This window comes from Paenibacillus sp. YAF4_2 (genome assembly GCF_052113225.1).
GTDB lineage: Bacteria > Bacillota > Bacilli > Paenibacillales > Paenibacillaceae > Pristimantibacillus.
In genome coordinates, this window is sequence record NZ_JBFRCT010000003.1 from 576,713 (window position 1) to 688,600 (window position 111,888).

Annotated in this window: 101 protein-coding genes, 1 rRNA gene, 1 pseudogene and 1 riboswitch (1 of these 104 running past the window's edge); of the genes and pseudogenes, 86 read left to right on the forward strand and 17 right to left on the reverse strand. The window is 46.8% G+C overall.

What is annotated here, in order from left to right:
- The 30 genes from AB4Y93_RS10025 to yajC form a co-directional block, all read left to right on the forward strand.
- Window positions 1-455, forward strand: the 3' portion of a protein-coding gene (locus AB4Y93_RS10025; protein WP_441891417.1) for a Maf family protein. It extends 187 nt beyond the left edge of the window; the window shows 455 of its 642 coding nt (coding positions 188-642); its start codon lies beyond the left edge, outside the window; the stop codon is at window positions 453-455.
- Between the two features lie 86 nt (window positions 456-541).
- Window positions 542-1,228 carry a RadC family protein gene (gene radC, locus AB4Y93_RS10030; protein WP_167280178.1) on the forward strand — a complete coding sequence of 229 codons (687 nt, stop codon included), beginning with the start codon at window positions 542-544 and terminating at the stop codon, window positions 1,226-1,228.
- A 41-nt stretch (window positions 1,229-1,269) separates the two neighbouring features.
- Window positions 1,270-2,298 carry a rod shape-determining protein gene (locus tag AB4Y93_RS10035; protein WP_441891419.1) on the forward strand — a complete coding sequence of 343 codons (1,029 nt, stop codon included), beginning with the start codon at window positions 1,270-1,272 and terminating at the stop codon, window positions 2,296-2,298.
- Window positions 2,299-2,382: 84 nt separating this feature from the next.
- Window positions 2,383-3,219: a rod shape-determining protein MreC gene (gene mreC / locus AB4Y93_RS10040; RefSeq protein ID WP_441891421.1), complete on the forward strand. Its 837-nt coding sequence runs from the start codon at window positions 2,383-2,385 to the stop codon at window positions 3,217-3,219.
- Between the two features lie 2 nt (window positions 3,220-3,221).
- Window positions 3,222-3,755, forward strand: a complete 534-nt coding sequence (gene mreD / locus AB4Y93_RS10045; RefSeq protein ID WP_167280175.1) for a rod shape-determining protein MreD — start codon at window positions 3,222-3,224, stop codon at window positions 3,753-3,755.
- 66 nt (window positions 3,756-3,821) lie between these two features.
- Window positions 3,822-4,478, forward strand: coding sequence for a septum site-determining protein MinC (minC, locus tag AB4Y93_RS10050; protein ID WP_441891423.1), 657 nt, complete (start codon window positions 3,822-3,824; stop codon window positions 4,476-4,478).
- 13 nt (window positions 4,479-4,491) lie between these two features.
- Window positions 4,492-5,283 carry a septum site-determining protein MinD gene (minD, locus tag AB4Y93_RS10055; protein ID WP_167280174.1) on the forward strand — a complete coding sequence of 264 codons (792 nt, stop codon included), beginning with the start codon at window positions 4,492-4,494 and terminating at the stop codon, window positions 5,281-5,283.
- Between the two features lie 7 nt (window positions 5,284-5,290).
- Entirely contained in the window at window positions 5,291-6,439 is a 1,149-nt protein-coding gene (locus tag AB4Y93_RS10060; RefSeq protein WP_441891426.1) for an FtsW/RodA/SpoVE family cell cycle protein, read from the forward strand.
- Between the two features lie 582 nt (window positions 6,440-7,021).
- Complete coding sequence (locus tag AB4Y93_RS10065) at window positions 7,022-7,978, forward strand: peptidoglycan DD-metalloendopeptidase family protein (RefSeq protein ID WP_441891428.1); 957 nt, start codon at window positions 7,022-7,024, stop codon at window positions 7,976-7,978.
- The gene (locus AB4Y93_RS10070) at window positions 7,971-8,852 is read left to right on the forward strand and encodes a M50 family metallopeptidase (protein ID WP_441891430.1); all 882 of its coding nucleotides are present in this window, start codon (window positions 7,971-7,973) and stop codon (window positions 8,850-8,852) included. Before AB4Y93_RS10065 ends, AB4Y93_RS10070 begins: the two co-directional genes overlap by 8 nt.
- 92 nt (window positions 8,853-8,944) lie before the next feature.
- On the forward strand, window positions 8,945-10,195 hold the full coding sequence (locus AB4Y93_RS10075; protein WP_441891432.1) for an Rne/Rng family ribonuclease: 1,251 nt from the start codon (window positions 8,945-8,947) through the stop codon (window positions 10,193-10,195).
- 166 nt (window positions 10,196-10,361) lie between these two features.
- Window positions 10,362-10,673 (forward strand): 50S ribosomal protein L21, encoded by a 312-nt coding sequence (gene rplU / locus AB4Y93_RS10080; RefSeq protein ID WP_167280170.1) that lies wholly within the window; start codon window positions 10,362-10,364, stop codon window positions 10,671-10,673.
- Between the two features lie 12 nt (window positions 10,674-10,685).
- Window positions 10,686-11,021, forward strand: coding sequence for a ribosomal-processing cysteine protease Prp (locus AB4Y93_RS10085; protein WP_441891434.1), 336 nt, complete (start codon window positions 10,686-10,688; stop codon window positions 11,019-11,021).
- A gap of 17 nt (window positions 11,022-11,038) precedes the next feature.
- A complete protein-coding gene (gene rpmA, locus AB4Y93_RS10090; protein WP_167280168.1) occupies window positions 11,039-11,350 on the forward strand; it encodes a 50S ribosomal protein L27 in 312 nt (103 codons plus the stop codon).
- A gap of 125 nt (window positions 11,351-11,475) precedes the next feature.
- Window positions 11,476-12,213: a Spo0B domain-containing protein gene (locus tag AB4Y93_RS10095; protein ID WP_441891436.1), complete on the forward strand. Its 738-nt coding sequence runs from the start codon at window positions 11,476-11,478 to the stop codon at window positions 12,211-12,213.
- Window positions 12,214-12,226: 13 nt separating this feature from the next.
- Entirely contained in the window at window positions 12,227-13,549 is a 1,323-nt protein-coding gene (gene obgE / locus AB4Y93_RS10100) for a GTPase ObgE (RefSeq protein ID WP_441891438.1), read from the forward strand.
- Between the two features lie 144 nt (window positions 13,550-13,693).
- Entirely contained in the window at window positions 13,694-14,131 is a 438-nt protein-coding gene (locus AB4Y93_RS10105; protein WP_441891440.1) for an ACT domain-containing protein, read from the forward strand.
- An 18-nt stretch (window positions 14,132-14,149) separates the two neighbouring features.
- Window positions 14,150-15,436: a homoserine dehydrogenase gene (locus AB4Y93_RS10110; RefSeq protein ID WP_441891442.1), complete on the forward strand. Its 1,287-nt coding sequence runs from the start codon at window positions 14,150-14,152 to the stop codon at window positions 15,434-15,436.
- A gap of 52 nt (window positions 15,437-15,488) precedes the next feature.
- Window positions 15,489-16,463 carry a homoserine kinase gene (gene thrB / locus AB4Y93_RS10115; protein WP_441891444.1) on the forward strand — a complete coding sequence of 325 codons (975 nt, stop codon included), beginning with the start codon at window positions 15,489-15,491 and terminating at the stop codon, window positions 16,461-16,463.
- Entirely contained in the window at window positions 16,460-17,332 is an 873-nt protein-coding gene (gene pheA, locus AB4Y93_RS10120) for a prephenate dehydratase (protein ID WP_441891446.1), read from the forward strand. Before thrB ends, pheA begins: the two co-directional genes overlap by 4 nt.
- A gap of 164 nt (window positions 17,333-17,496) precedes the next feature.
- The gene (locus AB4Y93_RS10125; RefSeq protein WP_441891448.1) at window positions 17,497-19,911 is read left to right on the forward strand and encodes a LysM peptidoglycan-binding domain-containing protein; all 2,415 of its coding nucleotides are present in this window, start codon (window positions 17,497-17,499) and stop codon (window positions 19,909-19,911) included.
- Window positions 19,912-20,047: 136 nt separating this feature from the next.
- Window positions 20,048-20,701 carry a BofC C-terminal domain-containing protein gene (locus tag AB4Y93_RS10130; RefSeq protein ID WP_441891450.1) on the forward strand — a complete coding sequence of 218 codons (654 nt, stop codon included), beginning with the start codon at window positions 20,048-20,050 and terminating at the stop codon, window positions 20,699-20,701.
- A gap of 159 nt (window positions 20,702-20,860) precedes the next feature.
- A complete protein-coding gene (ruvC, locus tag AB4Y93_RS10135) occupies window positions 20,861-21,361 on the forward strand; it encodes a crossover junction endodeoxyribonuclease RuvC (RefSeq protein WP_167280159.1) in 501 nt (166 codons plus the stop codon).
- Entirely contained in the window at window positions 21,358-21,996 is a 639-nt protein-coding gene (gene ruvA, locus AB4Y93_RS10140; RefSeq protein WP_441891452.1) for a Holliday junction branch migration protein RuvA, read from the forward strand. Before ruvC ends, ruvA begins: the two co-directional genes overlap by 4 nt.
- 20 nt (window positions 21,997-22,016) lie before the next feature.
- Window positions 22,017-23,018, forward strand: a complete 1,002-nt coding sequence (ruvB, locus tag AB4Y93_RS10145; RefSeq protein ID WP_167280157.1) for a Holliday junction branch migration DNA helicase RuvB — start codon at window positions 22,017-22,019, stop codon at window positions 23,016-23,018.
- 5 nt (window positions 23,019-23,023) lie between these two features.
- The gene (locus AB4Y93_RS10150) at window positions 23,024-23,464 is read left to right on the forward strand and encodes a thiol-disulfide oxidoreductase DCC family protein (protein WP_441891454.1); all 441 of its coding nucleotides are present in this window, start codon (window positions 23,024-23,026) and stop codon (window positions 23,462-23,464) included.
- The gene (locus tag AB4Y93_RS10155) at window positions 23,464-25,566 is read left to right on the forward strand and encodes a SpoIID/LytB domain-containing protein (protein WP_441891456.1); all 2,103 of its coding nucleotides are present in this window, start codon (window positions 23,464-23,466) and stop codon (window positions 25,564-25,566) included. The genes AB4Y93_RS10150 and AB4Y93_RS10155 overlap by 1 nt, the downstream gene beginning before the upstream one ends.
- 7 nt (window positions 25,567-25,573) lie before the next feature.
- Window positions 25,574-26,620, forward strand: a complete 1,047-nt coding sequence (gene queA, locus AB4Y93_RS10160; protein WP_441891458.1) for a tRNA preQ1(34) S-adenosylmethionine ribosyltransferase-isomerase QueA — start codon at window positions 25,574-25,576, stop codon at window positions 26,618-26,620.
- A 49-nt stretch (window positions 26,621-26,669) separates the two neighbouring features.
- Window positions 26,670-27,806, forward strand: coding sequence for a tRNA guanosine(34) transglycosylase Tgt (tgt, locus tag AB4Y93_RS10165; protein ID WP_441891460.1), 1,137 nt, complete (start codon window positions 26,670-26,672; stop codon window positions 27,804-27,806).
- 32 nt (window positions 27,807-27,838) lie between these two features.
- Window positions 27,839-28,153, forward strand: coding sequence for a preprotein translocase subunit YajC (gene yajC / locus AB4Y93_RS10170; protein WP_441891462.1), 315 nt, complete (start codon window positions 27,839-27,841; stop codon window positions 28,151-28,153).
- 79 nt (window positions 28,154-28,232) lie between these two features.
- Here yajC and AB4Y93_RS10175 read toward each other — a convergent pair whose 3' ends face one another.
- Entirely contained in the window at window positions 28,233-28,625 is a 393-nt protein-coding gene (locus AB4Y93_RS10175; RefSeq protein ID WP_167280151.1) for a TIGR04086 family membrane protein, read from the reverse strand.
- A gap of 75 nt (window positions 28,626-28,700) precedes the next feature.
- Here AB4Y93_RS10175 and AB4Y93_RS10180 point away from each other — a divergent pair, with 75 nt between their 5' ends.
- Together AB4Y93_RS10180 and AB4Y93_RS10185 are read left to right on the forward strand one after the other, a co-directional pair.
- A complete protein-coding gene (locus AB4Y93_RS10180; protein ID WP_441891464.1) occupies window positions 28,701-30,020 on the forward strand; it encodes an ArsB/NhaD family transporter in 1,320 nt (439 codons plus the stop codon).
- A gap of 122 nt (window positions 30,021-30,142) precedes the next feature.
- Window positions 30,143-30,892 (forward strand): YetF domain-containing protein, encoded by a 750-nt coding sequence (locus AB4Y93_RS10185; protein ID WP_441891466.1) that lies wholly within the window; start codon window positions 30,143-30,145, stop codon window positions 30,890-30,892.
- A 60-nt stretch (window positions 30,893-30,952) separates the two neighbouring features.
- Here the strand turns inward: AB4Y93_RS10185 and spoVB are convergent, their stop codons facing one another.
- Window positions 30,953-32,551, reverse strand: a complete 1,599-nt coding sequence (gene spoVB / locus AB4Y93_RS10190) for a stage V sporulation protein B (protein WP_441891468.1) — start codon at window positions 32,549-32,551, stop codon at window positions 30,953-30,955.
- A gap of 192 nt (window positions 32,552-32,743) precedes the next feature.
- Here spoVB and AB4Y93_RS10195 point away from each other — a divergent pair, with 192 nt between their 5' ends.
- The 17 genes from AB4Y93_RS10195 (at window position 32,744) to AB4Y93_RS10275 (ending at window position 53,458) form a co-directional block, all read left to right on the forward strand.
- Window positions 32,744-32,983: a post-transcriptional regulator gene (locus tag AB4Y93_RS10195; protein ID WP_167280148.1), complete on the forward strand. Its 240-nt coding sequence runs from the start codon at window positions 32,744-32,746 to the stop codon at window positions 32,981-32,983.
- A gap of 95 nt (window positions 32,984-33,078) precedes the next feature.
- Window positions 33,079-34,311, forward strand: a complete 1,233-nt coding sequence (secD, locus tag AB4Y93_RS10200; RefSeq protein ID WP_441891470.1) for a protein translocase subunit SecD — start codon at window positions 33,079-33,081, stop codon at window positions 34,309-34,311.
- Entirely contained in the window at window positions 34,301-35,221 is a 921-nt protein-coding gene (gene secF / locus AB4Y93_RS10205; protein ID WP_441891472.1) for a protein translocase subunit SecF, read from the forward strand. The genes secD and secF overlap by 11 nt, the downstream gene beginning before the upstream one ends.
- Window positions 35,222-35,320: 99 nt before the next feature.
- Window positions 35,321-36,208, forward strand: coding sequence for a cation diffusion facilitator family transporter (locus tag AB4Y93_RS10210; RefSeq protein WP_441891474.1), 888 nt, complete (start codon window positions 35,321-35,323; stop codon window positions 36,206-36,208).
- Between the two features lie 24 nt (window positions 36,209-36,232).
- The gene (recJ, locus tag AB4Y93_RS10215) at window positions 36,233-38,251 is read left to right on the forward strand and encodes a single-stranded-DNA-specific exonuclease RecJ (protein ID WP_441891476.1); all 2,019 of its coding nucleotides are present in this window, start codon (window positions 36,233-36,235) and stop codon (window positions 38,249-38,251) included.
- Window positions 38,252-38,310: 59 nt separating this feature from the next.
- On the forward strand, window positions 38,311-38,823 hold the full coding sequence (locus tag AB4Y93_RS10220; RefSeq protein ID WP_167280552.1) for an adenine phosphoribosyltransferase: 513 nt from the start codon (window positions 38,311-38,313) through the stop codon (window positions 38,821-38,823).
- Between the two features lie 300 nt (window positions 38,824-39,123).
- A complete protein-coding gene (locus AB4Y93_RS10225) occupies window positions 39,124-40,077 on the forward strand; it encodes an ABC transporter permease (protein ID WP_167280551.1) in 954 nt (317 codons plus the stop codon).
- A 34-nt stretch (window positions 40,078-40,111) separates the two neighbouring features.
- Window positions 40,112-41,011 (forward strand): carbohydrate ABC transporter permease, encoded by a 900-nt coding sequence (locus AB4Y93_RS10230; RefSeq protein ID WP_441891478.1) that lies wholly within the window; start codon window positions 40,112-40,114, stop codon window positions 41,009-41,011.
- A 113-nt stretch (window positions 41,012-41,124) separates the two neighbouring features.
- Window positions 41,125-42,813, forward strand: coding sequence for an extracellular solute-binding protein (locus AB4Y93_RS10235; RefSeq protein ID WP_441891480.1), 1,689 nt, complete (start codon window positions 41,125-41,127; stop codon window positions 42,811-42,813).
- Window positions 42,814-42,942: 129 nt separating this feature from the next.
- Window positions 42,943-43,740, forward strand: a complete 798-nt coding sequence (locus AB4Y93_RS10240) for a response regulator transcription factor (protein ID WP_441891482.1) — start codon at window positions 42,943-42,945, stop codon at window positions 43,738-43,740.
- A 2-nt stretch (window positions 43,741-43,742) separates the two neighbouring features.
- A complete protein-coding gene (locus AB4Y93_RS10245) occupies window positions 43,743-45,509 on the forward strand; it encodes a cache domain-containing sensor histidine kinase (protein WP_441891484.1) in 1,767 nt (588 codons plus the stop codon).
- A 119-nt stretch (window positions 45,510-45,628) separates the two neighbouring features.
- Entirely contained in the window at window positions 45,629-47,812 is a 2,184-nt protein-coding gene (locus tag AB4Y93_RS10250) for a RelA/SpoT family protein (protein WP_441891486.1), read from the forward strand.
- Window positions 47,813-47,828: 16 nt separating this feature from the next.
- The gene (gene dtd, locus AB4Y93_RS10255) at window positions 47,829-48,272 is read left to right on the forward strand and encodes a D-aminoacyl-tRNA deacylase (protein WP_441891488.1); all 444 of its coding nucleotides are present in this window, start codon (window positions 47,829-47,831) and stop codon (window positions 48,270-48,272) included.
- Between the two features lie 98 nt (window positions 48,273-48,370).
- A complete protein-coding gene (locus tag AB4Y93_RS10260) occupies window positions 48,371-48,538 on the forward strand; it encodes a hypothetical protein (protein WP_175532852.1) in 168 nt (55 codons plus the stop codon).
- A gap of 1,064 nt (window positions 48,539-49,602) precedes the next feature.
- On the forward strand, window positions 49,603-50,853 hold the full coding sequence (gene hisS, locus AB4Y93_RS10265; protein ID WP_441891491.1) for a histidine--tRNA ligase: 1,251 nt from the start codon (window positions 49,603-49,605) through the stop codon (window positions 50,851-50,853).
- Window positions 50,854-50,878: 25 nt separating this feature from the next.
- Window positions 50,879-52,681 carry an aspartate--tRNA ligase gene (gene aspS / locus AB4Y93_RS10270; RefSeq protein ID WP_441891493.1) on the forward strand — a complete coding sequence of 601 codons (1,803 nt, stop codon included), beginning with the start codon at window positions 50,879-50,881 and terminating at the stop codon, window positions 52,679-52,681.
- 21 nt (window positions 52,682-52,702) lie between these two features.
- On the forward strand, window positions 52,703-53,458 hold the full coding sequence (locus tag AB4Y93_RS10275; RefSeq protein ID WP_441891495.1) for a tRNA threonylcarbamoyladenosine dehydratase: 756 nt from the start codon (window positions 52,703-52,705) through the stop codon (window positions 53,456-53,458).
- A gap of 276 nt (window positions 53,459-53,734) precedes the next feature.
- Here AB4Y93_RS10275 and AB4Y93_RS10280 read toward each other — a convergent pair whose 3' ends face one another.
- The 3 genes from AB4Y93_RS10280 to AB4Y93_RS10290 all read right to left on the reverse strand — a co-directional run bounded on the left by AB4Y93_RS10280 (window position 53,735) and on the right by AB4Y93_RS10290 (window position 59,289).
- Window positions 53,735-57,016, reverse strand: a complete 3,282-nt coding sequence (locus AB4Y93_RS10280) for an EAL domain-containing protein (RefSeq protein ID WP_441891497.1) — start codon at window positions 57,014-57,016, stop codon at window positions 53,735-53,737.
- Window positions 57,017-57,198: 182 nt separating this feature from the next.
- On the reverse strand, window positions 57,199-58,692 hold the full coding sequence (locus AB4Y93_RS10285; RefSeq protein ID WP_441891499.1) for a methyl-accepting chemotaxis protein: 1,494 nt from the start codon (window positions 58,690-58,692) through the stop codon (window positions 57,199-57,201).
- Between the two features lie 30 nt (window positions 58,693-58,722).
- Window positions 58,723-59,289: a GNAT family N-acetyltransferase gene (locus AB4Y93_RS10290; RefSeq protein ID WP_441891501.1), complete on the reverse strand. Its 567-nt coding sequence runs from the start codon at window positions 59,287-59,289 to the stop codon at window positions 58,723-58,725.
- 276 nt (window positions 59,290-59,565) lie between these two features.
- Between AB4Y93_RS10290 and AB4Y93_RS10295 the strand changes: the two genes are divergently transcribed.
- Entirely contained in the window at window positions 59,566-60,876 is a 1,311-nt protein-coding gene (locus tag AB4Y93_RS10295; RefSeq protein WP_441891503.1) for a replication-associated recombination protein A, read from the forward strand.
- 44 nt (window positions 60,877-60,920) lie between these two features.
- Here AB4Y93_RS10295 and AB4Y93_RS10300 read toward each other — a convergent pair whose 3' ends face one another.
- The 4 genes from AB4Y93_RS10300 to AB4Y93_RS10315 all read right to left on the reverse strand — a co-directional run bounded on the left by AB4Y93_RS10300 (window position 60,921) and on the right by AB4Y93_RS10315 (window position 65,426).
- Window positions 60,921-62,189, reverse strand: coding sequence for a GHKL domain-containing protein (locus AB4Y93_RS10300; RefSeq protein WP_441891505.1), 1,269 nt, complete (start codon window positions 62,187-62,189; stop codon window positions 60,921-60,923).
- Between the two features lie 376 nt (window positions 62,190-62,565).
- Window positions 62,566-63,378, reverse strand: coding sequence for an ABC transporter ATP-binding protein (locus AB4Y93_RS10305; protein ID WP_441891507.1), 813 nt, complete (start codon window positions 63,376-63,378; stop codon window positions 62,566-62,568).
- Between the two features lie 21 nt (window positions 63,379-63,399).
- Window positions 63,400-64,443: a FecCD family ABC transporter permease gene (locus tag AB4Y93_RS10310; protein ID WP_441891509.1), complete on the reverse strand. Its 1,044-nt coding sequence runs from the start codon at window positions 64,441-64,443 to the stop codon at window positions 63,400-63,402.
- A complete protein-coding gene (locus AB4Y93_RS10315) occupies window positions 64,440-65,426 on the reverse strand; it encodes a FecCD family ABC transporter permease (RefSeq protein WP_441891511.1) in 987 nt (328 codons plus the stop codon). Before AB4Y93_RS10315 ends, AB4Y93_RS10310 begins: the two co-directional genes overlap by 4 nt.
- 189 nt (window positions 65,427-65,615) lie before the next feature.
- On the opposite strand from AB4Y93_RS10315, the gene AB4Y93_RS10320 reads away from it, so the two are divergent.
- Window positions 65,616-66,629, forward strand: coding sequence for an ABC transporter substrate-binding protein (locus AB4Y93_RS10320; RefSeq protein WP_441891513.1), 1,014 nt, complete (start codon window positions 65,616-65,618; stop codon window positions 66,627-66,629).
- Window positions 66,630-66,711: 82 nt separating this feature from the next.
- On the opposite strand, the gene AB4Y93_RS10325 is transcribed toward AB4Y93_RS10320, so the two are convergent.
- Window positions 66,712-67,800: a copper resistance D family protein gene (locus AB4Y93_RS10325; protein ID WP_441891515.1), complete on the reverse strand. Its 1,089-nt coding sequence runs from the start codon at window positions 67,798-67,800 to the stop codon at window positions 66,712-66,714.
- Complete coding sequence (locus AB4Y93_RS10330; RefSeq protein WP_441891517.1) at window positions 67,797-68,393, reverse strand: copper resistance protein CopC; 597 nt, start codon at window positions 68,391-68,393, stop codon at window positions 67,797-67,799. Before AB4Y93_RS10330 ends, AB4Y93_RS10325 begins: the two co-directional genes overlap by 4 nt.
- Window positions 68,394-68,692: 299 nt before the next feature.
- On the opposite strand from AB4Y93_RS10330, the gene AB4Y93_RS10335 reads away from it, so the two are divergent.
- Entirely contained in the window at window positions 68,693-70,057 is a 1,365-nt protein-coding gene (locus AB4Y93_RS10335) for a hemolysin family protein (protein WP_441891628.1), read from the forward strand.
- A 40-nt stretch (window positions 70,058-70,097) separates the two neighbouring features.
- On the opposite strand, the gene mnmA is transcribed toward AB4Y93_RS10335, so the two are convergent.
- Window positions 70,098-71,231, reverse strand: coding sequence for a tRNA 2-thiouridine(34) synthase MnmA (gene mnmA / locus AB4Y93_RS10340; RefSeq protein WP_441891519.1), 1,134 nt, complete (start codon window positions 71,229-71,231; stop codon window positions 70,098-70,100).
- A gap of 239 nt (window positions 71,232-71,470) precedes the next feature.
- On the opposite strand from mnmA, the gene cymR reads away from it, so the two are divergent.
- From cymR to AB4Y93_RS10405, 13 genes are all read left to right on the forward strand, one after another.
- The gene (cymR, locus tag AB4Y93_RS10345) at window positions 71,471-71,890 is read left to right on the forward strand and encodes a cysteine metabolism transcriptional regulator CymR (protein WP_441891521.1); all 420 of its coding nucleotides are present in this window, start codon (window positions 71,471-71,473) and stop codon (window positions 71,888-71,890) included.
- A gap of 12 nt (window positions 71,891-71,902) precedes the next feature.
- The gene (locus AB4Y93_RS10350) at window positions 71,903-73,057 is read left to right on the forward strand and encodes a cysteine desulfurase family protein (RefSeq protein WP_441891523.1); all 1,155 of its coding nucleotides are present in this window, start codon (window positions 71,903-71,905) and stop codon (window positions 73,055-73,057) included.
- Between the two features lie 17 nt (window positions 73,058-73,074).
- Window positions 73,075-73,620, forward strand: coding sequence for a PRC-barrel domain-containing protein (locus AB4Y93_RS10355; protein WP_441891525.1), 546 nt, complete (start codon window positions 73,075-73,077; stop codon window positions 73,618-73,620).
- A gap of 3 nt (window positions 73,621-73,623) precedes the next feature.
- The gene (locus AB4Y93_RS10360) at window positions 73,624-73,821 is read left to right on the forward strand and encodes a hypothetical protein (RefSeq protein WP_015845916.1); all 198 of its coding nucleotides are present in this window, start codon (window positions 73,624-73,626) and stop codon (window positions 73,819-73,821) included.
- 156 nt (window positions 73,822-73,977) lie between these two features.
- Window positions 73,978-75,045 carry an AI-2E family transporter gene (locus AB4Y93_RS10365; RefSeq protein ID WP_441891527.1) on the forward strand — a complete coding sequence of 356 codons (1,068 nt, stop codon included), beginning with the start codon at window positions 73,978-73,980 and terminating at the stop codon, window positions 75,043-75,045.
- A 556-nt stretch (window positions 75,046-75,601) separates the two neighbouring features.
- Complete coding sequence (gene alaS / locus AB4Y93_RS10370; protein ID WP_441891529.1) at window positions 75,602-78,235, forward strand: alanine--tRNA ligase; 2,634 nt, start codon at window positions 75,602-75,604, stop codon at window positions 78,233-78,235.
- A gap of 59 nt (window positions 78,236-78,294) precedes the next feature.
- On the forward strand, window positions 78,295-78,555 hold the full coding sequence (locus AB4Y93_RS10375; protein ID WP_167280117.1) for an IreB family regulatory phosphoprotein: 261 nt from the start codon (window positions 78,295-78,297) through the stop codon (window positions 78,553-78,555).
- A gap of 22 nt (window positions 78,556-78,577) precedes the next feature.
- Window positions 78,578-78,994 (forward strand): Holliday junction resolvase RuvX, encoded by a 417-nt coding sequence (gene ruvX / locus AB4Y93_RS10380; RefSeq protein ID WP_208420473.1) that lies wholly within the window; start codon window positions 78,578-78,580, stop codon window positions 78,992-78,994.
- 8 nt (window positions 78,995-79,002) lie between these two features.
- A complete protein-coding gene (locus tag AB4Y93_RS10385; RefSeq protein ID WP_167280116.1) occupies window positions 79,003-79,296 on the forward strand; it encodes a DUF1292 domain-containing protein in 294 nt (97 codons plus the stop codon).
- Complete coding sequence (locus AB4Y93_RS10390) at window positions 79,296-79,607, forward strand: DUF1292 domain-containing protein (RefSeq protein ID WP_441891532.1); 312 nt, start codon at window positions 79,296-79,298, stop codon at window positions 79,605-79,607. Before AB4Y93_RS10385 ends, AB4Y93_RS10390 begins: the two co-directional genes overlap by 1 nt.
- Before the next feature lie 152 nt (window positions 79,608-79,759).
- Window positions 79,760-80,869: an endolytic transglycosylase MltG gene (gene mltG, locus AB4Y93_RS10395; protein WP_441891534.1), complete on the forward strand. Its 1,110-nt coding sequence runs from the start codon at window positions 79,760-79,762 to the stop codon at window positions 80,867-80,869.
- A gap of 198 nt (window positions 80,870-81,067) precedes the next feature.
- Window positions 81,068-83,224, forward strand: a complete 2,157-nt coding sequence (locus AB4Y93_RS10400) for a methyl-accepting chemotaxis protein (RefSeq protein WP_441891536.1) — start codon at window positions 81,068-81,070, stop codon at window positions 83,222-83,224.
- Between the two features lie 108 nt (window positions 83,225-83,332).
- The gene (locus AB4Y93_RS10405) at window positions 83,333-85,153 is read left to right on the forward strand and encodes a peptidoglycan D,D-transpeptidase FtsI family protein (RefSeq protein ID WP_441891538.1); all 1,821 of its coding nucleotides are present in this window, start codon (window positions 83,333-83,335) and stop codon (window positions 85,151-85,153) included.
- Here AB4Y93_RS10405 and AB4Y93_RS10410 read toward each other — a convergent pair.
- Complete coding sequence (locus AB4Y93_RS10410) at window positions 85,139-86,284, reverse strand: AI-2E family transporter (RefSeq protein ID WP_441891540.1); 1,146 nt, start codon at window positions 86,282-86,284, stop codon at window positions 85,139-85,141. The two genes, AB4Y93_RS10405 and AB4Y93_RS10410, sit on opposite strands and share 15 nt — an antisense overlap.
- A gap of 145 nt (window positions 86,285-86,429) precedes the next feature.
- Between AB4Y93_RS10410 and AB4Y93_RS10415 the strand changes: the two genes are divergently transcribed.
- The gene (locus tag AB4Y93_RS10415) at window positions 86,430-87,830 is read left to right on the forward strand and encodes a polysaccharide deacetylase family protein (RefSeq protein ID WP_441891542.1); all 1,401 of its coding nucleotides are present in this window, start codon (window positions 86,430-86,432) and stop codon (window positions 87,828-87,830) included.
- 349 nt (window positions 87,831-88,179) lie between these two features.
- Here AB4Y93_RS10415 and ilvD read toward each other — a convergent pair whose 3' ends face one another.
- Complete coding sequence (ilvD, locus tag AB4Y93_RS10420) at window positions 88,180-89,865, reverse strand: dihydroxy-acid dehydratase (RefSeq protein ID WP_441891544.1); 1,686 nt, start codon at window positions 89,863-89,865, stop codon at window positions 88,180-88,182.
- 229 nt (window positions 89,866-90,094) lie between these two features.
- Between ilvD and AB4Y93_RS10425 the strand changes: the two genes are divergently transcribed.
- The 13 genes from AB4Y93_RS10425 (at window position 90,095) to AB4Y93_RS10485 (ending at window position 104,024) form a co-directional block, all read left to right on the forward strand.
- The gene (locus AB4Y93_RS10425; RefSeq protein ID WP_441891546.1) at window positions 90,095-91,741 is read left to right on the forward strand and encodes a response regulator; all 1,647 of its coding nucleotides are present in this window, start codon (window positions 90,095-90,097) and stop codon (window positions 91,739-91,741) included.
- Window positions 91,738-93,492: a cache domain-containing sensor histidine kinase gene (locus AB4Y93_RS10430; protein ID WP_441891548.1), complete on the forward strand. Its 1,755-nt coding sequence runs from the start codon at window positions 91,738-91,740 to the stop codon at window positions 93,490-93,492. The genes AB4Y93_RS10425 and AB4Y93_RS10430 overlap by 4 nt, the downstream gene beginning before the upstream one ends.
- A complete protein-coding gene (locus AB4Y93_RS10435; protein ID WP_441891550.1) occupies window positions 93,489-94,472 on the forward strand; it encodes a substrate-binding domain-containing protein in 984 nt (327 codons plus the stop codon). The genes AB4Y93_RS10430 and AB4Y93_RS10435 overlap by 4 nt, the downstream gene beginning before the upstream one ends.
- 141 nt (window positions 94,473-94,613) lie before the next feature.
- The gene (locus tag AB4Y93_RS10440; protein ID WP_441891552.1) at window positions 94,614-95,630 is read left to right on the forward strand and encodes a substrate-binding domain-containing protein; all 1,017 of its coding nucleotides are present in this window, start codon (window positions 94,614-94,616) and stop codon (window positions 95,628-95,630) included.
- A 235-nt stretch (window positions 95,631-95,865) separates the two neighbouring features.
- Window positions 95,866-97,383, forward strand: coding sequence for a sugar ABC transporter ATP-binding protein (locus AB4Y93_RS10445; protein WP_441891554.1), 1,518 nt, complete (start codon window positions 95,866-95,868; stop codon window positions 97,381-97,383).
- Window positions 97,384-97,413: 30 nt separating this feature from the next.
- Complete coding sequence (gene mglC / locus AB4Y93_RS10450; protein WP_441891556.1) at window positions 97,414-98,430, forward strand: galactose/methyl galactoside ABC transporter permease MglC; 1,017 nt, start codon at window positions 97,414-97,416, stop codon at window positions 98,428-98,430.
- 235 nt (window positions 98,431-98,665) lie between these two features.
- Entirely contained in the window at window positions 98,666-98,971 is a 306-nt protein-coding gene (locus tag AB4Y93_RS10455; protein WP_441891558.1) for an urease subunit gamma, read from the forward strand.
- Window positions 98,972-99,115: 144 nt separating this feature from the next.
- Window positions 99,116-99,484, forward strand: coding sequence for an urease subunit beta (locus AB4Y93_RS10460; RefSeq protein ID WP_441891560.1), 369 nt, complete (start codon window positions 99,116-99,118; stop codon window positions 99,482-99,484).
- Window positions 99,481-101,193: an urease subunit alpha gene (gene ureC, locus AB4Y93_RS10465; RefSeq protein ID WP_441891562.1), complete on the forward strand. Its 1,713-nt coding sequence runs from the start codon at window positions 99,481-99,483 to the stop codon at window positions 101,191-101,193. Before AB4Y93_RS10460 ends, ureC begins: the two co-directional genes overlap by 4 nt.
- Before the next feature lie 18 nt (window positions 101,194-101,211).
- Complete coding sequence (locus tag AB4Y93_RS10470) at window positions 101,212-101,904, forward strand: urease accessory protein UreF (protein ID WP_441891564.1); 693 nt, start codon at window positions 101,212-101,214, stop codon at window positions 101,902-101,904.
- A 21-nt stretch (window positions 101,905-101,925) separates the two neighbouring features.
- The gene (gene ureG, locus AB4Y93_RS10475) at window positions 101,926-102,639 is read left to right on the forward strand and encodes an urease accessory protein UreG (protein WP_441891566.1); all 714 of its coding nucleotides are present in this window, start codon (window positions 101,926-101,928) and stop codon (window positions 102,637-102,639) included.
- 5 nt (window positions 102,640-102,644) lie between these two features.
- Window positions 102,645-103,493 carry an urease accessory protein UreD gene (locus AB4Y93_RS10480; RefSeq protein ID WP_441891568.1) on the forward strand — a complete coding sequence of 283 codons (849 nt, stop codon included), beginning with the start codon at window positions 102,645-102,647 and terminating at the stop codon, window positions 103,491-103,493.
- 69 nt (window positions 103,494-103,562) lie between these two features.
- Window positions 103,563-104,024: a MarR family winged helix-turn-helix transcriptional regulator gene (locus tag AB4Y93_RS10485; protein WP_441891570.1), complete on the forward strand. Its 462-nt coding sequence runs from the start codon at window positions 103,563-103,565 to the stop codon at window positions 104,022-104,024.
- Between the two features lie 60 nt (window positions 104,025-104,084).
- Here AB4Y93_RS10485 and AB4Y93_RS10490 read toward each other — a convergent pair whose 3' ends face one another.
- Entirely contained in the window at window positions 104,085-105,461 is a 1,377-nt protein-coding gene (locus tag AB4Y93_RS10490; RefSeq protein WP_441891572.1) for a hypothetical protein, read from the reverse strand.
- A 237-nt stretch (window positions 105,462-105,698) separates the two neighbouring features.
- On the opposite strand from AB4Y93_RS10490, the gene AB4Y93_RS10495 reads away from it, so the two are divergent.
- The 6 genes and pseudogenes from AB4Y93_RS10495 (at window position 105,699) to AB4Y93_RS10520 (ending at window position 109,627) form a co-directional block, all read left to right on the forward strand.
- Complete coding sequence (locus tag AB4Y93_RS10495; protein ID WP_441891574.1) at window positions 105,699-106,379, forward strand: sulfite oxidase-like oxidoreductase; 681 nt, start codon at window positions 105,699-105,701, stop codon at window positions 106,377-106,379.
- A 75-nt stretch (window positions 106,380-106,454) separates the two neighbouring features.
- Window positions 106,455-106,498: riboswitch (PreQ1 riboswitch) on the forward strand.
- Between the two features lie 93 nt (window positions 106,499-106,591).
- Window positions 106,592-107,257, forward strand: a complete 666-nt coding sequence (queC, locus tag AB4Y93_RS10500) for a 7-cyano-7-deazaguanine synthase QueC (protein WP_167280097.1) — start codon at window positions 106,592-106,594, stop codon at window positions 107,255-107,257.
- A complete protein-coding gene (queD, locus tag AB4Y93_RS10505; protein ID WP_441891577.1) occupies window positions 107,254-107,697 on the forward strand; it encodes a 6-carboxytetrahydropterin synthase QueD in 444 nt (147 codons plus the stop codon). Before queC ends, queD begins: the two co-directional genes overlap by 4 nt.
- Complete coding sequence (gene queE, locus AB4Y93_RS10510; protein ID WP_441891579.1) at window positions 107,690-108,418, forward strand: 7-carboxy-7-deazaguanine synthase QueE; 729 nt, start codon at window positions 107,690-107,692, stop codon at window positions 108,416-108,418. The genes queD and queE overlap by 8 nt, the downstream gene beginning before the upstream one ends.
- A 21-nt stretch (window positions 108,419-108,439) precedes the next feature.
- Window positions 108,440-108,937, forward strand: coding sequence for a preQ(1) synthase (gene queF / locus AB4Y93_RS10515; RefSeq protein ID WP_441891581.1), 498 nt, complete (start codon window positions 108,440-108,442; stop codon window positions 108,935-108,937).
- Between the two features lie 162 nt (window positions 108,938-109,099).
- Window positions 109,100-109,627 (forward strand): annotated as a pseudogene (locus AB4Y93_RS10520) (GNAT family N-acetyltransferase).
- A 251-nt stretch (window positions 109,628-109,878) separates the two neighbouring features.
- On the opposite strand, the gene AB4Y93_RS10525 reads toward AB4Y93_RS10520, so the two are convergent.
- Together AB4Y93_RS10525 and AB4Y93_RS10530 are read right to left on the reverse strand one after the other, a co-directional pair.
- The gene (locus tag AB4Y93_RS10525) at window positions 109,879-110,094 is read right to left on the reverse strand and encodes a carboxypeptidase-like regulatory domain-containing protein (protein ID WP_441891583.1); all 216 of its coding nucleotides are present in this window, start codon (window positions 110,092-110,094) and stop codon (window positions 109,879-109,881) included.
- Between the two features lie 399 nt (window positions 110,095-110,493).
- Entirely contained in the window at window positions 110,494-110,898 is a 405-nt protein-coding gene (locus tag AB4Y93_RS10530) for a hypothetical protein (protein ID WP_441891585.1), read from the reverse strand.
- 755 nt (window positions 110,899-111,653) lie between these two features.
- On the opposite strand from AB4Y93_RS10530, the gene AB4Y93_RS10535 reads away from it, so the two are divergent.
- Window positions 111,654-111,888: ribosomal RNA gene (locus AB4Y93_RS10535) — 16S ribosomal RNA — on the forward strand; the annotation flags it as partial.

Here is a 111,888-nt window from a genome sequence, read left to right on the forward strand (position 1 = left end):
AGTTGAGCTTGCGTAAAGCAAATGCGACTGCGTCTCTGCTTAGAGAACGCCAAGAAGCAGAGGCGTCTCTTGTTGTTGGTGCAGATACAATTGTCGTTGTTGACGGCCAGGTACTGGGCAAGCCGAAGGACCGGGATGATGCATTATCGATGCTCCGCAGCCTGCAGGGACGAAAGCATGAAGTTTATACAGGTGTGGCTTGTGTCGTTGTCGAGACCGGAACTGCGACTGTCGCACATAGGATGACTAAGGTTTATATGAAACCGATGTCGGATGAAGGACTCAAAGGATATATTGCAACAGGTGAGCCCGATGATAAAGCGGGTGCATACGGCATTCAAGGACTTGGAGCAACACTCGTCGATAAGATCGAGGGCTGCTATTTTAATGTTGTTGGCTTACCGTTATCGCTGCTATCTGACATGCTTGCTCATTATGAGATTCATGTTTTCTAATTTACTTTTCATGAAGTGATCTTAATTTGGACATAACACCAAGTAATGCCATATCATTCATTTTGGAAGAGAAGGCAGGGACGGACATGGAGCAAGGCAACTTATTACGAAATGTCCCCCATGAAGAGCGACCAAGAGAACGCATGATACAATATGGGGCTGAAGCGCTTAGTCATACTGAATTGCTTGCGATCCTGCTTCGTACAGGTACGAAACGGGAATCCGCTGTACATTTGGCTGGTAAAATATTGAAAGAATGCGGAAACTTGCGAAATTTGCTCGATATGAGCATGAGTGAGTTGACTGCGATAAAAGGCATTGGACCTGCGAAAGCAGTCCAGCTGCGTGCAGGAATTGAACTAGGCCGTCGCATTGTTCGAAGCGGGAATGGCGAGGTTGTGACGGTACGTAAACCGCAGGATGCTGCGAACTATGTGATGGAAGAGCTCCGATATTTGAAAAAGGAGCATTTCATCTGTTTGTTTCTGAATACTAAGAACCATATTATTGCCCGGGAAACATTATCGATTGGTACACTGAATGCGTCACTTGTTCATCCAAGAGAAGTATTTCGTGCGGCTGTAAAAGCTGGCAGCGCATCGATTATATGTGTACACAATCATCCAAGCGGAGACCCAATGCCAAGTCCGGAGGATATCGCTCTTACGAAGCGATTAGTCGAGGCAGGCGAACTAATGGGGATCGAAGTGCTGGATCATCTTGTCATCGGGGATGGAAGGTTTATCAGTTTGAAGGAACATGGCTACATGTAATATAATAAGTAGGATTGTCGCAATTAGAAGGGAGCATTAACATGTTTGGTGGTTTTTCGAAAGATTTGGGAATTGATTTGGGTACTGCAAACACGCTTGTATTTGTAAAAGGTAAAGGGATTGTCGTAAGAGAGCCGTCTGTTGTGGCTCTGCGGACTGACACAAAAACAATTGAAGCGGTTGGCGAGCAAGCGAAGAAAATGATCGGCAGAACGCCAGGCAACATCCGGGCAGTTCGTCCGATGAAAGACGGCGTTATCGCTGACTTCGAAACAACCGCAACAATGATAAAATATTTTATTCGTTCTGCACAAAAGCAAAAATCGTTGTTTCCAAAGCATCCGAATGTGATGATTTGTGTGCCGTCTGGTATTACAGCGGTAGAAAAACGTGCGGTTGAAGACGCTGCTAAACAAGCAGGCGCTCGTGAGGCTTATACGATTGAAGAACCGTTTGCAGCAGCAATTGGTGCTGATCTGCCGGTATGGGAGCCAACAGGCAGCATGGTTGTTGATATTGGCGGCGGTACAACAGAGGTAGCTGTCATCTCGCTAGGCGGTATCGTAACGAGCCGTTCGATCCGTGTTGCAGGCGATGAAATGGATGAAGCGATTATCCAATATATCAAGCGTTTCTATAATCTGATGATTGGTGAAAGAACATCCGAGCAGCTCAAGATGGAGATTGGTACAGCACTTCCACTGGAACCTATGGAATCGATCGAAATTCGTGGCCGTGACCTCGTAACAGGTCTGCCGAAGACGTTGCCTATTACATCGGAAGAAGTTACTGAAGCGCTGATGGATACGGTGAATTCAATCGTTGACGCGGTGAAAATTACGCTTGAGAAATGTCCACCGGAATTGTCTGCAGACATTATGGACCGTGGTATTGTATTGACTGGCGGCGGCGCATTGCTTCGTAACCTGGACAAGCTGCTGGCCCGCGAGACTGGTATGCCGGTTATTGTGGCAGACAACCCGCTTGATTGTGTAGCAATTGGTACTGGTCGTTCACTTGACCATATTCATTTGTTCAAAAAAGGCGGATCTTCCCGCTCGAAACGTTAATAGAACCAGAGCGGTAACGGAATTGGATATGGAACGGGCAGGTGAATTGAACTGTTTAAGCTGCTAAGAAATAAGCGGTTATTTATGCTTATGATCGGATTAATCCTGTTCATTGCGGTTATCGGTTTCTCACTAAGCGACCGCAAGGAGCTAACCTACCCCGAGAAGTTTCTCGGAGATTCTGTTGGATTCGCGCAGCAATGGTTCTACAAGCCCGCTGGATTAGTAGCGGGCTTCTTTGAGGACATTCGTGAGCTCAAAACGCTGCATGAAGAGAATGAACAGCTCCGTCTGACAGCTGCTGCTTACGCACGGGACAAAATTAATTATAATTTTGTCAAGAAAGAGAATGAGCGGCTGCAAAAAGATCTTCATTTCACGGAACAACAGAAAACGATGTATGATTATAAATACTTAATAGCGCAAGTCACAGCAATCGATAATGATCCTTACAATCATACGATGGTCATTAACTTAGGCTCCAAGAACGGCATTAAACCTAATATGGCGGTTACAACGATTGACGGGTTAGTAGGTCTTGTTAGTAATGTACGTCCTTACACGTCAACGGTAACGCCAATTACAGAACTTGATGAAACTTCGCCGACATCGAATTCCATTGCAGCAACCATTCTCGGCAGAGAGAATGAATCCTTTGGTATTGTGAGCAACTATGACCAAGAAACAGACCGCCTGGTAATGACAAAGATTGCAGAGAACGACAAAATGATCGTAGATGATGTTGTTATTACATCTGGTTTAGGGAATGTCTATCCGCGTGGACTCGTTATTGGTACGGTAGAGACAAGACAGGTCGGAGATTTTGGCTTAACACATACAGCTACGATTAAGATGGCGGCTAAATTCGATCATTTGACAGAAGTATTCGTCGTCCAACCTGCGAATTCGGGAGATGAATAACAATGGGTGACAGAGGCATTAACCGTCTCATCCTTGTCATGCTGCTGCTGTTTATCGTTGAAGGCACCATTATGCCGTGGCTTATTCCAACAGAGCTAACCGGAAGAATTGTTCCTCATTTCTTATTTGTGTTTGTTATGTTTGCTGCTTTATACAGCGGTCGGCACCGGGCTTTGCTTTTTGGAATTGGATTTGGATTTCTGCAGGATGTCGTGTACTTCGGACATTTGATGGGCGTTAATGCTTTTGCTATGGGACTTATTGGATATTATACGGGGGTATTGCTGGAGCGGCGTCGCAGTACGCTATTAACGGCTTTATCGATTATAGGGCTAGGCAGTATTCTGTATGATACAATCGTTTACTTCGTGAACATGGTGTTCCGAATTACGAACGAGTCCTATGCTTTTGCACTGATGGATCATATTCTACCTAGTTTATTCCTTCAGCTAGTGTTTGCACTGGCGGTTTATGTTCCGGCAAGGCGTCTCTATGAGAGTCACTCAAAGCTTAATCCGGAGACAGAAGAAGAATAATTTCTTGGCAGAAAGCAGGAATTTGCTTATCGCGAAAAGAATGGATTACGTTGGGGAGGGGCAGACGTGACCGAGAAGCAGCATATCATGATTAAAGGTGTCAAGGAAGGTCTCGTGTTCCTTCTCGACGATAAGTGCGAATTCGCAGTTTTGCTCGACGAACTGCAGTATAAGTTGGAGAAAACGCATCAGCAGCTGCTTACCGGCCCGTTAGTTCACGTACATGTGAAGCTGGGGGCAAGGCAGCTCGGTGAAGATGATAAAGAACGGATCAAATCGGTTATCCGCTCGCAGGGGAATTTGATGGTGCAGTCGATTGAATCGGCGCTTGAGGCGCAGGACATGGCAAACCAGATTCCGACAGGCCCGCATGTTATCACCGGTATTGTTCGATCCGGTCAAACGATAGAGCATGATGGTGATCTGCTGCTTGCAGGCGATTTGAATCCAGGCGGCACAATTTTATGCAGCGGTGATATTTACGTGATGGGCGCACTGAGAGGTGTCGCCCATGCGGGCGTAAACGGCCGAACGGATGTTATTATTGCCGCCTCGCTTATGCGTCCAACCCAGCTTCGAATTGCCGATGTCATCAGTCGCCCGCCGGAGGAATGGATGTCCGGAGACGCTGCCATGGAATTCGCTTATTTGTATGAGGGAAGCATGCAGATTGACAAGATAACGCAATTATTCCGTTTACGTAATAATCCGATTAAGGTATAAGGGGTGTTCATGCATGGGAGAGGCGATTGTTGTTACATCAGGCAAAGGCGGAGTCGGCAAGACGACTACCTCAGCTAATTTAGGTACAGCACTTGCTTTGCTTGGTAAAAAGGTTTGTATGGTTGATACCGACATCGGATTGCGTAATTTGGATGTTGTAATGGGACTTGAGAATCGAATCATTTATGATTTGATTGATGTAGCGGAAGGACGTTGTCGCCTTAACCAGGCTCTGATTAAGGACAAACGTTTTGAAGAATTGTACATGCTTCCTGCTGCGCAAACGAAGGATAAGCAGGACGTGTCACCGGAGCAAGTCAAGGATATGGTACTCGAACTCAAGAAAGATTTCGATTACGTCATCATTGATTGCCCAGCAGGTATTGAACATGGTTTCCGTAATGCAATTGCAGGCGCAGATCGGGCGATTGTTGTTACGACACCGGAAAATGCAGCGGTGCGCGATGCTGACCGCGTTATTGGACTGCTCGAGAAAGACCAGATTCCATCCAAAATTATTATTAACCGTATTCGTCAAAACATGGTGAAAAACGGCGAAATGCTGGATATTGATGAGATTTGTCAGGTGCTTGCTGTCGACTTGCTTGGAATCGTACCGGATGACGAGAAGGTTATCAAAGCAGCAAACTCCGGCGAACCAACCGTGATGGATCCTTCTTCGCGTGCTGCGATTGCTTATCGAAACATCGCTCGCCGTATTCTTGGTGATATGGTTCCTCTTATGCTGCTTGATGAGAAGGCTGGGGCCTTCAAACGCTTCCGCAAGTTTCTTGGAATAGGATGATTGCCTTGTGCTTAACAAACTAAAAAAAATAGACTGGGGAATTATAGCGATTCTGCTTTGCTTAATGGGCATTAGTACCGTTTTGATCAGAAGCGCTACTCATAATAACCCGATTTATCACAACTATGATCTGAAAACAGTCGTCTATTATATAATTGGTTTTATTATAGCTATAATGGCAACGGTATTCGATTATCGCATTTTGCTTAAAAGCTGGTATATATTATACGGTATTGGTATAGCGCTGCTTATAGCGGTCTTTTTCTTTGGAGCTAACATTAATGGTGCGTCCGGTTGGTTCAAGCTGCCGGGCGGCTTCTTATTTCAGCCTGCTGAGATTATGAAGATTATTATCATTATCGGCATTGCTTATATTATGGGCAGGCGTCAAGGTGATCGCTTAACCTTTACGGAGGATTTGCTTCCGATTGCTGCTTTTGCCTTTTTGCCGTTCCTGCTCGTAATGATTCAGCCTGATCTTGGCAACGCGATTATTTATTTGGTAATTGTGCTTGGGATGCTGTGGATTGGCAACGTCAAGTATGTGCATGTACTTGTTGGCTTAACGACCGTAATCGCAGCTGTAGTCTTGTTTGTATCCTTGTTCACGATGTTCAATTCCGATATCGAGAATTATTTAAAGGATCATCACAAAGAGCACTGGTACAAGCGGATTAATACGTTCCTTGATCCAAGTCAGGCATCAAGCGATGATAAGCATCAATCGGAAAATGCGAAGATTGCGATTGGTTCCGGCGGACTAAGCGGCGACGGATACTTGAAGGGCGATATGATTAACGGGAAATTTATCCCGTATCCTTATTCCGATTCGATCTTTGTCGTTATCGGGGAGGAATTTGGCTTCCAGGGCTCAGCGGTCCTGCTGCTCTTATATTTCCTGCTGATATACAGGATGATCTTGATCGCCTTCCGATGTTACGATAATCGAGCCTCGTTTATTGTCATCGGTATAGCATCCATGTACGTGTTTCAGATCTTCCAAAACATTGGGATGATGATCGGCCTTATGCCAATCACCGGTATTACGCTTCCATTCATCAGCTACGGCGGTACATCCCTCATGCTGAACATGCTTTGTATCGGTATTTTATTTAGTATCAACGCCCACCAAGAGAAATACGAGCTGGCCGAATAGGCCAGCTTTTTTGATTTTCAGGTTGTTAGATGCATACTGCGCATACAAATGTTCTTCCGATCGCCATTGCTCAGGGATTCCTTGAACGATTCCAATAGGATTGGAATCCCCGAGCAAAAGCGACCACTACGTTTCTCCAGAATCATTTGAATGCTTCGCATGCCCTTAACCTGCATCTCAAAAAGAGCTGAAGCTATTCGCCCAGCTCGTAAGGAAACCACAATGACCGAGCAGATATATACCTGCTCGGTCTTTTTTTTCTGCCCCTTTAGGCTAAGCCGAAATGGAGCAGCTCGAATGATTCTGGAGAAGCTAAAAGCTTTCTGAAAGAAAGCTACCTCGAAAGCATAAACTTGCGCTCGCATTTGTCCTCCGAATTTCATCCGCTAAAGCGGATTGGAATGAAGAAATTCGGGGACAACAGCGATCGGAAGAACATTCGAATGCGGAATGACATAGCTTGTGACGTTTTGTATTATGCCGTCCCCCGCATACTTGTCAGCCTGTACACATACTTATGTAGAAAGGAGCTTGGTCAGCGTTAGGGCGTCCGGCTTGCCTTGCGTGAGAGGAGGCTAATCGATGAGTAAAAAAGATAGTGTTCGAGAGCGGCGGCAGGAGAAAATTAAACAGCTGCTGGAGTTGCAGGAGAAGCAGGCTAAGATATGGCAGCAGCAGGAGAATAAGCTTCAGGGGAAAGTCCGCCCAATTAAGGACAGACCAAACCGCCGGTATGAGGAGGAGCTTTTTCCTGCTCCTTACCACATGGAAGCAGGCGGAGATGAGCTGGATCCGGAGAAGCTGTGGAAGACCAATCCAAATCCTTGGCTTGGCTGGGAGTCGGGCGATGGCAAGAATGGACGTTTTATACCCGAATATCCAGCATACGATTCGGATGATGACGGCAATGGCCGCAGGCCATTTCTGCGTAATGAACTGAAATGGAAAGCCATTATCGCCGTTGTTCTATTCGCGGCGATATGGGGTGTATTTCATAATGATTCGCCGTACGCACAGAAGGGACAAACCATTGTAAAAAATGCGCTGACGGATGAGATGGATTTTACTGCAGTCGCAACCTGGTACAAGGAAACGTTCGCTGGTGCTCCATCTTTTATACCGATTTTTAACCAGAAGCAGAAGGAGGCAGAATCCGCGAATGGTGCGGTTGAACTGCCTATTGTCTCTCCGCTCCCGGATGGCGCGATCGTACGTACTTTTGCGGAGATGCTTAACGGGATCGAACTTGCGGGTAAGTCGAAAGAAGAAGTATCCGCGATCGAGACGGGAAGGGTACTGGTTGTATCGGAAGCAGAGAATGGAACAGGCTTTACTGTTCTCATAGAACATGCAAACGACCGCTCCTCGGTCTATGGCAAACTTGGCGCGGCCACGGTTAAGCCAAATGACTGGGTAGAGGCTGGAGATACGATAGGTACCCTTCATGAGTCTGCACTCGAGGAGCCGAGCCTGCTTTATTTTGCAGTGAGGCAAAATGACCAATACGTCGATCCCGTGGGCGTGATTCCGATTGATTAAATGGAAGGGCATTCGCTGGTCCGTTCATCCGCTGTTCGTACTCGTCATGCTTGGATCTGTTATGACGGGCTATTTCGCCGAGCTCTTCACGTTATTTCTAATCGTTCTTGTGCATGAGATTGGACATGTTGTTGTGGCAAGGAGCTTCGACATCCGTGTAAGGGAAGTGAAGCTCCTGCCCTTTGGCGGGGTTGCGGAGATTGAGGATGCCGGTAGTATTCCTGCCGGGCAGGATGCCCTTATTGCCATTGCTGGACCCCTTCAGAACGTCTGGATGGGACTTGCTGCTTGGGGATGCGGCCAGCTTGGCTGGTGGGACCCGGAATGGGCGGCTTATGTATGGAAGGCTAATCTAATGATCGGCTTATTTAACCTTCTCCCTATCTATCCGCTTGACGGCGGCAAGCTGCTGCAAGCTGCTTTCAGTTATGGTTTTAATTATTATTCCATGATGAAATGGACTTCCCGCATCAGTATCGTTCTTAGCACGCTGATGATTGGATTTGCAATCTCAACCGCTTTTTGGCCGAGTAACGGGATCCAGCTCAATCTGCTTGTTGTAGGTTTGTTTTTATGGCTGACGAATTGGACCTATTACCGTAATATTCCTTATCTCTTCGTTCGATTTCTTATGCATCGTGACCGAGTTGCCGTTCGGACGATCTCCCGCGGGTCGTTGGCTCGACCAATAATTGTAAATATTAAGCAACCAATTATTGGTGTCGTGCGTCTATTATGGCGTGAACAGTACCATCTTATTTATTTGATGGAGCTGGAAGGCCGTATCGTCAAGGTTGTTCCTGAAAAAGAGGTAGTGGACCGCTTCCTGATTGAACGCGATCCCAATCGTGCCGTTATCGAGCTTTTTCGATAGAGGTAAAATAGACCACTTTTTCGTTAAGGTATCTTGGTGGTAGAATAGAGTAGATGACGAGAAACAAAACGTAAGGCGGTTGATGTTCGGGAATGAAGCGGATGTTAATGCACGGACACAGAGAACTGCTGCAGACTGCCGTGCTGTTGAACGGGCGGCTTATTGATTTTTATATGGAACAGTCGGAGAGCAGCGGATTGGTCGGCAATGTATATAAGGGACGAGTAGTCAATGTGCTGCCAGGCATGCAGGCCGCTTTTGTTGATATTGGTCTTGGTAAAAATGCATTTCTATACATAGATGATCTGCTGCATCCGCATTTGGAGAAACAACCGGAGCAAAAGCCTTCCATTACGGAGCTTGTCAAACCGGGTCAAGAGCTAGTGGTACAAGTCATGAAAGAACCGATGGGAAGTAAGGGAGCACGTGTTACGACGCACTTTACCTTGCCGGGCCGGTGGCTGGTCTATATGCCGATAGCCGGTTATGTCGGTGTGTCGAAAAAAATACTGACGGAAAGCGAACGCTCGCGAATTCGGATGATTGGCGAACGGCTTCGGCTGGAAGAAGAAGGCATCATCATGCGTACAGCAGCCGAAGGCGAATGTGAAGAATCGCTTGGTGCTGATGTGGAGCAGCTTCGACAGCTATGGATAAGTGTGGAGCAGCGGGCGGCAGCTGCGAAAGCCCCTGCTGAGCTGCATCGCGAAGCGGGTCTGCTTAGACGTGCGGTGAGAGATACACTAACCGATGATATGGACGAGGTATGGCTTGATGATGCTTCCCGTTACAGTGAGGCTGCAGCGTTGATTCAGGAAATGACACCGCATCTTGCAGACCGGTTAAAGGTATTTGATGCACGTAAAGAAAAGTCTTCGTTATTTGATCGATTTAGAGTGACAGAGCAGCTTGAGACAGCCTTCCAAAACCGAATCCGATTGGAGAGTGGCGGCTCTCTCGTATGGGATGAGACGGAAGCACTGACGGTTATTGATGTCAATACAGCTAAGTATACAGGTGCAACGGATCTGGAAGACACTGTGTTCAAGACGAACATGGAAGCGGCTGACGAGATTGCCCGGCTGCTTCGAATACGTGATGTCGGCGGTATTATTGTTATTGATTTTATTGATATGGAGAATGAATCCAATCAGGAGAAAGTAATGGCAAGACTGTCGGATTGGGCGAAGAGGGACCGGACCAAATGCACCGTGTTTGGCTGGACAAGGCTTGGTCTGCTGGAGCTGACCAGACGTAAGGCGCGTGACAATGCTGCAAGGCAGCTAAGCGAGCGCTGCCCAGCATGCGGTGGCACCGGCAAAAGAACTACTGTTAATTCATAGGCAATAGTTGATCGATTAAGTAATCTGTGATAGAATGTTCTGGTATGTCTCATTTATATTCATATTTGGACATGCAGATACCGCTCCAATTGGGTTTAAGCGTGGGATGCATTTTGCTCCTGCCACCTGGATTAGGCGAGTCTTCGACAATAAGGAGGTGCAACACATGTTCGCAATTATCGAAACTGGCGGCAAGCAATACAAAGTTCAAGAGGGCGATGTAATCTACATCGAAAAACTGAACGCAAACGAAGGCGAAAGCGTAACGTTTGATCGTGTCTTGGCAGTATCTAACAGCGAAGGTCTGGTAACTGGTACTCCAGTTCTTTCCGGTGCTACTGTTTCTGGCAAAATCGAGAAACAAGGTAAAGGCCAAAAGATCATCGTTTACAAATACAAAGCCAAAAAGAACTACCGCCGCAAGCAAGGTCATCGTCAACCGTTCACGAAAGTAACAATCGAGAAAATCCAAGCGTAAGAGGACTTTCTTATGATATCTGTTACATTCGTACGGAGAGCCGCTGACAGACGGATTGTATCATTTACGATCTCAGGACACGCTAAATATGCAAACCGCGGCAAGGATATTATCTGCGCCGGAGTGTCGGCCGTATCGGTCGGTACTGTCAATGCTATCGAGGCTTTGGCGAAAGTGGAGCTTCCGGCTTCGATGAAGAATGGCTGGCTATCGTCAGACATTCCGGAGCAGTCGGATAAGGACACAGACGACAAAGTACAGCTGTTGCTCGAATCGATGGTCGTTATGCTCGGCAATATCGCACAATCATACGACAAATATGTCATAATGCACGAACAACTTCTTTAGAGAAGGAGGAAATCACCATGTTGAAATTAGATCTTCAGCTTTTCGCATCGAAAAAAGGCGTAGGTTCTACAAAGAACGGTCGCGACAGCCATTCGAAACGTCTTGGCGCTAAACGCGCTGACGGTCAAGTCGTATCCGCTGGCAGCATCTTGTTCCGCCAACGCGGCACTAAGATTCACCCAGGCAATAACGTGGGCATCGGTAAAGACGACACGCTCTTCGCTTTGGTAGAAGGCGTCGTTAAGTTTGAACGTTGGGGACGCGATCGCAAGAAAGTTAGCGTATACCCAGTTGATCTGGCTCCGGTAGCCGCAGCAGTAGAAGCTTAATAGCAACAAGAGCCCCGGCCTCATGAACAGGCCGGGGTTTTTGTTTGTTTTAGACCTTTCGGGCGCTTCATTCGCATGCTATACTGATTTAGCTAGCAAACAAGCAGAAAGTGGGATCGATTACGATGGATCGCATTAGAATGGCGAGACAGTCGGCAGCGGCTTCCGTTGTGCTGCCTTGTGCGGCTGTGCTCATTTGGCCTTCTTCGGTATGGCTGGTTGTACTTTTTCTTCTATGGACAATGGCAGCTGCTGGGTTCTGGATTAAGACAGAGCGCAATGAGCAGGAAAAGCGGCTGGCACGTACTGTGCATATGTTGCAAACGGCAAGTATTAAGACGCTGAATCATCATCGGCATGATTGGATGAACGATCTCCAGGTTTTGTTCGGTTACATACGAATGAATAAGCTGGATAAAACCGTGGAATACGTGGAGAAAATAAGGGTTAGAATGACGGAGGAGAGCCAGATTGCAAAGCTGGGTGTTCCTTCGCTGATCAGCTATATACAATCTTTCCGTACACTTACGAATGCCATGCAGCTTCAGGTGAAAATGGATGAGGATATCCATCTGAATGAACTGCCAAACGAAGGCCGGGACTTCGCTGAGACATTGATGAGTCTGATCAATGCTTATCGATTCCAGGTAAAGACAGGATATGGTGATCCTGCAACACTTACCCTAAAGCTCTCCAAAGAAGAGGGGACGCTGGTGGTAACTTTTCAGTATGAGGGCGAATTAACCAGTGAGCAACAGCTTACGGATAAAATAAAACAGCAGTTGGAAGGCGCGTCTCTGCATGCGGTCAAGTTTGATAACCCGCAAAGGAATATGGTTTTAAAAACGGAGCGGCGCGCTTAAACGGAGGCAAAACATGTTTGTCGATAAAGCGAAGATATTTGTAAAAGGCGGTAATGGAGGTAACGGTATCGTTTCCTACCGTCGTGAGAAATACGTGCCGGAAGGCGGACCAGCAGGTGGTGACGGTGGTAATGGCGGCGACGTCATTTTCCGTGTAGACGAAGGCTTGCGTACACTGATGGATTTCCGTTATCAGAAGCACTTTAAAGGTCCAGCCGGCGAACGCGGCAAAGTCAAATCCATGCATGGTGCAAGTGCAGACGATATGATTGTTCGTATTCCGCCAGGCACAGTCATTGTGGATGATGATACGGAACAGATCATTGCCGATATGACACGTCATGGACAGGAAGTTGTTGTTGCGCGCGGCGGACGCGGTGGACGCGGTAACACTCGATTTGCAACAATTAATAATCCGGCTCCTGACATTTGTGAGAATGGGGAAGAAGGCCAAGAGCGCTGGGTAACACTTGAGCTCAAGGTTATGGCGGACGTTGGTCTCGTTGGATTCCCAAGCGTAGGCAAGTCAACACTTCTGTCGGTTGTATCCGGCGCGAAGCCGAAGATTGGTGCTTACCACTTCACAACGATTACACCAAATCTTGGTGTTGTTGATGTAGGTGACGGCCGCAGCTTCGTGATGGCCGATCTTCCTGGATTGATCGAAGGAGCTCATGAAGGCGTTGGTCTTGGCCATGAATTCCTTCGACATGTCGAGCGGACGAGAGTTATCGTACATGTCGTGGATATGGCTGGTACGGAAGAGCGCGATCCTTTCGAGGATTGGGTCAAGATTAACGATGAACTCGTGAAATATAACGAGAAGCTTGCTGATCGTCCGCAAATTATTGCGGCGAATAAAATGGATATGCCTGGTGCTGATGATAACTTGGAGCTGTTCAAAGAACAGCTTGATGCGGTTCGCGGTGACCGTGAATATCTGATCCTTCCGATCTCGTCGCTAACTAAGCAGGGAATTCAAGAGCTGCTGTACAAAGCAGCCGATACACTTGACGCAGTTCCTGATGAGCTGACGATTGAAGAAGTGAAGGATGTTGCGGAGCGTAAAGTATTTACGTTCGAGAAACGCGAAGATAACAACTTCACGATTCATAAGGAAGATGAGATCTATGTCGTGCAAGGCGCAAGCATTGAGAACTACTTGAAGCGTATGAATATGAACTCGTATGACGCGATTATGCGGTTCGCACAACTCATGCGGAAGTGGGGCGTTGATGCCGCTCTTCGTCGTGAAGGCGCAAGAGACGGAGATACGGTTCAAATCGCCGACTTTACATTCGAGTTCTTCGAAGGCACCGATTATACAGGAAAATAGAACCCTATCAAATGAAACAAAAAAGACGGCCGCTGGTCGTCTTTTTTCATAGAAAGCATCGCACTTACCTATTGCCGCTTTCACCATATTCCGCTATAATGTCCATTATAGAAGAACAATTGTCTTTGTAGGGAGGACGAAATAGTGACGCAACGTTATTATGTCGTTCGTGAGGATATGCTCCCTGAGGCGATCCTGAAGACGATCCAAGTAAAAGAAATGCTTGGTCGAGGCGAAGCGTCCACGGTGCACGAAGCGGTTGAGAAGGTAGGACTTAGTCGCAGCGCTTTTTATAAGTATAAAGATGGCGTTTACGGGCTGCATGAACTGGAACGCGAGCGGATTGTGACCATCTCGATGGATTTGGAGCATCGATCCGGTGTATTATCGAGTGTATTGAGCCTCGTGGCTAGTCTGGAAGGGAATGTTCTGACGATGAATCAGAGTATTCCGCTGCAAGGCTGCGCTAATGTGGTTATATCTGTTGATATCTCAAAGCTTAATGAAGAACTTACAACACTTATTGAAGTGATACGCAGCCAGGAAGGCGTGCGTAAAGCTGCCGTTATCGGACAAGGTTGATTAGATGGAGGGAATTGTATGAAGCCAGTGAAGGTAGGTTTGCTTGGTCTCGGTACTGTCGGGACTGGTGTAGTGCGTATCGTAGAAGGTCATCAGGAAGATTTGCAAAGCCAGGTGGGCTCTCCGATCGTTATTGAGAAAATTCTTGTTCAAAACAAAGCGAAATCCCGCAGTATTTCGATCGACTCGTCCAAGCTGACGGAAGATCCATGGGAAATTATCAGCAATCCCGACATCGATGTGATCGTTGAGGTAATGGGCGGAATCGGATCGACAAAGGAATATATTATGGAAGCACTCTCCCGCGGCAAGCATGTCGTTACAGCGAACAAGGATTTGATGGCGCTGCATGGCCCGGAGATTCTGGCTAAAGCACAGGAGCATGGCTGTGATGTGTATTATGAAGCAAGCGTTGCAGGCGGCATTCCTATTATCCGTACACTGGTGGAAGGCTTCTCTTCCGACCGCATTACGAAGATTATGGGTATCGTGAACGGTACAACAAATTACATCTTGTCCAAGATGAGTCTGGAAGGCGCGTCTTATGGCGATGTGCTGAAGGAAGCACAGGATCTTGGTTATGCAGAAGCGGATCCAACTTCTGATGTGGAGGGTCTTGATGCTGCACGCAAAATGACTATTCTATCAACGCTTGGTTTCCGTGCGAAAGTAGCTCTTGAAGATGTCTCCGTTCAAGGCATGTCTAAAGTGACTCGAGAAGATATTCTTTATGCGAAGCGTCTCGGCTACACAGTGAAACTGCTTGGCATCGCAGAGCGTCAAGATGATCAATTCAGCATCAGCGTTCAACCAACAATGGTGAAAAACTCACATCCAATCGCATCCGTAAATGGTGTTTACAACGCGGTTTATGTGTATGGCGAAGCTGTTGGTGAGACGATGTTTTACGGTCCCGGTGCAGGTGAACTGCCAACGGCTACATCGATCGTATCCGACCTTGTAGCTGTCGTGAAGAACTTGAAGCTGGGTGTAAACGGCAAGCAAGGATTACTGACATACAAAGAGAAAAAGCTCAAAACCGATGAGCAGATTTCTTCGAAATATTTCCTGCTGCTTCATGTAGATGACCGAGCAGGCGTCCTGGCTCAAATTACGCAAGTGTTCGCAGAGTTTGAGGTAAGCCTGGAGTCTGTGCTGCAGCAGCCTAATGCTTCTAATCCGGAAGCAGAAATTATCGTTATTACACATGATGCGAATAAAGCTGCAATCAATAAAGTGCTGCAGAAATTTGAGTCGCTGGACGTTATTCGCAAGGTGAAGAGCGTTTATCGAGTGGAAGGCTAATCCTTCTTCAATTTGATTGATTGCAAAAGCGAATAAAGGAGCTTTATCCGTCATGAATAATCGTCGAGTAATTGTGAAAGTGCCGGCCAGCACGGCTAACTTAGGTCCTGGCTTTGATACGCTGGGCATGGCGCTTTCGTTGTATTCCTGGATTGAAATGTCGGCCGCAGAGAAGACAATATTCCGTCTGTACGGCGACCAGATGCAAGGCATTCCTACTGATAAATCGAATTTGATCTATAAAGTGGCTCAGCTCGTCTTCGAAGAAGCGGGAGTTGTTGTTCCAGAGCTGGATGTTGCGATGTACAGTGATATTCCATTAACAAGAGGCATGGGCAGCAGCGCATCTGCCATTATTGGCGCTCTTGTAGCAGCTAATGCACTGATTGGCAGTCCGCTTACAGATGATAAGCTGTTCCAGCTTGCTACCAAATTAGAAGGGCATCCCGACAATGTTGGTGCGTCCTTGTTCGGCGGGATTGTCGTCTCGGCATGGGATGGTGAACGTGCCGATTATGTTAGGCTTGAACCACATGTGAAGCTTGAGACCTTGGTCGCGATACCAGCGTTCCAGCTGTCGACAGAGAAAGCGCGTCATGCCTTGCCAACGCAAATCAGCATGGCCGACGCGGTCTTTAATGTCGGCCGTAGTTCATTACTCGTAGCGGCATTAGCGAGCGGCGAGCTGGGTCTTATCCGTCATGCGATGCGTGATCGACTGCATCAGCCTTACCGGGCAGCATTAATTCCGGGTATGACAGCTATATTGGAGAGCGCGGCAGATTATGGTGCGCTTGGAGCGGCTCTCAGCGGAGCGGGTCCTACGCTGATCGCATTCGTAGATGAGACCAGCAAGAGCAAATCGGAGCTGGAGCAATTCCTGCTTGGAACACTGAAGCAGGAAGGCATCGAAGCAGAGACAATGTGGCTGAAGCCAAGCTCGGAGGGTCCGGTCATTGTTGTGGAAGACTTAGCAAGCTCTGCTCCTGATCTTATGGAGCGGATAAAAGGAGAAGTTGTTCGATGAAGACAATTGCAGTACTTCCTGCCGGATCCGTGTCGGATGAAGYAGTCAAGCGGCTGTTTGCCGGAGAAGAAATGAAGTGGGAACACCACCGCTTAATCGCCGATGTGTTTATGTCGACGGTAAACGGTGTCAGCGATTATAGCGTTGTACCTATTGAGAATACAATTGAAGGCTCCGTCAATCTGCATGTGGACTGGCTGGTTCATGAGGTAGATCTGCCGATTCAGGCGGAATGGGTATACCCTTCGATTCAAAATTTGATCGGACGCCGTTCGGAAGCAGCTAGTGAAGAAGGCGGGCTTGATTTCAGTAAGATCAAGAAAGTAATCAGCCATCCCGTAGCTATCGCGCAATGCTTGCAATTCCTTCGTAGTAGGCTGCCGCATGCAGAGATTGAAACCGTAGGAAGCACCTCTGAGGGTGTCAAGATCGTGAAAGACAATCCGGATGCAGGCTGGGCGGCTATCGGCACGATGACTGCTGCTAGCAATAACGGGCTTGATGTATTGAGTCAGGGTATCACAGATCATGATAACAATTACACCAGGTTCCTTCTGGTAGGCAGCGAGCCATTCACGGTGCGCCAATCGGACAAGCAGAAAACAAGCATTTTGATTACGCTGCCTGAAGATTATCCTGGTGCTCTTCATCAAGTACTCTCCGCTTTCGCATGGCGGAAGATCAACTTGTCGAAGATTGAATCACGCCCGACGAAGAAAAAGCTGGGCAATTATTATTTTTATATCGATATCGAGATGGCGCTGGATACGGTGCTCCTGCCTTCGGCTCTTGAAGAGATTGAGGTGCTTGGCTGCCAGGTTCGTATCCTGGGGAGTTATCCAAGCTTTACTTACGAACAGCTCCTGTAAGGAAATATAGGAATAAATGAAATTAGTGGTGCCTATAACGGGTACCGCTATTTTTTTTGCTTGAAGGTGGAGACACCTGCCTACATTCTGCATAGGATGTAATGATTGATAGCAGGCATTCGCCGTGCCGTTATACAAAGTCCGTGACAGGAGGTTTTTTGCTAGTGAAAATTCATGTTGTGAAGAAAGGCGATACATTGTATTTCATTGCACAGAAACATAATGTGTCGATTGAAGACATCTTAAAGCTGAACCCTTCCATTACGAACCCGGATCTGCTGGATGTCGGAATGAAGCTGAAGGTCCCATCGGCTAATGAGGTAGGCGGCGGGACAGGAGGGATGGAGATTATGCATCAGCATGTAGTAAAACAAGGGGATACGCTTTGGAAGCTGTCGAAAGCTTGGGGCGTACCGCTCGCGGACATGATTAAAGCGAATCCGCAGCTTAAAAATCCGAATGTGCTTTTGACCGGCGAAATTGTCAACATTCCTAAGACAGCGACACCTACATCCGAGGCGCCAGCAGCACAAGGAACTGGCAGTGCTCATCCTTTACATCCAATGTCGCTTATGCATGGTGTACAAAACTGGGTAGGCAAAAAGCCAACTGGCCAAATGCCAGCTGCGCAAACGCCAGCAGGAAAAACGCCTACAGCTCCTATTGCGCCCGTTGCACCAGCAGGAAAAACACCTACAGCACCAATCGTAACACCGGTTGCTCCTGCAGCGAAAGAGCCTGCGAAGAAAGCTCTGCCGATTGAAAAATCGCCAGACAAAAAAGCAAAGGCAGAAGACGTGAATGTGAAGCCAAATATGAAGCCTGAAATGGAAGCAAATGTAGCACCAAAAATGAAACCAAACGTAGCACCAATCACGCAATCGAATGCACAGCCAAACCTGCAGCCAAGTGTTGATCTATTCAAGCAATATGGCGTTCCTGCAGTTGAAGCAGCTTCTGGGCATCATCATGGCGGATATGGCAATAATCAGCCAATGGTATCTCCGATGCAAGTTGGCCCAGGCTATGGTTATGGCGGCTGGCCTGGCTCAAATGTAAGCCCGGCAAATGAAGGTCCTTGGTGCCCGCCTGGTACAATGCCAATTGGGGCAGGCCCAGGGTACGGTTATGGCGCAGTCTCTCCGGCTGTATTTGGTTCGGAAAATGCTTCGCCTGTGCTTGGAGCTGAAAATGTTGGTCCAACCGCATTAGGTGGCGAGAATGCAGCACCAACTGGAGTAAGTCCGGCAGCAGTAGGTCCAGGCGGAGGCTATGGCTTTGTATCGCCAGCTAATGTTGGTCCAGAGCACGGTTATGGTTACGGTCCGTCTGCTGTATCTCCGGCTAATGTCGGCCCAGACTATGGCTATGGATATGGCCCATCTGCCGTATCGCCAGCAAACGTAGGCCCAGACTACGGCTATGGATATGGCCCATCTGCCGTATCGCCAGCAAACGTAGGCCCAGATTACGGCTATGGATATGGCCCATCTGCCGTATCGCCAGCAAACGTAGGCCCAGACTACGGCTATGGCTATGGTCCATCAGCTGTATCGCCAGCAAACGTAGGCCCAGACTACGGCTATGGCTATGGTCCATCAGCTGTATCGCCAGCTAATGTTGGTCCAGACTACGGTTATGGCTATGGTCCATCTGCCGTATCGCCAGCTGAAATGGGTCCTGGCTATGGATGGGGTCCAGGAGCCGTATCCCCTGCTGAAATGGGTCCTGGTTATGGATGGGGTCCAGGAGCCGTGTCCCCTGCTGAAATGGGTCCTGGTTATGGATGGGGTCCGGGAGCTGTATCCCCTGCGAGCTTTGGCCCAGACAATGTTTCCCCAGCTGCACTAGGGGAAAACTCCGCTCCTACAAATGTTAGTCCAGAAATGATGGGTCCTGGTGGAGGTTATGGTTATAGCCCAGGCTGGGTATCTCCGGCAGAAGCAGGTCCTGACTTTGGTTATGGCTATGGCGGTCACGTATCACCAGCAAACGTAGGTCCTGAATATGGCTATGGCTATGGTCATCCGGGAATGGTATCTCCAGAGATGATGGGGCCAAACGTATCCCCTGCAGCCTTAGGCTCCAACGCAGCTCCGATGGCACTTGGTTCGAACGTATCACCTATGGCGCTTGGTTCCAACATGTCACCAACAGCGCTTGGTTCAAATGTGTCACCGCTTAGTTCGAACACATCGCCAACAGCTCTTGGCTCTAATGTATCCCCGATGGCACTTGGCTCGAACATGGCGCCAACAGCGCTTGGTTCAAACGTCTCCCCGATGGCCCTTGGCCCGAACGTTTCCCCGGCAGGCTTTGCTCCTGGGGGTTATGGCTACGGCTACGGTAATCCGGTAGCTGGTACACAAGGCTTCTCTCCTTATTCATACTGGCCTGGTCAAACAGCTGGTGCACAGGATGATCCTTGCGGCTGTAATGGTAAGCGCGAAGAGGAAGAGTTTGAAGCTGCTGCGATTGTAAGTAAAAAAACAAAGCAACGCAAAACGGCAAAGATTCGTAATGTCGCCACAAAAACGACCAAAACAAAACGGAACAGTAAACCTTGGATTAACCGTTAATTAGAGCCCTCCAGCTAACGCCTCCTGCCTTCACCCAAAGGCAGGAGGCGTTTTGCTGTTTCATTTTTCCTATCCATACATATTAATGGAAGTTTAGAGTTACACTAGGTCAAAATGAATACAAGGGGCCTTTATTATGATGAAGTTCAGCTTATGGAAGCAATTAAAAAAACGACTGCGAAGGGGCCGGCGTCCGATGTGGACGCTAGGCTCATTCTTGCTCGGAATCGCAGCGGCCATTCAGGCTATTTACGGTCTGCCGGGGACAGCATCGGCGAACGCTGAAGTTAAGATAGAGCCAGGAAAAGGGAACCCTGGTTTGATCCGGATTTTGCAAGAGCATGAAGAGCCGCTTGCAGTTAGGTTGCACCGTCAATACATCTGCGGGGATGAAACCCAGCCTTTTGGTCAAATGACGTCAGCTGAGGTTATTCGGATTTTAATGTCCCATCCGGAATGGACAGCAATGCTGTCACAGGATGGCCAAACAGTGGTGCTGGAGCAGACGATTGAAGATTTCTCTCAATCCTGCAGAGGCAATGTTTATATCGGATTAGACAAGCTTGGCTATTTGTCACTTTTTGAAGGTGCGCCTAAAAAGGAGAAGGTCGTTAAAACTTTCTTCCAGCTTGATGTCAAATATATGGAGAGCAGCCTGCCGCAGGACAAAGTTGATAGCTTGACGAGAGGAATCAAAATCTCAGATATGGACGAATACAATAGCGTCCTGTCGACTTACAGCGATTTTGCAATGCCAGCGAATCAGAAAGTGATGAAGCCGACTTATTGATAGAAGGTAAACCTTCCGCTTATGCAGCGGAAGGTTTTTTTATAGACAGGGGACGTTTTGTCGATGCGGCAATCTCAAACGCGTGTTCTCATTCGGACCAACTTTTGCTATAATGGACGGATAAGAAGCGGTAAAGACTGCCGCAAAGGAGTTGGCGGATTGCGCGTTCTTGGTATAGACCCCGGCATTGCGATCGCGGGATTTGGATTCATTGACAAAGATGGACATAAGCTGAAGCCAGTTCAATATGGCTGTATCCAGACAGCTGCACATACCCCTGCGGAAGAGCGGCTTGTGCAAATTTATGATTCGGCTGTAGCGCTGATTGATAAGTATAAACCGGATACGGTTGCGGTAGAGAAGCTGTTCTTCAATCGCAACGTAACAACGGCATTTGCCGTAGGGCAGGCAAGAGGAGTTATTATCTTGGCAGCGGCCCAGCGTGGGCTGCCAGTGGCAGAGTACACACCGCTGCAGGTGAAGCAGGCTGTTGTTGGCTACGGCAAAGCAGAGAAGCGCCAAGTGCAGGAGATGGTCAAGATGTTTCTGAAATTATCGGCTATTCCGAAGCCGGATGACGTGGCCGATGCGCTTGCTGTAGCGATCTGTCATGCCCATTCTTCGGGCTTGTCGCAAAAAATTAACGAGGTGCTTCGATGATAGATTTTTTACGCGGACTTATAGCTCATGTAGAATCGGAATATGTCGTATTAGATGTTAGGGATATTGGCTATCGCGTGTTTACTCCTAATCCGTATGCTTTTGCGGGGAAGGAAGATACCGTGACGATTTATATTCACCATCATGTACGTGAAGATGCAATCTTGTTGTATGGTTTCGAGTCGCGTGAGGAGCAGACCTTGTTCCGCAAGCTGCTTGAAGTATCGGGCATTGGTCCAAGAGTGGCACTTGGCATCTTGGCAGGAGGACGCCCGGATGCAGTGATTGGTGCCATTCAGCAGGAAAATATCGCTTTTCTGACGAGACTTCCCGGCATTGGCAAGAAGACAGCCCAACGTATGATTCTCGATCTGAAGGATAAGCTGGCTGGCTTTGCAACGGATGCTGGCTTGTTGGCTGCGGCTGGGCTGGCACCTCATCAGCCTGTATCAACCAATAGTGCACTTCAAGGTGTCGGAACAGCATGGGAAGAAGCTCGCGAGGCACTTGCTGGACTTGGTTATACCGCTGCCGAGCTGGATAAAGCATGGAGCGAGCTGGCACCTTCGGTAACGGCTGAGGAAACAGTAGATTCCTTAATGAAACGTGCCCTGCAGCAGCTGTTTAAAGGCTAACATAAAGGAGCTGAGCAAGGGTGGAAGATCGGATTATATCCGCTAACCTGATGATGGATGAGCAGGCTTTAGAGTTAAGCTTGCGCCCGCGTTATTTGGCTGAATATATCGGGCAGTCCAAAGCGAAGGAAAATTTAAAAATATATATTGATGCAGCCAAGATGCGGAAGGAAGCACTTGACCATGTGCTGCTGTACGGGCCTCCAGGCCTTGGCAAAACAACGCTGTCGAACATTATCGCCAACGAGCTTGGCGTTAATCTGCGTACGACTTCCGGTCCTGCTATCGAGCGTCCTGGTGACCTGGCCGCTTTACTTACGAATCTGCAGGAAGGCGATGTATTATTCATCGATGAGATCCACCGTCTGCATCGGACCGTTGAGGAAGTTCTGTACCCTGCGATGGAAGACTTTGCGCTTGATATTATGATTGGCAAAGGGCCAAGTGCCCGTTCCGTGCGTCTTGATCTGCCGCCATTTACACTTATCGGGGCTACAACGAGGGCAGGTCTATTATCTGCGCCTTTGCGTGACCGGTTTGGCGTTATCAGCCGCTTGGAATTTTATACAGTCGATGAGCTTGCTTATATCGTCTCCCGTTCTGCAGAAATCTTCGATATTGCGATTATTGGAGAAGCATCGCAAGAGATTGCGATGCGCTCGAGAGGAACACCTCGTATTGCGAACCGTCTCCTAAAGCGGGTACGTGATTATGCGCAGGTTCGCGGTGACGGTATTATAACGTATGAGATTGCACAGCAGGCACTTGAGTTGCAGCAGGTCGATCCGATGGGACTCGACAATATTGATCATAAGATGCTGCTCACGATGATGACGACATTTGCCGGAAGGCCTGTCGGCCTTGATACGATTGCAGCTTCAATAGGGGAAGAAAGCCAAACCATTGAAGATGTGTATGAGCCTTATTTGATGCAGATCGGTTTCCTGCAGCGGACACCACGTGGCCGGATAGCAACGGATCAAGCCTATAGGCATCTCGGAATGCCTGTGCCAGAGAGGTGAGCCGCATGCAGAGCGAGCGGGAGAAGCTGTATGTCGTATATGACGGAACCTGCAATCTATGTATTGGAACAGTAACCAGGCTGAAGGAGCTTCGCTCGAAAGCGGAATTGATCTTTGTACCGATTCAATCGCTCCAAGAAGCTGGCAATGACGTTCCTGGGATTGAGCGTGCAGCGGAATCAGATTTATATGAGAAGATGCATGTTGCGGATGAAAATGGCCGGCTTTATGCTGGAGCGGATGGTGTCGTCCGAATCCTGCGTACGATAGGCGGCTTTCGCCTGCTTGCAGCGCTTTACCGGCTGCCTGGCATGAGCAAGCTGGGGGATTTGCTTTATCGCTATATTGCGAAGCGCAGATATGACTGGTTCGGACAAACGGAACAAAGCTGTTCTGTTAATGGCTGTAAACTGCCACAAGATGAGAGGGGAAAGGGGAATCATTGATGAGGTTTCAACGATGGTCGTTCAAGCGCTTATCGCTTCTAACGATCGCCGGTTTGTTATTTGTTTCGACTTGGTGGGCCAAGCCTTCGCTTGGCGCAGTCCCACAGCTCGATTCGATACGAGTCGCCATTTTTCTGCAATTGCCGGGGAAATACACAGTAAATACACCAGCAGCTACTTTTGCATCTGCTGGCGGATTAACGATAGGAATGAGCGACCCTGCGGGTATCGTTCCATGGTTTAGTACAGGGGCTAATGAACAGTCTCGTATTGCGAAGGATGATTACAAGGTTAGAGTGATCGAGACGGCAAGCTTCGATACAGCATTGGCGGTTTACAAACGGCTCCAAGCTGCTTCGGGCAACGGCTTTATTACCTCCCTGCAGAAGAAAGGCAAGACAGTATATCAAGTGGCTGAAGGAACATATGGCAATGCAGCAGACGCTTCGGCCGCTTTGACCAAATGGAATGCGGACAGCACATTGAATACGCTGACTGGCAGTGCGAAGGGAGTTATTCAAGGACCGTTCCACTTGGAAAGTGCAACTTCTTACGCTACAGAGGCAGAAGCAGTTCAGGCTTCTGATGCATTCGGTGCAGCAGGGGTCGATGCTTATGTGGCTGTTCGCAAGGCTGCCAGTAGCAGCAATGCCCGGTATTCCGTATTCGTAGGCGCGGCAGCAAGTTCGGCAGAGCTGAGTGTTGTGAAAGCAGCAGCGGGTGCGGCAGGCAGCGGCCTAAAGACAGCGGATGACGCGGCTTATCTACTGGAACGTAATGATCATACTTTAACAGCAAAAGCCGATAGTCCGGTAAAGCTGTATGCTTTTCCAATCAATAATGCTAAGGTTCGAATTATGCCTGCGGCAGACAGCTCGATCAAGCTGACAGAGCGTTCAAATCGGACTTACCGCGGACAATTCGAAGTGAGTGAATTTAACGGCAAGCTGGCTGTCATTAATGAGCTTCCGTTTGAACAATATCTATACTCGGTTGTTGGCGGGGAAATGGTAGCTTCTTGGCCGCTTGAAGCGCTGAAAGCCCAGGCAGTAGCCGCACGTACATATGCGCTCTATCAAGGCGCTGGCTTCCAAATCGCTAATGTTGTAGATAGCGTGTATAGTCAGGAATATGAAGGAACGGTAAGAGAGAAGCCTTCCACTATTCAAGCTGTTGATGAGACAGCTGGTGAAGTGGTGCTGTATAAAGGTAAATTAATTGAAGCGTTGTTCTCATCGAATGCAGGGGGCAAATCAGCCGATGCTGCTGAAATTTGGGGCAATTCGGTTGCTTATCTGAAGAGTGTAACCAGCCCGGATACATCCTCGGAGAAGGGGCTTTACACGTGGTATCGCGTCGTTCTTCCAAACAATCTGACAGGATATATTCGCGAGGATCTGCTCACGGATTCTGGTGAAACCAATGCTGCAGGTGTGAAGCTGATGACGGTAAATACGGATGGCTCCAAGGTAAGGAAGAATCCGATCGTACAGGATTCAGTTCCGCTGATTGGACAAGTAAACAAGGGTACGGTTGTGGCTGTGCTGGACAAGGCGATCGAAAATAATGCCATGTCTTGGGTCAAGGGGCCGTTCACGTCCTCAGAGCTCCTTGCTACGATGACAAAGCAGGCAAGTGTTACAGGTCCGATTACTTCCTTACAGGTAGGTACAACAGGGCAATCAGGCCGTGTTACACAATTGCTTGTCAATGGACAGCCTTACAATGTAAAATATCCAGATGTGCTTCGTTCTGCGCTCGGAGGTTTGCCAAGCACGTTATTTAAGGTAGACGAAACGGCTAAGGTAACGATGCTTGGTGCAGGTGGTTCCACAAGAACGAGGACAACTTCTGCACAGCCGGTCTATATGATTCAGGCAGGCGGCAAAGTCTCGCAGGCTGATGGAAACCTCATCGTAATGAATGGCGACAGCCAAATTCGAGCGACGACCAAAGATCCTTCTTATCGTTTTGTAGGAACGGGGAATGGCCACGGAATTGGATTATCTCAATATGGAGCACTTAGCCTTGCTCAGCAAGGGTATGACTACTCTTATATCTTGCAATACTACTATAAAGATGTAACCATCGCTAAGGAATGATTGATTCATGAATGTAGATTTATTTGATTTCGAATTGCCAGAGCATTTGATCGCTCAGACACCACTTGCGGAACGTACGGCTTCCAGGCTGCTCGCGCTGAATAAGCAAACTGGTGAGATTGGCCATCGTTCATTTACTGACCTTGCTGAATATTTGAAAGCCGGAGATGTGCTTGTCCTTAACAATACTCGTGTCATTCCGGCACGCTTGACAGGTATAAAACGGGATACCGGTGCCAAGATCGAGCTGCTGCTCCTCAAACAGCTTGAAGGGGATCGCTGGGAAGCACTTGCTAAACCGGCCAAGCGTATGAAGGTTGGTGCTGAGCTGTGGTTCGGCGATAATGGCAGCGGTGACCCGCTGCTTCGAGCAGTCGTTGAAGATGAAGGTGAGATGGGCTCACGGACGATCCGTTTTCAGTATGAGGGGATCTTCCAGGAGCTCCTGGATCGCTTGGGCGAAATGCCTCTGCCTCCTTATATTAAGGAGAGGCTGGAGGAGCGGGAACGTTATCAGACCGTCTATGCGAAGCATGAAGGGTCGGCTGCAGCACCTACAGCAGGGCTGCATTTTACGAAGGAGTTTCTACAGCAGCTGGTAGACAAAGGCGTTAAGCTCGCTTATGTGACGCTTCACGTTGGACTAGGCACGTTCCGGCCGATGTCTGTCGAAAAAGTAGAAGAGCATGAAATGCATTCCGAATATTACGAGCTGGATGAACATAATGCCGAAATAATTAATGAAGCCAAATCGTCTGGAGCACGTATAGTAGCAGTAGGGACAACTTCTTCGAGAACTCTTGAGACCGTAGCAGCAAGATTTGAGGGCGGACCTATTGAGGCGTGCAGCGGCTGGACGGATATTTTTATCTTCCCGGGTTATACCTTTAAGCTGGTCGATGCGCTGCTGACGAACTTCCATTTGCCGAAGTCTACGCTTGTTATGCTCGTAAGTGCGCTGGCTGGCCGAGATGCGATTATGAAAGCCTATGCTGAAGCTGTCCGTGAGGAATACCGATTCTTTAGCTTTGGCGATGCTATGTTTATCTATTAACATCAGCAATAGAAGTACAATAATTCCATGTAGACAGGAAGAATGACTAGTGACAGCAGTGAAATATGAATTAATTAAGGTGTGTAAACAGTCTGGCGCACGTCTTGGACGTGTTCACACCCCGCATGGTGTCATCGAGACACCAGCGTTTATGCCAGTAGGTACACAGGCTACTGTTAAGACGATGAGCCCGGAAGAGTTAAAGACGATGGATGCTCATATTATTTTGAGCAACACGTACCATTTGTTCCTTCGTCCAGGTCATGATATTATTGGCCGCGCAGGAGGACTTCACAAGTTCATGAACTGGGATCGCCCGATTCTTACCGACAGCGGCGGCTTCCAGGTATTCAGCTTAAGCGACATGCGGAAGATTACCGAAGAAGGTGTGCAATTCCGTTCGCATTTGAATGGGGACAAGCTGTTCCTTTCACCGGAGAAAGCGATGGAAATTCAGAATGCTCTTGGTTCTGATATTATGATGGCATTTGACGAATGCCCGCCATACCCGGCTGAGTATGAATATGTGAAAAAATCGCTTGAGCGTACGACACGTTGGGCCGAGCGCTGCCTGAATTCACATGCTCGTCCGCATGATCAAGGCTTGTTTGCCATTGTTCAAGGCGGCATGCATAAAGACCTACGTATTCAAAGTGCGAAGGATTTGACTTCCATGGATTTCCCGGGGTATGCTATTGGTGGATTAAGTGTAGGCGAGCCTAAGCATCTGATGTATGATGTGCTCGATTATACGGTTCCTGAACTGCCGGCAGGCAAGCCTAGATATCTGATGGGCGTAGGTTCACCTGACGCACTGATCGAGGGGTCTATTCGCGGAGTGGATATGTTCGACTGCGTATTGCCAACTCGTATCGCGCGTAACGGGACAACCATGACAAGTCAAGGCCGTCTTGTAGTGCGTAATGCAAAGTACGCCGAAGACTTTGGTCCGCTTGATCCGGAATGCTCTTGCTATACCTGCCAGAATTACTCGCGTGCCTATATCCGTCATTTGCTCAAGGCAGATGAAACGTTTGGCATCCGATTGACGACTTATCACAACCTACATTTCCTATTACAGCTCATGCGTGATGTACGTCAGGCAATTATGGAAGACCGGCTTCTTGATTTCCGTGACGACTTTTTCACCAAGTATGGACTGTTTGATAATGACAAGGGCTTTTAAGAATTAGATTTTAGGGAAAGGGGGGAATTACCATGTCGACATTATTAGCAGCTGGGAATGCAGGCAGCACGAATATTTTTCAAATGATCTGGCCTTTCATTCTGATGTTTGCGGTCTTTTATTTCTTGCTTATTCGTCCGCAGCAAAAGAAATCGAAGCAGCGCAACTCGCTCCTTAGCCAACTGAAGAAGGGCGATAAAATTCAGACGATTGGCGGTCTTCAAGGCACAATCGTTGAATTGTCGGATGACACTGTAGTCCTTCGTGTAAACGATACGACGAAGATGACGTTCGATCGCAGCGCAATCAGCTCAGTACTGAACAGCGCGCCTGCACCTACGGAATAATCGCAAAATAGAAAGAAGCTGACTTCTTTAAGGTCAGCTTCTTTTTTCTTGTATGTAGTATGTGCAGGTACATAGAAGTTTATTTCTTCAGGTTGACGCCTACCATRCCGCCGAAAGCACCTGCAAGCATGGCTGCAAGCAGCATGAGAGCACTGCTGAGCGACAGCCCGCTGTTCGCGGCAAGAAAGCCGATGGTCAGCACCGTAATCCCATAAATTAAACCAAGCATGGCGCCGTAATACCAGCCTTTCATCCCTGAGCGTTTGCCGGATACAAATCCGCCCGCTAGTGCGGAGAAGCCATGAATGGCAAGCGCAGATTGAGGCAGGTTATTTTCCTTCATTCCACTGAAATAGAGTAGAAGTGAAAGCAGGAGCGCGCCAAGGGCCAGCCAAATGATCGAATAGATAACACCTGCTATTAGCGGAGAAGCGATACGAGGCGGCCTGACGATTTGTTTAACCGAATTCATCTTATCCCCCCTTGTACAAGACTATTAGTACACCTTATGGTCAAGCAGGGCGGAATAGACCAAGGAGTTGTTCATTTGGATCACATCTATCATCCAGCATCCTGGCAAGTGGTTGCAGCGGTAGTTATTTTTTTAACGACATATGCCATCATTATCACGGAAAAAATTAATCGCACTGTAATAGCTTTATTTGGTGCTGTCGTGATGATCATATTAGGTGTATTGGATATGAAGCTTGCTTTTGCAGAGCATATTGAATGGGAAACCATTTTCTTATTAATTGGGATGATGATTCTTGTTGGCATTACAAATAAAACCGGAGTATTCCAATATGCGGCGATCAAAGCTGCTCAATTGGCCAAAGGCGATCCGATCCGAATTTTTATTATTTTATCCGTACTTACGGGTGTTGGATCAGCTTTCCTTGATAATGTTACCACTGTACTACTGATTGTTCCGATTACATTTTCGATCACTCGGATTTTGAAAATAACGCCAATCCCTTTCCTCTTTGCTGAAATTTTGGCATGCAATATCGGGGGGACAGCGACATTAATTGGCGATCCGCCTAATATAATGATCGGCTCGGCCAACGAGAATTTGACGTTTAATGATTTTCTCCTTAATCTCGCTCCGGTTATCATCGTTATCCTTATTGTTACAATTGCGCTGCTTGTATGGTTTTACCGCAAGAAGCTGATTGTTACAGAGGAGTCAAAGCGGGAACTGATGGAGCTGAAGGCAGAAGATAACATTAAAGACAAGAAGCTGATGATCAAATCATTATCGGTTCTGCTCTTGACCATTCTTGGCTTTATTCTACACTCTGTTATCAATGTTGAAGCGGCAGCTATTGCATTAGGTGGGGCTTCACTCCTCATGCTGATTGGAGTGAAGCGGGAAGATGCAGAGGCAGTATTTGATATGGTGGAGTGGGAGACAATCTTCTTCTTCATTGGATTATTTATGCTTGTTGGGGGACTGATTGAGACTAATATTATTTCAGACCTCGCGAACGTTACGCTGCAGCTAACATCTGGAGATATGACCAAAACCTCAATGCTTATTTTATGGGTATCTGGGATTGCTTCTGCAACCATTGACAATATTCCGTTTGTAGCTACAATGATTCCACTTATTCAAGATGTTGGTGTGCAGATGAATATTACGAATCCGGATGATCTTAACCCGTTATGGTGGTCGCTTTCACTTGGCGCTTGCCTTGGTGGTAACGGCACACTTATTGGGGCTTCTGCGAATGTGGTGGTAGCTGGGCTTGCCATGCGTGAAGGCAAAGGGTTCAGCTATATGGAATATCTGAAAGTTGGAGCGCCATTAACGTTAATCGCTTTAGTCATTTCAACCATATACATTTATTTTATTGTGTTACCATAGGCTCCTAACCCATAATTCGTTACTTCTCCCATCGCATGATGTGTCAAGTCAACGGTCAGAATAGCTGTACGGGCTGTTCAGGCAGGCATGACCATCATCACAACAGCGAGGAGGCGGTTAGGATGGAATACGGGAGCATGCTGCTCCGAACCGTATTAATTTACTTCGTCGTGTTTCTGATCATGCGTTTTATGGGGAAAAGGGAAATTGGCAAGCTATCTGTCTTTGATCTGGTTATCTCGGTTATGATTGCAGAGATTGCGGTAATTGTCATTGAAGATGTTGATCGATCAATGTGGGAAGGCGTGCTGCCGATGATTGTGCTATTGCTAATCCAGGTTGGAATCGCGTTTATTGCATTAAAGAATCGGAAACTGCGATTACTGTTCGACGGCAAACCAAGTGTTATTATTGCGAAAGGCAAGCTTAACCGTGATGTGATGCGCAAGCAACGCTATAACCTGGATGATCTGCTTTTGCAGCTGAGGGAGAACAAAATCCAAACGGTTGCCGATGTAGAATTCGCAATTTTGGAGACTACAGGGAAATTATCTGTTGTACCAAAAGAAGGAATGGGGCAGCAAGGGGAGGATGTAAGGCAGGATGACTTCGCTAATCGGTCTAATGATGTGAAAGTAAGACCTCCCGCACAATCGCCACCAGCACGCTTCCGGTTTGAGATGCTTCCAATCCCGCTTATTATGGATGGCAAAGTACAAGATGATAACCTGACGAAGCTTGACAAAACAAGATTCTGGCTGAAAAATGTATTGCAGGAGCAAGGGGTACATGATTTCAAAGAGGTGTTCCTTTGCACCATTGACCATAATGGCAAGTTGTTTGTTGATTCCGACAAAAAGCCGCGCTTCTAACTGGACACACCCCCTGTCTCCTAACAGGGGGTGGTTCCGGCAACAGAAGCACGGCTTTTTTTACTTAAACTTTGTACTCTTGAACCATTGACCAAAGAGCGGAATACGGGCAATGTCGTAACGGTCGATAATTTTCATCCAGATCATAAGAAGCAGATAAATGACGACGCTTATCATGCACGCCAGAATGAGGTTTATCCATTCAAGCGTTAACGGCTGACTGTTCATCATCCAGCGGGCAACTGCTCCCATGATGACCATAGCCGCTCCTACTTTGACAAAATCCATAAATTGCATATGGAAGCCGATGAAGCGTAAGACGCTGAAACCATGAAGGACGGTTACGAGCACAATATTCACATTAATCGCAATGAGCGCACCATATATACCAAGCTCAGGCTTTGTGGCGAGCATAATAATAAGCACCAGCTTGAAGACAGCTCCGATAAATGTGTTCATCAGTGCTGTTCCAGGCTTGTTTAACGCTTGAAGAGCCGCTTGAAGCGGTGCTTGCAAATAAATGAACAGGCCAACCGGAGCCATTAGCTGCAGCATTGGAGAGATATCTGCATCGTTATAGAGCAGGCGGCAGATCGGCTCAGCGAACAACGACATCACAACCACAAATGGAGCACCAGCAACGAGTGCCATTCGCATCGATTGATGCATTCTTTTGTGAATCGCCGCTTTATCCCCTTTCGCCGCTGCCTCGGATAATGATGGGATAAGAGAAGAAGCCAAGGAGTAAGTTAATGCGGTTGGCAGGAGCAGGAGGGGGATAATCATCCCTTGAAGTGCGCCATATTGGGCTGTAGCTACTCCTGTTGCAATGCCAGCAAAGGCAAGACTCCGGGCTGTTAATATCGATTCAAGTAAATAAGATAAGGAACCAACCATTCGGCTGGCTGTGACCGGGATGGATAAGTCAAGAAGGCGTCGCAAGACAGGCGGATTCTTTTCTTTGGCCTTTTGAGCCGTACTATTCTCATTATGAACAGGTGCGTTAACTTCGGATTGTCTTTCTCTTTTGCGTTCCCGTGAATAAGTCCATTGCAGGACAATAAGAGCGCCAACCTCCCCCACAACGACACCAAGCATAGCACCGGCTGCAGCCCAGGCTAGTCCTTTCGGCAGGAGCATAGAGGCGAACGCAAGCGAGCCAATGATCCGGATGATGGTTTCGATCGTTTGCGATGTAGCTGATGGAATCATATTTTGCTTACCTTGGAAATATCCCCGATATACCGATGAGATGCTTATGATAAGCAGCAGCGGAGTCATCATGAGAAACGTTTGATAGACCCTGGGATCGGTCAGCAGATGAGACGTAATCCATGGTGCAAATACCAGGAGGGCGACGGTCATAACGACAGCTAGTACAACTGTTAAGCCCATAGCTGTACGGAAAATTTGTTTGACCCGAGCAGAGTCCCCGCGTGATTCCGCTTCTGCAATCCATTTGGCTACCGCAAGCGGGATGCCTCCCGTAATAATCGTCAGCATGACTGTTAGGAATGGATAGCTCAGCTGATATAGCCCGACGCCTTCTGCGCCTATAATTCTCGGGAGCACTATACGCGGTACAAAGCCGAGCAGCCGGTTAATAATGCCGGCGGCCAGCAGGATCATAGCTCCTTTTATAAAAGTTTGCTTCGTCATTTGTCGCCCTCATCTCTTCTACTGCTTTCCGTACATCTTTATGCGCGGCATGTCCGAATAATGAGTCATAATGACTCATCCAAATTTATCAATTCGTAAGATTCAGCAGGAAAAGCGAAGGGGAATATCGAATAGGTTAAGAGGATAGTCAGCTTGGAGCAGGATTTGCAGTGGCAAAAGGAGGAGACAGCCGTGAGAGATGAGGATCTGAACGACGTGATCGAGCAGCTATGCAACAGCAAAGCGGAAGAATTTCATCTCATCGGATATGAACATGTAACAGCAAATGAAGTTTGGCAATGCGTAAGCGAGAAATATAATAAGACCGGTCAGCCGGAGCTTCATCAAATCGTAAACGATATTTTGTCATTAAAAGTGACAAAATTTATGAATTTTATGACGCTTAGCGCTTTTCGGGGAAACCATTTCTAATGGAAGGGGTTTCTTTTTTTTGCGCTTAAGTTTTACACGCAAGTACAACCTAAGTATAATAGGAATATTGAGATCATAAGGGGGACTATGTACGTATGAACTGGAAGAGATTAACCGCCTTCCTTGCGGTCGTTGTCATTATGTTTGGCGCAATCGCTTGGACGAGCCCGGACCTGGTCAAAGGCATCCGGCTCGGTCTTGATTTAAAAGGTGGATTCGAGGTATTATACGAAGCTTCACCGCTTGAAGGCGGCGAGCAGGTAACACCAGAGTCACTCAAGGAAACAGCTCATAGCTTGGAGCAGCGGATTGACTCCACAGGTACGACCGAGCCAGAGATTACTCGTGAAGGCAGCAACCGAATCCGCGTAAAGCTTCCTGGAGTAACGGATAGCAAAGAGGTTCGGGAGATGCTCTCGAAGCCGGTCAATCTGACCTTCCGTGGACCAGATGGCACAATCGAGCTGCAAGGTGATGATTTCGTGCAAAACGGCGCGAAGGTGGAATTTGACCAACTGGGCAACCCGATGATCACCATCAAATTGAAAGATGCCAAGAAATTCGAAGATGTAACAACGAAGCTGACTGGCAAAACCTTATCCATTTATTTGGATGATCAATTGCTGTCTGCACCTTCTGTAAACTATCCAATTACCGGCGGTTCCGCGCAAATCTCAGGCAAATATACGCTTGATGAAGCGAACAACCTGCGTGATACAATTAACCTTGGTGCACTTCCTTTGAAGCTGACTGAGATCTATACGCAAAGTGTTGGCGCTACGCTTGGCCAGAAATCGCTTGAAGATACAGTTGGCGCAGGTATTATTGGTACTGTAATTGTACTGCTGTTCCTGATCATCCTGTTCCGAATTCCAGGCGTGGTAGCAGGCATTACTGTTATTTCTTATACATGGCTGCTCGTAGTCGTATTTGAGCTGATGGACGCAACACTTACACTGCCGGGTATCGCAGCGTTTGTACTGGGGATAGGTATGGCGGTTGACGCCAATATCATTATGTACGAGCGGATCAAAGAAGAGATTCGAAGCGGCAAGAGTCTGCTGTCTTCCCTTAAAGCCGGCTCGAAAAACTCGTTCCGTACCATTATGGATGCGAACGTAACGAATATCATCTCATGTGCTGTGCTTTATTATATCGGTAATGGCGCGATCCGGGGCTTCGCCTTGACGATGATCTTCAGTATTCTCGTAAGTATCGTGACCAACATCTTCTTGGCACGTCTGCTGATTCACTTGCTGATTCGCAGTAACCTCTTTACTAAACCTGGCTACTACGGCGTGAAGGAGGCGGAAATCCGTGCTCTATAATACGAAGGTTCGATTTGATTTCATTAAACACCGCAAGAAGTTTTTCATGTTCTCTATGATCTTGACGTTGATCGGGATTCTGTCGGTGAGCATCTTCCATATGAACTTTGGGGTAGACTTTAAAGCCGGCACGAATATGGATATTCTTGTGGGCAAGAAGATTACCCAAGTGGAAGCGAAAGAGATTCTTGCAGGACAAGGCTATACTAATATTAAAACAACTGTTGGGGGCTCTAATGGCGACCGCGTGTCTGCTCGCTTCGACGAAGTTCTCGATCAGGCAAAGGTACAAGCCGTTGAAGACGCATTTAAAGCGAAATACGGCGATAAAGTATCTTCGGAAGTAAACGTTGTATCCCCGGATATGGCGCAGGAGCTTGGTGTCAAAGCGATCTATGCGGTTATTATCGCGAGTGTGGCGATTATGCTGTATGTGATGATCCGCTTCGAATGGCGGATGGCAGTGGCTGCTAACATTGCGATCTTGTATGATGCGTTTGTCGTTGTAACCATCTTCTCAATCTTCCGTCTGCAGGTCGATCTGCCGTTTATCGCAGCCGTTCTGACGACGATTGGTTACTCGATTAACGATAAGATCGTTATCTTCGACCGGATCCGTGAAAATCTTCGTTTCTCAAAAACGAAGAGTCCAGATCAAATTGGCGATCTTGTTAACCAAAGCTTGTGGCAGACGATGGCGCGTAACGTTTACACGGTACTCGCTGTACTCCTCATCGCTGTATGTCTGTTCATCTTCGGCAGTGAGTCGATCAAGCTGTTCGCACTCGCTAAAATGATTGGTCTGGCAAGTGGTGCTTACTCGTCGATCTGTATCGCGAGCCCGCTGTGGATGGTTATGAAGAGCAAGCAGAAGCCATCTACTAAGCAAGCAGCAAAAAAAGCAGTCTAAGACAAGTAGATTCGAAAAGAGATATCCATTATTAATGAAAGTGGAATGGACGTTGCAGCTTATTCCATTGCCAGCGGCCATTCCACGCTGGAGGCATAAATGTCAACTGAACAACGATTTGCGGGGACAAAGCCGGCCGACAAGGCGGGCTTATGGGGAACTGCGGCGCTGGCGTTGTTTAAAGGCATAGTAGGCGGATTAGCGGGCAGCAAGTCGCTGCTCGCTGATGCCTTCCGTACGGCGGCAGAATGTGCCGCCGCTTTTGCTTTGTCATCCACTAAGCACAGCGGGCACAAGAAGACAAATACACTTCGGACGGAAGCACTAACAAATGTTTTTCTAGCTGTATTTTTTCTTATCACAAGTCTAGAAATCGGAATATCGGCGATTCGCTCGATTTCGTTAGGTGTGGATCAGCCGCCTCATTGGAGTGCGCTTGTCGCGGTTCTGGGCTGCTTGATTGTAAGGGAATTATTCTTCTCCCACAAGGAGAGAGGGGCCAGCTTGTACTGTTCGCTGGCTGCACTTATTGGGTCAGGCGGAGCGTTACTTGGTAAGGCTGTTTCTCTTCCGGCACTTTATTACTTGGATCCTGCCGCTGCTATTGTCATTGCCGTTATCGTTATGCTTAATGGATATCGGGCGATTACAGGCTTTGTGCGCAGAGATACAAGTGAGGATGTACGAAACGAAGATGCTGAAGTACTGATGCAGCTTGTTCAGCGAGTGGAAGGTGTAGTTACCGTCGAGTCGCTGCAGGCGAAGGAACAAGGACATTATGTCGTAGCAGACATCGTTATAAGCGTAAATCCAAGAATCACCGTTTTGGAAGGCCACGACATTGCAAAGCGGGTAAAGCAGCTGCTGCTTACTCGATTCGGCCATGTAACAGATGTCACGATTCATGTAGAGCCTTATGATCCTGGTTATCCATATAAGTCGAATCATGATCCGAATCAGGAGCAAATGCCAACGCTTCTGCAATAGAATGGGAAAGGGGTTGAGCTCGGCGTGATACAAGCAAAAACACGCTGGAATTTGGCGCCTTGGGGGAAAGACGATGATCAACAGGCGAAGCTGCTGTCGGATCAGCTGGATATTCCGCCTCTTGTAGCCAAGCTGCTCGTTCAAAGAGGCTACAAAGAAAAGGAAGCGGCAGAGACGTTTCTGCGGGGAGGAGCCGATCAGCTCCATGATCCGTATTTGTTGAAAGGAATGAAGGAAGCTGTTGCCCGCATTAAACAAGCTGCGGACAATAAGGAATTCATTCGAATCTACGGCGACTATGATGCCGACGGGGTGTCCAGCACCTCGTTACTGATTCACGTTTTTCGAGAGTTAGGCTATCATTTCGATTATTATATTCCGCATCGTGCTTTAGAGGGCTACGGTATGAACCGTGGCGCTATAGATTTGGCTGCGGCAGCTGGTGTCCGTCTTATTGTGACAGTAGATACGGGTATTAGTGCTTACGAACAGATCGAGTATGCGAAGGAGCTTGGCATTGATGTCGTCGTAACCGACCATCATGAACCGCCAGAGCAGCTTCCGGATGCTGTCGCGGTAGTGAATCCGAAGCAAGAGGATTGTCCGTATCCATTCAAAGGACTCGCAGGTGTAGGTGTGGCTTTCAAATTAGCGCATGCGCTTATGGAGCGTCCGCCAATGGAATGGACGGATATTGTCTGTCTAGGTACCATTGCGGACATCATGCCGCTTACCGATGAGAATCGGGTGCTTGTCCGGGCAGGTCTACAGCAATTGCAGGATACGAGTAATACAGGGTTTCGGGCATTGTCCGAAGCTTGTGGGATCGAGCTTGATCAAGTCACGTCCACCACGGTTGCATTTGGCATGGCACCACGTATTAATGCGGCGGGCCGTCTAGATCATGCGAAACGGGCTGTAGAGCTGCTTACGACTGGTGATTATGACGAAGCGATTCGTTCGGCGTCTTCCCTTGATGTATTGAACAAGGAGCGGCAGCGGATTGTGGAAGGCATCGTGAAGGAAGCAGAGCAGCAGTGGCAGGGAAAACGGGAAGCAGCACAAGCATCGTCGGTGCCGGAACCCGCCGTTATTGTGTTGGCAGGAGAAGGCTGGAACGTTGGTGTTATTGGGATCGTTGCTTCGAAAATGTTAGAACGGTATTATAAGCCGGTTATTGTTCTTGGCATTGATGCAGAGAGCGGAATGTGCAAAGGTTCAGCAAGATCAATTGAAGGATATGATCTTCATGCAGCCTTAACTGAATGCGATTCGTTGCTGGATCATTATGGCGGCCATCAAGCGGCTGCCGGCATGAGTCTGCACCGGGATCAGCTGCCTGCCTTCGAGCAGAAGCTTGGAGAGCTTGCAATGGAATGGCTGACAGAGCAGGACTGGATTCCTAAAACCGCGATCGATCTTATTTGCTCGGTGGAGGATGCCAGCGTTCATACGATCAGCCAGCTTGCCCAGCTTGAGCCATTTGGTGCTGGGAACCCTTCGCCAAGGCTTCTGTTTCAATCTGCTGAACTTGCGGACTACAGGACCATGGGCAAGGAATCCAGACATCTAAAGCTGTCACTTCGGAAGGGGCGGGCTGCGCTGGATGCTGTTGGCTTCGGTATGGGTGAGCTGTCGGAGCAGCTGCGAAGTGGTCTTCCAGTTAATCTGGTCGGCGAGTTATCTATCAATGAGTGGAATGGCCAGCGCAAGGCACAGCTGCAAATTCATGATATACATTTTGGAGGGGAACTGATGAGGTTCCCTGAGCGTGAGCATTTTGGACAGGTGTACCAAATGCTACGCCGGATGCGCCGCATGCCGATGAATGGTCTTGAGTCCCAACTATCGGAGCAAAGCGGATGGCCCGAGCAAACCGTTAAAGTAATGATTGAAGTATTCCGTGAGCTTGGGTTTATCGAGATTGACGGAACCCATCTTGTTGTGGTCGAGACGCCTGAGAAGCGTGATCTCGCTACATCGGAAAAATACCAGGCAGCAAAGCTTGAAGCTGAACGGCTGCGCATGCCGTATGTTGGATAAGAAGAATTGGCATAATTGATATGGTAAGTAGAGAAAGGATTGAAATAATTATGAGCGACATTAACTTTAAAGATTACATCCGGGTGATCCCAGACTTCCCGCAGCCAGGCATCCGTTTCAAGGATATTACGACACTTCTGAAGGATGGTGCGGTATACCGCGCAGCAATCGAAGACATGCGTAAAGCGATTGAGCATTTGCAAATCGACATTATTGCAGGTCCTGAAGCACGCGGCTTTGTTATAGGGGCTCCACTGGCTACAGCACTTGGCGTAGGTTTTGCACCAATCCGTAAAAGCGGCAAGCTCCCTGGTGAAACGATTCAGGCAAGCTATGACCTGGAATACGGCAATGACAGCCTAGCCATGCATAAAGATGCGATCTCACCAGGTCAGCGTGTACTCATTGCAGATGACCTGCTTGCTACAGGCGGAACAATCGCTACTTCGATGAACCTTGTTCGCCAGCTTGGCGGCGAAGTTGTTGGCGCAGCGTTCCTGATTGAGCTGTCTTACCTTACTGGCCGTGAGAAGTTGGAAGGCGTAGAGGTGTTCTCTCTCGTAACGTATTAACATTTATTGATATTTCGAAAGGCTTTCCTTGATGGTTCTACCATCAGGGAAAGCCTTTTTTTGTTTTCATACAGCTTTCAAGCGATGTTAGTTTGAAACGGATTCATTTTTTTCTATCCGAAATGGAACCGTATTCATCGGAATAAGGTGTTATGAATAATAACATCATTCAATTGAAAAGTATCATTTTTCGTTGGTCTGGCAAATAGTATCGCACTCGGCAAGCTTCTACAATAAAGACAAGAAGCTGGGAAAGCGTATAGCCATTCTTTTAGAAAGGAAGGAACACCAATGGCAGAGATGATCGTAACCGCAGTTGAACCACAGCAGCAAGTGATTAAGCCGAAATCCAAGCTTCGCCGATTCCTGAAGCAATGGGATTTGCAGCTTATGGTCATTCCGGCACTGCTGCTCATATTTGTATTCAGCTACGTACCGATGTACGGTGTCCTTACTGCTTTTCAAGATTACAACATCTTTAAGGGGTTTCTGGACAGTCCTTGGGTCGGATGGAAGCATTTTGAAATGTTCTTTCATGCACCAGAGTTTGAGCGTGTCATGCGCAATACGATCATTATCAGTGTGCTGAAGCTTGTTATTGGCTTTCCTGCACCAGTCGTATTAGCACTCATGCTGAATGAAGTGAAAAATATGTATTTTAAGCGGATTGTACAAACCGTTAGTTATTTGCCCCATTTCTTGTCCTGGGTTATCGTATCGGGCTTTGCAATGTCGATCCTCGCGGTGGAGAACGGCAGCTTGAATATGCTTCTGCAATCGCTTCACCTTATTAAAGAACCAATTAGCTTTCTTTCCATTCCTCATTATTTCTGGACCATTATCGTTACAACCGGCGTGTGGAAGGAGATTGGATTCAGTTCTATCGTTTATCTAGCCGCTATTGCCGGAATTGACCCGAGTATGTACGAAGCGGCATCCATTGACGGAGCAAGCCGGTTCAAGCAAATTTTTGTCATTACAATTCCGAGCATCATGCCGGTCGTCATTATTTTTATGATCCTTGCTATCGGAAACCTGCTAAGCGCAGGCTTCGAAGATCTGCTCTTATTAGGTGTGAATCCGGTTCTTAGGGATGTATCAGATGTGCTTGATACCTACGTATACCGAACGGGTATAACGGGGCAGCGATTCTCTTATGCGACAGCAGTCGGACTGTTTAAAGCAATTATAAGTGTAGGTCTGCTTACATTTGCGAACCTGCTGGCACGAAGAACAGGGAACAGCTTATGGTAGTTTGGACATCATGCAGGAAGGAGGCCGTTAAACGATGAGAATTAAATCCAGCTTAAGCGATAAAAGTCTATCCGTAGCCGTGTATATCTGCCTTGCACTCCTCGCATTTTTTTCCTTTTACCCGTTCTGGAATGCCGCTGTTATCTCGTTTAACAAAGGAATGGACACAGCCCTTGGTGGTGTGACCTTCTGGCCAAGAGCTTTTACCCTCGATAATTATGAAATCGTATTCCAAGACAAGCGCATCATAAATGGCTTCTATATCTCGGTCATGCGGACGGTAGTAGGCACAGTGGCTTCCATTCTGCTTACGGCGATATTTGCTTACGGCATGACGAAGAAGGAGCTGATGGGCCGGAAGTTTTATATGATCGCCTGCATCATTACCCTCTACTTCAGCGGCGGCATTATTCCGACCTTTCTCGTGATCCGCGGGCTGGGCTTAATGGATAATTTCCTAGTCTTTATTATTCCCGGCTTAATCAGCGTGTGGAATATGATCATCTTCCGCACATTCTTTATGGGGCTGCCCCAAGGACTTGAAGAGTCGGCACAGATTGACGGCTGCGGTTATTGGGCGACCTTCTTCCGGATTGTTTTGCCGCTGTCTGGTCCAGTCATTGCTACACTTGCACTCTTCACGGCTGTAGGGCATTGGAATGATTGGTTCTTCCCAAGTCTTTATATTACAAAAGAAAAGCTCATTCCGATTCAGACGATGCTTCAGCAAATATTGAATTCCAACATCATGTCCGAACAGTTCTCGCAGCTGGATTCCGCTTCTCAAAGCCGGCTGTCTTCGATGAAGAGCATCACGAGCAAATCTCTCTCGATGGCAACGATGATGGTCGCGACGATACCCATTATTCTCGTCTACCCGTTTGTGCAGAAGTATTTTGTAAAAGGGGTTTTGGTGGGATCTTTGAAAGAGTAGTCTGATTCACAGCTGGGAGTCAAACCGTATTCAACGCGAAGCGAAGAGGCTAGTCGACAAATTCGCTTCCGCTGAACATAATTAAAGCTAAGGGAGAGAGGGGTTTACGAAGGATGAGTAGATGGAGGAAATCAGCTTATTCAGGACTTGCAATTATGTTGGTCAGCGTTATGGCTCTGGCAGGGTGCTCGAACAATGGGGGCAATGGGAATAAGGCAACCAATGAACCAGCTGCAACAAACAGCGAGACAACTGCGGCAAGCGAAGCGCCAGCAAGCAGTGAACCATCTGTCTTTAAGCTAGGCAGCGAGCCTCTTAACTTCTCTTTCTATGGACATTATGATTGGTATTCGATGCCTGCTTGGGGCGGGGATGAAGCAACCAAATGGATTAAGGATAATATGAAAGTTGATATTACTCCTGTTCAATCCGGCGGCAACGCTGCTCAGAAGCTGAACACGATGATTGCTTCAGGCAAACTTCCGGATGTGATCTGGATGGACCGTGGTGCAGACGTAGAGAAGCTGCGTGAAGCGGGCATGCTTGTACCTTTCGACGATTACCTCGATAAATACCCGAACTTCAAAAAGTGGGTAGGCGAAGAGGCCATTAACATGCTTCGTTCAAAGGACGGCAAAATCTATCAGTTCCCGAACTGGTATACGTCCCAGCCAAACGGCAATGGTGGTTATCTCGTCAACAAAAAGATTTATAAAGAGCTTGGATCCCCTGCAATCGAAACGACCGATGATTTCTATAATTACTTAAAGATGGTTAAAGAGAAGTATCCGAATGTAACGCCATTCAACCCGGATCTGGCGATTGATGGGCAAGGTCTTGACGTACTCTATGGTGCCTTCGGAGAAGATTACTCGCCAGCTTATGTAGGCAACCGTGCTGTTCCTAGCGGTGATAAGCTGACCTCAATCTTCCTTGATCCTGTTTTCCGCGAGTCGATGCAGTTTGAAAGCAAGCTGTTCCGTGAGAAGCTGATGACACCTGATGCACTCACACAAACGAAGGATCAAGTGAAAGAGCAGGCCTATAACGGTACAACTGCTGTATTTGCAGGCGCAAGCCCAACAGAATACGGTGCGGTAGGCGATGCCGAGCTGAAGAAGAAAGATCCGGATTCTGGCTATATGATGATCTGGCCGGTTCATAAGGCAGGTCTGGATAAAAATAAAATTTGGGCAGGCACGTATTCGCAGCTGGGCTGGAACGTCAGCGTTATTACGAAATCGGCGAAAGATCCAGAGAAAATTTTCGCATTCCTCGATTATTTGACTGGACCTGAAGGTACACGCACGTTGTTCTGGGGACCTGAAGGTATTTACTGGAAAGGTACCGATGCTGATGGATCGCCAATCTTCACGGATGCTTACACATCTGATGTTGAAGGCCGTACGAAAATGATGGACGCAACGGTTAACTTCCAATGGAACGGCAATACCGTCTTTATCGATACATCCAAAATGAAATTCGAGCTCACCTTGCCTGAGGAGCAGCAATCTTGGGAAGCGCGTTGGCAAAACTCTATTACATGGAAAACGCAAAAGAACGCGACCGAGTATATTAACCTTGCACCAGCTCCAGATTCTGAAGAAGGCATCATAGCCCAAAGCTTCGAAGAGCTTTACAAAGAAGCAAGAGCAAAAGCTTTGTATGCAAAAAGCGATGAGGAAGTTCTCACTATCCTCGATAAAGCACAAAAGGATGCGGAAGCGATCGGCTATGATAAACTTCTTGCATTCAAGACAACCAAATGGCAGGAAAATGTAAAAAGCATGAAAGGCAATTAACAACCAGGCTAATTCTGGAGTATAATTTGGTCAAGCGGTCGCCGTCCCTTCTATAGGGGCGGCTCTGCCGTTTCTATGAAGGAAGAGGAGCCGGCTGATCCATTCTGCTGAACGGGAGAAGATGCCATCATGTATAAGGTGTTAATTGCAGATGATGAGGTACTTGATCTGGAAGGCATGCGAATGTTTATTCCTTGGACGGAGCTAGGTCTTGAGGTTGTAGCTGCTGTAAACAATGGGTTTGATGCTTATGAGGTACTTAAGGACGGGACAGTAGATATACTGGTGACGGATGTACATATGCCAAGCATGTCAGGACTTGAGCTTGCACGTAAAGTGCAGGAAACGGAAGGCTGCGGTGATCTTCGGGTTATTTTCGTCAGCGGCTATCAGGATTTCCATTACGTCAAGCAGGCCTTATCCCTTCGCGCTTACAGCTACGTACTTAAGCCAATGGATGATTCTGAACTTGTAGAAGCACTAGTGAAAGTAACGAAGGAATTGGATGCGGAGAGCCGAAAGCTGGAAGAAGAGAGAAAGTGGCGGGAAGCTGCAAAGCGTACCTCTCATCGATCGATTCAAACCGCAGTTCCATCTGAGACCAAGAAGCATACCAAGCTAATTCAAGAGATGATTGTTTATATGAAGGAACATTTGGGCTGTTCTCTGACGCTGAAGGAAGTGGCTGACCGCTTCGCTTTTTCTCCGAATTATTTAGGCTCCATGTTCAAAGAGGAGATGGGCTCAGGCTTTAGTGAGTTTGTCATTGCGATGCGGATGGAGAAGGCGGGAGAGTTGCTGAAAGATCCTAAGGTGAAAATTTATGAGGTAGCTGACCAGGTTGGTTATCGGTACATGCCTTATTTTAGTCGTCAGTTCAAAGAGACCTTCGGAATGACACCAATCGAGTTCAGGAGACATCACTAAATATGCACACGCCATTCACCAGTGCGAAAGCTCAACGTAAGTTTATTCCTTTTGGGATCAAGCTGCTTATTTCTTATATGCTCCTTATCATTATACCGATCTTTATCTTGGGCTATTTCGCCAGCGCTATTATGACAGAGTCAATTCGCTCGAATACGACAAATACGATTAAAGGTACGCTAAGACAAATCGAAGATAACGTTGCCTATAAATTAGAAGATACGATTCGACTATCCGACCTGCTTTATTACGATACAACCTTGTCGAAGCAGCTGCTTCATTACGAGGAAGGCTGGGTCAGCTATGAAGCGACTACGAAGCTGCTGCTTCCGAAGTTTCGTCAGACGATTGAATCGACGAACCGGAGCCTTTGGCTCTCGGTTTATTTGCGTAACGAGACTTTGCCGGAGGTTTATTACGATAGCAAGAACATAGACCCGCTAGTGGTGAAGGGTAAATTTTTTGATTTGCTTCATTTGAACCGTATTACTGAAAAACCATGGTACAAATCCTTTCCAGTTGAAAGGTATGGAGAGACCGAGCAATGGGAGCAGGTGGAGGATGACAGCCATTATGACCGGATATCTCTTCTTCGTCGGCTAGTGGATCTGAATGATCCGGCAAACTTGCATGAAATTGGCTTTATGCGAATTAGCGTCTATTTGTCTGATTTGTTCCAAAGTGTTGATCATCGCAAAATTGGTGCAGGAAGTACGCTGTTTATTACAGATGGGAACCGAAATGTTTTGTACGCCTCTGGGGCAACCGAACAAACGAATGAGCAGTTATGGGACAGCGCCAATGGTGAACGTTATCTTGTCATTCGGCAGCCGTTGCCGGGTCTGAATTGGAGCCTGATGGCTATGGTGCCGTCATCGGTTCTGGAGAAGGATACGAAAAAGGTCAAGATGCTCTCCCTTATCATTTGCAGCGTCAGCTGTGTGCTGATCATGCTGGTCGCTTATTTCGTCTCGAGAACCTTTTCCAGGCGTGTATTAAAAGTCATGTCCGTTCTACAATCCTTTGGGCAAGGAGACTTCCAGCGCAGAATCCATTACAGCGGTAACGATGAGTTTACGACAATCGCTTCATCGCTTAATGAACTCGGCCAGAAGACACAAAATTTAATTGAAGAAGTTTACACCACTAATCTGAAAAAGAAAGAAGCGGAGCTTGAAACGCTGCAAGCCCAAATTAATCCGCACTTTTTATATAATACGTTATCCTCTATAAGCAGACTGGCTAAATTCGGACAAGTAGAAAAGCAGCATCAAATGGTGATGAATCTGGCGAAGTTTTACCGTTTATCCTTAAATGAAGGACAGACCATTATCCCGATTGGCAAGGAGATCGAGCAGGTAAAAGCCTACATGGACATTCAGCAAATCAAATATGGAGACCGGGTCCGAATCGATTATAATATTTCCTCGGAAATTGTCGAGTTAAGAACGGTTAAGCTGATTGTACAGCCATTTGTTGAAAATGTATTGGAGCATGCATGGCGTGGTGATCAGATTGCGATTCAAATCATCGGGTACCGGGAAGACGATGTTGTCCATCTGATTGTAGAGGATGATGGCAACGGGATGTCTCAAGAGACGCTTCACAATCTATTTAACGGTGAAGGCTTGCAACGTGTTGGTTATGGCATACGTAATGTTCATGAACGCATTAGGCTTTATTACGGTAAAGATTTTGGCGTTGACATTGAGAGTGAGCCAGGAGAAGGGACGCGCGTTCATATTCGCATTCCAGCTGAGTCGATTTAGCATTCAAATGCGGAATTTGGTGAAGTCTGCAGGTTGACGCGGATGCCTACTTCCAGCATAATATTAAGAAAACTCGGAAAATGCGCGAATCGGAGTCAAGCGTTCGGAAAGGACAATTCATGGGCATAGAGCAGTTGATCGAAAAGGCGTCGGCCTATATAAAAGAACAGGATTTAGTGCGCATCAGGGAAGCCTATGAGTTTGCGGACCAAGCCCACCACGGACAAGTGCGCAAGTCAGGAGAACCGTATATTCTTCATCCTGTTGCCGTTGCGGAAATTATCGTGGATATGCAGATGGACGTGCTGTCGATTATTGCGGCGCTGCTTCATGATGTCGTTGAAGATACGACAGTGGATCTCGAGCTCGTTCGCGCGAAATTTGGCGAAACCTGTGCAATGCTTGTCGACGGGCTGACGAAGCTGGAGAAGATCCGTTTTCGCTCAAAGGAAGAACAGCAGAATGAGAACTATCGGAAAATGTTCCTTGCCATGGCGCAGGATATCCGTGTCATTCTGATCAAGCTTGCGGACCGGCTTCATAATATGCGTACGCTGAAATTCCAATCGGAAGAAGCTCAGCGTCGTATTGCGTACGAAACGCTTGAAATCTTTTGTCCGATTGCGCATCGGCTTGGTATTTCCGCCATCAAGTGGGAGATGGAAGATATCGCTCTGCGATATTTGAATCCGCAGCAATACTATCGCATCGCTAATCTGATGAAGAAGAAGCGGGCGGAGCGTGAGATGTTCATCTCGGACGTTATTGGCCGGATTAAAGAGAAGCTTGAGGAAATGGGAATTGACGGCGACATTTCGGGTCGTCCGAAACATATATACAGCATTTATAAGAAAATGACGTTCAAGAACAAGCAATTTAATGAAATTTATGATTTGATGGCGATTCGGATCATCGTAGAGAATATTAAAGATTGTTATGCGACGCTTGGCATCATTCATACGCTCTGGAAACCTATGCCTGGCCGATTCAAGGACTATATCGCAATGCCGAAGGCGAACATGTACCAGTCTTTGCATACGACAGTCATTGGTCCAAACGGAGAACCAACAGAAGTGCAGATCCGCACCTGGGATATGCATCGGACCTCCGAGTACGGTATCGCAGCTCACTGGGCTTATAAGGAAGGCACCGTTGTGCCAAATACGAATTTCGAGGATAAAATGTCCTGGCTTCGTGAAATTATGGAGCTTCAGAACGAAGCGCGTGACGCCTCGGAATTTATGGAAACGCTCAAGATGGACTTCTTTTCTGACTTGGTCTTTGTGTTTACACCAAGCGGGGAAGTTATTGAGCTGCCAGCCGGCTCTGTGCCGCTCGATTTCGCTTACCGGATTCATACGGAAGTCGGCAACCGGACGATTGGCGCGAAGGTGAATGGACGAATTGTTCCGCTTGATCATAAGCTCAAGACAGGCGATATTATTGAAATTCTCACCTCGAAGCATTCTTATGGCCCAAGCCAGGATTGGGTGAAGATCGCACAATCCTCCCATGCCCGCACCAAGATCCGTCAATGGTTCAAGCGTGAGAAGCGGGAAGAGAATGTAGCCAAAGGCCGGGATCTGCTGGAGCGTGAGCTGAAGCGGTTAGGAGTAGAGCCATCCGCCTGGATGAGCGATGATAAGCTGCAGGAAGTGGCAAGCAAATTCAACTTCAATGATATCGAAGATATGATGTCTGCCATTGGCTTCGGCGGTATTACGGCGGCACAGATTTGTACGCGCCTGACCGAGAAGCTGCGCAAAGAAGCTGAGAAATCGAATCTCATTGAGCTGACTAGTGAGCCGAAGGAGATGAAGTCGCCAGGTCATCGCAAGAATCGACCTACTCACGGGGTTACCGTGAAAGGGATTGATAATTTGCTCGTTCGGTTTGCAAGATGTTGTAATCCGGTGCCAGGCGATACGATTATCGGCTATATTACACGCGGCAGAGGCGTATCCGTCCATCGAATGGACTGCCAGAACATTCCGTTTAATGCGGAAGGTGAAGAGGCAGACCGGGTTATTGAGGTGGAATGGGAAGATTCGATCGAATCGAATTACAGCGTGGATATTGAGATTACCGGCCATGACCGTACAGGTTTGTTGAATGAGGTTCTGCAGGCTGTGTCAGAGAGTAAGACGAATATCTCGGCCGTAACCGGGCGTTCGGTGAAAAATAAAATGGCGATGATTCATATGACGGTATTGATCCGTAATATTGATCATTTATCTTCCGTCGTGGAGAGAATCAAGCGCGTGCAGGATGTTTATTCGGTACAGCGTATTATGAATAGCTAGCGGAGGTTTACAAGCAGTGAAGGTTGTTGTACAGCGAAGCAAGCAGGCAAGTGTAACGATTGACGGAGAAGTAGCTGGCGTGATTGATCACGGCCTCGTGCTTCTCGTCGGCATTACGCATGAAGATACAGAAGAAGATATCCGCTGGATGGCGGATAAGGTAGCGGGTCTCCGTATCTTCGAAGACGAGAATGAGAAAATGAACTTCTCCGTCGTTGATGTAGGCGGCCAGATTCTTTCTATCTCGCAGTTTACTTTATACGGTGACAGCCGGAAGGGCAGACGTCCGAACTTTATGGCAGCAGCACGTCCTGAGCAAGCTGAGCCGTTGTATGACAGGTTTAACGAACTGCTTCGCAGCGCAGGTCTTGTCGTTGAGACTGGCCGTTTCGGAGCTATGATGGATGTGGCTCTTGTGAATTCAGGGCCTGTAACACTTATTCTTGACAGTAAACAATAAACAGCGGGTTATATTGGTGATGGCTGGCAACAATAGATATGAGCAGGTCGCTTGGCTTAAAGCGATCTCGAGTATCAGTTGTTAGAAGGAGCTAAGTCATGCATCAATCCCGCAAAGAACAAGGTATGGAGCGATCCTCAAGAAGGCTCCTCCATACGGACCGCCGTGAAGCGCTCCTGATGTCCAGACTGGAAGAGCAGGTGGAAACGGCAGAGGAATTCCTCGCCTTCCCTTCGAACCGGCGTGAGCCTGGCGGACGTATGTAGGGAGTGAAGAAAAGGCTATCTCGTAAGTCATGCGATGCTCGGAGATACTATGTGCTTTGTAAAAGGTTTGGACCTCCGATCGCTGTTGTTCCAGATTTCTTGATTACAACTGGCTAAAGCGGTTGAAATCCGGGAACAAAGGCGAATACTAGAGCTTTCTGAAAGAAAGCTGCTTCGGAAGCATTTGCTTTGTTTCTCCAGCTCAAACCTTTTACTCCGCACATTGTCTCCTCACAGAGCAAATGCTTCCTTAAAGATACCGCCTATTCTTTTTGAAAAGTAATGGTAATTGAAGCTATACAGGAAGAATCCTGTATAGCTTTTTTTATTTCCGTGGGAAGCTAGCTTTTAATCTAACACTACAAGTTACACAATTTTCGGGAATGTTCGCAAATGAACCGCTTTCTATTTTGTAATATTACTGTAATCAGATTATAACGGTTTTTTAACATCGCTATCCTATAATAAATCTCGACCCCCTTTTTAAAATATAATTTATGGACCTGCGACGATGGCTGCAGGTTTTTTTTTGTCCAAATAGACTATACTAGAGAAATGAGATCGACTATTGACTATTGACTTTCCTTGTCGTCACATATAAAATTAAAACTCAGTATACAAATTTTGATTCGTTGATGGAATACAGTAATCCCGTACACGTACCCAGAGAGAGACGCCAAGGCTGCAAGCGTCTTTATGGTGACAGGATGAACAGACCTTCCGGAGAACAGACGGTGAACCGATGATTATTCATTGCGATTAATCATTGCGACTAGCCGACCTGCGTGTAACGGGCGTTAACCGTTAATGAGCGGACAGTATGTCCGGAATATGGGTGGCACCACGGGAGATCAACAACTCTCGTCCCTAACGATTAGCCTTTAACGGCATGTCGTTAGGGGCGGGAGTTTTTTTGTTTTATCTAGGTTGGTTAGTACGGTTAAGGTTTATGCTTACGAAGTAAGAATTACCGCCAAAAGACGCGATAATTCTTTTAAGCTTTATGCTTACGAAGTAAGAATTATCGCCAAAAGACGCGATAATTCTTTTAAGGAGGGGTTACAATGGCTTTTCAGAAACCACCGGGCACACAAGATATATTGCCTGGAGCAGTCGAACGCTGGCAGTATGCGGAGCAGAAAGCGCGTGATATTTGCCGACGCTTTAATTTCCGTGAAATTAGAACGCCGATCTTTGAATCAACAGAGCTGTTTCAACGGGGCGTTGGCGAGACGACGGATATCGTAGAGAAAGAAATGTACACCTTCACAGACCGCGGTAATCGCAGCGTTACGCTGCGTCCAGAAGGTACAGCTGGTGTTGTCCGCTCTTATGTAGAGAACAAGTTGTACGGCGAGCCGGACGTATCTAAGCTGTATTATATCGGACCCATGTTCCGTTATGAGCGTCAGCAAGCAGGCCGTTACCGTCAGTTCCATCAATTTGGGATTGAAGCGCTTGGTTCTGTCGATCCCGCAATTGATGCTGAAGTGATTGCACTCGGCTACACCTTCTACACAGAGGTTGGGCTGAAAGGTGTGCGCGTCGAGATTAACTCGGTTGGTACACCGGAAGTGCGTGCAGCCTTCCGTGAGAAGCTGCTTGCTTTCCTTACGCCTAAGCGTGAGCTGCTCTGTAAGGACTGTCAGTCCCGTATGGAGCGTAATCCACTTCGTGTACTCGATTGCAAGGTAGACCAAGCACACTTCGAAGGTGCGCCTTCGATTCTGGACAGCTTGGATGAGGAATGTAATACCCACTTTGACAAAGTAAAAACCTATTTGTCTGATATGGGCATTCCATTCTCCATAAATCCAAGACTTGTTCGTGGCTTGGATTATTACACCCATACCGCTTTCGAATACAAAGCGGAAGGGATTGGCGCGATTGATACAATCGGCGGCGGCGGCCGGTATAACGGCCTTGTAGCCGAAATCGGCGGACCGGATCAGCCGGGCGTTGGTCTAGGTCTTGGTCTGGAGCGGACGATTATGCTGCTCGAACATCAACAAACGGAGCTTGCTAACGCACACCAGGTTGATGTGTATGTAGTGGCTTTGGGTGAAGCAGCTGAGCGGGAAGTGACAAGACTCGTCTACGAGCTTCGTTCTTCCGGTATCCGTGCGGAACGTGATTACTTGGGCCGTAAGATGAAAGCTCAGATGAAATCGGCTGATCGTTTGCAAGCACGCTTCACGGCTATTCTCGGCGATGATGAGCTCACTCGCGGTGAAATTGCACTGAAGGAAATGGCAACAGGGGAGCAGCGCTTTGTAGCACTTACAAGCCTAGCCTCCGAATTGAAATCTATCTAATTATAAAAGGGGAGTTACATCCATTATGATGCTGAAAACTCATCAATGCGGTACATTAACAAAAGCCAACATTGGCGAAGAAGTAACACTGAACGGCTGGGTACAACGTCGTCGTGACCTTGGCGGTGTACTGTTCATCGACCTTCGTGACCGTACAGGTATTGTTCAAACGGTATTTAACCCTGACTTCTCCGGCGAAGCGCTTGCGATTGCTGACCGCGCTCGTAACGAGTACGTTCTTGCTGTTAAAGGGACAGTTGTAGAGCGTGATGCTGAAACAGTTAACAAAAACCTGGCAACAGGCGAAATCGAAATCCGTGTGACGGAAATCGAAGTCATGAACGCAGCTAAGACGCCTCCATTCCCAATCGAAGACGGCGTTGAAGTAGACGAATCGCTTCGTCTGAAATACCGTTACCTTGACCTGCGTCGTCCAGAAATGCAAAAAACGCTCTTGCTCCGTTCGAAAGCAGCGAAAATATTCCGCGACTTCCTTGACGGCGAAGGCTTCATCGATGTTGAAACACCAATCTTGACGAAAAGCACGCCGGAAGGCGCTCGTGATTACCTGGTACCAAGCCGTGTTCACGAAGGTGAGTTCTTCGCATTGCCGCAATCGCCGCAAATCTTCAAGCAATTGCTGATGGTCGGCGGTATCGAGCGTTACTACCAAATCGCTCGCTGCTTCCGTGACGAAGACCTTCGTGCAGACCGTCAACCGGAATTCACGCAAGTCGACATCGAGACTTCGTTCTTGACACAGGATCAATTGCTCGGCATGCTGGAGCAGCTTATTGTTCGTCTGTTCCGTGAAACGATCAACGTAGAAATCGAGCTTCCGATCCAACGTATCACTTATGCTGATGCAATGAACAAATACGGTTCTGACAAACCGGATCTTCGTTTCGGTATGGAAATTGAGGATATTACGGATATCGTTGCATCAAGCGATGTTAAAGTGTTCGCAAGTGTTGCAGCTGGCGGCGGCGTCGTGAAGGCGTTCAATGCAAAAGGCTGCGGCCATTGGAGCCGTAAAGAGCTTGACGATCTGCAGCCGTTTGCTGCTCGTTATGGCGGTAAAGGTCTGGCTTGGATCACGGTTAAAGAAGGCGAGTGGAAAGGTCCAATCGTTAAATTCTTGAAGCCTGAAGAAATTGCAGCTTTGACAGAGCGCCTGAACGTTGAAGAAGGCGATTTGCTCACATTCTCCGCTGATAAAAGCAAAGTGGTTGCAGACGTACTTGGCAACCTTCGTCTGAAAGTTGGCCGTGAGCTTGGTCTGATTGATGATTCCAAGTTCAAATTCGTATGGGTAGTTGACTTCCCTATGTTGGAGTGGGACGAAGAAGCGAAACGTTATGTAGCGGTGCATCATCCGTTTACACGTCCGAAAGACGAAGACTTGCACCTGTTCGATACAGATCCAGGCCAAATCCGTGCACAAGCATACGATATCGTTCTGAACGGCTACGAAGTAGGCGGCGGTTCGATGCGTATCTACAAACGTGATGTACAAGAGAAAATGTTCAAAGCTCTTGGCTTCTCGATGGAAGAAGCACATGAGAAGTTTGGCTTCCTGCTGGATGCATTTGACTATGGTACGCCTCCACATGGTGGTGTAGCATTTGGCTTTGACCGTCTCGTGATGCTGCTGACAGGCCGTACGAACCTGCGTGAGACGATTGCATTCCCGAAAACAGCAAGTGCAACCGACCTGTTGTGCGATGCACCATCTACAGTCGAGCTGTCGCAGCTTGAGCAGCTTCATATCCGTACTGTGCTGAAGCCGAAACCAGAAGCAGCTGCTGCTGGTAACAAGCAAGCTTAATTAGGGAGGCGGCAATTGACTATGCTGCATCAATTTTCTCGTACAGAGCTTGCGATCGGCCCGGAAGGGCTTAAAGCGATGAAAGGGAGTACCGTCGCCGTGCTTGGCATTGGCGGCGTAGGCTCCATCGCGGCTGAGGCGCTTGCCCGTACCGGCGTAGGACGCATCATCCTCATTGATAAGGATGTTGTAGATATTACGAATGTAAACCGTCAGATTCATGCGCTCATCACTACTGTTGGACAACCAAAAGCAGATCTGATGCGCGACCGGATTAAACTGATTAATCCGGATTGCGATGTCATCTCGCTGCGGATGTTTTATACAGAAGAGACGTATGAGCAGCTGTTTGCTTATCCACTTGATTATGTTGTGGATGCATCGGATACGATTTCCTACAAAATCCATTTGATTAAGCAATGCCTGGAGCGGAAGATTCCGATTATCTCCAGCATGGGTGCAGCGAACAAAATGGATCCAACGAAGTTCGCCGTTGTGGACATCTCGAAGACGCATACGGACCCGATCGCACGCGTCGTACGCACGAAGCTGCGCAAGGAGGGCATCAAGAAGGGCGTGAAGGTTGTCTTCTCGTCCGAACTGCCTAACAAGCCACGTGAGGACGTTACACAGCGCATTGTGCCGGAGAATGCTCCGGAGATCCGCAAAGCGCAGCAACCGCCAGCCAGTAATGCCTTTGTTCCGCCTGTGGCGGGACTGATTATGGTGAGTGTTGTGGTGAAGGATCTTTTGGCGTCGCATGATATTGTAGTGTAAGAGAGGGCCGTCTTTGGGGCGGCCTTTTTTGTTTTGTATAGGATGACGTCATTACAGGAAAGTATCCTCTTACGGCTGCTGTTGGAATCGTGATTTTTTGAATAATGTTCTAATGTGAATTCACGATTCCAAAGGCAGACGCTGTCGCTCCTCCAGACGATACTTTCCTTCCAATCCTTAGCCCCATACCTAATCCCAAATCAGGGCAAAGCCCAAAGATCCTTCGTGGGGGGACAGAAAAAACCGCAAGCGGATATGGCGCTTGCGGTTTGCTGTTTAGTGAGAGTGGCGGTGGACGGAAAAAGTTTTTAAATAATGAATGCTATCTTCTTTTATGAAGTTGCAGCCGGGGACAAGATGGTCTTTTTTTAGCTGGGTGGATAATTCGTGAAGGGTCCGAGTTAAGGATGATCTTTCATGCTCGTTGATCTGGAACTCGACGCCGTACTGAAAAATACCGGATTCTAGTTCCTTTAACCAAACGACTTTACCGTACAATCGAATGGTTTTATGTATGATCTGTGTCTCGAGTTCTAAGAGTATGCCAGGATGTACGGCAAGCTGGATGGAAGATAGGAATCTTAATCCTCCGGCGCCTATATTCTCTATGACGATTTCCGTTTTTCCAAGCTCAATACTTTTTCCGTTTATCTCGATTACGGTCATTAATGCGCTTAGAGGGTAATGAAAACTCACTCTATAATATTGTCGTCTATTTTCAAAAGCTGCAGCTACATCATTTAAGATGGGTATATAACCTTGCTTTAAAATTTCAGCAAACTCTACCGCTTGGACAGGTTTACTAAATAAGTAACCTTGTACAACATCACATTGTAATTGTTTAAGAAGATATAACTGTTCCTCCGTTTCAACACCTTCCGCAATAACCGACATATTCATATGCTGGGCTAACTGAATGATCATATGGATAATGGCGTTGTCATCATTTCCTGGATGCATGTCGTGAATGAAGGACTTATCGATTTTCAGCGTGTTAATTTTTTGTCTGAACCTTTTTAAATAAGAGAGAGAAGAATAACCAGTGCCAAAATCATCAAGAGAGATTTTTACACCTAGTTTATTAAGAGCATCCAGTGTTGTCATAACCGCATCTTCGTTCTCCAGAAGGGAACTTTCCGTTATTTCCACCTCTAAATATTGAGGATCCAGACCAGTTTCACGAAGAACAAGTTGAATGGAATCGGCCATATCCATAAATAAAAAGCGTTTGGCTGTTACATTAATCGAGATCGGAATAGCCGGTAGACCGGCTTGCTGCCACTCTTTATTTTGCCGGCATGCCGTTAGCTTCACCCAGCTGCTAAGTGCCGCACTTAATCCTGTTTCCTCTGATAAAGGAATAAATTCATTAGGAGAGATCATCCCCCATTCGGGATGATTCCACCTGATCAAGGCCTCAGCACCAACAATCTCCCCAGTATACACATTTACCTTGGGCTGATAGTAGAGCTCTAATTCATTACGCTGTATTGCCTTTCGGAGATCCCTCTCTAAGGTGAAGATTTTGTATGTCTGTATATTCATCGATGATGTAAAGATCTGAACGTTGTTTTTGCCCAAATCTTTAGCGCGATAAAGCGCAGAATCCGCATTTTTCATCAGGGTCAGACTATCACCCCCATCGTTAGGGTATACACCGATCCCGATACTAGTTGTAATGTAGAGCTCATACTCATCGATCTTTAGTGGTTCCTTCATGGCTTCAATGATCCGTTTTGCAACCTCTATCGCATTGTTGTTATCCTCAATATGAGGGAGGATGATGGTGAACTCGTCACCGCCCATTCTGGCGACGATATCATTGTCTCTGACCTGCTGCTGTAAACGATGGGAGATAGCAACTAACAGCTGATCCCCAACAACATGACCTAAAGAATCATTTATGTATTTAAATCGGTCCATATCCAGATACATGACAGCGAATTTTGACTGTGCGGACTTGGATGATTGCAGCGTTTCTTTAAGCATCTCTTCAAACTTTCTTCGATTAGGGAGCCGGGTTAAAGCATCGTGATAGGCTAGAAAAGCATTCATTTCTTCCGCTTTTTTTCTCTCGGTTACATCAAGTAATGTACCTATTATGGCAGACGTGCCTTGATAGAAAATGGGATTGGAGTACAGCTCAACGTCGATAACTTCTCCATCCATCTTCACTAACCGCATAAAATGATGAATGGCCTCATTTTCGTTTATTATTTTTTTTATATTTTGTTTAACAATTTCTTTGTCTTCAGGATAAATGACGCTCAGAACATCCATTCCGATAATAGCCTCATTGTACCCCAGCAAATCAATAAGATGAGGATTAGCATAGGCAATGAGGTTATTCTGAATGATATATACGCCTACAATTGATTTCTCCACCAGACTACGGTATTTCGATTCCGCTTCAACTAAGGCATGTTCAGCTTGTTTTTTTGTGGTTATATCCTTTGCAATGGAATAGATACCAATCGTAAGGTTATCAATCATAATCGGGAGTTTTGTGATACTCAAATAGACGAAATGGCCAAGCTTATGCTGACTAATGAGTTCATAGTTTTGAACTTCGCCTAGCACGGTTTGATTGAAATGATAATGGGCTTTATCCAGATCCTGATTGGAAATGAGCTGCTCATAATGCGATTCCACTAGTTCATCCCGGGTATAACCTAATATTTTCTCCAGTGCCGAATTGCAATCGATAAAATTCCCATTCAAATCAAAGTAGGAGATCACATCAGGGTTTTGTTCAAAAAGCGATTTATATCTTTGTTGGTTAATATGAAGTAATCGCCTGTTTCTTGTCTCGTCGGATATGCCATGGCTTATTCCAATGATGCCCGTGATTTTCTCATGAAGAAAGATCGGGAATAAGGTAGTCATCACATCAATGCTTTGACCGTTTTTATGTACAATAGCGATAGGGAAAGAAAGGGTTTCCCCTGCAAGGACTCTTTGATTATAGATAGTTGCTTGATCGAGCTCATCGGGCTTAATAAACTGACTAAAGTGGATATGTTCGTGCTTCTCATAGCCAGTCATTGTGACAGCCGCTTCATTCACATCGAGGATGTTGCCCTGCAAATCAATAATAAATGCTGCGCTGAACATATTTTTTAACAACGATATATAACGCTGCTCGATTAGCTTGATGTCCGAGAGGTCCTTTGCAATGGCATAAAATCCGTCATTTGTATCGTTATTCCTTCTTGGAAGAGCGGTCACGGTTAATTCAATGAATTGGCCGCCTGATTTATGAAGAACACTGATTTCAAAGATTTGAATTTCACCATTTAATAATTTATAAAAATGTTCTCTCGCTCTTTGCCATTGGTTGTCAGGTAAAAGGGAAGCATAGGTTAATGGCTTGAACTCGTCAAGGGAGTAACCTAATGTATTGGTGAATGCCTGGTTAGCCTCAATCAGCCGTCCATTACGATCGAACAACAGGAAAATGTCTGACTGATGATCAAATAAGGATGTGTTAAACAAATCGGAGATGAGCGGTGCTTGATTTTTATTTTTCTTCAAGAAATCCAGTTTAAATAAACTCATGTGAATACCTCGCTTACCCACAACTTTGATGTTGAATCATTATATCAAAATTTTGCATTTTTTTGTTAGATTGTTATGTGAAGTCATTAATGGAGGGGTCTTCTATATTAGCCTTGTTAAATGGAAAAACCCGCAAGCGGACATAAGATGTCACTTGCGGGTTTTTAAATGAAATTAGATGACTATTTGGCCGTCTGTTTAGGCTCGACGAGATCTTTGAGCTCAGAGATGAGTACATCGATCTGGGCGTAACCTTCGACGAGATGGCTGATCTTGACGTCCTGATTTTCCATGCTGGCACATACCTCTTCGACGGAGGCCATGTTCTGCTCGGTAATAGCAGCCATTCCAGTCATTTCATCCGAGATGGAAGAGTATTGCTCATACAGCTGCTTGGAAGAGTCGCCGACCGTATCGGATTGCTGCTTCACTTGCTCGGTATTGCCGTTAATTCGCTTAATGATACTTTCAACCTTTTGTGAAGCCTGATAGCTTGTATCTACAGCTTTCTGACCCAGATGGACCTGCTCGCTTACAGCTGAGATAGAAGTATGGATGGTACCAAGGATGCTCGTAATCTCGCCTGCTGCAAGGCTTGCGTTATCTGCGAGCTTGCGGACTTCGCCGGCTACAACTGCGAAGCCGCGGCCATGCTCTCCGGCTCTTGCTGCTTCAATCGCTGCATTGAGGGATAGGAGATTTGTCTGCTCGGAAATTTCCCGAATGGAGCCTACAATCGAGCTTACTTTCTCATTTTGATCGATTAATTGCTCCATTAAAGCTACGGTTTGCGAAATAATCGCTTGAACACTATGTACATCTGTCGTTAAAGTTTGAATCAGATCATTGCCTTCCACGGTCAGCAGAGCCGTATCGGCAGAGTATTGCTGCAATTGTGTGGAACCTTCACGAAGCTGGGAAACGGCTGTTTCAATCGTATGAGCGGAGTCACTCACGTTAAGAACCATACTGGTTTGTTTCTCTATGGAAGCAGACATTTCAGCGAAGGTAGTTGTGACTTCACGCGAGATCTGGCTGGTTGATTCAACCGTACCTTTTTGCTCGCTGCTGAATTCACCAAGAATGAGTATCATTGACTTCAGCTTCTCAACAACCTTATCTGTCAGCTCCTTAGATTCGAGAGCATCACGTCGTTCGGCCGTAACATTTGCCTGCAGGCTTTGGCTGAATTTGGCGGAGAAAGAGAGAGCGACAGTAGCAAAGATCAAGTATAAGAACAAATACAACAAGGAATCATCCGGGAAAAGCTGCTTCTGGAGATCAGGATCCAGGAAAATATAAGTGCTGACACCCATACTCAGCACACCGGTAAAGATGATAGGCTTATAGTCAGCGTATAAGGTCATGACAGCAATATTTACGTAGACAAGGAAATAGGTACTTATAATCGGATGTGGATCGGATACAATCAGCAGCACGGTTAATGCCGTTAGAATGATGGGTACGACATACATAATGTATTCAACCAAAATCCGTTTGTAGGTCATGATGGTAGCGAGGCCGCAGCTGATTAAACCCACGACGGCAAGTAGCAATATCATGTCAGTGCCAAGTCCTGCTCCTAGATCGGCGAGTAGACCAAGCGCTAGCAGTCCCCATAAAATTTTTACAAATAATCGATTCCTTTTGTCGAGCACGATCTGATCTCTGGTCATATGCTTGATCTCAACCTTTACTAATTGGTTTTATAATGCAGGCATGGCTCTGTTATCAGAGCTGTTTTGATAGGTCAGCCAATCGTATTGCTTTTTATTTTGGTAGATGTGCTCCATATCGAACAGGACAGGAATAACATCATCCCCTTTGTAAAATTGCTTGCCGCCTACCTTCTCCATCGGAATATGGAACGTAATTCGAAGGGCACGGTAAAAGACAGGCTCCAAGAGTGAGATAAAATAACGGAAATTATACTTCTCGGCACAATAAACGGCTGACGATAATAAATCCGAGATTGGCTGTTGTCCCCGAAAATGTTGTAAAATAGCGATTTTATCGATTTCCGCTACGCGGGTAGGATCGTCGATAATTTTAGGATGATGACGGAAAGGAGCGACCGATTCGATCTCGTTATGTCCGAGCAGGTATGGCTTGATCTCTGATGTTCCGACATATTTTCCATCATCGGACACAGCAAGAAATCTTTCGACTACCTGGTTGGTGTACTCGAGTTCATAGCCTTTCTCTTCCCATACAGATACCCAAATGCTGTTGAACATCGCTAATTCCCACTCGCTCTTCACAGATTTGAACAAAATACAACTCTCCTTATCCCTTTCTCTGTCTAATGTTTTATATATATTTATAAGTTCCCTCTCATGCTTGTAATTCGTTATATACGGTATTACAAAGGAAAAATATTCCTAGCACTTTATATCGGCAGTTTATTGGTAAATTATTATAGTAATACGTGCGAAATAACTAAATTTTTTATTGTTAATATGGCAACAGTCCCATTTGTGAATGGTGGCGAACGTATGTGCGAGTGTGCTATCATCGTAGTAATGTGGTTAAAAAGGTTGTGACGACGGATGGACTTATTTTCTTATCAAGAAGCGGAGACGCCGCGGGCAAGATTGCTTGCCGACCGGATGCGGCCAGAGACGCTGGATGACTATATTGGGCAAGAGCATATTGTTGGAGCGGGGAAGCTGCTGAGAAGAGCGATTGAGGGAGACCAAGTATCGTCGATCTTGCTGTACGGCCCTCCAGGCTGCGGGAAGACGACGCTTGCGAATATCATCTCGAAGCGTACGGCAGGAGAGTTCGTAAAGCTGAACGCGGTAGACGCCTCGGTAAAAGATGTACGTGAAGTTATTGAGTCAGCCAAGACGAATAAGTTGATGTATGGAAAAAAAACGATTCTATTTCTCGATGAGGTTCATCGATTTAACACTTCCAGGCAGGACGCCCTTCTGCCGGCGGTAGAGCAGGGCATTATTATTTTTATTGGAGCAACAACGGAAAATCCGTTCCATCATGTGAATGGAGCGCTGCTGTCTCGTTCTACCTTGTTCCAACTGGAACCTCTGAATGAAAAGCATGCTTTAGAGGCCATGAAGCGGGCGCTTACAGACAAGAACCGCGGCCTAGGCTTTATGATGCTGCATGCGGAGGAAGAGGCGCTTGAACATATTGCTTCTATGGCAGGCGGTGACATCCGTCGTGCACTAAATGCGCTTGAGCTTGCAGCTGTCACGACACCTTCTGAGCCGGATGGTTCAGTCCGGATTACGATGGAGGTCGCACAGGAATCGATCAGGAAACCAACCGTCCGTGCGGACATGTCCACGCAATATGATGTTCTGTCCGCTTACCATAAGAGCATACGTGGCTCAAGCGACGCTGCTTTGTTCTGGTTCTTGTATGCGGTAGAGAAGCTAGGAATGGATCCGATGACCTTCCTGCGCAGGCTTATTGTGGCTTGCAGCGAAGATATCGGCCTTGCTAATCCGCAGGCGATGGTGCAGGCGGTGACGGCGATGGATGCTTATCATAAGATTGGTTGGCCAGAGGCCAAATATAATATCACTCAGGCCATTTTGTTTGCCGTCGAAAGTCCAAAATCTAATGCGGCAGCGATAGCAATCGGCAAAGCGATGGCGGCCATTGAAGGAGCCGGCAATGCAGAGGTACCACTTCATCTGCGTGATACGCATTACAAAGGCGCTCAGCAGCTTGGTCATGAAGGGTACAAGTACCCGCATGATTATCCGGGCCATTACGTGAAGCAGCAGTATTTGCCGGACACCGTAGAGGGCATAACCATTTACAAAGCGACCGAGCAGGGGATGGAGGGCAAGATCCGCCAGAACCAGGAGCTTCGGAAGCGTCAGAAATAACAACAAAGAGGACCTCCGCTTATTGGGAGGTCCTCTTTGTTGTCTTAGAGCGTAATTTGAATACTTATCTCTTCATTCTCGTACTTAAATTGAATTTCCCCATGATACTTATTAACGGTTCTTCTAATAATCATGAGGCCATGTCCGCGGAGTGCATCCGGATTTTCTTTGGACGTATATCCGTCTTTGTAGAACAGACATTTTTGCTGCTTCGACGTCAGCACAGCGGGATTGTTCACGGTAAATACATATTGCGAGCCTGTCGTCTTGGCCGTAATATGGATCTTCCTAGCTCGTTCACCTGGATAGGCTTCAGTTGCTTCTATCGCGTTATCCAACAGGTTGGACAAAATTTTCACCAGATCCATTGACTCAATTCGGCTGTATTCTTCGGGTTCGGTATCGAAATGAAGCTCGATGCCTTTGGATTGCGCAAGCTCCCACTTACTCTGGAACAGAATCAGGACTACCGGATTGTTAATCCTGAGGGATAACTCCAGGGCTCTAGATTCTGCTGCCAATTGCTTGAGATAATCTGCTGCTCTGTCGTATTTCTTCAGCGTTAACAAGCCGTGAAGCACTTGGAAATGATTCATCAGATCATGCCGACTCGACTTGATGGAGCTCATCACCTTACTCATCTCGGACATATACATCAATTCCGATTCATGCAGTTCCTGTTTCACGCTGTTTCTATGCCATTTTCTTAAAGTGAAGAAGACGAGCAGCAGTAAGACAGCAAATAAGATATCTATTGTGAATATAATCTTGTTGCTGTTTATAACCTCTTCACTGATGGATTCCAACTGGCTGGCATCAATATCAATGGCCAGAACGCCAAGCTGTTTGCCTGATTCATTGTAGAGCGGAACTCCAACCGATAGATATACCCCATGAGACGCGTCTTTTATAATGTCTGTATAATAGACACGTCCATCTTTGGCCTGCTGTACTTGTTTGGGAGGCACAGTACAAGGTAATCCAATAGTAAACGAACCTGTATTCTCTGGAGTTGCTGACGCCATTACTTTAGCCACATCGCTGTCATCTAATAACAACGTATAGACATATAAAGCGTTGATCCGTTTGCGGTATCGTTCGAGATACTTATTTATTTGTTCGTAATTGGAATCATGTTGTTTCGTCTCCAGAAACTTCTCATACGAATCCGTATCTAATCCTTTAGCGATCGTGTGCGCAATCGTAATATACTGCTTAGCTAATGTAGTTTGAGTTGCCTTTTCCGTTGAATAATAAGATAAAGCAAGCTTCGCGCATGTTAATATGGCTATTATTATAAAAGAAGTAGTCAAAAATATAATTTGCCTTCGAGAATTCATTTCGACAGTCCTTTTCAGAGATAGATTGCTATTATGATTTACATATTTTGTATCTTCAAAATAGTCCAATCTTCATTATTCATGAAAACAACATGCACATCAACCCTTAATTGCTAGAAAAAATATGGAACGAGAAAAAGGACTTCACGATGGAAGTCCTTTTTCTTGTGTTGTCTTATTCTTTTCTTTTCTTTTTTCATAAGTGAATAGTGCGCAGGGTAAAGGTATGTCTCCTTGAAGAGCGAAGCGCCCGCCTTTGTTCTCCCTTTTCCACATTTCAAATGTGAGATCAAGAAACGGGAGAACAACAGCGGCTGTAAGGAGATATACCTGTCCATGGCATAGCAATTCACTTCCTACCCGTCGCTACTTCACTTTTTTTCTTCCGCCCATGGGGCACAATCATAGGCGTCCCGTACAATGGATCCTTGATTACATCACATTTCAAATGGAACACTTCTTCAATCATCGAAGCATCTACAATATCCGAAGGCGCGCCTTGCGCGTAGATAGCACCATTTTTTACGGCTGCAATATGATCGGCATAACGGCAGGCCAAGTTGATATCATGCAGAACCATGACAATTGTCCGACCTTCCTGCTCATTCATCTCTTGCAGGAGGTCCAGCACCTCGATCTGATGCGTAAGGTCCAAGTAGGTCGTTGGCTCGTCGAGTAAAATAATGCCCGTCTGCTGCGCGAGTGTCATCGCGATCCACGCCCGCTGGCGCTGGCCGCCTGACAGGGAGGAGACAGAGCGTTCTGCAAGCTCTTCAATCCCTGTTGCACGCAAGGCGGATTGCACGGCTGCTTCATCTTCCTTCGACCATTGCTGCAGCCAGCTTTGATAAGGATAACGTCCCTGCTTGACGAGCTGGAGTACGGTTAAGCCTTCCGGCGCGATAGGGCCTTGCGGTAGCAGGGATAACTGCTTAGCAGCCGCTTTGGCAGGGATCGCTGACAAGTCTTTACCGTTTAGGGTCACTTCGCCATTGGTTGGCTTAAGTAATTTGGATAAAGCGCGAAGCAGTGTCGACTTGCCGCATCCATTACTTCCAATCAGGACGGTTATTTTCCCATCGGGAATTGCTATATTTAAATGTTCAAAGATGTACGCTCCACCATAAGAAAGGGCGATCCCTTTCGCTTCAAGAATGCTCATGGTTGTCTTCCTCCAGCTTCATTATTGGTTGCGATGGCGGTATAACATGTATAGAAAGAATGGTGCACCAATGGCCGCGGTGAATACGCCAGCCGGAATATCAAGCGGAGCAAATACGGTCCGCGCCACCAAATCGGATACGAGCAAGATAATGGCACCAAGTAGTGCACTGACCGGCAGTAAACCGCCAAAGGAAGAGCCGACTAGCTTACGCGCCATATGCGGAGCCATAAGCCCTATGAATGCAATCGCACCGCCAATAGCGATGGCCGCTCCAGCAAGAGATACGCTTAGAAGGAGTAAAATAAGCCGGTGCTTCTGAACATTCGCCCCAGCGCTTCCAGCGACGTCGTCGCCAAGCGCCTGTACATTTACATGACGGGCCATCAGCCAGGTTGCAGGGAGCAATACGATCAGCCAAGGGAGTAGGGTGTATACATCCTTTTCCCAAGAGGAGCCGTAGATGCTTCCCGTCATAAAGGTCATCGCCCGGTTCGCCAGAAAATAAGGGCTGGCAATAATAAACATATAAGAGATGGATTTAAAGGCAGCGGATAATCCGGTACCGATGAGCACCATCCTTAATGGGGAAGCGCCTTTTTTCCAAGATAATAAATAAAGAATAACCGTAACGGCATAGGCGCCAAGAATAGCAGCAACAGGCATCCAATGGACGGAGACATGACCGCCTAAGAAAAAGAGAAACAGCACGGTGCCAAGAGAAGCACCTTCTGTAATTCCCGTCACATCCGGAGAGGCCAGGGGGTTACGGATCAGACCTTGAAGGACGGCACCTGCTGAGGCTAGGGCAGCACCAACGAGCAAGGCAATTACAATACGTGGAAGACGCAGCTTTAACACGATGACATCATGCATAGCACTTCCTTTGCCAATGATTGATTTAATGACATCAATTGGAGCGATGAACTGGCTGCCGATCCCCGTGCTAAGAATAGCAGCTGCTATACAAAGCAAGAACAAGATAAGAGCAGTCCATAAGGCTTTATGTTCCAGAAGATAGGACAGCTTAGGCTTATCCCATCGGAAAGTTTTATATTTGCTCATGTTGTCTGTCTTCCTTTCCGAGCGATATAGACGAAGAAAGGTACTCCGATAACGGCTGTCATAACCCCGACTGGAACCTCTCTAGGCATGGCAATGTAACGGGAACCGATATCTGCGGCTACAAGCAATACGCCTCCAAGCACAGCGCTATATGGAATGATCCAGCGATAATCCGCGCCAACGAAATAACGGACAATATGAGGGATAATGATACCTATGAAAGCAATCGGGCCAGCAACGGCGACCGATGCTCCAGCGAGCAGAATAACGGCAATAGAAGCCATCCATTTTACATAAGCCGTACGTTGACCTAATGTTTGGGCAATATCATCTCCCATTCCAAGCACATTCAGGTGACGGGAGAGCACCATTGCGATGACAATTCCCACTGCCATGTATGGCAATACACTAACCAGCATATGCATGTCACGTCCTGCGACAGAGCCAACAAGCCAGACAAGCACCTGGTCGAACATTTTGCCGCTGGAGAGCATAAAGCCTTGCGTTAAAGAAGCAAAAAAAGCAGCAATGGAAGCGCCGGCTAGTGTGATTTTAATTGGTGTCATGCCGTCACGTCCCATACTGCCAAGAACAAAGACGATGGCACCGCTGATCGCTGCACCAAGCAAGGCCATAAGGGTGAGCGGCTGCATAGCGTTTATCCCCAGCCAGCCGGAGGCAACAACAACCATAAACGATGCTCCTGAGTTGACGCCAAATACGCTAGGAGAAGCGATCGGATTGCGAGTAACGACCTGCATGAGAGCACCAGCAACGGCGAGACTGGCACCAGCAGCCGCTGCAATAAGAGCACGAGGAACTCTTGCCGTATGAATGATCAACTGTTCTTGTATAGAAGATTGATAATGGAAGAGGGAGTCGAATACAGTTGCAATCGGAATATCAGTGACACCGAATGCGATACTGCAAATAATGGCTGCTCCAAGCAGCAGAAGGGATAAGAATAAACCTGTTAATCTCATAAGCTGTATGCAAACTCCTTTTTCACGGATAACGGCAAACGATTAATATGTACCTAGTGAAGTTTAATAGAGTGGTCAGGTCATGTCAATGAATATGATAATCGTTCTCAAAATTTTCATTGACTCTGGCAATGTTTTCTTTTATAGTGTTGCAAGTGAGAAATATTATCAATGGGAGGCACTACACTTATGTTTAAGACTAGAAAGAAAACAATCTGGCTGGCGCTCTGCACGATTATTATTGCAATACTCGCCGCAGGCTGTGGCTCTAATTCTAATAATAATGCCGGTTCTGAAGCTTCAAATAATAAGTCTGGTGCAAATGCAGAACAACCAGCTTCGAATGAAACTCGTGTTGTGAAGCATGCCATGGGCGAGACCGAAATTAAAGGCACACCACAGCGTGTAGTTGTACTTACAAATGAAGGGACTGAAGCCGTGCTTGCCCTTGGCGTAAAACCCGTTGGCGCAGTTAAATCCTTTACAGGTAATCCATGGTATGACCATATCGCAGCGGATATGGAAGGCGTTGAGGTTGTTGGCGAAGAAGGCCAGCCGAACCTGGAGCTGGTTGCGGGCCTCCAGCCGGATCTTATTATCGCGAATAAAATGAGACATGAAGAAATTTATGAGCAGTTGAAGGCTATTGCGCCAACGGTCGAGGCAGAAACACTGCGCGGCGCATGGAAGGATAATTTCAAGCTGTATGCCGAAGCACTTGGTAAAACAGAAGAAGGCAACAAGCTGATCGCTGATTTTGATGCACGTATTGAAGATTTTAAAGCACAAGCCGGAGATAAGCTGAAAGAAACGGTATCCTTCGTTCGCTTTATGGGCGGAAAAACACGGGTTTATCACACGGATACATTCTCGGGTGTTATCGCAGGCCAAATCGGACTTACTCGTAACGAGATGACACTGAATGCGAAAGAACAATTTGCTGATGAAATTACGAAGGAACGCCTGCCAGAAGCTGATGCAGACCGTATCTTCTACTTCACTTATGATACTGGTGACGGCAAAGGCTCAGCCCAAGAACAAGAATGGACAAATGATCCGATCTGGAAAGGTCTAAGCGCGATGAAAGAAGGCCATGTCTACCGTGTGGATGATGCGATCTGGAATACAGCCGGCGGTATTAAAGCAGCTAACCTGATGCTTGATCAGCTTGCTGAAATCTATGGAATCAAGCTTACGAAGTAATAAGTTCCACTAAGGAAAAAGAAGCTCCTAAACCACCAATACTGTGGGATAGGAGCTTCTTTTTTTATTTTCACTTTAGTTCTCATCCTTGAATACTGAACATAAGAGCAAAGTAGCCAAATATCGAAGTTAGCAGTCCCATTGCGAATGCGGGATACACTTTGTTATCCCTGTACATCCGAATGAGGCCCACCATCATGATGACAGCGGCAGCGAGCATAAGAATGCTGTCCAGGCCGATCGAAAGCTTTAACGTCAAATCAGGACTGAAATGTCCATTGTAGATGGTCGTAAACAGCTTTGATGGAGAGACCGATTGCAGCGTTTCCTTCACATTATGCGGAGGAGTCTGCTGACCTAATGCACCCGTAACGATAAACAGCAGCATGGCGATGATGCTTTCAGCTTTCAGCCAAGGCTTTGGATTAAAGCTGCTATCCTCATTAAGCTTTTTCCGGTAACCAAAGCCGTTTGTATAAGCAAATAACAACAGTGGTGCGATTAGCACATGTTTAAGCAGCAGCATCTGTCCGTACGGCAGCATCCAGGAGTTGACATACTGCGGTGTTGTAAAACTCATCAATATAATGCCTGCGATAAAAGTAATAAGCATGCAGCCTATCGCGAGCGGTGAGAACCAGCCTAGGAAAGCATCCCAATTGCGGCTGTCCTTCGAGAACCAGCTTACGGCCAATAATACGCCAATCCATGCTGTAACAGCAAGGAAATGGGCAGAGTGGACAAGCCAGCCCTTTGTGCCATAAAGCGATGAAGCGTGGCTTGCATAGCCAAGCCATAAGATGAGAAGGAACATAATGAACAAGCCGACCTTCGGCATATGTTTATCGTCACGGAAGGAACGAAGGCCAAGAAGAAAGGCAAGGCCAATCGATGCGACTGTCGACCAGATCCACGCTTTGCCATTGTTTAGCTCAAGCAGGATATTTTTTACCATTTCTCCATAAGGGATCTCCACATCTTTGGCAAACAATACGGCAGATTGATGGATCGGAACAAATTCCAGAATCGGAATGGCAATTGTACAAGCAAGCAGCAGTCCGGATGGAACTTGAACAAGCGGACGTCTATGCTCAGGAATAACTCGTAAAATAAACGTTCCAGTCAGAATGGCGAAGCATACGTACAGTAGAGCCTCGCTAACATAACTCATTTGCGGCGCCTCCGGATCAAGAAGAATACGGCCGCAACAACAACGACTCCAGCAATAATCCAAATATCAGTATTTGATTGGCTGTTTTTGCTGGCTGTATCATCTTCCGCCGTTGCAGAAGGAGCGGGGTCTTCCGATACAGTTGGTGATGCTGATGCATTCTCGTCAGGTGCTGTAGCCTCATTGGCGGCAGGTGATGGCGATTCTGTCGCCGTAGATGTTGCTTCTGGTGTAGGAGTTTCAGGCGCATTAACGGTAAAAGCATATTCACCATCAACCGCATGGCCGTCAGCACCGATAATGGTCCATTTAACCGTATAAGCGCCATTCTTTAACGGTTCGGCAATGCTGCTGCTCATTGTTGCCTCGTTGATTGTAATATCTTCTGTTGCTACTTGCTCACCAGTCTCATTGATGAGCTTGAACTTACTCAAATTTTCAATATTCGTGTTAAACGTCATGGAAATTTCAGTTGGAGAAGCTGTAACGGTCGCATCCTTTGCAGGCGTTGATTCACTGATTCTCGAGTGAGCCATAGCGACGCTTGGCAGAAGGAATAGGGCAGCTAAACAGATTAGTAGAATTCGTTTCATTATGTAGATCACCCTCATTTATTGGATTAATTGATGTCATTATAACAGATCGTCTGCAGCTTGCGGCTTTGCCTTTTTGAACAATATGAGAAGCTCTAATCTGATTAATTCTGCATAATGAGACATTCAATCCGAATAGACTGAATTACCGCAGCCTTAAGATTACAATAATTAAAGCAGCGGCTTGGATTAACCTGTAGTAGAAGTTAATTTCCTTTTCGAAGGAGGTGCGCCTGTCGTTGTGCAAGGCAAGATCGCACGGCTGGCAGGGGACATTATTGAGTGATCCGCTTCCGTTAATGCTGCAACTGGCGCTTATTTTGTTTTTGGTGCTCATGAATGGTCTGTTTGTTGCGGCGGAATTCGCCATGGTGAAGGTTCGAGGAACTCGAATCGAAACGCTGGCTGCAGAAGGCCACCTGCGGGCGAAGCTTGCTTCACACCTGACGGGCAATCTCGATGCTTATTTATCGGCATGCCAGCTGGGAATTACTCTGGCCTCGCTTGGTTTGGGCTGGATTGGCGAGCCTGCAGTCAAAAGGTTAATTGAACCTTGGTTTCATGCGCTTGGTTGGGGCAGCCCGGTATGGATCCATTCTATTTCCTTCGTTATTGCCTTCGTTTTTATCACGATTCTCCATATCGTCCTCGGTGAACTCGCCCCTAAAACAATCGCTATCCGTAAAGCGGAGGCGGTTACCTTGCTGACAGCAGCGCCTCTCGTTATGTTCCGCAAACTCATGTATCCCTTCATATGGGTATTAAACGGTCTTGCCAATCAGCTGTTGAAGCGGTTCGGCATTGAACCGGCATCCGAGCAGCATTTGGCTCATACGGAACAGGAGATCCGTATATTAATGAAAGAGAGCCACAAGAATGGACTGATCAATAATACAGAGCTGACGTTGGTTGATAATATTTTCGAATTTGCCGAGACTAATGCCCGTGAAATCATGATTCCCCGTACAGAGATGGTCTGTTTATATGTGAATCTAACCTTGGATGAGAATAAAGATATTGCGCTTAATGAAATGCATACGAGATATCCGGTTTGTGATAATGATAAGGATAATATTATCGGTTTCGTTCATATAAAAGATTTACTAAAGGATACGATGCATAGTCTGACGGATATCCGGCAAATTACTCGTCCGATCACAACCGTCCCAGATTCCATGCAGATCAGTAATCTGCTTATACTTATGCAGAAGAAAAAAGCACAAATTGCTATCCTTATCGACGAATACGGAGGGACATCCGGTCTTGTGACGCTTGAAGATATTATGGAGGAGATTGTAGGCGAGATCCAGGATGAGTTTGATGAAGAACGTGCGGAGATTGAGAAGCGGGATGAGACAACTTATTCGATCAGTGGCATGATGCTAATTGAGGAAGTGAATAGCTACTTCGGGCTTAATATTGAAAGCGACAATTACGATACGATAGGCGGATGGATCTATTCGCAGATCGAGATTCCTCCAAAGAATCAGCAGCGGATTGATTATGGGGAAGGGTACGTCTTCATTATTGAGGAGACGGATCATCTGCGAATTTCCCGTGTTATCGTACAAATGATAAATTTGCAAGTACAGCCCGAACATGGAAAAGAAACCCGGACGGCAGGTATTGGCTCGATATCTGCTGGTCGGCAGCATAAAACATAAATAAATCCCCTTGCGTTTGGCGCAAGGGGATTTATTATTCTTATTTCGCTAAAGCTTCAAAGGCTGCTTCATCAATCTTGTGAACGATATCAATCGTACCACCGCCGAGACATAGCTCTCCGTCATACAAAACAACAGCTTGACCAGGCGTAATCGCCTTTTGCGGTTTGTCGAAGACGATATCAGCTGTACCATCAGCATGGAGAGTAACACTAACGCCCTGATCCGGCTGGCGGTAACGGAATTTCGCGGTGCAGCGGAAGGTTGCATCCGGCTTGCCAGGAGCAATCCAGTTGATTCCACTTGCTGTAAGACCGGTCGAGTACATGCTTGGATGCGACTCGCCTTGCACGACATACAGAATATTACGATCCAGATCCTTGTCTGCTACGAACCATGGCTCGCCATTGCCGGAGCCGCCAATACCAAGTCCTTGACGCTGGCCTAGTGTGTAATACATTAAGCCGTCATGGCGGCCTTTCACTTCACCGGACCGGATGTCTACCATATCACCAGGACGTGCAGGCAAATAGTTGCTGAGGAATTCCTTGAAATTACGCTCGCCAATAAAGCAGACACCAGTGCTGTCTTTCTTCTTAGCTGTATAAAGACCAGCTTCCTCGGCAATTCGGCGAACTTCCGGCTTCGGAAGATGCCCGATCGGGAACATTGCTTTCTCAAGCTGCTTTTGATTCAACGCGCTTAAGAAATAGGTTTGGTCTTTATTGCTGTCAACACCACGCAGAAGCTTAGTCTCGCCGTCTGGTGTTCGTTCAACTCTGGCATAGTGGCCAGTTGCGAGATAATCCGCGCCAAGCTCATTCGCTTTCTTGAGAAAATCGCCGAATTTAATCTCACGGTTGCACATGACATCCGGATTAGGTGTCCGGCCGCGCTTGTATTCRTCGAGGAAATAAGTAAACACTTTATCGAAATATTGTTTCTCGAAGTTTACCGTATAATAAGGAATGCCGATCTGATCACAAACCCGGCGAACATCCTCAGCGTCCTCTTCCGCTGTACAATGCCCGAATTCATCGGTATCATCCCAGTTTTTCATAAATATGCCAACCACATCATAGCCTTGCTGCTTCAGCAGCAGAGCCGTAACGGAGGAATCAACCCCGCCGGACATTCCGACTACAACACGAGTCTCTTGAATTGATTTGACCATTTGCATGCACCGCCTTGTTCTTCACGCTTCTAAATGAAAGGGCAATTGCCCTTGTAAATACTTCGTACTATTGTAACATAGACGTAAAACTTTTTCATGAGAAGTCAATCCTTTTCTCGCAAGTCGCAATATGATGTGTTAACATAGATATAATATGGGAATACCCGTAATTAAACAAACGATATACTACACATACGTACAATCGAATGGAACAACTAACAATAGAGAGGTGCCCGAATATGAAAATATCGACGAAAGGCCGTTATGRCCTAACCATTATGATGGAGCTTGCGGGGAAATTTGGCGAAGGCCCGATTTCACTCAAGAGTATTGCCGAACGCAATCAACTGTCCGAGCACTACTTGGAGCAATTGGTTGCACCGCTTCGTAATGCTGGACTTGTTAAAAGTATTCGCGGCGCTTACGGCGGCTATATTTTATCGAAGGAGCCGGAGACAATTACTGCCGGCGACGTGATTCGTATATTGGAAGGTCCAATCTCTCCGGTTGATTTCACGGAAGAGGATGATCCAGCTAAACGTGATTTGTGGCTTCGGATTCGTGATAGTATCGCAAGTGTGCTTGATTCAACAACGCTCGCTGATTTGGTGACTTATCAGGCTGCAGGTGTTGACGACAGCTATATGTTCTATATTTAATGAGGGATTCGTATGAAAAAATATTATTTTGACCATGCAGCTACAACGCCGATGCATCCAGATGTGGCGGCAGCCATGCTAGAGGTGATGACGGGTGCCGGCGGCAACCCGTCCAGTATGCATGCCTTCGGGCGTGAGGCTAAGCATAAGGTGAATCGGGCTAGAGATGGGATCGCAGCAGCACTTGGCTGCAAGCCCTCGGAGATTGTCTTCACCTCCGGCGGTACGGAAAGTGATAATGCAGCTATTATCGGTGTGGCAGCGGCGATGAAGAAAAAGGGCAAAAATCATATCATTACATCGAAAGCCGAGCATCATGCGGTGCTTCATACTTGTGAAGCGTTAGCCGAAACCGGTTATGAAGTCACCTATCTTCCAGTCGACCACACCGGTCGTGTCTCTGTTGAAGAAGTGGCTGCAGCTATTAGACCACATACGGCACTGATCAGCATCATGCATGGCAACAATGAAGTAGGTACACTGCAGCCAATCGAAGAGATTGGTGCAATCGCTCATGACCATGGCGTGTTGTTTCATGTAGATGCCGTGCAGGCTTTTGGTACGGCTCAATACCGGTTATCTGAGATGCCGGTTGATTTGATGAGCTTTTCCGCACATAAGATTAACGGTCCTCAAGGCGTAGGGGCTTTATATATCGCTAATGGAACACCATTTGAGCCAATTGCACACGGAGGATCACAAGAGCGAAAGCGGAGAGCAGGGACGGAGAACGTCGCTGGCATCATCGGTTTCGCTAAAGCTGTTGAAATTTGTGTGAACAATCGTGAAAACAAGCAACTTTTGTTGGACAAGCTGCGTAAAGAGTGGGTAGAACAGCTTAAGAATAAGCTTAAAGGAACAGAAATCGTTGTGAACGGGAATGCCGAGCATCATTTGCCGCAAATTGCGAATATCAGTTTTATGGGGATCGATACCGAAACAATGCTGATGAACCTCGACATGGAAGGGATTGCTTCATCCAGCGGTTCCGCTTGTACGTCGGGTTCATTGGAACGATCGCATGTACTGAAGGCAATGGCTCTCTCGAAGGAACGTTTGAATTCTGCTGTACGATTCAGCTTCGGTTTGGGGAATACTGTGGAGGAACTGGAAGACGCTGCACGTAAAATCGCGACAATCGTGGAGCGTATCCGTACCAACCAATAGGGGGCCCTTGAAGCGCCATGATCAAACTCCAGCAATTAATCGGACTGCCAGTGCTTGTTATTCATTCCGGCAAACATGTCGGCAACGTAAAAGATGCTTGGTTCGATGAACATTGGCGATTGATTGGTCTGATCGTAGAGAGCGCAAAATGGTTTTCGTCATCTGTGAAAATCGTGGAGTGGGCAGAAGTATTAACCTGCGGCGAGGATGCCGTATTTATCTCCAGAGAATCTGCTATTCAATCGGTTAAGCCCAAGCAGATCGGGAGATCTTTTGACACCGGTGTGGTCAAACTGAAGGAATTGCCTATCGTTACCGTGCAAGGAATACAGCTTGGTCGCGTATCGGATGTTTATTTTTACCCATTTCAGGGTACACAAATAGTAGGCTATGAGCTTACGGATGGTTTTATATCGGATCTGATGGAAGGGCGTAAATGGCTCAAAGCCCCGGAGGATCCGGATGCCGTGCTGCTCGGGGAAGACGCGATTATCGTTCCTGCTGTCAGTGAAGCGGAATTGGAGCCTGTCGCAGCTTCCAATTCGACATATAGGGAGAAATGAAAGATGATGAGATGTCCCAATTGCAATTCGAAGGATATTGGTAAGATCGGTTCCCATCAGTTTTACTGCTGGGGCTGCTTTATAGAGCTGACAGTGAACGGTGAGAAGATGTCGGTCTATCAAGTTGAAGAGGACGGAACACTTAGTTCGCTCGACGATTTATTCTTCGAGGAGGAAATGCCGCAAATTCAAATTAATTAGCGGCTTCATAATGTTATTACTTCAGGACGGCGTATGCCGTCCTTTTTGCCGTGTTTTTCTCTTTCATGGATGAAATGGACCGCTTGTACATATACTTAAGCAGATTGTTCTGGTTAACAATGCCTTATGGTAATGAAACAAGCGGGGGTGAAGACGGTGGAACGGTTAATGAAGAGCCGTCTGTTTGTATGGCTGGTCTATATCATTATGGGGCTCTTAGCCTTGTACTTGCTGCTGCTCGTGAAGCCAATTTTCTTGCATTTGTACGCATTTCTTAAGGCGGTACTTGCTCCTTTTATCATTGCCATGATTGTTTCTTATGTCCTCAATCCGATCGTAACTTTACTTCATGAGCGAAAAGTGCCGCGAACGGCTGCGGTGCTTCTTATCTATACGGTATTTTGTGCAGCGCTTGCCGTTATTCTGGTCAACATGATTCCGATGTTCAAAGAACAGATGGATCAGTTGAACCGTCATGTTCCTGACCTGACCATACGTGCGGAGAGTCTTGTTACCGATTTGAATAATTCTTTCCTGCCAGACAGTATCCGTGAAGGATTAAATAAGTCTATCTTCCAGATGGAAAAGAAGCTCTCGGAGACCGTGACCCATTTCATTAACAACATTGGATCTGTTGTGAATGCTGTGTTTATTGCCTTTATCATTCCTTTCCTTGCGTTCTATATCTTGAAGGACTTCGATCTGTTCGAACGGACAGTCATTACCTATGTCCCAAAGTCCCATCGAAAACATACGGTTAGATTACTCAAAGATATTGACTCAGCGCTGGGAAGCTACATCCGAGGGCAATTTATCGTCTGTATAATTGTTGGCATTCTTGCTTATATCGGTTACATCATCGTTGGTGTTCCGTATCCATTGCTGCTTGCCAGCGTTGTTGCTGTGACGAACATTATTCCGTACCTTGGTCCTTTCTTTGGCGCTGCACCGGCGCTGCTAGTAGCCTCAACCATTTCGCTGAAAATGGTGCTGCTTGTGGCGATCGTGAATATGTCGTGCCAAGTTCTTGAAGGAAATGTCGTCTCTCCGCAGGTTGTTGGCCGAACACTTCATATTCATCCGCTCGCGATTATATTTGCCCTGCTCGTCGGCGGAGAAGTAGCCGGTATTGTCGGGATGATTTTAGCGGTTCCGATCTTCGCTGCACTGAAAGTCATCGTTCAGCATATTTTTGCTTACTACGTCAGGCGAAAGACCATTTGACAGACGTTCCTTTGGCCGATATACTTTAGACAGTTACAGCAACTATTACATGTAAAGCGTTGATGGAAGGAAGTAAGCCATAGCCCGTCAATCAGAGAGAGAGCTTCTTCGCCATAAGCAGGCGTTGGGTGTAAAAGCTCTTAGGACGAAGAATGGCCGAAAGCTACTTTCGGAGTGTGAATGAACTTCACCGGGAAGACCCGTTATCGTCTATTGAGGAGATTGCTTTAAGCGCAGCCGAGGATTACTCGCTGTAGACGCCGGGCAATAACCAGGGTGGTACCGCGATTATGAATTCGTCCCTGTCTAATGACAGGGACTTTTTTATGTTCTAAAACAAATTTTTAAAAGTCAGAAATGGATTGAACCGGGCAGCACGGAGAAAAAGGTTGGAGCTTTTGGAGCGACAGCACCCGCCTTTGTTTTTGAATTTCACCACTGGATTAAAGTAATTGAAGAAATTCAAAAACAACAGCGGCCAAAAGCCCAACCTTTTTCATAGTGCGTGCTCATCAGGTTCTAATCCCAACTCTAATTTTAATGGAGGTTTTAATCAATGAAAGCAAGTGAAATCCGGTCCAAATGGCTTTCCTTCTTCGAAAGCAAAGGACACCACATCGAACCAAGCGCATCACTTGTACCGCATAACGATCCGTCACTGCTCTGGATCAATGCAGGCATGGCTCCGCTCAAGCCTTATTTTGACGGACGTGTGATTCCTGACAATCCACGTATCACCAACTCGCAGAAATGTATTCGTACGAATGATATCGAGAATGTCGGCAAAACTCGCCGTCACCATACATTCTTCGAGATGCTTGGTAACTTCTCCATCGGTGACTACTTCAAAGAAGAAGTCATTACATGGGCATGGGAATTCCTGACGAGCAAAGAGTGGATTGGCTTCGATCCTGACCGCTTGTCCGTAACGGTATATCCGGAGGATGAAGAGGCATTCCAATTCTGGAACGAGAAAATCGGCCTTCCAGTTGAGCGGATTTACAAGCTGGAGGAAAACTTCTGGGATATCGGCGAAGGCCCTTGCGGACCTTGTACAGAGATCTTCTATGACCGCGGCGACAAATACGGTGACCTTAGCGATCCGGAATGCTGGCCAGGCGGCGAGAACGAACGTTTCCTTGAAGTATGGAACCTCGTATTCTCGCAATTCAACCATAACAAGGATGGCAGCTACACACCGCTTCCGAACAAAAACATTGACACAGGTGCTGGTCTCGAGCGTTTAGCTTCGATTCTGCAGGATGTAGATTCGAACTTCGACACGGACCTATTCATGCCAATCATTGAACGTACTTGCGGGATTGCAGGCGTTAAATATCATGTGAACGAAGAGCATGACGTTGCACTAAAAGTTATTGCTGACCATATCCGAACTGTTGCTTTCGCAGTAGGTGACGGCGTTATGCCTTCGAATGAAGGCCGCGGCTATATTATCCGCCGTTTGCTACGCCGTGCTGTACGTTACGGAAAAACAATCGGAATCGATCGTCCGTTCCTGTTTGAGCTCACTTCCGTTGTTGGCGAAGTAATGGGCGTGTACTATCCAGAGGTTGTCGACAAGCGCGAATTCATCGAGCGTGTTATCCGTACAGAAGAAGAGCGTTTCCACGAAACATTGTCTGATGGCCTGGTAATGTTGTCTGATCTGGTTGCGGCTGCACGTAAAACAGGTACAACCGAAATCGGCGGCGAAGATACATTCCGACTTTATGACACGTTTGGCTTCCCGTTTGACTTAACAGAAGACTTCGCTTCCGAGAACGGAATGACCGTTGATCGTGCAGGCTTTGATGCAGCGATGGAGGCACAGCGTGAACGCGCACGTGCTGCACGTCAAGAAACTGGCGGTATGAATGTACAAGGCGGACCGCTTGCTGACTTTACGGTTAAAAGTGAATTTGTTGGCTATAATGAACTGGTAACAGAAGCCCAAATCACAGCTATTGTCCATGAAGATTCGTTAGTTGACCTCATAGGTGAAGGCAGCCGTGTACTCGTATTGCTCGACCGTACGCCATTCTATGCAGAGAGCGGCGGCCAGATTGGTGACAAAGGAACAATCATCGGCAATGGATTTACGCTGCAGGTTGAAGATGTAACGAAAGCCCCGCATGGCCAAAGCGTTCATCACGCGGTTGTTTTATCCGGCACGGTTCGCTCTGGTGAGAAAGCAGAAGCTTTTGTTACTCGCTCTGTTCGTGAGGATGTAATCAAGAACCATACAGCAACCCATTTGCTTCATAAAGCATTGAAGGAAGTGCTTGGCGACCATGTTAACCAAGCAGGCTCGCTTGTACAGGCTGATCGTCTCCGTTTCGACTTCTCGCATTTCGGCAGCATCACTCCGGAAGAATTAACGGAAATCGAGCGTAAAGTAAATGAGCAAATTTGGCTTGCTACTCCAGTTGTTATTGAGAGCAAAGCAATCGCTGATGCAAAAGCAATGGGTGCTATGGCCCTGTTCGGCGAAAAATACGGCGACATTGTACGTGTCGTTCAAGTAGGCTCCTACAGTATTGAGCTTTGTGGTGGCTGTCATGTGGCGAACACTTCCCAGATTGGCTTGTTCAAATTGATTAGCGAGAGCGGTATTGGTTCCGGTGTACGCCGGATCGAAGCGGTAACTGGCCGCCATGCATACAGCTTTATGGAAGGTCAACTGGACCTCTTGAAGCAAGCTTCTGCGCTTCTCAAATCGAATAACAATGACGTGCCTAAACGTATCGAAGCTCTGTTCGCACAAGTGAAAGAACTGGGTCGTGAGAATGAATCGCTGCAGGCGAAGCTGAGCCGTATTGAAGCAGGTTCACTCGAGCAAAACGCGAAGACAGTTGGCGATGTGACTGTATTAAGTGCAAAAGTGAGTGCACCTACGATGGACGCGCTTCGAGGCATTGCAGACGAGCTTAAGCTGAAGCTGCCTTCGGCTATTATCATTCTTGGCGCTGTACAGGAGGACAAAGTGAACCTTGTTGCTGCTGTATCCGCAGATCTGGTGAAGAAAGGCTTCCATGCAGGCAAAATCGTCAAAGAAGCAGCAGCACATTGCGGCGGCAGCGGTGGCGGACGTCCGGATATGGCCCAAGCTGGCGGTAAAGACGCTTCGAAGCTTGTAGAAGCTTTGAAACTTGCTGAAGAACTGGTTCTTAACCAATCAAATGTGATATGATATCAGTGTAAATGTAATAAACTAGATAATAAATGCGTTTGGAAAGCGAGGTGCTGGCGATGAATTCCATGGACAACACGATGAAGTTTGATGTGAAAGCGGAAGGATTGGAATCTTCCTCACAAGACATTTTGCTTACGGTGCATGAGGCGCTTCTGGAGAAAGAGTATAATCCGATCAATCAGATTGTTGGGTACTTGCTGTCCGGAGATCCCGCCTACATTCCGCGGCATAACAACGCAAGAAGCTTGATTCGCAAGAAAGAACGTGATGAACTCATTGAAGAGCTTGTCCGGTTTTATCTGAACAACAAGAAATAATATATTGGGAGCCGGACAGATCATGAGGACAATGGGTTTGGATTACGGTGACCGCAACATCGGCGTTGCGGTCAGCGACGCGTTCGGCTGGACTGCGCAGGGGCTAGAGACTGTCCAGAAGCGTCGAGATGGCGGCGAATTAACTCGCATCGCTGAGATCGTGAAAGAACATGAAGTAACCGAAATCGTTGTGGGACTGCCGAAGAATATGAATAATACGATTGGCCCTCGCGGCGAGATTAGTATGGCATTCGCAGAGCAGCTTCAGCAAACACTAAACTTGCCTGTTCACCTTTGGGATGAACGGCTGACAACGGTATCTGCCGAACGAACATTACTTGAGGCAGATGTTAGCCGGAAGAAGCGAAAGCTAGTAATAGACAAAATGGCGGCAACGCTAATTTTGCAAAATTATCTCGATTCTAAAACGAAAAGGTGAGGGTTACGATGACAAAGGATGACCTGCAGTTTGAAGAACCGGAAATTATTTATATTCCGGATGAAGACGGCAACGAAGAAGAATTCGAAGTCATCATGAAGTTTGAAGTGGATGGCTCTGATTCGAAATATATGATGGTTGTTCCTCTTGCAAGCGAAAATGACGAGGAAGATGAAGTATACGCTTTCCGTTATGAAGAAGAAGGCGACGACCTTAAATTGTACACGATTGAAGACGAAGAAGAGTGGAACATGGTTGAAGAAACCTTCAACACGCTTCTGGGTGAGATGGAGGATAATTAATGTCGGATGAGCGCATCGTTCCTGTACCGCAAGAGCGGCTGCGGGAAGTGTTCGGCGATGTGATCGAGCTGGTCTCTGAACATGGAAGTCTCGACAAGTTCGAGATCAAGGCAGAGTTCCAGCTCGGTCCATACGTCTATGCCGCTTTGCAGTCGTCAGCCATGAAGAAAGAGCAGGAGGTCGAGCTGTTCCGCGTCATCTTGACGGATAACGGCGAGCCTCAGCTTGAAACGATTGAGGACGACGATGAGTGGGAAATTGCATCAGAAGCTTACGATGATCTTCTGTTTGCAAATGACGAAATGCCTTAATTGCATAAGCAATAAGAAAAGAGCGGCTCACACCGCTCTTTTTCTCGGTGTTCAAAGGAAATTATTGGAGAAAAATGGATGATAATGATGATTTATGGTCTATGCTTACGAAGTAAGAATTGCTTTGCAATTCTTTTGAGGAGGAACATGGGTTGGCGCAATCTAGACAGCAGCATTCAAAATCTGGATCTCGAGCAGGCCGCATTGCATTGTGGGTTGTTCTATCGCTTCTAGCGCTCCTTATTATTGGGGCAGGCAGTGTCTTTTTGTATGTATGGAACGGATTAAAGCCGACGGCACCAGGCGAAATCAAAAGGATTGAAATCGCAAAAGGCGCATCTGCCTTTAAGGTTTCAGATACTTTGGAAGAGCAAGGCATTATTAAGAATTCCTTTTTGTTTAAATATTATTTGAAAGCCAAAAACGAAGGCTCTCATTTTCAAGCGGGCATCTATGACCTAGCCCCAGGCATGAACAACGATGAGATTATCGCTAAGCTTAACAGCGGCGATACTGTAGCGGAGGAAATGATCCGGTTTACCATTCCGGAAGGCTATACGTTGCTGCAAATCGCAGATAAGCTGGCCGAAGAGAAGCTGATTGACCGGACTAAATTCCTGACTCTTGCAGATTCGACAACAAATTGGGGCGATGCGGCAGCCGTTAAATCCATACCTGTAGATGATAAGCTTCATCACCGGCTGGAGGGATATCTATTCCCTGAAACCTATGAGCTGACGAAGGGAAGCACGGAGGAAGATATCTTAAAGCGAATGATGGCAGAGCTGGATACGAAGCTGGATTCCTTGCCAGAGGATTGGCAGGATGTTCTCGCTGAGCGGAAGCTGAGCCTTCATCAGCTGCTTACCATTGCTTCACTTGTGGAGCGGGAAGTTGTTGTAGATGAAGAGAGACCAATTGTAGCTGGCGTGATCTACAATCGTCTAGCTGATGGGATGCCATTACAGATTGATGCAACCGTACAATATTTGCTGGACAAGCCAAAGGAACGCTTAATGGAGAAGGATCTGCAGATCGATAGTCCGTACAACACGTACAAAATTAATGGACTGCCACCGGGACCGATTGCAAGTCCAAGTATCGCATCAATTAAAGCGGCGTTATATCCAGAGAAGAATGAATTCTTCTATTACGTCACGAAAAAAGACGGTACACAAACACATTTATTTGCAAAAACCTACAAAGAACATCTGAACAATATCGAGAAAAGCAATCAAACCGCTGCAAAACAAGGCGAATAATAACAACAAGGGAGGACTGATGTCCTCCCTTGTTGTTTTATGGAAAAAAAATTAGACAAATCTACTAAACAATTGACATTTTAAAGCCGATATAAAATAATAGGACTGAACATACGTAATAGGGTAATAGAACTAGTTCTGGGTAATTAGACCATCATGATTACAAACCACATAATGATAAAGAGGCGGGTGTCTTGTATGACGAAAACAGACAAACCTAAAAAAGAAAAAGATAAACCGCAAAAAATGAAAGCGCAACCAAAAGCGCAAGCGGCAGCGGCACAGACAACGAAACAAGTGACACAAACGTTCACTTCAATCTTCTCGAATCCATTCAAATCAGTAGGTACAAAACTGTTCTTAATTATTTTTATCAGCATCATCGCATGTGTTTTTGTCGTAGGTCAAATGGCATATTCGAAAACAAAATCGATTGTAGAAGACAAGGTGTCGAGCGCCAGCTTCCAAACGATTGTCCAAGCCTCGGCTAACCTTGATATTGTCCTTAAAACATACGAAGACCTGTCGATGCAGATGATGATTGATAAAGAATTCCATACGCTTGTGTCTAAGCTAGAAGATAGTACAGAAGCTTTTGATTTATTTGAGGCGGAGAAGAATTTAGGTGACCGCTTGCAAAATGCAGTAATGGCCAATAAGACAATCATCGGTGCTTACTTGCTTCCACTGAATGATAAGCTTCCGATTATTACCTACGGAACGGCTTCTGTTGCGGTAGCGCCTGATCTGATGAAATCGGATTGGTTCGAGAAGACCAAGACTTCAAAGGGCGGCGTAAACTGGATTGAGACACAGCCTACAGGTTTTGGCACTACAGATAAGCTTCCATCTATTGGACTTAGCAGACAGATGAATAATACAACAACGAATGCCGCTTCTTATATGCTGCTGCTCGAGCTCAGCTTGTCAGATATCCGTGAGCAATACGAGGATGTTTCACTAGGTGATGGCAGCAAGATCTCACTTGTAGACAGCGACAATAAGTATGTTGCAGCCCAGGATGACAGCTTGATTGGCAAAGGCAATATCGTGAAGCTGAATATTGATCCCGAAGGCTCGCTCAAAGAGAAAGCTTCTAATGGAGAGGAAGTACTCTCCGTGTTTAAGACGCTGGATACGGTCGATTGGAAGCTGGTTGGGACAATTCCGGTTAACGAGCTAGTCAAAGATGCGGGCGTTATTAATAAGATGACATGGATTATTGCACTTGTAGCGATGTTTATTGCAATTGCCATAGGTATATTGGTTATCCGAACGATTGCGATGCCGCTAATGGCGATGCGTAACCTGATGAATGAGGGCGAACGCGGCAACTTGACGGTTCGTTCAAATATGAAGAAGCGCCAGGATGAGATTGGTCAGCTTGGCGACAGTTTTAATAAAATGATGATTCAAATTACAGCACTAGCTCAGCAAACAACGCAGTCGGCAGACGATGTTCTATCTACGGCTGGTGAACTGACGGATGTATCGAAGAAAACAGCTATCTCCGCTAGAGAGATTTCCGTTGCTACAGAAGAGATCGCAAGTGGAGCTTCAAGCCTGGCGGTTGAGGCGGAAAGAGGCAGTGATCTGACGAGCAGCATTAATGAACAGATGAAATCCGTTATGGAAGCGACCGGTCATATGGTTGAATCTGCGGGTGAAGTGGAGAAGGCGAGCCAGCAGGGTACGGCATACATGGGGCTTCTTATTCAGAAGACTGGCATGACCGAAGAGATGACTCGCTCCATGGTGGAGAAAGTGGACAGCTTGAAGATGAGTACAGGCTCCATTGTGAAAATTTTGGATGTACTGAACAATTTAACGAAGCAAACCAACATTCTATCGCTTAACGCAACGATTGAAGCAGCTCGTGCTGGAGCAGCGGGCAAAGGCTTTATGGTTGTTGCCGATGAGATTCGCAAGCTTGCTGACCAGTCCCGTCAATCCATTGATGTAGTAGGTCAAATTACCGGAACTATTATGACACAGATCGATGAGACAGTAACCGTATTATCTGATGCTTATCCATTATTCCAAGAACAGATTGGATCCGTTAAAGAAGCGAATCAAATCTTCCTGACGGTTCAAAACCAAATGGGACAATTCGTGGAGAAGCTGGATTCGGTTACGAATTCCATCAATATGCTTGATCAATCTCAAGTTGTATTAACAGAAGCGATGGGGAATGTAAGTGCAGTTGCACAGCAATCTTCGGCAACGTCCGAGGAAGTTGCATCGCTTAGCTCAGAGCAGCTCAGTATCAGCAACGGCCTTGTTAACTTGTCCGAGAAGCTGGATGCCGTATCCCGCGGATTGAAGGAATCATTGTCCCGTTTCAAAATCGATTAATGTAATGAACGAAAAGCCGTGCGAATGGATGAAGATCCATTTGGACGGTTTTTTTGTGCTCTCGTAAGGCGATAATGTAGCTATCGGACCATAACTGGAGGATATTGCATGAAGAGACGGGCAGCTGCTATTGGTTTATTATTTCTGTTATTATTCTCGGGATATATCGCCAGGCTTGCCTGGCTGCAGCTAACACCTGGCTATGGGCATAAAAGTACAGCTTCTGCAATGAGCCGCAGCAACTGGAAGCGGATGTCGGTGCTGCAGCGTGAGCGAAACCTCGTACTGGATACGGGTAGAGGAGACTTTCTAGATCGGCATAACAAACCGATTACAGGGGAGACCTATTATACGCTGGCTTTATTTCCAGTGAACATGAAGACTCGGGATGAAGTTGACGAGAAGTGGCAGCAAGCTGTTAGGAAGCTGTCAACGATGCTACATGTACCGGAACAGGAGCTCGTGAGCTGGTGGAAGCAGCTGCGTGAACCAACCTTCTGGCATAAAGGAAAGGACAAGCTGCCTTACAGATTAACGGATCAGGAGCTTAAGGAGCTTGCGCAGCTGCATTTGAATGGAGTTAGAGCGCTGCCTTATCGTAATCGATACTTCACGACGTTTGCTGCGAAGCAAGCAATTGGCTATATCAGCCAGCATCCGGAGCATTTGGAACTGGTCTATTCGAAGGAGTTAGAGAAAGGTAAACGGAACCTAAATGATCAGATCGGCGGCTCTGGTTTAGAAAGATCGTTAGATGATTTACTCCACGGTGCAGGAGCGACATCTGTATCGTATTTTACAGATGGCAATAATGGACCGTTATTAGGACTGGACTACCGGATCACGGAACCAGGGAATCCCTATTATCCGCTGCAGGTTCAGACTACACTTGATCTGGACCTGCAAAATCAGATTGAAGCTTATGTGGATACAAAGTCTATGAAGGAAGGCGCAGTTGTTGTTCTTGATGCCCGTAATGGGGACATTGTAGCGATGATCTCTAGGCCGCAGATGAAGCCGCTTGAATTAGGCGACGAGAAGGAATGGGCCAATCATGCGATTCAAGCTGCAGTTCCCGGATCCATCTTCAAACTGATTACCGAAGCTGCAGCTTTAGAAGCGGGMGTAACGAACGAGAAGGAAAGATTCACATGTAATGGTGAATACGGTAAATATGGATTATCGTGCTGGAAAGAGGGAGGTCATGGCACTTTAACGCTGAGGGAAGGACTCGCCCAATCCTGCAATATCGTATTTGCGACCATTGCTGAGCGATTAAGCGCAGAGCAGCTGCAGCGAACGGCTGCTGCATTAGGTGTTGGGAAGCAAGCTGGCTGGCATTCAAATCGGGCATTTGGCCCGTTTCACAAGCCCCTCCGGCTGCTTGGGGAGGAGGAAGCCGGGAGGTTATTCACGGCGGCTGAAAAAGCAGAGGCGGATGGAGGTGTTATGGCACAATCCGCCATCGGGCAGCGTGATGTATTGATGTCGCCGCTGCAGGCGGCGAATCTGGTCGTCACGCTGCTGAACAGCGGGCGCGTGATGGAGCCGCGCCTCGTCCGTGAGATCCGCTATGCCAATGGCCAGCGGATGGTGTCGCTGCCCGCGAAGAGCGCTCCTGCGGAAAGCGGCCGGATTCGTCCGGCCACTGCGCGAAAGCTGCTTCGCGGCATGGAGGCGGTGGTCGACCATGGAACCGGTCGATCGATCCGCCAAGGGCTGTGGGCGGTGGCCGGCAAATCGGGCACCGCCGAAATAACAAAGGCCGGAGCGCCCCGCGTGAACCAATGGTTCACGGGATACGGTCCGGCCGAGAAGCCGCGCTATGCGGTTGCTGTACTGGCGGAGAATCGTCCGCCTGAAAGCATCAACCAGGCGACGGAGCTTTTTCGCGGAGTGATGGATATTCTCGCCTTATACACCCGTTGACGGCTGTGTACCGTCCGTAACTTCTTCCACTGTCTCTGCAGGCTCATCATATTCTCCTTGCGGAGTACGAATCCAGCGGTGGAAGAAGCCTTGTTCTAACAACGACTTTATGACGATAATAATGATTGGCGACAGGATAACACCAGCAACGCCAAACAGATGAAGGGAGATAAACATGCAGGAAAGCATGGTGAACGCAGATACGCCAAGTGTGTCGCCGGTGATCTTGGGCTCAACAATATGCCGTGTTACAACAACGACGATCAGCAAAACGGACAGCCAGACAGCAAGCGAAGTTTGACCGACCAGGAATAGATAAATGATCCATGGGACAAACAATGTACTTACGCCAAGCAATGGCAGCACATCAAAGATACCGGCCGTTACGGAAATCGCGAAAGCATTGTCTACCTGTAAAATAAGAAGTGCTGCAAAAATAACGAGGAAAGTGATACTCATCATTTTGGCTTGTGCCTTCACATAGGCGCCAATACCCTTGAATACATTTTCGCGAAGGAAGAAGAAGGCTTTCTTGAACGTATTTGGTGTTTTTTCATTGGCTGTTTTTTTCCACATCTTAATCTCAATGCTGAGGAAATACGCCAGGATAATACCGATTACAAAATTGAAGATAAACGTAGAGAACGATGAAATATATCCGACAAGCCCAGTGAAAATAATATTGGCAAGCTTCGGTAAATACTCAGTTGCTCCGTTTATGTATTCTGTAATTTTAGCTACCCAATCCGGCGGAAGTGCCTGAAGCTTCTGTTGGAATACGCTTGAATCATCCTGCACCTGCTCCTTGAAGAGCTCCTGATAATACGGTAATTTGACTTTGATGAAATCAGTGCCTTGGCTCGTAATCACATAGGCTAGTCCAGAAAAAATGCCCAAAATAATTAGTGAGAACACAAGGACGGATATGCCTGATGCAATAGACTTCTTAATGCCTATTTTGTTCAAGCGTCTGGCCAGCGGCTCGATAAACAAATAAATAACAAAGGCAAAAAAGATTGGAGTTGCGATTTTGTACAAATAACTAAAAGCAGCCATCACTAAGAATACGGTAAGTGCAATAAGCGCTATGTCGAATGCTGTACGCCAATATTTTTTATAAAACGGAAGCATGCAATAATCTCCTCTCGAATAAGGAATCATATCCTTGTAGTGATTGTACTATAATTTCTAAAACGATGCCTATTATTAATCCTCATATGGTACAATTAAAGGTATCGTGTTTATTATTACATTCATAAACGGTGGGGAAAACAAAATGTTACAATTGCTGCTTTGGGCATTTTACTTCTTGTCCTTGTACGCCTTTATTCCTGCACTAATCAGCCGTGTTTTCGGATTCCGTGTGTTCAAGAAAGGTCGCGTCGCGAACGAAATCGCACTTACCTTTGATGATGGACCGGATCTTGAATATACGCCGCAGCTGCTTGATCTTCTTGCAAGGTACAAGGCGAAGGCAACCTTTTTTGTCGTTGGCTCGCATGCGGAGAAGCATCCGGAATTGCTGCGCAGAATGCATGATGAAGGTCATATTATCGGTATTCATAATTATGTTCATAAGACCAATTGGTTTATGAGACCTAAGACGGTGCGCAACCAGATTGCGCGTACCTCAGACGTAATACGGGAAGCAACCGGGCTTCGTTCCGTTTATTATCGGCCGCCTTGGGGGATCATCAATATTTTTGATTTCACCAACCCAAACAAAATGCAAATTATATTGTGGTCGGCTATATTTGGCGACTGGAATGTAAAGCTTGGAGCGGAACGGTTGAAACAGAAAATGATGCAAAAGCTAAATCCTGGGGAAGTGCTGCTCCTTCATGATTGCGGACGTACACCAGGGGCTGACGAGACTGCACCAGCAAATATGCTGATTGCACTCGAAGCCTACATGGAAGAAGCGACAAAACGAGGATACCGGTTTGTGGGTATAGCGGAGATGATCAAATTGTCAGAGAAAACGTCCAAACGTTCTGTATGGAAAAATACAATTGTTGGAGCCTGGCTCCTGTATGAGCAATTGTTCCATGTTGTTTTCCGGCTCAAACATGTGGGGGAAGAGAACCAGTGTTTCCATTACCGCATCATCAAGTATAACGGGAATCCGATTAAACTTGCAGATGACGGCTATTTGAACAAAGGAGATAAAGTCGTGGAACTGCATTTCGATAATAAAATGTTGTCGACGATTGCAGCCACATCTAGTTCACCGCTCGCAACGGGAATCCGGATGCTTCGGGAAGTCGAGGAGGCATTGCCGATTCTGGCAAGGGAACTGGCTAATGATCCGGAAGCAGAAGGTGCACGCTCTTTATATGGTATAACAATGATCCATCGCGGGGCTGATCGATTAGGTTTCCAGGTTGTGCCGATGCCAGACGGGCTATTCGCTCGCACAACACGTATTTACTTGCGAATCCTGACGAGAGTACTAACCAATAAGCAGCGTAACTCTAGAGGTAAAGCAAGACGGGATACGATCAACCCACATATGCTGTTTATGCCTATTGAACGACTGCTCATGTATTCCGTGAACGGAAGTCAATCTCCAGCAGCAAAAGACGTAAAACCACATCAGGAAGTCGCAGCTGCTAAGTCTTCTCCTTCCGTTGATGAGGCTGCTACTGATCTAGAAAGCAACCCATCCGTTATATAAATTGTTCTTTCCATAAAAAGCCGACAATTCCATTGGAGTTGTCGGCTTTTTGTTTCCTTCTTTCCTTCTTTCCTTCTTCCCTTCTTCCCCTTCTCCTGTTGCAGATGAAGTCAGCGACTGGAGGGGTTGTTGTTTGTTTTGGCCTTGCTCGCTGCTTCAACGGAGCAGACGTCTATCTCTGGAGAAGCGAAGCGTTCGCTTTTGCTCGCGGATTCCAACTTGGTACAAGTTGGTTCGAGGAATCTGCGAGCAATGGCGATCGGAGGAGATAGACGTCTGCGGAGTGGTGTAAACGCCCAAGAAAAACAAAAAAGCAGCTCCCCTAAGGGAAGCTGCTTCACTCTGCAAACTACATTTTCATTACGCCGCCCATACTTGCATTTGTAACCAGGTGGGAGTAACGAGCCAGGTAGCCGCGTTTGATTTTTGGTTCAAAACCAGGCCATGCGGCGCGGCGTTTTTCCATTTCCTCGTCGCTGATCAGCAGGTTTATGCCACGGTTGTTCATATCCAGCTCAATGATGTCGCCGTCTTGAACGAATGCGATTGGACCGCCTTCAGCTGCTTCTGGAGAAACGTGACCGATACTGATACCGCGGGATGCACCCGAGAAACGTCCGTCAGTGATAAGGCCGACTTTTGTACCAAGTCCCATACCAACGATTTGAGATGTTGGAGCCAACATTTCTGGCATACCAGGACCGCCTTTAGGTCCTTCGTAGCGAATAACTACAACATGGCCTTCTTTTACTTTGCCGCTCGAGATGCCTGCAAGAGCATCATCTTGGGAATCGAAGCAAATAGCAGGACCTTTGTGGTAGCCGCCAACCGATTTGTCGATAGCGCCGACTTTAACGATGGAGCCTTCTGGAGCAAGGTTACCGAACAACACAGCAAGGCCGCCGCGTTCGCTATGCGGGTTATCGATCGTACGGAGAACATCTGTATCTTGGATTTCACAGCCTTCAACATTCTCACGAAGTGTTTTACCAGTAACAGTCATACGTGTGCCATCCAATGCGCCTTCTTTTTTGAGCAGCTCATTAAGAACGGCGCTTACGCCGCCTGCAACATGAACATCTTCGATATGGTAATCGGATGCTGGAGCAATTTTCGCAAGATGCGGAACGCGTTCTGCAATTTCATTAATGCGTTCGATTGGGTATTCGATACCAGCTTCATGCGCAATAGCAAGCGTGTGAAGAACTGTATTTGTTGAACCGCCCAAAGCCATATCAAGAGCAAATGCGTTGTCGATTGTTTCTTTTGTAACGATATCACGTGGTTTGATGCCAAGTTCGATTAGTTTCATCAGCTGGCGAGCCGATTCTTTAACGAACTCTTTACGCTCAGGCGATACAGCAAGAATCGTACCGTTACCTGGCATTGCAAGGCCAAGGCCTTCTGCAAGACAGTTCATGGAGTTAGCTGTGAACATACCGGAGCAAGAGCCGCAAGTTGGACAGCCGAATTGTTCTAATTCAGTAAGACCAACTTCATCGATCGTACCAGCGATATATTGGCCAACGCCTTCAAATACGCTAGTCAGGGAGATTGCACGGCCGTCGGAAGTTCTGCCGGCTTTCATTGGTCCACCACTTACGAGCATGGTTGGGATGTTTACACGAAGGGCACCCATCATCATACCTGGTGTAATTTTGTCACAGTTCGGAATACAGACCATACCGTCGAACCAGTGAGCGTTAACAACGGTTTCAACGGAGTCGGCAATGATCTCGCGGCTTGCAAGCGAGTAACGCATGCCGATGTGACCCATTGCAATCCCGTCATCTACACCAATGGTGTTGAATTCGAACGGAACGCCGCCTGCTTCACGAATAGCTTCTTTAACCAGCTTACCGAATTCCTGGAGATGAACATGACCTGGAATAATATCAATATAAGAGTTACAAACCGCGATGAATGGTTTGCCAAAATCTTCTTCCTTTACTCCTGCAGCCCGCAAAAGACTGCGGTGAGGTGCGCGGTCAAATCCTTTTTTAATCATATCAGATCTCATTTTCTTAGGCGCCATGCTAGTCCCTCCCATGTAATGTCATACCTTTGAGTTTAACATATTGGACAAAGGTTGGCTACCAGAGCAAGAGCAGGGAAGTGCCGTAAATGCTTGTAAAACAGCGCAAATTGCGCTTATTATGGTCTTTACGCCCATGTTGCCTACATTTTTCGACATTTTTTATTACCGGCTAACTTTTTGTGGCAAAATGAGTACTGCGGTTTTATGAAGGAGGAATCAACACATCATGTATAAATTGCTGCTCGTCGACGATGAACCGGAAGTAACAGAGGGTCTCATGATGGAGATCGATTGGGAAAGCTGCGGCTTTTCTGAAGTGAAGACAGCCAGTAATGGTAAAGAAGCGATGGAGCTTGTTGAAAAAATGGAGCCCGATGTGCTCATAACCGATATTAGCATGCCCTATATGAATGGACTCGAGCTGTCCGATTGGGTGAAAAAAATGTATCCAATCACCCGAGTTGTTATTTTGACGGGGCATGATGAGTTTGAATATGCAAAGCAAGCTATTAATCTTCAGGTAGAAGCTTATGTGCTTAAGCCGTTCTCGGGCCAGCAATTAACGGAGACGGTTCTGGAAGTTAAACGCAGAATGGATGAAGAGCGGAAGATGCGTAATAACATCGAGCTCTTACAGGAGCATTACCGTACAACGCTGCCAATCGTCCGCGAGAAATTTCTGTCTTCTTTGATAACTCGTCATCAATCGATAGCGGCTATCCGTGAGAAAGCTGATAAATACGGCATGGAGCTGGAAGGCGAAGGTTATCTTGTATCCATTATTTCGGTACTTCATTCGGACAAGCCTGAAGAGGGACAGGATCCGCATCATGCTGTCTCCTCGATAAAGGACCTAGATCTGAAGCTGTTTTCCATCACGAATATAGCTAATGAAATATGGGTGAGGGATAAGCTTGGTAAGGTATTTATTCATCAAGATCAAGTCGTCCTGTTTACCGTAAGCCCTGATACGAATGCTGAAGTGGTCATGGGAACAACACAGAATGCTTTGAAAGAAATTTTGCAAAGTATAGAAAAATTCCTGAAGCTCCCGATCATGATTGGAGTAGGTACGATTACGCAGGATATCCGCAGCTTGAAATATTCGTATGAAGCAGCTGAGTCAGCACTTGATTACCGGCGTATTCTTGGGACGAACCAAATTATTTGCATTGATGATATGGAAGAGCGCGTACAGGAAAAGCTGATCTTCGATGAGTGGAAGGAGCAGAACCTGATCCGTTCCATCAAGCTTGGGACGGAGCAAGAGCTGTTAGATATTATTGATGAGTTGTTTGACAACATCTCACGGGTGCAGGCTCCCGTACATGACTTCCAGCATTATTTGTTGGAGATGGTAACGGCCATTATTAAGTTATCCAAGATGACAGATGACGGTACTGATCCTATTTTTGCAGGTGGAGCCGGCATACTCAATCAGTACCAAAAGCTGAATACGCTTAATGAGACCAAAGCATGGTTTACTGACTTGTGCGGGAAAGTGCGCAGCCGGATAGTGAGCCGCAGACAAAGCTCATACAAGCATATCGTGGAAGAAGCGATTCAATTTACAAAAAGTAATTTCGGCGACCAGGAGCTGTCCATTGCGGTTGTATGCGCGCATCTGCACATTAGCACGGGATACTTCAGCAGTTTATTCAAGAAAGAAGTGAAGCTGACCTATGGTGCTTATTTGCTGCAACTGAGGATGGAAGCAGCGAAAGAATATTTGCGGACAACGGAAATGAAGACCTTCGAGATCGCGGATAAGGTTGGCTTCGCTGATCCGAATTATTTCAGCCTCTGTTTCAAGAAATATGAAGGCGTGTCCGCCAAAGAGTATCGTAACGCCCTGTCGGAGTCATCGAAATGATGCGCGGCAAGAGTATTCAATACATTTTGTCTGTCTCCATCATCTTGTTCTCGGTCTTCATCATTATCGTTGTAAGTACTGTGCTATACAGCCGTTTCGCAACAACTGCTGAGGAGAATGCATTCCGTAATTCTCAGCAGATTGTTGATCAAGTTAGTTATAGTCTTGAAAATAATGTGCAGGCAACCGCGGATCTGTTCAACATGATGTACCATACGATCAGCCTAAGTGGAGATGTGGATTCAGAGACCATTCGACGCCAATTAGAGACGATGATGTCTACCCGTGCAGATACGGTATCGCTTGCCTTATTTGATGAGAAAGGGCAGCTTGTGATGGATTTGCCGAATGTCACGATGAAGCAGGCGCTGGATGTAAGATCCGAAGGCTGGTTCCAAAGTGCGCTGGATACACCAGGTCATCTGTCGATCTCGCTGCCGCATGTGCAGAATTTCTATAAGGAGCAGTTTCGCTGGGTCGTTTCACTAAGCAAGAGTATTACCATTAACCATAATGGAAAGACCATCCAAGGGGTACTGCTTCTTGATGTGAACTTTAACACAATTGATGAATTATCCGATCGGGTCAGCCTGGGTGAGAAGGGTTATGTCTATATTCTGGATGAATCGGCCGGCAATATTGTTTATCACCCGCAGCTGCAGCTCATCTATGCAGGATTAAAGGATGAGAATGTTGAGCTTGCCCTTAAGCATACATACGGCAGCTTTATCGACCGAACCGCAGATGATACGAAGATCATAAGTATTCAAACGATTGGCAATGTAGGTTGGAAGGTTGTAGGGGTGTCTTACAAGAACGAAGCCATGACGTCTATTTCGGAGTTGAACCGGTCTATGTTTCAGCTTCTTCTTGCTTTAATTCTTATTGTTGTGTTGTTGTCCAGCATGGTTTCACGGCGTATATCAAGACCAATTAAACAATTGGAGCTTTCTATGAAAAATGTGGAGCATGGCAATTTTGAACAAACAGCGATTGGCGAAGGTCCTCTTGAAGTATGGCAGCTAGCTGACAGATTTAATATTATGATTGGCACAATTAAGAAGCTCATGAGGCAGATTGTCACAGAGCAGGAGAGCAAACGGAAATATGAGCTTGAAGCGCTGCAGGCCCAAATCAATCCACATTTTCTATATAACACACTCAATTCGGTCGTTCGAATGGTCGGAATGAACAAGAACGAAGAAGTCACAACGATGATTACTTCGTTGTCCAGGCTGTTCAGAATCAGCCTTGGCAAAGGTAAAAGCGTAATTACGATAGCTGATGAACTTGAGCATGCACGTAATTACCTCGTTATTCAGCAAATGAGGTTTAAGAATAAATTTGATTACACGATTGAGGCGGATGAGACAGCCTTGAACTATGCAACTCTCAAGCTGATCATCCAACCATTAATTGAGAATGCTCTTGTACATGGCATCGAGCCTTCCGTTGATAAGGGCCATATTAAGGTGAAGGTTAAGCTTGATGATGAAGACATCGTTATTGAAGTAAGTGATGACGGACTAGGGATGAGCGAGGAACGGCTTAAGCAGATAATGACTGGCCAAGTCACTAGTTCAAAAGGATCAGGAGTAGGCGTGACGAACGTACAGGAGCGGATCCGATTATTTTATGGACAGATGTATGGCTTGCATTTCGACAGCGAACTTGAGGAAGGAACAACGGTAACGATCCGATTCCCCGCTATGGAACTGGAGCAGGCTGAAAGGAGGGATCAGGCAGAATGAACCGGAGACAAAGGGTTATTATAAGCATCCTAATTGTTGTTACGGCGATTGTTCTGCTTGTATCTGCTTTTAATCCAGGTTTTCTCGAGCGGAAATCAAAAACTTCCGATATGACCATTCAAATGATTTTACGGTCTAACGAAGGTGATTATTGGCAGAACGTGGCCATGGGGGCACAAGCAGCTGTGAAGGAATTCGGTATTACGATGTATGTAACCAATTCTTACGATCAGGGCGATATAGAAGGCCAGCTTCAAGCTGCAATCCAGTCCTTGAAGACAAAACCGGATGCGATAGTACTTGCGGCTAGTGATGATGAGGCGTTTGGCCCGTTTTTGAAAGCAGCTGCGGAGCTGCATATTCCTGTTATTGCGATCGACAGCATACTCACATCAGGGAAGACAAGGTCTTATATCGGAATGGATAACTATACGGCGGGAAAAGAAGCGCTCGACGAGCTGGCTAAGCAGCTTGAGGGACGAGGGAACATAGCCATAGTGACTCATGATGCTGCGGGCATTAATGGCAAGCTTCGTGAAAAAGGCATTCGGGACGCTGCATCTGACCATCCAGATATCCGTCTCGTAGACCAGGTGATGTGCACGGGTGATCATGACAGCTGCAGCGCTTCAGTCAGCAAGGAGCTTCATGAGCAGAAGCTTGACGGCATTGTAGCCATTAACATCGACTCCTCGATCGGGACGGCAATGGAGCTTAAGAAAGAGCAGGCTGGTGAACGGATCAAGCTTATTGGTTTTGACAGTTCGCCGGAACTTCTTGAGATGATGCAGGATAACCAACTGCAGAAGCTGATTGTACAAAATCCGTTCAGCATGGGTTATCTAGGTATCAAATACGCAATGGAGGCAGCGCTTGGGCATAAAGTCCCTTCCCGGGTTGAAATTGAACGGAAGCTGATCGACAAGAAAAACATGTTCTGGAAGGATAACCAGAAGCTTCTATTCCCTGTCGTTCAGTAATCGGAAATTGATGAGAATATTAATAAAAAAGATGAGAATATTAGATTCGAATCCATTTCAAATTTCGACATAATAAGGATGCAGCAAGCAAGTCAAACGGCAAGCTCGCATTACTTAATTCACTCGGGGGGTAATACAGAGATGAAAAAATGGACAGTAGCTCTCGTTGCGGGAGCAGTAGCACTTACAGCAGCAGGTTGCTCGAACTCGAATAACAGCGGTTCCACAGGTGGAAGCCTTCCTAAAACAGGCGTAGCGATTTACAAATTCGACGATACGTTTATGAGCGGTGTACGGAACTCCATCAGCAAAGCGGCTGAAGGCAATGTTAAGGTTGATATCGTAGACAGCCAAAACTCCCAACCGACACAAAACGATAAAGTTGACTTGTTTATTACGAAAAAAGTTAAAGCAATGGCGATTAACCCGGTTGACCGTACGGCAGCAGGCGTTATTATCGATAAAGCCCAAAAAGCTGACATTCCAGTTGTATTCATCAACCGCGAGCCTTTGGCCGATGACCTTGCGAAATGGGATAAAGCATTCTTCGTAGGTGCGAAAGCAGAAGAATCCGGCACAATGGAAGGCGAAATCGTAGCTGACTACTGGAAATCTCATCCTGAAGCTGACAAAAACGGCGACGGCGTATTGCAATACGTAATGTTGAAAGGCGAGCCTGGTCACCAAGATGCTGAGCTTCGCACGAAGTTCTCCATTCAAGCGATCGAAGACGCTGGCATTAAAGTTCAAAAATTGGCTGAAGATACAGCTATGTGGGATCGCGTAAAAGGCCAAGAGAAAATGGCTGCCTTTCTTGGTTCCCATGGTGATAAAATCGAAGCCGTTCTCGCAAACAATGATGACATGGCACTCGGCGCTATCGAAGCTCTGAAAGCACAAGGCTACTTCAAAGGCGACAAAAAAATGCCTGTTGTAGGCGTTGACGCAACTGACCCTGCTATGCAAGCGCTGAAAGACGGCACGATGCTTGGTACTGTTCTGAACGATGCTGACAACCAAGGTAAAGCAACCGTTATGCTGATGAAAGTTCTGGCAGCAGGCGAGACTCCTACAAAAGAAAACACTGGCTATGACATCACAGACGGCAAATATGTTTGGATTCCATACCAAAAGGTAACGCAAGAAAGCGCAAAATAAGTTTGATTTAATACAAATTGATTTTGTCGCTAAAGCGCAAAATAAGTTTGATTTAATACAAATTGATTTTGTCGCTAAAGCGCAAAATAAGCGAAGTAATTCGCGCAACTTAATTGAGCAACTTAAAAATAAAAAAATAACGAAGAACAGGGAGCGACGACAGCACTTCCGTTGTCCCCCTGTTTTTTTGTACCTTGCTTCTTGGATGGGAGCCGGATTAAAGGAGGCTATATTAATGGCAGAGCAGCATCCTTATTTGCTTGAGATGAACAATATTACTAAGACTTTTCCTGGTGTTAAAGCACTTGATGATGTAACGCTTAAAGTTCGTCCGGGTACGGTACACGCCTTGATGGGTGAGAATGGTGCCGGCAAATCAACACTGATGAAATGCTTGTTCGGGATTTATCATCCGGATGCAGGCGAGATTTACTTAAATGGACAAAAGGCAGACATTAAAAACTCAAAAGACGCGCTTAACAGCGGCGTATCCATGATTCACCAGGAGCTTCATCCAGTGCCTCAGCGCAGCGTGATGGAGAACATTTGGCTTGGCAGATTTCCGATGATGGGCGTAGCCCCGTTTCGGTTCATAGACCATAAAAAGATGTATAAAGACACCATCGCATTGTTTGAAGATTTGAACATGGACATTGATCCGAACCAACTGGTCGGCGAATTGTCGGTGTCCAAAATTCAATCCCTTGAAATTGCGAAGGCTGTATCGTTCAACTCGAATATAATCGTCATGGATGAGCCTACTTCATCGCTGACAGGCAATGAGGTTGAACATTTGTTTGCGATTATTAACAAGCTCCGTGCACGCGGCGTAGCCATCATTTATATTTCGCACAAAATGGAAGAGATTTTGCGTATTTCCGATGATGTAACGATCATGCGTGATGGTAAATACATCGGGACATGGCCGTCTCCTGAACTGACGATCGACATGATCATTCAGCGTATGGTTGGCCGTGATTTGTCCGATCGATACCCTGAGCGTACTAACGTACCAGGAGAAGTAATGCTCAAAGTAGAGGGCCTAACTTCGACGAATCCTAAATCGTTCAAAGACGTTTCCTTCGAGCTTCGCAAAGGTGAGATTCTTGGTGTAGGCGGTCTTGTAGGCGCGCAGCGTACAGAATTGATTGAAGCGCTGTTTGGACTCCGTTCGGTGAAATCCGGTGCCATTCACAAAGACGGCAAGGAAATTAAAGTGAAGAATCCAATCGATGCTAAGAAGCATAAGATTGCCCTTCTGACGGAAGAACGCCGTGTAACCGGTATTTTCCCAGTCTTGTCGATTACGGAAAATACAGCGATTGCCAACCTCGGCCTTTACAAAGGACCAATGGGCTTCTTGAATGAAGCGAAGATGCGTGATGAAGCGAAGAAAGGCGTTGAGAAGTTCAGAACGAAGACGCCGTCTGTTAATCAGCTTATCCGTAATCTGTCGGGCGGTAACCAGCAGAAGGTGCTTCTTGCACGCTGGCTGTTGACGAATCCGGACATTCTGCTGCTGGACGAACCTACTCGTGGTATCGACATTGGTGCCAAATATGAGATTTATCAGATCATTATAGATCTGGCCAAGCAAGGCAAGAGCATCATTATGATTTCGTCTGAAATGCCTGAGCTCATTGGTATGTCGGACCGGATTATGGTTATGTCCGAGGGCCGTGCAACCGGTATCCTCGACAGCAAGGATGCGACAGAACAAAGTATTATGAGATTGGCCGCACAGACGGGCTAATGATGAGGATTTGAAGGAGGATTAATACTCATGGAAGCAACAAGAGGTTCAAGAGCTAAAAGTATGTTTTCACAAAACGCGATTTGGATCGTGTTGATCGCTTTGATCGCTGTCATTTCCATTATGGACACGAGTTTCTTGTCCGTTACCGTATTTAGAGATATGCTCGTCCAATCGTCGACACGATTGATTATCGCACTTGGTGCTGCGTTCATCCTGATAACTGCCGGGACTGACTTGTCAGCCGGCCGCGTTGTGGGCCTGACGGCGGTTGTATCCGCATCTATGCTTCAGAACCCGGAATATGCAAATAAGTTTTTCCCTGATCTGCCGTATCTGCCGATGTTTCTTCCGATCCTGGTTGCGATCGTTGTAGGTCTGATTGTTGGTTTGATTAATGGTGTTATCGTTGCGAAGTTCAATGTACCTCCATTCATTGCGACGCTTGGTACGATGGTTGCCGTGTACGGCGCGAACTCGCTGTACTTCGATATGAAGCCTAACCAATCGCAGCCTATCGGCGGTCTTCGCAGTGACTTCAGTGATTTAGGTACTGGTGCAATCGGTAACGGCGACTGGTCTTTGCCTTACATCGTACTAATTGCAATCTTCGTTGCGTTCATCGTATGGGTTGCTTTCAACAAAACAACTCTTGGTAAAAACATGTATGCGATTGGCGGCAACATTCATGCTGCTCACGTATCCGGTATCAATGTAGCAAAATGCTTGATGTGGATCTATGGTATTGCTGGCGCTTTGTATGGTCTGGCTGGTGTTCTGGAAGCGGCGCGTACAGGCGGTGCGACAAACAACTATGGTAACATGTATGAGCTTGATGCGATCGCAGCCTGCGTAGTAGGCGGCGTATCGACAACAGGCGGCGTAGGACGAGTGAAAGGCGTTATCGCTGGTGTATTGATCTTTACCGTTATCAACTACGGTCTGACTTTCATCGGTATCAGCCCTTACTGGCAACTGATTATCAAAGGCGCAATTATCGTTGTTGCAGTAGCCTTCGATATCCGTAAATATGTAGCTAAGAAATAGTCTAATAAACGGCAAACGAAACCCGCGAGGTCTAACTCGCGGGTTTTTTCATGTTTTGACAAAATTCTATTAAAAGCGACATGATTGTGTCATATATAAGTAAGGAATGCACTAGATTGTCATATGAATCCATGCGACTATTCAACAATATGTCATATTACCTAACATAAAATCATTTACTTCATACAAGCGGCTGTCTATAATAAGAACTAATACACTTGGGAGAGGTGGAAGCATGCAATTAACAGAACGCGAGAAGGAAAAACTCATGATTACGATCGCTGCAGATTTGGCAAGAAAACGGATGAAGCGTGGAGTAAAGTTGAACTATCCTGAGAGTGTAGCGCTTATTACCTCAGAGATCATGGAAGGTGCTCGTGACGGTAAAACTGTAGCGGAACTTATGCAATTTGGAACAACCGTGTTAAAGCGTGAGGATGTAATGAATGGAATACCGGAAATGATCCACGAAGTTCAAGTGGAAGCGACATTCCCGGATGGAACAAAGCTCATTACCATTCATCATCCGATCTCGATCTAGCCTGCCTATGCTAACGAAGTAAGAATTGCTTCGCAATACTTTAAGCCTGATGCTTACGAAGTAAGAATTGCTTCGCAATTCTTTAAGCCTGATGCTTACGAAGTAAGAATTGCTTCGCAATTCTTTTTAGGAGGGAAAGCTTGCATGATACCTGGGGAATACAGGGTTACACCTGGTTCAATTGTGCTGAATGCCGGACGCCGGACGACGAAAGCGATTGTCGTCAATACCGGTGATCGTCCGATTCAGGTAGGCTCTCATTTTCATTTTTTTGAAGTAAACCGGGCATTATCCTTTGATCGCGAAGCTGCCTTTGGCATGCGACTTCATATACCAGCAGGTACAGCAATAAGGTTCGAGCCCGGGGAAGAAAAGCCGGTAACGCTTGTTGAGCTTGGAGGTGCCAAGCTGTCCTATGGGTTAAACGGGCTGTCGCAAGGAAAGGCGGAAGCTGGTGCGATGCCGGAGGAAGTCCGTGTACGTCTCATTTCATGGGAAGGGGAAGACGGATGAGTATCATCGACAGAGAGCGTTATGCGGCTATGTTCGGACCAACAACAGGAGATGCGGTAAGGCTGGCAGATACCGAGCTTTGGGCCGAGATTGAGATGGATTATACCGTATACGGCGATGAATGCAAATTTGGCGGAGGTAAAGTGATCCGTGACGGTATGGGGCAGTCCAGCGGGGCAACACGAGATGAAGGTGTGCTTGATACACTTATCACGAATGCAGTCATTATTGATCATTGGGGTATAGTGAAGGCAGATATCGGTATCAAGGATGGCTACATTGTTGGGATTGGCAAGGCAGGCAACCCGGATATTATGGACGGGGTCACCCCTGGCATGATAGCTGGGGTCAGTACGGAGGTTATTGCAGGCGAAGGGAAGATCATTACGGCTGGCGGTATCGATGCCCATATTCATTTTATATGCCCACAGCAGATCGAGACGGCGCTTTCTTCCGGAGTAACCACGATGATTGGTGGAGGTACCGGCCCGGCTACAGGAACCAATGCCACAACCGTAACTCCTGGGGCTTGGCATATGCGGAGAATGCTGGAAGCAGCGGAGCATTTTCCAATGAATCTCGGGTTCACGGGCAAAGGAAATGCATCGTTCACAGCACCACTAATCGAGCAGATCGAAGCAGGTGCCATCGGGCTGAAGCTTCATGAAGATTGGGGAACTACTCCCGCTGCCATTGATGCCTGCTTAACCGCTGCAGATCAATATGATGTGCAGGTTGCTATTCATACGGATACGCTTAATGAAGCGGGTTTTGTGGAGGACACGCTAAGGGCCATCAGCGGACGGACCATACATACTTATCATACCGAAGGGGCGGGCGGCGGTCATGCCCCGGATATCATTGTTGCAGCTGGCGAGCTTAATGTGCTCCCTTCTTCAACTAATCCAACACGCCCTTTTACGATTAATACAATAGAAGAGCATCTGGATATGCTGATGGTCTGCCATCATCTCGACAGCAGGATTCCTGAGGATGTTGCTTTTGCCGACTCCCGTATACGCCCTGAGACGATTGCGGCGGAAGATATTTTGCATGATATGGGTGTCTTCAGTATGATCAGCTCGGACTCCCAGGCGATGGGGCGGGTTGGTGAAGTCATCATTCGAACCTGGCAGACGGCGGATAAAATGAAACAGCAGCGAGGACCGTTAGCGCCTGATACGACGAGCGATAATTTCCGCATCAAGCGTTATATAGCGAAGTATACGATTAATCCGGCCATTACGCATGGGATTTCGCATATCGTTGGCTCGATTGAAGCGGGAAAATATGCGGATCTCGTATTGTGGCAGCCGATGTTTTTTGGAGTGAAGCCGGACATGGTGCTTAAGGGCGGCAGCATCGCCTACGCGCAAATGGGTGATCCAAACGCGTCCATACCAACTCCTCAGCCAGTGTTCGGGCGGCATATGTTTGCTTCCTTCGGTAAGGCAGTCTATAACAGTGCGATCACGTTTGTCTCTCAAGCTGCATTTGACCGCGGTATCGATCAACAGCTGGGATTGCAGAAACGAATCGAACCCGTACGGGGTTGCCGGTCGGTCACGAAGAAGGACATGATTCATAATGATGCCACGCCGGTTATTGAAGTTGATCCAGAGACCTACAAGGTAACGGTAGACGGGGAGCATGTGACCTGCGAACCAGCGAAATCGCTGCCGATGGCACAGCGCTACTTTTTGTTCTAGGAAGGAGCGGTTGCTAGGGTGGGGAGTTATGGAGCTTGGCTCGCGATGCAGCAGTTATTAGATTCTGCCCTGCCGATCGGCGGTTTTTCCCATTCATTTGGTCTCGAGACAATGGTGCAGGAAGAACGTATCCGCCACAGCGGGCAGCTGTATGATTATGCGGCAGTTATGATGCGGCAAAGCTGGGCTACCGCAGATGCCATGATCATTCGCGCGGTTTACCGTGATGCTCCGCTCGAAGAATGGGACAGATTGTTTGCTGTCGAACGGCTTGTGCATGTCCAGAGAATCGCGGTGGAAACAAGGGTTGGTATGGAAAAGATGGGCCGCCGGCTGCTGCAGCTTGCATTGGCCATTCATCCTCAGCTTGACTGGTCGATATTAAATGAAGCTTTGCGTCGCGGAGACTGTCAGGCTACACATCCGCTCGTTCACGGGTTTGTGTGCTGGCGGCTGGGCGTAGAAGAGGAGCAGGCTATTCAGGGGTATTTGTACACCTGTATTGTAACCTGTGTGAACAGCGCCCTGCGTCTGATGTCCATCGGACAGACAGAAGGGCAATCGCTTATTGCAAAGCTGTCGCTGTTAACAGACGAAGCGTCAGGAATAGCAATGACTATGGAACCGGAAGAGGCTTATTCGAATATGCCGATGGCAGAGCTCGCCATGATCAGGCATGAACAGCTGTATTCCCGCTTATTTATGTCTTAACCAATTAGGGGAGGTATCATTATGTGCCAAGGTCAAGGTCATACACATAAGGAATGGGAAAAACCAGTTATCGACGCTTCGCGTCCAATTCGGATTGGAATCGGAGGTCCGGTTGGTTCAGGCAAAACAGCGCTTGTTGAGCGGTTATCACGGGAGCTGCATGAAAAATACAGTGTTGCGGTTATCACGAATGATATCTATACGAAGGAAGATGCACGAATCCTGGTCAATACAGGTGTCCTGCCGGAGGAGCGAATTCTTGGGGTAGAGACCGGAGGTTGTCCGCATACGGCGATTCGAGAGGATGCGTCGATGAACTTCGAAGCAATTGAAGAGCTGCAGCGCAGGTTCGAGAAGCTGGATCTGATCTTTATCGAAAGCGGCGGCGACAATCTGGCAGCTGCTTTTAGTCCGGAGCTGGTTGATCTCTTCATCTATATTATCGACGTAGCCCAAGGAGAGAAAATTCCGCGTAAGGGCGGGCCTGGTATTATGCGTTCGGACTTACTTGTTATTAACAAGATCGACCTGGCCCCTTATGTAGGGGCAAGCCTTGAAGTCATGGATACCGATTCGAAGCGGATGCGCGGCGATCGTCCGTTTGTTTTCTCCAATATGTTTGGCGGCGATGGCGTTGCTGAAATTGTTGGTTGGCTAGAGCATGAGATATCGCATGCACGCGGCGAAGCGCATACGCATATCGTTCAGCTTGGCGCAATGCCTTATAATCATTAAGGATGATGAAGACTTCAAACGAAAGGCGCGCAGCAACTGTGCTGCGCGCTTCGTTTCGCTATACGGATGGTGTCACTACCCTTGCCGATAAGTACCATACCTCGCCGATTAAAATTGCCAAGACCTTTCCGCTTAAGGAGCAGCTTGGCGTGATCATCATGGATGCTTCGCCGGGACTACTTGAAGGAGATTGTTATGAGCTTGAGTGGAAGGCAGGCAGCTCTACACATAGCTGCATTACTACCCAATCCTATATGAAGGTTCACCCTAGCCTGACGAATGGATCCTCTATCAGGCAGACGTTCCACCTTGGCGATCATGCTATTGTAGAACATATGCCAGAGCCTGTGATGTTGTATAAAGAGGCAAGGTTTCATAATGATACGAATGTTTATCTTGGACAAGGCGCAGTTTGGATGCAGGCAGATATATTATGCCCGGGCCGTACTTTACGCAAGGAGCGGTTTCAATATACGGAGTTCCGAAATGCGTTATCCGTCTATTATGGCCATGAACTGATTTATGCGCAGCGTCAACGGATTGTACCAGAAAGCCAGAAGCTTGCCTCACCTGGCAGCTGGGATGAGATGACCCATATCGCAACGTTTTGTTTATTTACCGATCGACTAACACCATCGCATATTCAGTCTATGAAGCAGCTTGTGGAGAAACAGCCATCGATGTATGGAGCACATCCAGTCGTCATAGGTGTGTCTGAGACACAGCGTTACGGCCTTGTTGCAGCCGCCGCATCTACCGCTGCGTGGCCGCTTCAGGAAGCGATGCGATCCATTTGGAATGGCGCAAGAAGCATTTTGCTTCATAAAGAGCCCGTGATACTGCTTTATTCATAGGCTGTACTTGGCTATACGTTTAAAAAACGGTATATTTATAGATATGAACGTATTAGCGAGGGTGGATGGATGGACCAGGATCAGGTGAAACTCGAGAAACTAAGAGAGATGGATGATGTTTTCCGAAAGCTGCGCAGACTGATTAATGCGGAATATAACCGCTTTAACGTTCACGGCCTAGGGATGACAGAGGGCAAGATGGTTATTATTCTAGCCCAGCATGGTCCTCAGAAAGCTTCGGCGATGGCGGAATGGCTGCGGATTACAAGTGGTGCGGTTACGGGGATATCCGATCGGCTTATCGAGCTCGGATATGTGGAACGTTCTCGTAGTGAATTCGATCGCCGTATTGTTATGCTAAGTGTCACGGATGAAGGCCGCAAGCTGGAAAATCAGGTGATGGAAATGCGTGAGCGCATTATGTTTAAGTTATTTGACGGCTTTGAGCTTAATGATATGGAGAAAGCTATCGATATTTTCGTCCGGATGTCGAATAATCTAGATCCGAAGAGTGATGTATCACAAGAATAGAACAGAAAAGTGGCCATGCAGGTTCAAACCCGCATGGCCACTTTATTGTTTCGGATTTTTTTATAAAGATTCACCATTTAAGTAGTTGAAGAATGGCTTGTCGACCCAGAACGTATAGGATTGTATGGTTAAATCATTACCAAGTTTTTTGAAGCCTTCTACAATTGCGGCGGACTGCTCGTTTAACGAGAAGGATTGCGCATAATAGTGGCCTTGGCCAGTAATTTTGTTATTCGTAATTTGTACATAACCATCCAGGTTGGTTAAGGAATAATAAAGCGGCTGCCACCAGGAGCTGGCGATGAGTCCGGTTTGGTCTTCGCTGTTCTTTTTCGCATATTGCAAAATAATCGGCTGGAAGCGGGCTTTGTCGGCTGCGCTGTTGAATTCAAATTTTAAATCGTATTCCTTGGCATAAGCAATGTAATTGCCGTTCTCAATTTGTACGACCTTATAATTGTCCGATTGAACGGGCTCGCCCCATTCTTTCAAATAGATGAAAGCGGAAGTTTTAGGCTCCAACTGTACTTTGGCACTAATCCCTTCGCTCCGAAGCAGTCCGATTAATTGAACGGCGTGCTTCAGATTATCGTGTCCATAGGTTAGGGATAAAGATTCAACGAAGTTGGCATCATACCGTTCATCCTTCAGGTTGTAGCCGGTAACGAGACTTTGTTTCAGTGCGGCGTCCACGACTGTTTGCAGCTCAGGCGATTGGATGAGGTCAGAAGTATCATAAGCATCGGCAAGCTTCCCGTAAATATCGGCATCGGTTGTATAACCGATATAATGCTTATAGTCTCCTTTAATAGAAAGAATTTGAACGAGCAGCGTTTCTGCTAGTTCAGGAGAAGCTGCTTTTCCTTTTACTTCTTTGTAAAGGGAGGCAGGCAGTAAACCGCTATGTACAGCAGCTGCAAGCTCTTGCGAAGCTGACAGGCTAAGGCCAGCTGGCGAATAGCCAATTTGTTTCAGAGCATCGGTTGTTTTATTTTGTGGGTAAGAATGGGCAAGCTCTAGAAGTCCGGCAGCCTTCACGGCAATATAGATGGCGCTTGTTGCTTGGAGTGGCTGATCAGGTTCAACCTTTAATGAAGTAATTATTCCTTGCTCATATAATGCTGCAGCGGATGAATAATAAGGACTGGAAGGCTTAAGGTCGGTGAACGCCGGTTTTGCCTCACTTGCTTCAAGGCCTAGAATATCGGCGATTTGCTGAATGAATTGTCCTTTAGTAATAGTCGATCCAGCTTGGAAGGTGATGCCGAGCTTTTCTTTCAGGAACAGCTCATATTCTGCTGAGGATGATTGGGAGGATTGCTGAACGGCAGTCGATTTTACCGCAGCAGCGTTTGCCGCTGACAGGGGTAGAGCAGAAGAGAAAAGAAGGGATAATGCCAGTGAGCCTGAGAGGAGCCATTTGTTGCGTAATTTCATGATTCAAAACCTCCAATAGTGTAATATAAATGTTTAATATAATTAATCCTGTCGGAATTGTATGGAAATATTATCATTGTTACAAAATGGTGTCAATAGCTTAACGCTGCAAGTCTTATCTTATAACCTATAGTAGAATAGAAGAACATTAGCTTATGCTTACGAAGTAAGAATCATCACGAACAGTCTAATCTTAGCTGTTTGTGTGATCATTCTTTTCAGGAGGTCAGGAACAACATGAATAACACGAGTAAGAAGGCAGAACGTTTAAAGAAAGCTCCAGCGCTCAAGGCGAATGTCGCTCCTGAGCTGGCACACCGGGTACCGCCTGGTCAAACTACGACAGACCGTTTTCCGATTCTGCATGAAGGAGACGTTCCAGAGTACGATATGTCGCAATGGACATTACGCGTGTTTGGTGAGGTGGAAGAGGAAAAGACTTTTACATACGAGCAAATTATGGCACTCCCGCAGATTAAGCAGAGGAATGATATTCACTGCGTGACCCGTTGGTCGAAGCTGGATACGGAGTGGGAAGGTGTACGGTTCTCAGATTTGCTGTCGCTGATTGGTGTGAAAGCTGATGCTAAATATGTCATGATCCATGCCGACCAGGATTATGAAACGAATCTGCCGCTTGAGGATCTGATGCATGAGAATATTCTTCTTGCTCATAGCTTTGATGGAGAGCCACTGACAGCCAAGCATGGCTGGCCGCTTCGTCTGCTTGTCCCGCATCTTTATTTCTGGAAAAGTGCGAAGTGGATTCGGGGCATTGAATTTATGAAGGAGGATCGTCCGGGCTTTTGGGAAAGAAATGGCTTCCATAACTATGCCGATCCATTCCTTGAACAACGCTTCTCTGGTGAGGATTTGGGACTGCCGGAAGATGAATGGTATCACAAGGATTTCGATTAATTGGTATATAGCCGGATAACTAGAGATATGGTATAGTACGTAGGTACATTCGAATAAATGCTGAAGCAGATGGCTTCAGGAGAGGTTCGCGAACTCCCTCTATAAAAAACTAAGAACTGGAATCTATTCTGATTCCATTTTTTTCGTTTTGAGACAGATGTACAGGGTGTTGTTCGAAGGGTCTCTCCCTCATCTAAGAGAGGAGAAGAAAGATGAAAAAGGGTAAAGCAGTTGTTGTATTCAGCGGCGGACAAGACAGCACGACATGTCTATTCTGGGCGCTGGAACGGTACGAAGAGGTGGAAGCGGTCACCTTCAATTATGGGCAGCGTCATTCGCTGGAGCTGGAATGTGCCGCACAGATTGCAACCGAGCTTGGAGTAAGGCATCATGTGCTTGATATGTCGCTGTTAAACCAATTGGCACCAAATGCTCTGACTAGATCGGATATTGCGATCGAGCAGCAGGAGGGCGGATTGCCTTCTACTTTTGTAGATGGCCGTAACTTATTGTTCCTGTCCTTTGCAGGGGTACTTGCGAAGCAGATTGGAGCTAGAGCAATTGTAACCGGCGTATGCGAGACGGATTTCAGCGGTTATCCGGATTGCCGGGATATTTTTATTAAATCGCTTAACGTGACGCTTAATCTATCGATGGATTATCCATTTGTTATCGAGACACCTCTTATGTGGTTGGACAAAGCAGAAACATGGGAGCTGGCAGATCAGCTTGGAGCCTTCGAGTATGTGCGGACCAAAACCTTAACCTGTTATAACGGCGTAATTGCGGATGGCTGCGGAGAATGTCCGGCCTGCAAGCTGCGGAGCCAGGGGCTGAACCGTTATTTGGCTTCCAAGGAGGAGGGCAAAGCGGAATGATTCAGCAAATTTATCCAAGCGTCCAGCATGCCTTCCAATATGAATTAAATAAAGATATGCAGTTTGCGGCAGCGCATTCCATTCCTTCCGAGGAAGCGGGACATTGCGCACGTGTGCATGGGCATACGTACTTTGCTAATGTGACGATTGCCGGCGATGAGCTGGATTCTTCGGGATTTCTAGTGAATTTTGCAGCGATTAAGAAGCTTGTTCATAATCGCTTCGATCATACGTATTTGAATGATCATCATGATGTGTTTGATAACAATGACCCGAATCGTTTTCCAACGACAGAGGTTGTTGCGCGTACCATTTACGAAATCGTTCAAGCCTTCCTCGACGAGACACCTAATAAGGCAACTTGTGTACAAGTGTTTTTGCGCGAAACGCCAACCAGCTACTGTATTTATAGACCTAAGAAGGTTCAGAATCATGGCTGAGAAACGAATTCCTGTCATGGAAGTATTCGGACCAACGGTACAGGGCGAAGGGATGGTCATTGGACAAAAAACGATGTTCGTCCGTACGGCTGGTTGTGACTATTCCTGTTCGTGGTGCGACTCCGCATTTACTTGGGACGGTTCTGGGAATGAGGATACCCGGATGCTGTCAGCAGAAGAGATTTTGGCGGAGCTGCGTGAATTAGGGGGTAATACCTTCTCACATGTAACGTTATCCGGCGGTAATCCAGCATTGCTGAAAAATGCAGATGAGCTTGTTGATATACTCCATCGTGAAGGCATGCGTGTTGCGGTAGAGACGCAAGGCAGCCGCTGGCAGGATTGGCTTCTTGCTATTGATGAGCTGACCTTGTCCCCGAAGCCGCCAAGCTCTGGTATGAACACCAATTGGGCTGTACTGGATGAGATTGTAGAGAAGCTGACAAGCGGCAGTAATCCGTTTAGTTTGAAAGTTGTTGTTTTTGATGAGAAGGACCTCGCTTATGCGGCGCAGGTGCATGCTCGTTATTCCGATGTTCCCTTTTTCATTCAGGCAGGTAATGATGATTTGCTTGAGGTTGATAACGGGAAGATGGCAGCGAAGCTTATTGAGAAGTATGAATGGCTGATTGATCAAGTGATGGGCCGCGAAGATATGACGAATGTTCGAGTGCTGCCGCAGCTCCATGCGCTTGTATGGGGTAATAAGCGGGGCGTGTAAAGGGAAGGGAGAGTTTCACTTATGTCTGGAAGAAAAGATGAAGAATTGCAAGGCATTAGCTTGCTTGGTAATCAAGGTACACGTTACCCAATGGAATATTCGCCTGCTGTGCTGGAGGCTTTTGATAATAAACATCCTTATCGGGATTATTTCGTTAAGTTCAACTGCCCGGAATTCACAAGCTTATGCCCAATGACGGGCCAGCCGGATTTTGCGACGATCTATATTTCATACATTCCGGATATCAAAATGGTGGAGAGCAAGTCGCTCAAGCTGTATCTGTTCAGCTTCCGTAACCATGGTGACTTCCATGAGGACTGCATGAACATTATTATGAATGACTTAATCGAGCTGATGCAGCCTCGTTATATCGAAGTGTGGGGCAAATTCACGCCACGCGGCGGGATCTCCATCGATCCATATTGCAACTACGGCAAGCCGGGTACCAAATTTGAGCAAATGGCCGAGCAACGGTTGTTTAATCATGATAATTACCCTGAGAAAGTAGATAATCGATAGGCGGATGTGTTTATAGAGGGGAGGTTGTCTCCCATGAGGGATGTATCTCCTATATCGATACTACCCCCTCATTTGATACACCCCTCTCTCGATTATGGATGTGAGCAGCTGTAGAAGGACCATTTGATTTGGTCCTTCTTTTTTTATAAAGGAGGGAAGGGCATGTTTCCTGGATTAGAAACAGAAAGATTAATGCTGAGAGAAATTTAAAGTGATGATGTACAGGACATTTTTGCTTGTTTTTCGAATGAGGATGTTACTCGTTTCTATGGGCAAGAAACATTGGAAAATATAGATCAAGCGAAAGCGATTGTTGATTTTTTTGCAAAGAGTTACATAGAAGGAAGAGGCATACGCTGGGGAATTGAGCGAAAAGGAACACCAGGCTTAATTGGAACGCTTGGCTTTAATGTCTGGTCGCCTAAGCATAAACGGGCTGAAATAGGATATGAAATTCACCCGGAACAATGGCGAAAGGGTTATGCCTCCGAGGCATTAACGAAGGTTATTGAATACGGATTTGATGAGCTAGGGTTAACTCGCATTGGTGCAGTTGTGTTTATAGACAACGAAGCATCGAATTATCTTCTAACGAAGATGGGATTTCAAAGAGAAGGGATCCTCAGAGATTATATGTATCAGAATGGCAAAGCACACGACACACATGTGTTTTCCATCCTTAGAAAGTAAGAAGGACCACGGTAAAATCGCGGTCCTTCTTTTCTTTTTTGTCCCTCTCAATTAACCGAGTGACGGAGCATTTTGAATGATTCTGGAGAAGAAGATTATGCGTACGAAGTAGCTTTCTTTCAGAAAGCTTTAGGCGTTCGCCTTTGCCCCCGAATTTCATCCGCTAAAGCGGATTACAATGAAGAAGTTCGGGGGCAACAGCGATCGGAAGAACATTCAAATGCGATGTCGTAATGGTTTAATTATTTCCCTTATTCCTCTTCGTCGTCGAGGAGAATGATATCTAGAATCGTGGTTTGGCCGTCGAAGATCGTTGGCATACGAATGGCGGTTTGTTTGCCAGGGAAAGAGAATTCCGCTGTCGGGAGACCTGCCGCAATGTTTGTAAAAGCATATTGACCATTCGTATTGCTAATGATTTGACGGATAAGATTACGGTCAGTCGTTACGATCTCGGCAAGAGCCATTCAGAAGGTTACCCGATGAGTCACGAACGGTTCCACGGAGCGTCACGAATTGTGCACTTAGCGTCAGATTAGCACGGCTAGCCGTTTTTTGGGTAACGGTGAAGCTTATTGTTTTATCAAATGCAAACGGGGCTTGGAGGAAAAGTGTTGAGGCTTGGCTGCGTCCGGTATTTGTAACTGTAATTGTACCTATAAAAGTAGATGACTGGCCCTCTATGATTGGAGAGGTAGAGGAAGCTACTAGTCTGCGTGACTGACAGCTTGGCTCGAACATCACCGCCGGCAATCGTGACCGGATCACAAAACAACGTACTTAACGTTTCTCCTGTACCTATAAAGTCCTTATTAAAATTGTTATTGTTGGTTGCCGTGAAGAATAAAAAGCGCAGGGAAGACTGATCAGTAATTCCGAGTAGGGAAACAGGGTTTTCGCAGGAACAAAGAAATCGATAAAATAATTGGTTGTGCTGCCAAGCTGGGAGCCGTCATCGGTTGGCTGGGCACGGGCGATATCGAAGTTACAGATGCTATCGCTAAAGTTCGGGTTCCCTTTGCCATCCGTTCCTTCARCTTGTCCGTCACGATATTCGACAGCTTGACCGTGTTGGCGATCAGCTGAACTTCGTTATCCAGGCCATTGACGACTAGTTCCCATTCATAAGTAGAGGGGTTATTATCGGTATCGAACAATACGCCCCAAGCGAAGTTGCGGAAATTATTTTTAAATCTTGGATTGGTGTTAAGGCGCATACGAAAATAAACGTTTGTTCCGTCGTAAGCATAATAAGCGAGCATTGCCGACAATATCAACCTCATCCGGGTTGACGTCGCGGACGGGATCACCACATTCATATTATTTTGTTGCAAAGGGACGAATTGCGAATTGCTTGGAAAAGGCATTCTTGGCTTGAACCTCCCGTTATATAGGATCACTAACGCTGAGTAATTGCAGATACTGTTTCCATGTATATGAAATCTGGTATGTTTTGAAGCATGTACGTGTAATGCAGTAAGGTAATATGTAAAAATAAAACGACGGTCTTCGCGAGAAGACCGTCGTTTTTCAATCGCTGCTTACATTAGTGGTTGTTGCCGGAGGAGTTGCCTTTTTTATCAGAAGTTTTCGATGTTGTGTTTTTGCGTGCATGTCCTTGCTGCTTAGCCATGTTATCACCTCCCTAAAGTAATGAATTAGCTGACGGCGTTATTTTGTACTGTTTGTAGTCTTTTTAAAAATTTTTCGAGAAAAAAGCTTGCAATCATATTAATATCTATGGTATATTCTATTTCTGGCCGAGAGAGACAAGCGGTTGGGATGAAAGATGAAGATCATTGATTGATAGAAATTGAAATCAATGAAAAATAAAGATTGACACTGAATTCGATAACGTGATAAGATACACCGCGTTGTTTAAAAAATTGTTCTTTGAAAACTGAACAACGAGCAAAACTGCCCCGTTAGAAATAACGGAAAAAGCGAGAAAAACAAAGTTTGAGCAAGTCAAACAAAACCTAGGAGTTTTCGTCGATCGGTTTCGGTCGAGCGATGAAAACACCATTTCATGGAGAGTTTGATCCTGGCTCAGGACGAACGCTGGCGGCGTGCCTAATACATGCAAGTCGAGCGGATCTTTTCCTTCGGGATAAGGTTAGCGGCGGACGGGTGAGTAACACGTGGGTAACCTGCCCATAAGACTGGGATAACATTCGGAAACGAATGCTAATACCGGATACGCGAATTGGTCGCATGGCCGAATCGGGAAAGGCGGAGCAATCTGCCACTTATGGATGGAC

What these genes read in the sequence shown, in the direction of transcription:
- AB4Y93_RS10335 (WP_441891628.1), top strand. Translation starts at nt 68,693, where the DNA reads ATGCTGCAACTGGCGCTTATTTTGTTTTTGGTGCTCATGAATGGTCTG.
- spoVB (WP_441891468.1), bottom strand. Translation starts at nt 32,551, where the DNA reads ATGACGAAGCAAACTTTTATAAAAGGAGCTATGATCCTGCTGGCCGCC.
- AB4Y93_RS10295 (WP_441891503.1), top strand. Translation starts at nt 59,566, where the DNA reads ATGGACTTATTTTCTTATCAAGAAGCGGAGACGCCGCGGGCAAGATTG.
- minD (WP_167280174.1), top strand. Translation starts at nt 4,492, where the DNA reads ATGGGAGAGGCGATTGTTGTTACATCAGGCAAAGGCGGAGTCGGCAAG.
- ureG (WP_441891566.1), top strand. Translation starts at nt 101,926, where the DNA reads ATGTGCCAAGGTCAAGGTCATACACATAAGGAATGGGAAAAACCAGTT.
- mreD (WP_167280175.1), top strand. Translation starts at nt 3,222, where the DNA reads ATGGGTGACAGAGGCATTAACCGTCTCATCCTTGTCATGCTGCTGCTG.
- AB4Y93_RS10315 (WP_441891511.1), bottom strand. Translation starts at nt 65,426, where the DNA reads ATGAGATTAACAGGTTTATTCTTATCCCTTCTGCTGCTTGGAGCAGCC.
- AB4Y93_RS10455 (WP_441891558.1), top strand. Translation starts at nt 98,666, where the DNA reads ATGCAATTAACAGAACGCGAGAAGGAAAAACTCATGATTACGATCGCT.
- AB4Y93_RS10435 (WP_441891550.1), top strand. Translation starts at nt 93,489, where the DNA reads ATGAACCGGAGACAAAGGGTTATTATAAGCATCCTAATTGTTGTTACG.
- AB4Y93_RS10495 (WP_441891574.1), top strand. Translation starts at nt 105,699, where the DNA reads ATGAATAACACGAGTAAGAAGGCAGAACGTTTAAAGAAAGCTCCAGCG.
- AB4Y93_RS10400 (WP_441891536.1), top strand. Translation starts at nt 81,068, where the DNA reads ATGACGAAAACAGACAAACCTAAAAAAGAAAAAGATAAACCGCAAAAA.
- AB4Y93_RS10480 (WP_441891568.1), top strand. Translation starts at nt 102,645, where the DNA reads ATGAAGACTTCAAACGAAAGGCGCGCAGCAACTGTGCTGCGCGCTTCG.
- obgE (WP_441891438.1), top strand. Translation starts at nt 12,227, where the DNA reads ATGTTTGTCGATAAAGCGAAGATATTTGTAAAAGGCGGTAATGGAGGT.
- ruvA (WP_441891452.1), top strand. Translation starts at nt 21,358, where the DNA reads ATGATAGATTTTTTACGCGGACTTATAGCTCATGTAGAATCGGAATAT.
- AB4Y93_RS10460 (WP_441891560.1), top strand. Translation starts at nt 99,116, where the DNA reads ATGATACCTGGGGAATACAGGGTTACACCTGGTTCAATTGTGCTGAAT.
- AB4Y93_RS10525 (WP_441891583.1), bottom strand. Translation starts at nt 110,094, where the DNA reads ATGGCTCTTGCCGAGATCGTAACGACTGACCGTAATCTTATCCGTCAA.
- queD (WP_441891577.1), top strand. Translation starts at nt 107,254, where the DNA reads ATGATTCAGCAAATTTATCCAAGCGTCCAGCATGCCTTCCAATATGAA.
- secD (WP_441891470.1), top strand. Translation starts at nt 33,079, where the DNA reads ATGAACTGGAAGAGATTAACCGCCTTCCTTGCGGTCGTTGTCATTATG.
- AB4Y93_RS10320 (WP_441891513.1), top strand. Translation starts at nt 65,616, where the DNA reads ATGTTTAAGACTAGAAAGAAAACAATCTGGCTGGCGCTCTGCACGATT.
- AB4Y93_RS10440 (WP_441891552.1), top strand. Translation starts at nt 94,614, where the DNA reads ATGAAAAAATGGACAGTAGCTCTCGTTGCGGGAGCAGTAGCACTTACA.
- AB4Y93_RS10305 (WP_441891507.1), bottom strand. Translation starts at nt 63,378, where the DNA reads ATGAGCATTCTTGAAGCGAAAGGGATCGCCCTTTCTTATGGTGGAGCG.
- AB4Y93_RS10235 (WP_441891480.1), top strand. Translation starts at nt 41,125, where the DNA reads ATGAGTAGATGGAGGAAATCAGCTTATTCAGGACTTGCAATTATGTTG.
- AB4Y93_RS10260 (WP_175532852.1), top strand. Translation starts at nt 48,371, where the DNA reads ATGCATCAATCCCGCAAAGAACAAGGTATGGAGCGATCCTCAAGAAGG.
- AB4Y93_RS10355 (WP_441891525.1), top strand. Translation starts at nt 73,075, where the DNA reads ATGATCAAACTCCAGCAATTAATCGGACTGCCAGTGCTTGTTATTCAT.
- AB4Y93_RS10210 (WP_441891474.1), top strand. Translation starts at nt 35,321, where the DNA reads ATGTCAACTGAACAACGATTTGCGGGGACAAAGCCGGCCGACAAGGCG.
- AB4Y93_RS10150 (WP_441891454.1), top strand. Translation starts at nt 23,024, where the DNA reads ATGCAGAGCGAGCGGGAGAAGCTGTATGTCGTATATGACGGAACCTGC.
- AB4Y93_RS10410 (WP_441891540.1), bottom strand. Translation starts at nt 86,284, where the DNA reads ATGCTTCCGTTTTATAAAAAATATTGGCGTACAGCATTCGACATAGCG.
- AB4Y93_RS10185 (WP_441891466.1), top strand. Translation starts at nt 30,143, where the DNA reads ATGGAATACGGGAGCATGCTGCTCCGAACCGTATTAATTTACTTCGTC.
- AB4Y93_RS10390 (WP_441891532.1), top strand. Translation starts at nt 79,296, where the DNA reads ATGTCGGATGAGCGCATCGTTCCTGTACCGCAAGAGCGGCTGCGGGAA.
- AB4Y93_RS10430 (WP_441891548.1), top strand. Translation starts at nt 91,738, where the DNA reads ATGATGCGCGGCAAGAGTATTCAATACATTTTGTCTGTCTCCATCATC.
- queF (WP_441891581.1), top strand. Translation starts at nt 108,440, where the DNA reads ATGTCTGGAAGAAAAGATGAAGAATTGCAAGGCATTAGCTTGCTTGGT.
- AB4Y93_RS10130 (WP_441891450.1), top strand. Translation starts at nt 20,048, where the DNA reads ATGATGAAGTTCAGCTTATGGAAGCAATTAAAAAAACGACTGCGAAGG.
- queE (WP_441891579.1), top strand. Translation starts at nt 107,690, where the DNA reads ATGGCTGAGAAACGAATTCCTGTCATGGAAGTATTCGGACCAACGGTA.
- AB4Y93_RS10415 (WP_441891542.1), top strand. Translation starts at nt 86,430, where the DNA reads ATGTTACAATTGCTGCTTTGGGCATTTTACTTCTTGTCCTTGTACGCC.
- AB4Y93_RS10445 (WP_441891554.1), top strand. Translation starts at nt 95,866, where the DNA reads ATGGCAGAGCAGCATCCTTATTTGCTTGAGATGAACAATATTACTAAG.
- AB4Y93_RS10275 (WP_441891495.1), top strand. Translation starts at nt 52,703, where the DNA reads ATGCTGCATCAATTTTCTCGTACAGAGCTTGCGATCGGCCCGGAAGGG.
- AB4Y93_RS10325 (WP_441891515.1), bottom strand. Translation starts at nt 67,800, where the DNA reads ATGAGTTATGTTAGCGAGGCTCTACTGTACGTATGCTTCGCCATTCTG.
- alaS (WP_441891529.1), top strand. Translation starts at nt 75,602, where the DNA reads ATGAAAGCAAGTGAAATCCGGTCCAAATGGCTTTCCTTCTTCGAAAGC.
- AB4Y93_RS10280 (WP_441891497.1), bottom strand. Translation starts at nt 57,016, where the DNA reads ATGAGTTTATTTAAACTGGATTTCTTGAAGAAAAATAAAAATCAAGCA.
- AB4Y93_RS10075 (WP_441891432.1), top strand. Translation starts at nt 8,945, where the DNA reads ATGAAGCGGATGTTAATGCACGGACACAGAGAACTGCTGCAGACTGCC.
- mreC (WP_441891421.1), top strand. Translation starts at nt 2,383, where the DNA reads ATGCTTATGATCGGATTAATCCTGTTCATTGCGGTTATCGGTTTCTCA.
- AB4Y93_RS10385 (WP_167280116.1), top strand. Translation starts at nt 79,003, where the DNA reads ATGACAAAGGATGACCTGCAGTTTGAAGAACCGGAAATTATTTATATT.
- AB4Y93_RS10310 (WP_441891509.1), bottom strand. Translation starts at nt 64,443, where the DNA reads ATGAGCAAATATAAAACTTTCCGATGGGATAAGCCTAAGCTGTCCTAT.
- AB4Y93_RS10350 (WP_441891523.1), top strand. Translation starts at nt 71,903, where the DNA reads ATGAAAAAATATTATTTTGACCATGCAGCTACAACGCCGATGCATCCA.
- AB4Y93_RS10095 (WP_441891436.1), top strand. Translation starts at nt 11,476, where the DNA reads ATGGATCGCATTAGAATGGCGAGACAGTCGGCAGCGGCTTCCGTTGTG.
- AB4Y93_RS10425 (WP_441891546.1), top strand. Translation starts at nt 90,095, where the DNA reads ATGTATAAATTGCTGCTCGTCGACGATGAACCGGAAGTAACAGAGGGT.
- AB4Y93_RS10155 (WP_441891456.1), top strand. Translation starts at nt 23,464, where the DNA reads ATGAGGTTTCAACGATGGTCGTTCAAGCGCTTATCGCTTCTAACGATC.
- AB4Y93_RS10375 (WP_167280117.1), top strand. Translation starts at nt 78,295, where the DNA reads ATGAATTCCATGGACAACACGATGAAGTTTGATGTGAAAGCGGAAGGA.
- AB4Y93_RS10250 (WP_441891486.1), top strand. Translation starts at nt 45,629, where the DNA reads ATGGGCATAGAGCAGTTGATCGAAAAGGCGTCGGCCTATATAAAAGAA.
- AB4Y93_RS10225 (WP_167280551.1), top strand. Translation starts at nt 39,124, where the DNA reads ATGATCGTAACCGCAGTTGAACCACAGCAGCAAGTGATTAAGCCGAAA.
- AB4Y93_RS10085 (WP_441891434.1), top strand. Translation starts at nt 10,686, where the DNA reads ATGATATCTGTTACATTCGTACGGAGAGCCGCTGACAGACGGATTGTA.
- ruvX (WP_208420473.1), top strand. Translation starts at nt 78,578, where the DNA reads ATGAGGACAATGGGTTTGGATTACGGTGACCGCAACATCGGCGTTGCG.
- queA (WP_441891458.1), top strand. Translation starts at nt 25,574, where the DNA reads ATGAATGTAGATTTATTTGATTTCGAATTGCCAGAGCATTTGATCGCT.
- AB4Y93_RS10490 (WP_441891572.1), bottom strand. Translation starts at nt 105,461, where the DNA reads ATGAAATTACGCAACAAATGGCTCCTCTCAGGCTCACTGGCATTATCC.
- AB4Y93_RS10285 (WP_441891499.1), bottom strand. Translation starts at nt 58,692, where the DNA reads ATGACCAGAGATCAGATCGTGCTCGACAAAAGGAATCGATTATTTGTA.
- AB4Y93_RS10240 (WP_441891482.1), top strand. Translation starts at nt 42,943, where the DNA reads ATGTATAAGGTGTTAATTGCAGATGATGAGGTACTTGATCTGGAAGGC.
- thrB (WP_441891444.1), top strand. Translation starts at nt 15,489, where the DNA reads ATGAATAATCGTCGAGTAATTGTGAAAGTGCCGGCCAGCACGGCTAAC.
- AB4Y93_RS10230 (WP_441891478.1), top strand. Translation starts at nt 40,112, where the DNA reads ATGAGAATTAAATCCAGCTTAAGCGATAAAAGTCTATCCGTAGCCGTG.
- rplU (WP_167280170.1), top strand. Translation starts at nt 10,362, where the DNA reads ATGTTCGCAATTATCGAAACTGGCGGCAAGCAATACAAAGTTCAAGAG.
- AB4Y93_RS10035 (WP_441891419.1), top strand. Translation starts at nt 1,270, where the DNA reads ATGTTTGGTGGTTTTTCGAAAGATTTGGGAATTGATTTGGGTACTGCA.
- yajC (WP_441891462.1), top strand. Translation starts at nt 27,839, where the DNA reads ATGTCGACATTATTAGCAGCTGGGAATGCAGGCAGCACGAATATTTTT.
- queC (WP_167280097.1), top strand. Translation starts at nt 106,592, where the DNA reads ATGAAAAAGGGTAAAGCAGTTGTTGTATTCAGCGGCGGACAAGACAGC.
- mglC (WP_441891556.1), top strand. Translation starts at nt 97,414, where the DNA reads ATGGAAGCAACAAGAGGTTCAAGAGCTAAAAGTATGTTTTCACAAAAC.
- AB4Y93_RS10245 (WP_441891484.1), top strand. Translation starts at nt 43,743, where the DNA reads ATGCACACGCCATTCACCAGTGCGAAAGCTCAACGTAAGTTTATTCCT.
- ureC (WP_441891562.1), top strand. Translation starts at nt 99,481, where the DNA reads ATGAGTATCATCGACAGAGAGCGTTATGCGGCTATGTTCGGACCAACA.
- hisS (WP_441891491.1), top strand. Translation starts at nt 49,603, where the DNA reads ATGGCTTTTCAGAAACCACCGGGCACACAAGATATATTGCCTGGAGCA.
- AB4Y93_RS10110 (WP_441891442.1), top strand. Translation starts at nt 14,150, where the DNA reads ATGAAGCCAGTGAAGGTAGGTTTGCTTGGTCTCGGTACTGTCGGGACT.
- rpmA (WP_167280168.1), top strand. Translation starts at nt 11,039, where the DNA reads ATGTTGAAATTAGATCTTCAGCTTTTCGCATCGAAAAAAGGCGTAGGT.
- ilvD (WP_441891544.1), bottom strand. Translation starts at nt 89,865, where the DNA reads ATGGCGCCTAAGAAAATGAGATCTGATATGATTAAAAAAGGATTTGAC.
- AB4Y93_RS10065 (WP_441891428.1), top strand. Translation starts at nt 7,022, where the DNA reads ATGAGTAAAAAAGATAGTGTTCGAGAGCGGCGGCAGGAGAAAATTAAA.
- AB4Y93_RS10485 (WP_441891570.1), top strand. Translation starts at nt 103,563, where the DNA reads ATGGACCAGGATCAGGTGAAACTCGAGAAACTAAGAGAGATGGATGAT.
- AB4Y93_RS10360 (WP_015845916.1), top strand. Translation starts at nt 73,624, where the DNA reads ATGATGAGATGTCCCAATTGCAATTCGAAGGATATTGGTAAGATCGGT.
- aspS (WP_441891493.1), top strand. Translation starts at nt 50,879, where the DNA reads ATGATGCTGAAAACTCATCAATGCGGTACATTAACAAAAGCCAACATT.
- AB4Y93_RS10330 (WP_441891517.1), bottom strand. Translation starts at nt 68,393, where the DNA reads ATGAAACGAATTCTACTAATCTGTTTAGCTGCCCTATTCCTTCTGCCA.
- radC (WP_167280178.1), top strand. Translation starts at nt 542, where the DNA reads ATGGAGCAAGGCAACTTATTACGAAATGTCCCCCATGAAGAGCGACCA.